Source organism: Erythrobacter sp. S57(2025) (assembly GCF_057365055.1).
The window spans coordinates 2,629,484-2,743,018 of the sequence record NZ_CP200299.1 but is presented as its reverse complement, the minus strand read 5'-3'; the positions used below and the strand labels follow the sequence as shown (position 1 = coordinate 2,743,018).

Genomic DNA, 113,535 nt, shown 5'->3' with positions numbered 1-113,535 from the left:
AGACGAGATTGTCGCGCTTGCCGATTACCGCCTGCGCTATGCGACGTATCGCGCGGACCAAGACCTCCAGCGCCTGCATCAAGTCCTCCCCATGATCGCGGTGTGGGATGATCACGAAAGCGCCAATGATTCATGGCAAAATGGCGCGCAAAACCACCAGCCCGAAACCGAAGGCGAATGGTCGGTGCGCAAGGCCGTTGCCAAGCAGGTTTACCGCGAGTGGATGCCTGTCTCAGACGAACCCTATGCCGCCTATGATGTCGGCGATTTGGCCACCCTGTTCCGCCTCGACACCCGGCTGGAGGGGCGCGAGGAGCAGTTTAACATCCGACAGATCATCGAATCGCATGACAACCCAGAGGCGATGATCAATGCGCTGGGTTCTTTCCGCGAAGGGGACTACGCAAATCCTGATCGCCAGCTTCTCGGCCAAGCCCAAGAGCAATGGCTCAATGAAGGCCTCGCCAGTTCAACCGCGCGCGGGGCGACGTGGCAGGTGCTGGTCCAGCAAGTGTTGATGGGCAAATTGTCTTCGCCAAAGGGCTTGCTCGATCTGCTTGGTGAGGGCGCGCCGTCCTTTATCCAGCAGCGGTTGACCGCTTCCGCGATGGCAGCCGAGGCAGGCCTGCCGCTCAATATGGATGCGTGGGATGGCTATCCCGCAGCGCGGGGCCGCGTGTTTGAAGGCGCGCTGAAGGCGGATGCAAACCTGCTCGTTCTGGCAGGCGACACCCATAATGGTTGGGCGTTTGACTTGGCGCATGAAGGCGAGCGCGTCGGTGTTGAGCTGGGCGTATGCTCAGTCAGCTCTCCGGGGTTTGAGAATTACCTGTCTATGGTCGCGCCTGACGATCTGGCGGGTCTGGTGATCACGACCAATGACGAGCTGAAATGGGCTGACACCGCGCAGCGCGGCTATATGACCGTTGAGCTGACGCCAACCCGCGCGACGACCGAATACCGCTTTGTCTCCGGCATCAGACAGCGATCAACCCAGCTTGCAGGTACGAAGCAGATCACCTGCGAGGCTGGGTCGAACATATTGAGTGTTTAGTCGCGGCTGAAAATCTCTTCGATCGGCAATTCAAAGACATCCGCAATTGAAAAGGCGAGCGGCAGAGATGGGTCATAGCGGCCCTTCTCAATCGCATTCACGCTTTGGCGGCTGACACCCAATCGCTCAGCCAAGTCTTGCTGAGACCAGTCGCGTTCTGCACGCAAGACTTTGAGGCGGTTGTTCATGCGCGCCACCGCACTACCGGCGCAGCCAGCCCAAGCATGGCAAACCAGATCACCGCTACCCATTGAGGCCCCGCCACGACCACGTCGTAGGTTTTGAGGAAACTCCAAACGGTGGTGATGACGAGTGTCGCACCGGTCGCACCCAGCATCTGCTTCACAAACAGCATCCGCTGATATTCATCATCGCACTCCACAAGAAGGCGGTACATGGTCCAGAAAACTCCGCAAATCGGCATGGCTGTGAGCAGCGCAAGGGCGATTGATACCAGTTCGGTCGGATCGGCGGACCGGTGATAGAACAAGCCGCCGACCAATATGACCACATAGGCGGACATGAAGAAGACGATCCTTTTGGTGTAGCTCTTCATATAAGGGGCCATTGTCACCGTATCTCTCCAAAGACGCCGTATTTCACCTTGTTGAAGATCGCGCCGATGCCCAAGCCAAAGCACCAGATGGTTGGCCACCAGAAGGCCGCAACTGGCTCCACGATGTTATAGGTCTCCAGAAAGCCCCAGATGGCGGCGAGTGTGAAGGATATCGCGGTCGCGATCAGGCCTTGGCGCACATAAAGCATGCGATAGAACTCGTCGGTTTCCTCAATGATGAGGCCGCCAAACACCCACACGACCCCGGCGAATGACAAGCCCGGCAGCAATGCGAGGAACGCGGCGACTGGCCCTGTAAGCCCTTCGCCGTCGATAAAGTGCTCCGCAAAAGCCAAAGTGATTAGATAGAATGCCATCGTCAGCGCAAGGCGCAGCAAATAACGGTGGCTTGCGCGGGCATTTTCCTTGGTCAGCGACAGGCCTTTGACAAAGGCGAAGATCAGCAGCGCGATCGGCAATACCATCAAAATGTAGACGGTGTTGGGCTCCAGCGCATCGGACTTCCAAAGAAACATCAATGCAAGCGCGCTGAGCACCGAGGATGCGGCGGCGCCAAGGCATAGTTTGGTCGCTGGTGAGGCTTTTTGAGCGGTCATTGCAGGCACCCCCTTGCGCAGCCCAGATCGGACTGGAGCGCGCCCCATGCAGCGCCAGACAGGCCGCCGACGATGCCGAAACTCGCGCCTTGGTTTAGGCCGAGCAAGACAGTTGTGCCCGCTGCACAAAGAATGATGGATGCCAATAGCAGCGCTTTGATCCGAATATCCATTTGGAAAGCTCCCTTTTAACTATGGAAAGGACACTTGTCATTGATTCGTAGTTTTGTCAAGCACGCTTTCCATAATGGAGCGTGTGCTTTCCGCTATCTGGCTTGGATTGAACTTTCCTACAACTGGCCTGCCGCGCTATTGGTGTGGGCGTTCCCCGCGGGTCTGCACCCTCTCACACAGGCGCAATTTGAAAGGTTACAGTTAGCCAATGCCCAATGACCCTCAACCTCCCGGAAATCTGCGGTTTTCACAGGTTGACCAATTTTTTTAAAGCACCCCCTTGCGCGGTCCATTGGGCACCGCGATCTGGACGGTGAAGCCAAAAACACAAACACCGCCCTTTCAGCGCGAGCCGGTCTATGGCAGGGCGCGCGAAACCCAAGATCGAATTCAGGTATCCGGACCGAACAATGACCGAACTGCTCAAAATCAGCCTTCCCGATGGCTCGGTGCGCGAAGTGGAGCAGGGCTCAACCCCTGCTGACATCGCAGCCGCTATCGGACCGGGCCTTGCCAAGGCTGCCATTGCTGCACGGGTGAACGGCGAAGTGCGCGATATTGGTCGCCCGTTTGATGGCGATAGCGAGCTTGCGCTGATCACGACCCGTGATGAGGAAGAGGCGCTGGAGCTTGCCCGGCATGACTTCGCGCATGTCCTCGCCGAAGCGGTGCAGGCGCTCTATCCCGGCACTCAGATCACGTTCGGCCCGGCAACCGATGATGGCTTCTACTATGACGTGATGGCCCCTGCCACTCGCGGGCCCTTCACCATGGACGATCTGCCCGCCATCGAAGAGCAGATGCGCGCCATCATCAAAGCGGACAAGCCGCTGCGCCGCGAGGTCTGGTCTCGCGAAGACCTGATCGCGAAATGGGAAGCTGATGGCGAGGCGTTCAAGGCGGAATGGGCTAAAGAGCTGCCTGAGAACGAGGAACTGACGGTCTATTGGTCGGGTGATGACTGGCTCGATATGTGCCGGGGGCCGCACCTTGCCTCGACCGGTAAGCTAGACCCGCAGGCTTTCAAGCTGATGCGGGTTGCAGGCGCGTATTGGCGCGGCGATCAACGCAATGCACAGCTAACGCGGATCTACGGCACAGGCTGGCTCAACAAGAAGCAGCTGAATGCGCATCTTCACCGCTTGGAAGAGGCCGCCAAACGCGATCACCGCAAGCTGGGCAAAGAGATGGACCTGTTCCACCTTCAGGAAGAGGCGCATGGCAGCGTCTTCTGGCACCCCAAGGGCTATCGCATCTGGCGCGAGCTTGAGGCTTACATGCGCCGCAAGATGGATGGCGGTGGCTATCAGGAGATCAAGACGCCGCAGCTGATGGATGTGCGCCAATGGACGCAATCCGGCCACTGGGGCAAATATGCAGAGAACATGTTCGCTGTTCCCGACATCGTGCCTGAAGTGGGCGAAGATGGCGAAACCGAGGCCTCACCCAAGGTTGCCGATGATGCGGACTGGATGGCGATCAAGCCGATGAACTGCCCGGCGCATGTTCTCGTCTTCAAGCAAGGGATCACGTCTTACAAGGAACTGCCCATCCGCCTTGGCGAAATGGGCTGCTGCCACCGTAATGAGCCGCACGGAGCGCTTCATGGCCTGATGCGTGTGCGTCAGTTCACGCAGGATGACGCGCACATCTTCTGCACAGAAAGCCAAGTGGTTGAGGAAGTGCGCCAGTTCTGTGAGCTGGCCGACAGCGTCTACAAGGACTTCGGTTTCTCATACCATGTGAAGCTCGCCACGCGGCCCGAAAAGCGCTTTGGCTCCGATGCGGATTGGGACAAGGCAGAGCAGGAACTGCGCGATGCCGTGGCTGAGGCGGGCATGGACAATGACGATTATGGCTGGGAAGAGCTGCCGGGCGAAGGGGCGTTCTATGCGCCTAAGCTCGAATGGCATCTGACCGATGCGATTGGGCGCACTTGGCAGGTCGGCACGATCCAAGGCGACCGCGTTCTGCCTGAGCGATTGGATGCGACCTATATCGGTGAAGATGGCGGCAGGCATCGCCCCGTAATGCTGCACCGCGCGATCTTTGGCTCCTATGAGCGCTTCATCGGCATTCTGATTGAGCACTATGCAGGCCGCCTGCCATCATGGCTCGCCCCGGTTCAGGCTGTGGTGGCGACCATCGTGTCAGACGCTGATGGCTATGCGCAAGAGGCTGTCGCTAAGCTTGAAGCCGCCGGGCTTCGGGTTGCGAGCGATCTTCGCAATGAGAAGATCAACTACAAGGTGCGCGAACACTCGCTTGCCAAAGTGCCGCATCTGCTCGTTGTGGGGATGCGCGAGGCGGAAGAAGGCACCGTTGCTATCCGCACCTTGGGCGAGAAGGAGCAGCGAGTGATGAAGCTGGATGAAGCCATCGCAATGCTGAGCAAAGCCGCAACGCCGCCTGACCTTGTGAGCTAGTTGGCACGTTCAAAGGGCGCTGCGCGATTTTCGATCTCGCTCCTGAGGCTTTGGCCATTGCTGCGCTTACCGCGCTGGCGGCTGGGTTTGTCCGTGGTCTGGCTGGATTTGGACTGTCCGTGGTCTTGGTTCCCGTCTTGCAGCTCTTCACTGAGCCCACCGCGGCGGTGCTGGTCGGGATTGTGTCGCTATTCCTCGCTGGCCTGACCGATATTGGTCGCATCCGTCGCGATGCAGACCAGTCAGTGATGCCGCTCGCGATCATAGCGCTCATCAGCATGCCAGCAGGATTATGGGCTCTTACTGCCCTATCATCTGAATGGGCACGGGTTCTGATCGCACTGGTCTCAGTTGGAGCATTCGTGCTGGTGATTGTCCCATTGGGAGGCCGAAAACTGCCTGAAAAGGCTGCACTTGGTATGGCTGGCCTGGCAACGGGCTTCTTCGGAGGTTTTGCGGGAATGCCGGGCCCCGGAATGGCTCCGCTCTATCTGCGTGGCAGCTTCACCCCCTTATCAGCGCGCGCTTCCATGATGGCGATATTCGTGATCGTTGCCCCGGTATCGGCGGCATTCTTCATCGCCTTGGGAGTAGGAGGTTGGCGCCAAGTGGCCTTCGCCGCAGCGCTTTTCCCATTTGTGCTGGCCGGAGATTGGCTGGGCAACCGCGCGTTTGGCAAAGTCACGCAGATCCAATGGCAAGTTGCCACAGCCAGTGTCCTTGCGGCTGCCGCTATGGGAGCCGTTTGGAAGCTCGTTTAGTAGGGAAGCGGCTGCCCGGCGAAGATCAAAGCCACGCCGCAGCTCACTACAATCGCACTGCTTGCCCACACGCTCATTACGTCGAGGCTGTCCTTTGCGAGAATAAGTGCTTTGCTCATGAGACGGAGAATCGCCCAAAAGTCCTAATGGAGTGTTAACTTTGCGCCCGAGGAGCGCTGGGCATTTGCTGGCTGGCGCAGTGGAAGCCCCCTCCGCCCGCGAGCACGGCGTCTGCGGGCAGTCCGATAGTCGCGCGGTCTGGGAACAGTTCAGCGATTGAGGCGACGCCAGCATCGTCAAAGGGAGAGCCAAAGGTCGGCACCACAACTAGGTGCGTCGTAATGGCGAAGTTCACATAGCTTGCCGGTTCAACTGATCCATCGCGCTCAATCAGTCCGGGTGACGGGATACGGGTCACCTCTACCCCAAAGTCCATCGCGCGCCGTGTCGCGTCCTCGTAAATCTTGGCGTTGGGATCGTCAGAACCGCTGGCGATGGGGACCACTAACTGGTTGGGCCCCACAAATCGGGCAAGATTATCGACATGGCCATCGGTGTGATCATTGATCAACCCGTCGCCGAGCCACAGCACGCGATCAAAGCCAAGTATCTGCTCGAGCTCAGTTTCGATAGCTTTGCGCGTCATGTCAGGATTGCGATTGGTATTCAGCAGGCACTGCTCAGTTGTGGCGACGAGGCCAGTGCCGTCGCAATCCAATGCTCCCCCTTCGAGGATCATCGCGGAGGTCTCGATTGGGAGCCCTGCATCATGTGCAAGCTCGGCGCCGACTTCTTGGTCGCCTGCCATCAGATATTTGCCGCCCCAACCATTGAATCCAAAGCGACGAGCCACCCGCTCGTGCTGCTCGTAGACTACCAATGGCCCGGTGTCGCGCAGCCAAATGTCGCCATAGGCGCGGAGTTCTAAGACGACATTTGACGAAACCAGTTCGCGCGCTTGCGCTTCATTGGCCTCGTTACGGACCAACAAGCGCACCTCTTGCCCGCTATCGGCAACAGCGCTGGCGAACGCAGCGATTTGCTCCTGCGCTCGCTCAAGATAGCCAGGCCATTCCTCAGCCAGATGCGGAAAGCCGATCCACAACCAGTCCTGCGGCGCCCATTCAGGAGGCATGCAGTTGGTCATGGATCGGCCTAGTGTTTTCGCAAGCGAACGGGGTTGCCGATCAGCAGCCCGTTTCTGCCTCAGCGCATGCCTCATCGCGAGTGGCGCGGAATTCATCGCCCTCGTTCCAATTCGGCCAGCTTGAGCTCATCGCCATCATCCGGCCAAGGCGATACATGAGCTGGAGATCAGCCATTACACCAGACCAATCCCAGTTTTCGTCAAACTCATCCTTTGGTCCGTGATAACGGTTGGCGCGGTATTCGTCAGAAATCGCCTTGCCCGCTTCGCGTCCGCCCTCGATCAAGTCTTCGCCGCCATCCACATAGAGCATTGGCACGCCTTCTTTGGCGAATGCGAAGTGGTCTGAGCGGTAGTAGTAGCCCGCCTCTGGGCTCGGGTTAGGCGTCGCGACCCGGCCATCTGCAACCAAGGCCGCTTCAAGGAAAAGGTCGAGCTGCGATTTGCCCGGCCCCACAACCGTCACATCCTTTGAAGGTCCGGCAACAAGGAAGGCATCCATGTTCACGCCGCCGACGGTTTGGGTAAGCGGGAAGATTGGATTGGCGGCGTAATAGTATGCGCCCAGCAAGCCGGACTCCTCGGCGGTCACTGCTAGGAAAACAAGACTCCGCTTTGGCGCGCCCGCTTTGACATGCGCCTCGGCAAGCGCGACCAACGCGGCGGTGCCGGTCGCATTGTCGACCGCGCCATTGCAGATGTCATCGCCATCCGCTGCGGGTGGGTTGCACGTGCCAAGGTGATCCCAGTGCGCCGTGTGGAGCACATATTCATCAGGCGCTTCGCTGCCTGGCAGAACGCCGATGACATTTTGCGAAGAGAAACTGCGCATGCTGTTCTCAAAACTGGTTGATGCGCTCATTCCTAGCTCAACAGCCGCAAAGTCTTCAGTCTTCGCTGCTGCGGTAAGCTCGTCCAGATCTTGGCCGGCAGCAGCGAGAATTTCACGCGCGACTTCTTTTTGAACCCAGCCATTGAGCGAAGTCATTGCGGGTGGATTGTCGCCGCGGGCGGGATAGGCTTGCGGGCCACCCCATGAGCTTTCAACGACATTCCAACCATAGCTGGCAGGATCAGTGTCGTGCACGATCAGGGCCGCTGCAGCCCCCTGGCGAGCGGCTTCTTCATATTTGTAGGTCCAGCGGCCATAAAACGTCATCGCCTTGCCGTTAAAGGTGCCTTCTAAGCCTTCGGTTTCCCAGTCTGGATCGTTGACGAGGATGACAACCGTTTTGCCGGTAACATCTACGCCCTCATAATCGTTCCAGCCACGCTCTGGCGCGTTGATGCCGTATCCGACAAAGACCATTTCGCTATTGGCAAGCTGCGTGCTGGCGTCCTCGCGATAGGTAACGCCGGTCCACTCGCTACCATAATCATAGGCGAGATCGGTTTCGCCGTTAGTAATGGTGAGCGGGGCAAAGTTGCTGCCCGTGATTTCGACCAGCGGAACCTCTTGCACCCAGCTGTCGCCATTGCCGGGTTGGAGACCTGCAGCTTCGAAACGCTCGGTCAAAAGCGCGACTGTCAGCTCTTCACCTCTGGTACCGGGCATCCGACCACCAAACTCATCGGTCGAAAGCTCGCGGGTGATGTCCACCATTGTCGCTTCGGAGATGTCCCCCCGTTCAACTTCTGGAATATCCAGCTCTGGCTCACTTCCGCCGCCCAGCTGCATATCTTCGCAAGCGGTCAGGGCGAGCGCGCCGACAGCAAGTCCGGCAAGCGTGATCGCGCGTTTGATCATGGCAAAGTCCTCTTCTCGAAAAGAAATCGTTGCGGCTTCTCTTGCAGATGGGCTTGCAGGCCGCAACCGGCTTGGCCAATGACAGACTGGCTATGGTGGAGAACATGCAAGTCGATTGGGCCGGAGCGCTAAAGAGGGCGCGCGACAATGCGCCGTTTCTGGCGCGCGCGCTTGATCGGCAGAGTGAATTGGCTGAGCTGCTGAATGAGGGGCAGCTTGAGCATGCGCTGGCATGGGCGAGAGAGCGCGGCGAAAACGATGATGTCGGTGTGGGTCTACGGCGTCATCGCCTTGCGCTGGCGACGGCGCTGGCGGTCGCTGATCTGGCCAGTGCTATTCCGCTTTCCAGAGTGGTTAAAGAGCTGACAAGTTTTGCAGATCACGCGCTCGATCGGGCTATTTGCGCAGCGATTGCCGAACGCACAGGAGCGGAAAACCCGACCGGGATGATTGCTTTGGCCTTAGGCAAGCAAGGCGCTGGTGAGCTCAACTATTCGTCAGACATTGACCCGATCCTGCTTTACGATCCCAAAACTTTGCCCAAGCGCGCAAGTGACGATCCCGGAGAGGTTGCACAGCGTTATGCGCGGCGGATCGTCAAACTCCTCTCGGAAAACACGGCTGAGGGCTATGTGCTTCGCGTGGACCTGCGATTGCGTCCGGCAAGTGAAATCAGTCCTTTGGCCGTGCCGAGCGCAACTGCGTTGGCGCATTATCAAGGGCAAGCATTGGCGTGGGAGCGCGCCGCCTTTATCCGTTCTCGCCCTGCTGCAGGTGATATCGAAGCCGGCAAGGTGTTCCTCGATGAAATTGCGCCCTTCGTTTGGCGCCAGGCTCTTGACTACGGAGCAATCGAGGAGATCAGAGCGCTGACCTTGCGTATTCGTGAAAGCCATGATGGGCCGCAACACCCAGGTCCCGGTTTCGATGTGAAGCGTGGCCGTGGAGGCATTCGGGAGATAGAATTCTTCGCGCAGACGCATCAGCTTATTCATGGCGGCCGCGACCCGTCGGTTAGAGTGCGGGGTACACGCGCCGCGCTCGATGCTCTGGCAAAAGCCGGTCGCATCCTGCCAGAGCATGCCGAAGTGCTTGGCCAGGGTTATGATCGGCTGCGTGTGATCGAGCACCGCCTTCAAATGATGCATGATCGCCAGACGCATGCATTGCCCGATGGCGATGCGCTGGACGCAGTCGCTAGGCTTGATGGCATGGCCAACGGGCAGGCGTTGGTCGAGGAGCTTACTGAGCTCACCGAGCAAACTGGCTCAATTTACGACGGCCTGATCGGGGCAAGTGAAGATGCGCCATCGCCATCTTTGCCAGTTGATGAGAGTGTCAAACAGCTCACTGAAATGGGCTTTGATGAGCCAGAGGCACTGGCCCTGCGCATTGATGAATGGCGCGATGGCCGTTTCGCAGCGGTCCGATCCCCGCAGGCGCTTGAGGCGTTTGACCACCTGCTGCCCAAGATGATGCGAGCCTTTGCTCAAAGCGATGACCCGGCACGCGCCATCACCCGCTGGCAAAACATATTGGAGCGCACTCAGTCCGCGATCACTGTTTTTCACCTGCTGTCTGCGCGCCCCGAATTGCTAGATAGGCTCACCGCAGCTCTCACACTCTCACCAGTGCTTGCCGATGAGCTGGCGCGAAGTCCCGAGCTGCTCGATGCACTTATTGACCGCGACCGGAGTGAGCTAGACGAGGCCTATGATGAAGTTCTTGGACGCATGCGCATTGGTCCCGTTCGCGACGATTATGAAGCGCAGCTCGATTGCATCCGTCATGTGACTGGTGAGCAGCGCTTTACCCTAGGTATTGCGCTGATTGAGGCAGAGCATAGCCCTGCCCGTATCGGTGCGGCGCTCTCGCAAACGGCAGAGGCTGCGATTACGCGGGCGGCTGAAACTAGCGCGGCTGAATTTGCGAAGGCTCACGGCGCGATATCCGAAGGTGAGTTGGTTGTGCTGGGCCTAGGCAGATTGGGTGGCGGCGCGCTTACCCATGCCTCCGACCTTGATATGATCTACCTATTCACGGGGGACTTTAACGCCGAATCCGATGGGATGCGGCCACTGGGCGCGACGCTTTATTTCAACCGCTTGGCAAGCCGGGTTAGCGCCGCGCTGTCTGTGCCAACAGCTCAAGGGGCGCTTTATGAAGTCGACACGCGACTTCGACCACAGGGCAAGCAGGGCCCTTTGACAGTCTCTCTTGAAGCATTTGCCAAATACCAAAACGAAGCCGCTTGGACTTGGGAGCATATGGCTCTGACCCGTGCGAGAGTGCTTGTAGGGTCCGACGAGGCGCGCCGCGCGGTTGATGCGATCATTGCAGACGTTCTTTGCCAAAAACGCGATCCAAAGGCCGTGCGTGAAGCGGTCCTGACGATGCGAGCAGAGATTACTCAGCACAAACCTCCTCGCGGTGAAATCGATGTCAAATTGCAGCGTGGTGGATTGGTTGATGTCGAATTCCTAATCCACTTTTTGCAACTGGGCCACGCCCATGACTTGGCAGCAGGTGCACCCGATATTCTCGATCCCAGCTTGATGACCGCGATCAAAGCGTTTGCGCGCCTTGGATTGGTGCCAGAGGCCTTGATTGAAGCATATGATCTGCTGACCGCTCAATTAGTGGCCGGACGATTGCTGGCACCAGACGGAACGGAGCCGCCGCCCGCCGCTGCAAAAGCGCTTGCGCGAGCGTGCGGGCAGCCTAACTACGCGGAACTTGTCGCAGCGCTTGCCGTTGCCCGCAAAACAGTCGCGCAAATTTGGGCGGACATCTTTGAACAGACATTGGAGATTTAGGCGATGAGCACTTTCCCTGCAGTTGGCGACACGATGCCGAACATTGAAATGGAAACCCCTGATGGCGGGACCGTCAAAGCATCAGATTTTGCAGGCAAAAAGCTGGTTGTCTTCTTCTACCCCAAAGACAACACGCCCGGTTGCACAACCGAAGCGAAAGACTTCACCGCGCTTAAAGGCGAATTTGATGCAGCTGGCGTGGCACTGCTGGGTGTAAGCAAGGATTCAGCCAAAAAGCATCAGAACTTTATCGCGAAACACGATCTTAAAACGCCACTTGCAACAGACGCAGAAGAAGGCGGCCTGTCAGACGCGCTTGGCATTTGGACCGAAAAACAGATGTACGGCAAAACATATATGGGCATGGTCCGCTCGACCTATTTGGTCGGTGCAGACGGCAAAATCGCGCAAATCTGGAATAAGGTGAAGGTGAAAGGTCACGCAGCGGAAGTGCTGGCCGCTGCCAAGGCGCTCTGATCCCGATGCAATCTGTTGCTTCTGCCGTTCGGGCCGCTCTTTTGACAGGTGAGCCGCGTGCTAAGTGCTTCGCTGCTCGCGATGTCGCGCGGCGTTGGCGCATGGGTAAGTTGGCGTTTGAGTTCGACGCTGACATGCCAGCAGAGCCTGCGCGCCCCAATGCTCCTGAGTTGCTGCCTCCGAACCAGATGCCAAAACGCGGTAAATTTGGATCAGAGCGTGCCCGGATCGCGCTGTGGCATAGTCTGGCCCATATTGAATTTGTGGCAATTGATCTAGCGCTCGACATGGCCGGGCGTTTTGGCGGTGAAATGGGAGAGGAGTTTGTCTCTGATTTCCTATATGTCGCTGCTGATGAAGCGATGCATTTCGCATTGCTCGCTCGTAAGCTCGAGGGCCTCGGCAGTCATTATGGGGCCCTGCCTGCTCATGGTGGCCTTTGGCAGGCTGCGCATGATACGCGTCATGACGTCACTGCGCGGCTCGCAATTGTCCCGATGGTGCTCGAAGCGCGCGGATTGGACGTGACGCCAGCAACTCTAGAGCGGGTGGAGGCGGCCGGAGACTCGCATGGCGTCAAAATCCTTGCGAGGATACTTGACGACGAAATTCGACATGTCGGATTCGGGACAAAGCACTTTCTGGCCCAGGCACAGCGCCGCGATGAGAATCCCGAAAATATGTGGAAATCCTTGGTTCGTGCGCACTTCAAAGGGCAGGTTAAGCCGCCATTTAACGACTCAGCGCGTCTTGCAGCCGGTTTGTCGCGCGGTTTTTACGAAGATGTTGCTCTTTAACGAATCGCCCCGATAACCCTCATTGTGAAATAAGGGTTTGGGGACCCGATCATGATGTTGACGCGAGTCACCGGTCTGAAAAGCCGGGAAAGATAATAAAGGTCGCGCTCAGCTTTAACAGGAATGGCCAAAGTGCCAGTCAGGACCGGGTACTAATGATTACGCTTTTGAAGCGCCCCTTTTTGAAGACTTTTGGCGTGGTTTGCGCCGCTACAGGTCTGATGGCAGCAACCCCCGCTGTCGCCAATTCTTCTGCAAACAGCTCAGCAAGCGCTGATGTGACTGCGCCGCTGGAAGAGAGTCAGAACAACACGCTGGCCTCGGGCGATGAGCGCTTCCGTGAATTGTTTGCCAATTGGACAGCGCTTGATTCGGTTCCGACCGTCGGTGCCGATGCTCCGATCCCAGGTTTGGAGCGCCCAACAGTTTCAGTGCCTTCGATCATGCCACTTCGTGATGCGCGGATGACCAGCGGTTATGGCATGCGCAACCACCCGGTTCTGCGTCAGCGTCGCCGACATCACGGTGTTGATCTCGCAGCACCAACCGGCACTCCAGTCTATGCCACTGCAGACGGCCTGATTGGCCGCGCGGATTGGTTCTCAAGCTACGGTTTGTATATCAGCATTGATCACGGTGCTGAGCTGGAAACGCGTTATGCGCACCTCTCGCGCCTTGCTGTCGCAGCGGGTGACCGCGTCGAAAAGGGTGATCTGATTGGTTATGTTGGTTCAACAGGTCGCTCCACTGGTCCGCACCTTCATTATGAAGTGCGCGTCGATGGGGTTGCAGTGAATCCAATTCCATATATGGTAGAAAGCAACGAACAGGCGCGGTTGGCTAACAGCCAAACGACAAGGCAGGGTGAAATCCTTCCTGGTCGCCGCCGCGCTGGTGCTGGCGGACAATAGTTCGCTTTTATAAGATACCCGCCTGGAAGCGGGTCGGACATTGGAGAGGGTGTCCGAGTTTGGGCGGCGGGTTTACCCGCCGCCTTTTTTTGCGCGACATCCCTGTCCGCGCTTTCTTCTGGCTGCGTCACCCGTGCGATTTCTCTTGAGTGATAAGCGCACCGCGTTAGATTTTGTTCCCGAGAGAGTTCAGCTTCGCCCTTTGACGCACCGCGTGCGCAAGGCAGCTGCATGGGAGAAAAAATGAGCCTGCATCCAATTGCGCATGCCGCAAACCGTCCTGACCACCCCGCCGTCATTATGGCTGGAAGTGGTGAGCAGATGACCTATTCCGAGATGGACGCCGCAGCAAACCGCTTCGCGCAGGCCCTGCGCGCGCGGGGTTTTGCAGCGGATGATGCATTTGCAGTCTTGCTTGAAAATCGAATTGAGTATTTTCCTCTGTTTTGGGGTTCTCAGCGCGCGGGAACTTTGCTTGTTCCAATCTCAACCCGGCTGACAGCGCCCGAGATCGCCTATATCCTAGAAGATAGCGGCACAAAGCTGCTGGTCACCTCGCACGCATTTGACGTCATTTTGCCAGAAATTCGTGCCGCTTGCCCGGATTTGGAAATTTTACTGGCGGGTGCAGACGGCGAAGACAGCCTCGATAGAGCTCTGGCAGCGCAGCCTTCTGATCCAATTGCTGACCAGCGTGCAGGGGCCGTTATGCTTTATAGCTCGGGCACGACCGGTCGGCCCAAGGGTATTCGGCCAGCACCGCCCGAAGACCCGGATCCGCAGGCGCCCGTGCCACTTATGGGTCTTGCGATGATGGGTGCAGGCATGCCCGCTGATGGCTCGATGGTTTATCTGTCACCCGCCCCTCTCTATCACGCGGCGCCGCTTGGCTGGTGTTCGACCGCGCAGCGCCTGGGCGGCACTGTTGTCGTGGTCGAGAAATTCGACCCAGAAGCCGTTCTGCAGGCGATTGAAACTTACAAAGTGACGGACAGTCAGTGGGTGCCCACGCATTTCGTCCGGTCGCTCAAACTCGATCCCGCGATTCGTACCAAGTATGACCTTTCTAGCCACCAGCGCGCGTTGCATGCAGCCGCACCCTGTCCCGTGCCGATTAAGCGCGAGATGATCGAATGGTGGGGGCCGATCATCAACGAATATTATGCCGGATCTGAAGGGATCGGGATGACGCTCGTTAAGTCACCCGAATGGCTCGAGTATCCAGGCACTGTGGGCAAGGCGATCTATGGCAAGATCCATATATGCGGGCCTGATGGTAAAGAATTGCCCGCAGGCGAAGATGGGCTCATCTATTTTGAGAACGCGCTGCTGCCCACCTATCACAATGATCCGGACAAAACCGCTGAGGCGATGCATCCGAAAGGCTGGATGACTTTGGGCGATATCGGTCACGTGAACGAGGAAGGCTATCTCTTCCTGACCGATCGCAAAAGCCACATGATTATCTCGGGCGGGGTCAATATCTATCCTCAGGAGATTGAGAACCTGCTCGTCACGCATGACAAAATCATGGATGCTGCGGTCATTGGCGCGCCCGATCCTGACTTTGGCGAGAAGGTCGTCGCAGTGGTTCAACCCATCGATATGGCCGATGTAGGTGATGCTCTAGAGCAGGAATTGCGCGACTTCCTCGCTCCCAGTTTGGCGCATATCAAAATGCCCAAGCTGTTTGATTTCCGCCCGGACTTGCCGCGCGAGGCGAATGGAAAGCTCTACAAGCGTGAGCTGCGCGATGAATATGAAGCAAAGGCAAAGGGGTGAAATTATGGCCGAGGCTGCAATCCTTCCGACCGATACCGCCCGCCAGATCATCGCACCGGAAAGCTATGCCGAGTGGAATGGTTTGCTCGATACGTTTGACGAATTGCGCGAAACCACGCCTGTCACAAAGGTGATTGCAGAGGATGACGCGTTCGAACCGTTTTGGCTCATCACGCGTTATGACGATGTGATGCGCATTTCGAAGGACAACACGACCTTCCTCAACAATCCCAAACCCGTTGTCTTCGCGACGCGTGAGGCCACAGCGTTCGCTCAGCAAGCGACCGGTTCCAACATGTTGGTGGATTCACTGGTCGTCTTTGATGCGCCGATCCACCCCAAATATCGCAAGCTGACCCAAGACTGGTTCATGCCGCGCAACCTCAAATTGATTGAGGGGGAAATTCGCGGCCTCGCAGACAAGCTGGTCGAGGGAATGATTCAAGGCGGGCCTGAGGTGGACTTCGTGAAGCAAGTCGCCGCCCCGATGCCGCTGCGGGTTATCATGCAGATCCTTGGTATACCCGAAGAGGATGAACCGCGCATGCTAATGCTCACACAGCAAATGTTTGGCGGTCAGGACAAAGATCTTTCCGGCACCGGCATGGAGAATATGACGCCGGAGCAAGTGCTTCAGCTGGTTTCCGTCGCGGTGAAAAGTTTCGAAGATTACTTCGCCGGAATTGCAGCTGAGCGGCGAGCCAACCCCACCGATGATGTCGCCAGCGTGATTGCGAACGCAACCGTGGACGGAGAGCCTCTGCCCGACCGCGATATGGCCGGATACTACATCATCATGGCGGCGGCAGGTCACGATACTACTTCTGCGACAATGTCCGGCGCAATGTTGGCACTTGCGCGTGATCCCGAAGAGTTTGCCCGTGTGAAGGCGGACAGGTCGCTGCTGCCCGGACTTGTTGAAGAGGCGATCCGTTGGACCACGGCGGTTCAGCATTTCATGCGCACAGCGGCTGAGGATGTTGAAATCGGTGGGCAGCAGGTCAAAGCGGGCGATTGGATGATGCTCAACTATGTCGCTGCCAATCACGATCCATCTCAATTCGCAAACCCGCGAGACTTTGATGCGAGCCGCAGCCCCAACCGCCACATGGCGTTTGGAGCGGGCGCGCATCAATGCCTAGGCCTGCATCTGGCGCGGCTTCAGATTAAGATCCTGTTCGAAGCCTTGCTCGATCGGCTCGAATCAGTGGAATTGGCTGGCGAGCCTGCGCGTTCGAGCTCGACCTTCGTTGGCGGTCTAAAGACGCTGCCTTTGCGAATAAAGCCCGCCTAATCGTCGCAGCCTAAGCCCTCAATATGGGGACGGTTTTGAACAATACAAGTGCATTTGTGCAATATTTGTTCGCTTAACGTATTTATCGAACCAATATGACGATTTTCCTGTTATTTCCAAGAAACATGTGTTAATCCAGCATTCATGGGAAAAACTTGGGAAACATACATTGCTGGCTTGCCGGCAGGACTCTTTGCACCTGCCATCTTTACCACTAAAACACGCGAAGGGGGTCACTCATGACATTGCTAGAAGCACACAATCTACCCTTTGCGGCGGCAGCTATTCTGCTGATCTTCATTGCTGTGGCGCAGATTATTGGCATGGGCGACTTGCTCGATGGAGCGGATGCGGATGTCGATTTCGATCTGGACGTTGATACCGGCGAGGGGGTTGATGGTTTCGCAGGTGATGGATTGCTCGCAAGCGCGTTGAGCCTGCTGGGCATTGGCAGAGTTCCGATCCTGATCTGGTTCGCGGTTCTGCTGTTTGTCTTTGCTGCAATTGGAGTGGCTGGTCAGCAGACATTGATCAACATCGTCGGCGCGCCCTTGCCAATTTGGCTAGCGGGAATTGCGGCGGGCGCCGCCGCGCTTCCGGTGACAGGCATCTTAACCCGCCCGCTGGAGCGGATATTGCCCCAGGATGAAACCAGTGCGGTTGGTCTTGAAAGCCTTGTGCGGCGTGATGCTGAGATACAGATCGGCACCGCTCGCACAGGATCGCCAGCTCGCTCAAAAGTGCTCGACCAGTATGGTCAGGCCCACTTTGTAATGGTCGAGCCAAATGATCCCGCAGTCGAACTTCGCGAGGGTGAAACGGTGCTGCTGGTGCGCCGCGAAGGGCAGACCTTTTACGCGGTGCAATATGAAAACCGACTACTCGGCCTTGAGGGATAGGCCTTTCACACTGCGCCGCGCGCGAACCCAGAATTGGGCCCCGAACTGCAGCGCCGCGCAACACACGCAACAGGAGAAGAAATGGAAAATCTATTTGAATTAGCGATTTGGATCGGCCTCGCCTTTGTGGTCCTCCTAATCATATTTATCGCACTAACGAGCCTCTATCGCCGCGCGTCAAAGGAAATTGCCTTCGTCCGGACCGGTGTTGGTGGTGAGAAGGTTGTGATGAATGGCGGTGCGCTTGTGCTACCCGTCTTCCACGAAACAATGCCGGTGAACATGAACACGCTGGTGCTTGCGGTCGTTCGCCGTGATGCTGAGGCGTTGATTACTCTCGACCGGTTGCGGATCGATGTGAAGGCGGAGTTTTATGTCCGCGTTCGCCCTGATGCGAGCTCAATCGCGATGGCTGCGCAAACGCTGGGTAGCCGCACGATGCAGCCTGAGATGCTCAAGGATCTCGTCGAGGGTAAGTTTGTCGATGCGCTGCGTTCCGTTGCTGCGGGCATGAGCATGAACGAACTGCACGAACAGCGGGCAGACTTTGTCCAAAAGGTGCAGCAAGTATCGTCAAACGACTTGGCCATGAACGGTTTGGAGCTGGAATCGGTCTCGCTAACCGGGCTCGACCAGACCAGCATTGAGCACTTCAACGCCAACAACGCGTTTGACGCTGAGGGTCTGACGAAGCTGACTGAGCAAATCGAAGCACGCAAGAAACTGCGTAACGACATTGAGCAGGACACGCGGGTCGAGATGGAAACGAAGAACCTAGAAGCGGATACCAAATCGTTCGAGATTGGCCGTGACCAGGAATACGCTCGCCTGGCGCAGGAACGCGAAGTTGAAGTGCGCCGTGCCGCTCAAATGGCGGAAATCGCGCGCGAACAAGCAGAACGTCAGCGCGAAGCCGATGCGGCCAAGATTGAGGCCAAAAAGCAGGTTGATGCGCAACAGATCGAAGCGGATCGCTTGGTCGAGGAAGCTCGGATTGATCAGACCCGCGCGCTCGAAATTGCGCGACAAGAGCAGCAAATCGCGGTTCAGAACAAGTCTCGCGAGGAAAGCCAGGCCAAAGCAGAGGCCGACGCGGCCCGCGCCAAAGCGGTGGCAGCTGAAGAGCAAGTTGCAACCTCACGAGAAAGCGAGATTGCTGAGCGTCAGAAGAAGATCGAGCTGATCGAAGCGGCCAAGCAAGCCGAGCGTGACGCGATCCAGATCAAGGTTGAAGCAGAAGCTGAGCGTGACGCGGCCACTAATCGGGCCGAAGCTGCCCGGCTTGAGGCAAAAGGTGATGCGGATGCTGAAATCCTGCGCGCCGAAGCCGACCGTGTACGCTTCGAAGTCGAAGCCGCTGGTCAGCAAGCGGTCAATGAGGCGGCCAACATCCTCTCAATGGATCAGATCAGCCTTCAGACCAAACTGGCGCTGCTTCAGGTGCTTCCAGAAGTTATCAAGGAAAGCGCCAAGCCGATGGAAGCGATTGACTCGATCAAGATCGTTCAGGTCGATGGCCTCACCAACAATGGTGGCGGCGGCCGAGCTGCTAATGATGGCGGCACAGGCGGTGCGGGTGGCGGCTCGGGAAACCTGGCCAGTGACGCGGTTTCTGCAGCGCTCGCCTACCGCGCTCAGGCACCGGTGCTTGACGGCTTGATGAAGGAACTGGGTCTCGACGGTTCTTCGCTGGGCACGCTTGTGCAGGCGGCAGCTGACGATCCGCAAAGCGTCGAGGAGGCAGTGTCAAAGCTGTCCTTGATGGATGATGCTGGCGACACCGTTGATGGCGACGGTGCAGAGGATGCAGAAGCCGCTGAGTAAGGCGCTGAAGCTTCGCTAACAGAAAGAAGCCCCGCTGGACTTGATGGTTCGGCGGGGTTTTCTTTATCCCAAAAGGCGCTTCGCCATCGCGCGGACTTCATCGCCCATATCTTCGCGTTGCAATGCCAATGCCAATGTCGCTTCGACAAAGCCAACCTTGCTGCCGCAATCATAGCGATTGCCGTCAAAGGTCACTGCGTGGAATGGTTGGTCCCCGATCATCTTCGCCATTGCGTCGGTGAGCTGAATTTCGCCGCCAGCACCTTTCCCTTGGTTCTCCAGTGTCCGCATCACTTCGGGTTGAAGGATGTAGCGTCCTGAGATGATCTTGTTTGAAGGCGCCTCGGCTTGCGGTGGCTTTTCAACCAAGCCCTTCACTTCGGTAAGTGATCCGCTTTCTGCGCCCGGATCGATCACGCCATAGCTGGAGACCTCCTCCATCGGCACTTCGAGCACGCTAATAAGGTTGCCGCCAACTTGCGTGTAAGCATCGACCATTTGCTTCATGCAGCCAGTGCCGCCTGCTTTCCCGATCATGAGTTCATCGGGCAGGAAAATGGCGAAGGGCTCATCACCCACAATCGCCCGCGCGCACCAGATCGCATGGCCAAGCCCCATTGGCACTTGCTGGCGTACCGTGATGATGTCGCCTGGCGTTGCCCGTGTCGGATCAAGCACGCCCATATCCTTGCCGCGCTCTCCCATGGTCGCTTCGAGTTCATAGGCCATGTCGAAATGCTCAACGATGGCGGTCTTGCCGCGCCCGGTCACAAAGATCATCTGCTCAATCCCCGCCTCGCGCGCTTCGTCCACTGCATATTGGATGAGCGGGCGATCAACGATGGGCAGCAATTCCTTCGGTATTGCTTTTGTCGCGGGCAGGAAACGCGTGCCTAAACCCGCAACGGGGAAGACGGCTTTCTTGATCGGCTTTTGTGACATTAAACGGATTGCCCTTGCGATTTAAATGGTCTGCACAATGCTCGTGCCTTGCGCCAGGCGATAGGTCAACGATTGGGCATTGTGGATGCCTGATTGCGGTGTCTCTTGCGTCAGTTGCGCGAAAGGCAGGTTTCGCTAGAGGAGAAGCATGGACAAACTGATTATTCGCGGCGGCAACACGCTGTCGGGCACTATTCCCATCTCTGGCGCTAAGAATGCAGCTCTTACGCTGATCCCGTGCGCACTTTTGACCGAAGAACCGGTCACCTTGCGCAATCTGCCGCGCCTGGCGGATATTGACGGGTTCCAGCACCTCATGAACCAGTTTGGTGTGACCACCGCTATTCAAGGCACGCGTCCTGAGGATTTTGGGCGGACCATGCGGCTGGAAGCGACCCGGATCACATCGAGCGTCGCGCCGTATGATTTGGTCCGCAAAATGCGTGCCTCGATCCTGGTGCTTGGCCCCATGCTTGCCCGTGCGGGCGAAGCGACCGTTTCGATGCCGGGTGGCTGCGCCATCGGCAACCGCCCGATTGACCTGCACTTGAAAGCGCTCGAAGCGATGGGCGCTGAGATTGAGCTTGCTCAGGGTTACGTCAAAGCGATGCAGCCTGATGGCGGTATGCCGGGTGGCGATTTCGACTTCCCCGTTGTGTCGGTCGGAGCAACCGAGAACGCGCTGATGGCGGCGGTCCTTGCTAATGGGACAAGCCGACTGACGGGCGCCGCGCGGGAGCCTGAGATCGTGGATCTGTGCAATCTGCTGATTGCGATGGGAGCAGAGATTGAAGGCATCGGCTCAAGCGATCTGACGATCCACGGGGTCAAGCGGCTGAACGGCGCGACCTACAAAGTCATGCCGGACCGGATTGAGGCGGGCTCTTATGCTTGTGCCGCGGCGATCACCGGCGGCAACGTTCGGCTCGAAGGGGCGAGCGCGCATGACATGGCCTCAACGCTGGCGGCCTTGCGCAATATCGGTCTGCATGTGGAGGAAGATGCCAAGGGAGTATCAGTTGCGGCCAATGGCCCCTTGCAACCCACCGACCTGACCACCGCTCCATTCCCCGGTCTTGCCACAGATATGCAGGCCCAGCTGATGAGCCTGCTCTGCAAGGCGGAAGGTACAAGTGTGCTGAGAGAAACGATCTTCGAGAACCGGTTCATGCATGTGCCAGAGCTGACCCGAATGGGTGCGGATATCGCAACCGAAGGGCGCACGGCAATCGTTAAGGGGCCGGTCGATCTGACGGGCGCTGAAGTTATGGCAACGGATCTGCGCGCATCCATGAGCCTGATCATCGCCGCATTGGCCGCGGAAGGCGAAACGCAAGTGCGCCGCATCTATCACCTTGATCGCGGTTACGAACGGCTAGAGGAAAAGCTGCAATTGGTCGGCGCAGATATCGAACGCGTCGACGACTAGGCCGCGCTGTTAGCCACCAGCCAAAGCCGGATCGCACTGGCGAGGCCGGGCGGGGTTTGTGACTTGATCCGTTCGACATCAATCCGCGCGACCAGCGCATTGATCGGCACCCCCTCGCGCACGGACGCGTCGCGCAGCATCTCCCAAAACAGCGGCTCCAGGCTGATAGATGTCTTGTGCCCATCAATTTGGACCGAGCGCTTCACCGGTGGGTGGTAGAGTGGTGTTTGGTCGTCTTGCACGATGGGTTAGTTGATAAAGGACATTCGGGCAGCGGCAACAAAGAAACTTTGTGTTTTGATAGAGCGCGCTGACCTTCGCTCTATCAAACGAATGGCCTGTAGGAAAATCAACTAGCGACCTGCAGAAACGGGACCGCAATCGCCCTTACTTATAGTGTTCGCGGCGGTCGGAAAATGTCCGCACGCGTTTGCGCCAAGTGCGATAGCTCGCCGGCTTGAGATTGTCGCGCATCAGCTCTTTTACCTGAGCTTCACTAAGGCCAAACTCCTCGCGGATGACAGCAAAGCTGACATGATCGCTTAGCGCCATTTCGATAATCGCGCTGATTTCTGCTTCATTGAGGGTGTTTGGTGACGCCATGACGCTTAGGTGGGAACGCCCGTCATCAGCGCAAGCCCTATGCCGCGCGCGCTGCCTGCAAAGCGCCGCCTAGCTGATTGGGAAAGGGCGAGCCAAAGGGCTGCAATTCCAGCGCGCAATCGGCCAATTCCTGCTCGCTCAATGCGTGTTGGAACTGAATTCCGTAGGTTGTGCCATCGCGCCAGCGCACTTGGCCAAGGCGCTTATCCAACCCCTCCATCGCAAAGCCTAGCAAGCAATTGAGCGGCACGTCGTCTTCGCATTCAAACCGCGCGCCGTCGCAGGAGAGGTTTATGATCTGCACATTGCGCAGCTTGCGTCCATCGCCCAGCTTTGCAGCGGCCTCGACATCCAGTCGGATCGCGCGCGGGGTGAAGTCGCCTGTTTCTTGCGTGAATTCATCGAGCGAAACTTCGCAGCCAAATCGATAGCCTGCCTGCTTTTTACCAATCCACACCCGCTCAATCGGATAGGTTAAGCCATTTGCCATTTGCAAAATGATGCGTGGCTCGGGCGGAACTGCATGCAAAAAGCCCAGTCCTGCGCCCAGAACTGAAACGTCGCGTACCACGCAAAGATATTCGCCCGTCTGGCAAATCACCTTCGCTGGGCGCGGTGCAAGCTCAACACGCGGCTGACCGCGCATCTCTGCATGCTGCCCGGCGTCAAAATTGTTCGTGCTCGTCTGCATCATTACTATCCCTCAAAGCCGATAATTCGACCCATCCGTAATACCGAGCGACCGTCCGTTTCTTTTATGGATAATGAGGGATAATGCGTAATGGTTAATGCTTCGGTAAAACGTGGGATACTGGGCGAAACAAGCGCGTCATAATTCTCAAAAGATATGCATCAATACATATGTTGGCCGCCATTTATGCTCATGGTCGATCCGGTCATGAAGGCGCCGTTCTCTGAGGTGAAGAAGGCGACGCCGCGTGCGATTTCTTCGGCTTGGCCGAGCCGACCGACCGGGATTTTGGCGACGATCTTTTCCAGCACAGGCTCCGGCACAGCGGCGACCATATCGGTGTCGATATAGCCGGGCGCAATCGCGTTAACGGTGACGCCGACCTTCGCCCCTTCTTGAGCGAGCGCTTTGGTAAAGCCGTGAATTCCCGACTTCGCCGCTGTATAATTGACTTGGCCATATTGCCCGGCCTGGCCATTTATCGAACCGATATTGACGATGCGGCCCCACTTTCGCTCCCGCATTCCGGGAAAGCAGGCTTTCGACATGTTAAAACAGCCACCCAGATTGACGCGCATAACGTCGTTCCAATCGTCAAAGCTCATTTTGTGAAGCGTGCCATCACGGGTGATCCCGGCATTGTTGATGACAATATCAACCTCGCCATAATCCGCCGCCACTTTGGCGCAGCCTTCGATGCAAGCTTCGTGATCGCCTACATCCCATTTGAGCGAGGGGATGCCGGTTTCCTCGGTGAAAGCGCGGGCGGCATCGTCATTGCCGCCATAATTGGCGATGACGGTGTGGCCTTGGCGCTTGAGGCGCTGGCAGATCGCCTCCCCAATTCCGCGTGTTCCTCCGGTGACGATGGCTACTCGGCTCATAAGTTCGGACCCCTTGCACGTGTTCTGGACGAATGTGCAGCCTAGCCGTGCCGTAGCGTCAGGCAATAAAAAACCCCGCGATTAAGCGAGGTTCTTTTGCTTGGGATGGGGCGTCTAAATTTTAGAAGCGGATTTGCGTGCCGACATAGACCGCTTGGCTGTCCTGTGCCGAATCGGTCAGTGGCGCCAGACGATCACGTTCTTGCGAATAGCGGACGCCAGCGGTTACATCGAGATTGCGCGAAACACGGAACGAACCGCCGACATCGACCGAATCTTCAGAAGCATCGAGTGTATTCACCGAACGACCCGCAATCGCATTGTCTTCAAGCGAGATGCGCGGCTGCAGGCGGCTTGGCTTGTCTTCGCGTGAAGGGCCAGCGGGCTCAAACTCGGAAAGATCAGGAATGCTCAAATTGCTAAGCTGGTTGCCGCGCACGCTTTCGGGCAGCGATACAGCCGAAGTTTGCGGCGTTTCTGGCTGAACACGCGTGAAGCTCTGATAGCCGCGCGCTGTGCCAAGGTTGAAACGGCTGGACTGTAGGCCCGCAATGCCAGGGCCTTTACCCGGAGCAGCGTCGGTTACTGGGCGAACCGAAATGGCCTGCGCTGTTTCGCCGTCGATGCGCACTGCAACAGTGACAGTGCGATCTGTGTCGACCAGGCTGGTGCCAGCAGGTGTGAAAGGAATGCCGCGCTCACGTGCTTTTTCCGCCACACGGGCTGCCAGATCAGGATCAATCGAAGCGGGTGTAAACAGATCAAAGGCGGCGTCATCATCGCCAGACGTCAGGCTGACAACAGCAAGCCCAGCTGATGGGAGAGCCAATGCCAGTGCAGCGCCCACACCAAGCAGCGGCAGCTGAAGCTGCTTTCTCGCTGTCTTGCTGAAACGCTGTGCCATGGTCTGCCTTTAAATCCCTGTTCTTTCTCGAAGCTCGTTTTCGCGGCCGTTTGAACAAAAAACATCTGAACAGATGCTGAGTTCCGACTCGAGTTCGTACTTCTTAGCACAAAGGTTACGGTTATGACGCTAGGGCATGCAATCTTTTACAAAAATTGCGTGTCGGTTCATTCCCAACCTGTTGCCGGAGTCACACAGACTCCTGCTTGGACGCCGTCATAGTCGCTCAATTTGCGCGATTAATCGGGGATACAGGGGATTACCGCCAATCGGATGAATTCCGGCATAAGGGGCAGAGCGTAAGTTTTGCACGCTTGCCGCCTGATACAGGCTCGGTATAGAGCTTTGTACTACTTCCAATGAGGGACTTTACCGCAGTGACACGCGCAAAAACGGCATTTTCGAACTCCACCCGCATTGCTCTCATGGCGGGTGCGCTAGGCGCGTTGGCCGCATGTGGCGGTAACGAACGCCCCACGACCGAGCTGGCTGAGGCGCAGATCAACACAATCGGCGTGAACGCCTATCTGTGGCGCGGCGCGCTGGAAACACTGAGCTTTGCGCCGCTTTTGTCGGCTGACAGTTCGGGCGGCGTGATCGTGACGGACTGGTATGCGAACCCTTCGAACCCCAATGAGCGGGTGAAGGTCACAGTGACGATCCTCGACCAAGATTTGCGCGCGGATGCGCTGCGTGTGGCGGCCAACCGTCAGGTTGCGCAAGGCGGCACATGGGTGGATGCGCCCGTTCAGGCCGCGACCGTGCAAAAGCTTGAGGACATCATCCTCACCAAAGCGCGCGATCTTCGCCGCAAAGCACTGGCAGGCTAACCCCAACCCGCTCAATCTTTGCCCATCGGGCAACTTCTCTCTAGCGAGAATTCATGACTGACACTCGATTCGATCCGTCTGCAGCTGACGGGCGCTGGCAGGGCGCGTGGGATAAAGCGGGCACGTTCACCGCTGATAGCGATAGCGATAAGCCAAAGAGCTACATCCTTGAGATGTTCCCCTATCCATCGGGGCGCATCCATATGGGCCATGTGCGCAATTACACGATGGGCGATGTGCTCGCGCGCTTTAAGAAGATGCAAGGGTGCGAAGTGCTCCATCCGATGGGCTGGGACGCTTTCGGGATGCCAGCGGAAAATGCTGCGATGGAGAAGAAAGTCCATCCCGGTGCCTGGACCCGCTCCAATATTGAGGCGATGAAAGCGCAATTGAAGCGCATTGGCTTCGCGCTCGATTGGACCCGCGAATTCGCGACCTGTGACCCGGAATATTATGGCCACGAACAGGCGCTCTTCCTCGATATGTACGCCGCCGGCCTGATTGATCGGCGCTCTTCCGAGGTGAACTGGGACCCGGTCGACATGACCGTGCTCGCCAATGAGCAGGTGATTGATGGCAAAGGCTGGCGATCAGGCGCTGAGGTTGAGAAGCGCAAGCTTGACCAGTGGTTCTTGAAAATCACCGACTTTGCTGACGAGTTGCTCGAGGGGCTGGGTGAGCTCAAAGACTGGCCTGACAAGGTCAAGCTGATGCAGGAAAACTGGATCGGCAAGTCGTCGGGGCTCGAGTTTTCGTTTGAGCTTTCAAACGGCGAGAAGCTGCCCGTCTACACCACCCGTCCCGACACGATTTTTGGCTCAAGCTTTGTCGCTGTCGCCGCCGATCACCCAGTTGCGCAAGCGCTAGCGGGCGATGCGGACGTCGCCGCCTTTATCGAAGAGTGCAAGAAAGGTGGCACCACCGCAGCGGCGCTGGAGACGGCAGAAAAGCTCGGCTACCGCACGTCGATCACAGCCAAGCACCCGTTTACGGGCGAGGCTATGCCGCTGTTCATCGCGAATTTCGTGCTGATGGATTACGGTACCGGTGCGGTTATGGGTGTGCCGGGCCACGACCAGCGCGACTTTGAATTTGCGACCAAATATGAGCTGCCCATCACCCGCGTCGTTGCAAAGGACGCCTCCGAAGCCGATGCGCCGATGGGGAATGAGGCGGAAGCCGGAGACGGCGTGATCGTCAATTCCGACTTCCTTGATGGCAAGTCGGTTGAGGACGCCAAAGCCGACGTGATCGCACGCGCTGAAGCGGGCGGCTGGGGTGAAGGCACCACCGTTTGGCGGCTGCGCGACTGGGGCATCTCGCGCCAGCGTTATTGGGGCACACCGATCCCCTTCATCCATTGCGATGCATGCGGGATCGTACCCGTGCCCAAGGATCAGCTCCCTGTCACTCTGCCCGAGGATGTGGATTTTGAAACGCCCGGTAACCCGCTTGAGCGTCATGCCACTTGGAAGCACACATCGTGCCCCAAATGCGGCGGCGAAGCGGAGCGTGAGACCGACACGCTCGACACCTTCACCAATTCCAGTTGGTACTTCCTGCGCTTTGCCTCGCAGCCTGCGGATGCACCGTTTGATCCGGTTGAGATCGCCAAGTGGATGCCGGTGCAGCACTACATTGGCGGGATCGAGCATGCGATCCTCCACCTACTCTACGCCCGTTTCTGGACCCGTGCGCTCGCTCACATTGGCAAGTTCGATGTGAAGGAACCGTTTGCCGCTCTGTTCACGCAAGGCATGGTCACGCATGAGACGTACCGGGTGGGGGACGGGCCATGGCTCAGCCCGGCAGAAGTTCGCATTGAAGGCGAAAAGGCATTTACGCTTGATAGCGGCGAAGAGGTCGAGCGTGGCCGCGTCGTCAAAATGTCGAAGTCGAAAAAGAACGTCGTCGATCCGGACAATATCATCGACAGCTACGGCGCAGACGCCGTGCGCTGGTTCATGCTGTCAGACAGTCCGCCCGAACGCGACCTTCCATGGTCAGAGGCCGGGATCGAAGGCTGCTGGCGTTTTGTCCAACGGCTTTGGCGCCTGTTCGGTCAGATCGACCCTGAAGCGGCCGGCGAAGACAAGGCACTCGCTCGCAAAGCCCATCAAGCGATCGTCGCCGTCGCCGAAGATATTGAAGCGCTCAGTTTCAACAAAGCGGTTGCGCGTATTTACGAACTCACCGCGGCGGCTGAAAAAGCGCAAGCCAGCGAAAGCCGCAATTTCGCAATCCGCACGATCCTTCATCTTATCGCCCCCATGATGCCGCACTTAGCCGAAGAGGCATACGCGCAGCTGGGAGAAGACACACTGATCGCTGAGGCGGCTTGGCCCGCCTACGATCCTGCGATGTTGGTTGAGGATGAAGTGACCATCGCGATCCAGCATAAGGGCAAATTGCGCGACACGATCACTGCGCCCAAGGGTGCAGCCAAAGAAGACCTCGAAGCGCTTGCACTGGCGAGCGAGAAGGTCCAGCGTTCACTTGACGGGGCAGAAATTCGCAAGGTGATCGTGGTGCCTGATAGACTGGTCAACATCGTTACATGATGCGCGCAGTGCTCGCCTCTCTTGCGCTGCTCGCATTGACAGCCTGCGGGTTGCAGCCGCTTTATTCGACCGGCTCTGGGTCTGCCGTGGCCCAAGGTTTGGCCGCCGTCGACGTGCCCGCCATTCCGGGGCGCGATGGCTGGCTTGTTCGCAATGCGCTGCAAGATCGGTTGGGCGTTGCCAATAACGGATCCGACAATGCCAGCCCTCGATATCGCCTTGATGTGCGGCTTGATGATGCGCTTGAGGCATTGGGTGTCCTAAACGATGACACAATCAGCCGCGAACGCCGTATCTTGCGCTCACGCTATCAGTTGATTGACCTTACCACTGGCGAGATCCTGCTCGATGCGACTGCTGGATCGGATGCGGGGATCGATGTGGTCTCTTCCGAATATGCAACCATCGCCGCTGAGCAAACCGCGCTTGAAAATCTGGCCAAGGACGTGGCCGACCGGATGGTGACGCGGATTGCACTCACCCTTCGTGAGCGCGAACGGGCGCAGGCAAGCGAGTGATGGGCGGGTGAAGGCCCTATGAAGGCAAAGCACACCGAATTTGCGCGCGGCCTGCCCAAATCCGCGTCTCAGGCCTCTCTTTTCTTCTTTTGCGGCCCTGATGAAGCGGGCGCTTCCGCCGCCGCTGCCAAAATCATCGAAGCCATGCCTGATGCTGGCGAGCGGGTTGAGCTTTCCGGCGGCGATTTGAAGCGCGATCCTGCCTTGCTGGGTGACGAGGCGCGATCATCCTCGCTCTTTGGTGACAAACGCCACATCCTTGTGCGCGCTAGCGGGGACGAAGCGCATGATGCACTAAAGGCCCTGATCGAAACCGGCGAAGCGGGCGCAGGCGATGCCGCCCCGGTGCTGGTTGTCGCGACCGCGGCCACAGACAAATCACGCACAGCCAAGCTGCTGGAGAAACGCGGCGATGCGTTGGTCGCGATGTTCTATCCGCCCGATTTGATGAGTGTCGCAGCAAGCGTGCGCAATATGGCCGACGCGGCAGGACTGCGGCTGGGCGGAGATCTGGCAGAGCGGATCGCGCGGGCAGCGGGGCTTGATGTGCGGCTTGCACAGTCCGAGGTCGACAAGCTCGCGCTCTACATGGATGCCGATGCCCAGTCGCCCAAAACTGCCAGTGTCGAGGACTACGGTGAGATTGGCGCGGCGACCGAAGAGGATGGCTTTGGCCCTGTCGTCAATGCGGTGATGGGTGGAGAGCTTGGCAAATTGCCGGTCGAAATCCGCCGGATTAAAGAGCTTGGCCTTAATCCCGTTGGGCTATTGCTGGCGCTGGAGCGGCGTGCAGCGCAGCTTGCGCAGATCACCGCAAAACTCGGCACGCGCGGGTCGTTTGATAATCTGGGACGCGGGGAAAAGGCCCAATTGGGTATTTTCTGGAAGGAAGAGCGCGAAATCCGCCTGCAATTGGGGGCATGGCCGCGGCAAAAGCTTGACCGCCTGATCCCGCGGCTCATCGGGCTGCACCGTGCGCTGCTTTCAAACAGTCAGGCCGCAGAGCTATTGCTTGCGCAAGATCTCACTGAAATCGCCAGATTTGCCGCGAGACGGTAGCAAATTCGGACGGTCACCCATTTCGCAGTCGCGCGAATGGCGCTTTTGTGTGTAAAGAGTAGTTAGCAAGTTAGGGTTGCTACTTAAGGGGCGCCTCCATGAGGGGTGCGGGAAAACATGAATAAGATGGCTGGGGTGCAGCTGGAAACAGTGACGCCCAATCAGTTTGACCATGCGGTCGTGCCGTCGCTGGAGCGGCGGCGTCTTCGCGCTTATGCGCTGATGATGCTCATTGATGCAGCGGTCTTGCATCTCGCCTTTGCGGTTGCTGGCCTGCTGTATGAAGGCGTCTGGTGGTATTCGCGCAATATGCTGGCTGTGCAGATGATGCTGCCGGTGTTCTTCACGATCGCCCTGTATAATATGAGCTACAGCGGCAAAGCGTTGACCGACTGGGTATTTGGCGCGCGCCAAGCGATCATTGCGCTGGTTATTTCTGCAACGCTGCTGAACTTTGTCGCATTCTACATGAAGACGACTGCGCAGTTTTCGCGTGTTTCGGTAACTCTGGGGCTGTTGCTTTCAGCATTGTGCATTCTGGCATTGCGACGTCTGGTGCCTGTGTTGGTCGAGAAATTTTGGGCAGGCCGCACATTGAACCGGCTGGTCATCGCTGATGGCGGCCCAGATTTCACCCACGAACGCGCCGATACAATCTCAGCTGAGCAATATGAGATCGATCCCACCAGCCATGATCCTTTCATGCTCGATAGGCTCGGCAAGCTTCTGCAAAATCAGGACAAGGTGGTGGTAAGCTGCCCGCGCGAACGGCGCGAAGCTTGGGCGTTTATGCTCAAATCCACCGGCGTTCATGGCGAGATTGTCAGCGAACCCCTTCATTTGCTGGGGGCCACTGCGGTCAATCGCTATGATGAGCAGGGGCGCACGACATTGGTGGTGTCGACCGGTCCCCTTGGGCTGCGCTCGCGGATTTCGAAGCGATTGTTCGATATGTTTGTCGCAGGCGGCGCATTGCTAGTGCTTTCGCCATTGATGTTGGTCACGGCCTTGTTGATCAAGCTGCAAGATGGCGGACCGATCCTGTTTGTCCAAAGGCGCTTGGGCCGAGGCAATCAGTTTTTCGAAATGCTCAAGTTTCGGTCGATGAAGGTCGATAAGAACGATGCGGATGGTGACCGTTCAACAGGCCGCGCAGATGATCGCATCACCCGTCTCGGAGCCTTTATCCGCCGGACCAGCATTGATGAGCTGCCGCAGCTGATCAATGTGTTGCGAGGGGATATGTCGATCGTTGGACCGCGTCCGCATGCGCTGGGCAGCCGGGCCAATAGTAAGCTGTTTTGGGAAGTGGACGCGCAATATTGGCATCGCCATTGCTTGAAACCCGGCCTTACTGGCCTTGCGCAAATTCGTGGCCATCGCGGTGCGACCGAGCAGGAAAAAGACCTGACCGACCGGTTGCAATCGGACCTTGAATATATCTCAGGCTGGTCGCTGCGCCGAGACATAGAGATCGTCTTCCGCACGATCTGGGTGCTGCGTCACGATAACGCGTACTGACTTTCGCGCGCCTTTGAGCGAGCGGTCATGCTTATGGCCGCTTTTGCTACCGAACTGACCTAGCTCCCTGATACCGTGAACGTACCGCGCACGCGGCCATCTGAACCTTCTTCGCCTGGCGCTGCGTTGCCACCGCTTGATCGGCCATCAATCGTTGAAAGTCCGCTGTCGAGATCAATCACCAGCCGCCCGCCGGACAGCGCATCGCCGCCACGGCTAAGTCGCACATTGCCAGCCATGGTGATAACGCGCTGGCCAAAATCATAGACCGCTACATCGCCGCTTGCCCGCTCACTGCCGCGTGTCACGACCACACCGCCATTGGCGGTAATGCGGTTCACATCCAGCGAGCCATCATCAGTATACTGAACCAGCATCCGGTTAGATCGAACTCTAAGACCAGCCTGATTGACGATAACATCCCCGGTCAGCACAACTCGATTTGATCGGTCATCGAGTGTGAAGCTCCCCGCATCAAAGGAGACAGGTGCCTGCGTGTTGTGCGAGGCAAGCCCCTGTGCACCCGCGCTTACGACACCGCCAAGCACACTCGCCATGGCAAAGCCGCCTGCGGCCCAGATCACGGCCACTCGTTTCAGATCTTTTGTGCGGGTCGTCATTCCGGAATCCTCAATTCGCCCGGTACCATTGTAAACCGGGCATTGCCGTCAAGCTTCAAAACGCGTGCATCGATATCCGCGCTCATCGTATCAGCGGTGAACGTGCCTGCGGGGATAGAGCCGGACACCCCGTTCTCGCCGCGCATCATGCGTTCTTCCAAATCGAAGGAGACCCCGCTGGCGGTCAGCGCATAGCCATCGGCGGTTCGCACGCGGATGGCGCCGTCCACATCGACGACCTCTTCATTGATGTCATACACACCGCCGGGCGCAGACAGCCGTGCTGGGCCATCGGTCAGCAGCAATTGCGCGAGCAGATCCTGCATGCGCACTTTGCCTTCCGCGCTGGATCGTTGCACCGCTTCGCCCGCGGTTATCGAAAACGGGCGACCTTCATTGTCGCGCCCGCGATACATGGCGTTATCGACGCTCAGCCGTTCATCAATCACCGAAACCTGCGTTCGGTCGAGCAAGAAGCTGACCTCCCCGCGCGGGGACAATGGCGTGATGATCATTAATGCGGCGAGTACGCCTACACCCATCGGCAAAACGCGAGCCAGGAACCCGACCAGCTTGTCATGACTGCCACCGGGCGCAGCGAAATGCTGTCGTTTGGAGCGCAGCTCTTGCGCTTCGCTGGTTTCGATGCGGCGTTTGATGACCATGGTGTTTGCTTAGGCGTAGAAACCTTCATTGTGGCTGAATATGTCGCGTCCGTCCCAACCTGCAATGTCGAGCAGGGCGCGGCTTGGGAGGAAGTCGAAACAGGCCTGGGCGAGATCAGTGCGCCCTTCGCGCTCCAACCGCACTTCCAATTCGGCGCGCAGGCGGTGCAGATAGCGCACGTCAGATGCGGCATAGTCACGCTGTGCATCGCTCAAAACGGGGCCGCCCCAGTCGCTGGATTGCTGATGCTTTGAGATGTTCTCTCCCAGCAGCTCCTCAGTTAGGTTCTTGAGGCCATGGCGGTCTGTGTAGGTGCGCACCAGCTTGCTCGCGATCTTGGTGCAGAACACCGGCGCCGCCATCACGCCCAGATAATACTGGATCGCGGCCAGATCGAAGCGCGCAAAGTGGTACAGCTTAACCCGGTTCTCATCCGCCAGGATCGCGCTCAGATTGGGCGCGTCATACTCGCTGCCCGGATTGAAGCGCACCAGATGCTCATCGCCAGAACCGTCGCTGATCTGCACCAGGCAAAGGCGATCGCGCGGCGTGATGAGGCCCATGGTTTCCGTATCGACCGCCAATGCCGATGTGCCCTGGAGCACGCCATCGGGGAGGTCTTCTTCATGAAAGTGAACTGCCATAGGCTCAGCCTCTACGCCGATTGGGGATAGAGGGAAAGAGGTCTCTCGCCCTTAGCGCATCGCAGGGTGTAGCCTTGGCTGTAAGATGGCGAGAGACGACATCCCCGAAAGCTGGCGCGCGGCGCTGGAACCTGCATTGGCGACGCCCGAGGCGCGCAAGCTGGGCGGGTGGCTGCGGGCAGAGGAAGCGGCGGGCAAGACCATCTATCCCCCGCAAGGCACGCGGCTGGCCGCGCTCGCCACAACGCCGCTCGACAGTGTAAAGGTGGTGGTGCTTGGGCAGGACCCCTATCACGGGCCGGGCCAAGCGCATGGGCTCAGTTTCTCGGTGCAAGACGGAGTTAAACAGCCGCCGTCACTGGTGAATATCTTCAAAGAGCTGGAGAGCGATCTTGGCATCCCGCGCCCGGTCACCGGCAACCTCACCCCGTGGGCGGAGCAGGGCGTGCTGTTGCTCAACAACACATTGACTGTCGAAGCGGGGCAGGCGGGAAGCCATGCTGGGCGCGGCTGGGACGCGATCACTGATGCCTGCGTTCAGGCTGTGGTGGAGCAAGGCGCGCCAACCGTCTTCATCCTTTGGGGCAGCCATGCGGCGAAGAAAGCGGGCCGTGTGCGCGGGCTTGGAAGCGCAGATCACCACCTTGTTATCAAGTCTCCGCATCCCAGCCCGCTGTCTGCCCATCGCGGCTTTTTCGGGTCAAAGCCTTTCAGCAAGACCAACGCCTTCCTTGATGCCAAAGGCGTCAGCCCGATAAAGTGGGCGCTATGACAGAAGAGGAAGCTAGAGCCGCGCTCACCGCTCGCCTTGCTGAGCTGGACGCAGAGGATGCCGCCAATAACGAGGCGCGCGATCCCGTGACATTGCAACAAGACAGCGTAGGCCGCCTCAGCCGGATGGACGCAATGCAGCAACAGGCCATGGCGCAGGCAACCGAGCGCCGCCGCGCGCAAGAACGCGTGCGGATCAAGGCTGCTTTTGAACGGATCGAAGACGGTGAATGGGGCTATTGCGCAACCTGCGGCGAAGATATCGCCGAGGCACGCCTGCGCCACGATCCAAGTGTAGCAGTGTGCGTGGGGTGTGCGGGTTAGACCGGGATAGCTGTCTCAAATTTTACGCGCGAATAGACGACGTGGCTTGTGCAGCGCTTGACCGCTTCGTCCTGAATGATGCTTTCCTCGATCCATCGTTCAAAACTCGACATGTCGGGCATATGGACGTGCAGCACTAAGTCTGCCTCCCCTGTCACGCTATAGCATTGAGTGACGTGAGAGCTTGCGCGATAATGGCGTTTGAGCCGGTCGTAATCCGGCCCGCGCTCTTCATTTAGGCTCACCATTACAATCACCTCAATGCCCAGCCGCCGGGTGTCAATTAACGCAACTTTGCGCGTAATTATGCCTGATTGGCGAAGTTTATTGAGACGCCGGCGATAGCTTGAAACAGACAAGCCAACGGCCTCGGCTATGATTTCCGGCGATCGGCCCATGTCGAGCTGAACCTCTCTCAGAATTCGTCGATCCGCGTCGTCGAGCATTGTTTGAGTGCTATCGGTCATTTGCACACGTTGAACGAACTAAATCGAGCAAGCAATGATCGAAAATGCGCACAATCACCTTTTTGGCCAAGCTAACAATGAAACCGGGATCGGGAACTGAGTTTGAAGGATTGTCGCATCATGAAGAGTATTTCCCTGTCCCTGACCACACTTGCTTTGATGCTTGGACCGTGTGCTCCAACAGCTCAGTCGCAACACGCAGAAACACAGCAACCCGCCAGTGGGGCTACTCTTTTTGCTCCGAACGATTTGGAACAGGCTGGACGCGTCACCCTTAGTCCTGCGTTTTCGCCTGATGGGAATACGATCTATTTCACGCAGGCCGATTGCGAACGCATCTGGAATTGTCCTCAATTACTGATGCGATCCAATAGGACGGCGAATGGTTGGTCAAAGCCTGAGCTCGTTGAATTGCCTCAAACCGCTAGAGCCGATTGGCCCAGCGTCTCGCCTGATGGCTCATTGCTCTATTTTTCTTGGGCACCGTCTCGCGAGCGGCATCGTGGTCGCAACGTGATTGAGGATTTTGATCTTTTCAGGCTCGACCTAACTGATCCTCAGGCCAAGCCGGAGGCGATTGACGAACCCGACATAAATCGCATCCGTGGTGGGCGCATTCGTACGACACGATACGTCAATAACGAGACCGCTCCTGTCCTTACTCGTTCAGGCGACCTCTATTTTTGGAGCGAGCGTCTCGATGGAGCAGGCTTGCGCGACATTTACCGCGCGCGCAGTGATGGTGCAGGGGGATTTGGACGTCCGGAGCTCTTGCCAGCACCGATCAACAACGATGGAGAAAATGACGGATCTTGGCTGTCACCTGATGGGTGTTTGATGCTGCTAAGCACCTCTGAACGAGGAGACCAAGCACCAGGCGATCTGTTCGTTTCGACTGCAAAAAAGGGAGTTTGGTCCGAGCCACTCAGAATGGGTAAGAGCGTGAACTCCCCCAATTCTGATTTCGCTGGACGGATCACGCCTGATGGAAAGACCTTGGTTTTTACCTCTGACCGTCCCGCGCGTGGGCAGGAGGCGGGATTGTACCAGGTCTGGCAAATTCCTGTGGCTGAGGTGCCTGAACTGTCTGAAGCCATGCAGCGCTGCCGATGAATCAGCCGCAACCTTCGCCGTCCTGATCAGTCTTTCCAGAAACCCAGTTAAAGGCGTTTTCCAGTAAGCGCCGGTAGTGCGGATCGGTGTAGCTTTGGTCGCTATGGCCGATGGCTGAATAGACCGCGCGGCCTTCGGCTGGGCAGCGGCTCCAGACGATTGGGTGGTTTTGCGCGCCTTCGCCCATGCGTAGATCTGACACATCGCCATAGACATCGTTGCGAGGGCGGTATGTGCTTTCATCAAGCCCAACGAGCACCGTCATCCCGTGGTCCTGCGCGCGCCCATCAAAACTGTACCATTCATCATTGTGCAGCCACTCAAGCGGCAAGCCTTGCGTCACGGGGTGCTGCGGGTTGAGCACTTCGAGGCGCGCATCCTGAAATTGCGGGTCAGCCGGGTGCCCGATAAAGCGCGGACCGATCAGCGTCTCCTGATACCATTCCCAGCTCGATTGCGAGGCGTCACCGGCGCTGTGCAAACCAATCCAACCACCGCCTTGCTCGAGCCAGCTTTGAAAGGCTGTTTCCTGCGCTTCGTTGAGCGTGTCACCGGTCATATTGTTGAAGATAACCACTTCGAACTTCGCCAGATCGCGCGGGTTGAAGATGGTGGGATCGACCGTGGTGAAGATCCCAAATTCATGTTTGCGCGCCAGTTCGACAAAGAAGGCATCACCGCCCGCAATCCCCTCATTATGCCGCCAACCGCGCGTTTTGGAGAACACCAGAATGGCGGGCTGCTGCATCCAAGGGTTGAGGTCAGGGGGTGAGGCAGTTTCTGCCTCGCTCACCGTTTGCCCATGTCCTGAAACGGCGGGTATCAGGAGGAAAAGGCTGCAAAGCATCAAGCCGGAAAGTTTGCGCAGCATTACGATGATACTCCCGGTATTGTTGGGCCCTTAGTGTTGTGGCCGGCGGCTCAGCCTTTGCCCTTGGTCTTGGTTCTGCCAGCTTTTGCGTTCTGTTCAACGAAATCAATGATCGTCGATGCAATATCGAGACCGGTTGCTTTCTCGATACCCTCAATCCCTGGCGAAGAATTGACCTCCATGATCACCGGACCGTGATTGGATCGCAGCATATCTACGCCGCAGACATTCAATCCCATTCGGCGCGCCGCGCTTACTGCTGTTGAGCGTTCTGCTGGGGTTATTTTGACGACTTCGGCGCTGCCACCGCGGTGAAGGTTCGAACGGAATTCATCGGGCGCGCCTTTGCGTTTCATCGCCGCGACCACTTTGCCGCCAACGACTAGCGCGCGAATATCGGTCCCGCCTGCCTCTGCGATAAATTCCTGAACCAGAATATTGACGTTCGCGCCGCGGAACGCCTCAATCACGGATTTCGCGCTCGACATGGTTTCAGCCAGCACGACCCCGATGCCCTGTGTTCCTTCGAGCAGTTTGATAACCACTGGCGGGCCTTTGACCGCTTTGATGATTTCCTCTGCCGCCTTTGGATCATTGGCATAGGCGGTGAGCGGCAGGCCGATCCCGTATTTGGAGAGGATTTGCATGCTCCGCAATTTGTCGCGGCTGCGCCCAATGGCGACGCTTTCATTGAGCGGCCACACCCCTTGCATTTCAAACTGGCGCAGGACGGCAAGCCCGTAATTGGTAATGGAGGCGCCAATGCGCGGGATCACCGCATCATAGTCTGACAGCGTCTCTCCATTATAGGTAAGTGTAGGCCGATGGCTGGCGATGTTCACATTGCACCGCGTGGTGTTGAGGATTTCGAAGATGTGGCCACGTTCTTCGGCCGCTTCCTTCATCCGCACATGCGAATACAGGTTGGGATTGCGAGCAAGCATTGCGATTTTCATGTGTCGTAATCCTTCTTGATTTTCGCCTTGTTCGATTGCAGCCATGAACTGCCACTATCGACCAGAAACCGCCGCCGCAGGGCCGAACGCCCGATCAGTATCGGAAATTTCATATCGGACCTGTCAGCCAGGCTGATTTCCGCTTTGAATTGCAGCCCGCCGATCTTCATTGGCGTCTTGATCACATAGCGTTGCTGGGTTTCGCCATTGGAGCTGGTGATGCCGCGTATGTCGACATGAATTGCCTCGCATTCACGCCGATAGTCGCCCCAATCGACCGCGAAACGGACATATCGGCCGTCTTCGCGTTCAAACTCTTCAATCACTTCACCATGGAGCGAGGAGGTGCGTGCACCTGTATCGATCTTGGCCGGTATATCGATCAGGCCAAGATCAGGCAGCGCGACAAGCTCACGCCATCCGACTGCGCTAGTAACAAGGCTATTCATAGAATTTTGGCTACCAAAGGGGCTGTCACCGCTGCGATGACGCCAGAACTATCAAATAGTCCCAGCGTAACGCGTTGCCAAGCGATTCCGGTTCTATCGCTTAGTTGCCGCGGGGTTCCAGCTTACGCAGCTCCATCGGCCAGCGTCCGCCTTGCAGCCTCAGCACGCCATCCACCAACTGCCCCATCATGCCATCGAAATTGGCAACACCCATGTCGTTGCGCTCAAACTCGAAACGGATTGTCTCGCCTTCGCCTGCGTTGAAGTCGCTTAGGCGGAATGTTTCGGATTGGACTTCGTAAATGTCCTGAGAAAGCTGCACGCTTTCAACCGCGTCGCATTCGCTAGGGGGTGACCAGCCTTTGGAATAAACCTGTGCGCTGCGAACCTGAATTCCATTGGCGCATGTTGCGGAGACAGATCCGTATTGGAATGGCTCACCATTGCTGGCCCAGACGATCCGCAAGAGCGGGCCATCTTGTGTTTGCTCCAGCCCAGACCAGCCAAACTTCGGCGGCACGGGCTTGGGGTTGCTGATGAACACGATGGTGCCGTCTTCTTCAGACCATGTGCCCGCTGCTCGCATGTCGAGCGCGCCGACGGATAGGCCCCACTGAAAAGTGCCATCCTCCCGGATGATCATCCCCATCGCCATTTCCATCTGACCGCCATCATAGCGGCCAACGAAGTCGGATGGTGCAGGCGCGGCTTCGGGTGCGGCCGCTTCCTCTTCAGCCTCATGCGGATGCGCAATCGCCGGCGCGGCAAGGCAAGCGGCAAGTGCGATCAGAGCTGAGGCAGCTTTGCGCATCATCAAAAATCCGCAGTTATACGCAAACCTGCTGTTACCCCGGTGTCCCGGAATGCGATGGCGCTGTCGACGACCTGCACATTGGCGGTGAGGCCAATGCCTTTGGTGATTTCATAGGTGTAGAACGCCTCCACACCCTGCTCGTCTTCAATGCCGAGGCGGAAAGCAATGTCATCGACCAGTTCATCGGTCAGCGAGTATTGGAAGTAAGCGAGGCCAAAGCGATCCTGTGGGCGGAAGCGGGGATTGCCTGAAATGCCGAAATAGCCGGAATAATCGAGGAAAGTCGGATCGCCCATGGAGGCTTGGAAGCGCGCGAGGATGCCCCAGCCCTTGCCCCGTGCCTCAGGGTACATCTTGATGAACTGATAGTAGGAAAGCTGCATTGCCAGCTCGCCGCTTTCATTGCCGAAAGTGCCAAAGGGTTGCGGCGGCGGGGTGAGCGCGCGTGGTAGAATGTCGACGGCGAAACTGTCGCGTGTCGACCCCACGATGGCGAGGTTCACAATGCCGGGCAGACGGTTGACCGTGGTGCGGCGTGCAGCAGCGAGCATAAAGCCGACGCCGCTTTCAAATGCGGTTTCGAATCCGGTACGCTGATACTGGCTGTCTGGATCATAGACCCATGCGCGGTAGATCATCTTGCCCTTGGGCACGGTCAGCATCGCGCCTGTCAGCGTGTTGGGAACAACAGCGGTGGGTGGCAGAGCAAGGCCAAGGTTCTGGAATCCGAAATGCCCGTCACTCGCCACGATTGGCAGCGCGCCTGAAGTGTCGAGCACGTTCATCTTGCCGATCTCAAGGCTGGTGCCGTTCGCCCATTGATAATGGAGGCTGGCAGACAGGTCGAAATCGCCCGCGCCCTCGGGACGGAAGAGCGCGGTGTTGCCCGGGATCAGGCCGATTTCACCATTGGACGTTTTGCCCCAAGTGTATTCGGGGCGAAGCTTGATCGTCAGGTTGCTAGGCCCGCCATAATAGCTGCCGCGCACTTCGAGATAGCCATCGACCCGGCCTGAATAGCGCGCGAGGCTGCGCGCGTCGCCTGCGATTGGCACATCAACGAATTGTGATGCGACGACGCGCAGATCGACGTCCGGTGGAGGCGGTGGTGCCTGAGGGGTAGGTGTGGCTGGCGGAGCTTCGCCTGCCGACTGTGATTGGTCTTGCGGGCCCACGGTCGGTGTTGCAACCGGGCTTAATGCTGGTGCTGACACACGCTCATGCGGACCGATCTGGATACGCTCAGCACCATTGTTTTGCAGCGGCACAGCGCCACTTGCGGCAAGCTCAAAGGTCTCAGCCGACAGCGCAAACTCGCCGCCATTTTCTGCCGCAGCAGGGGTAGAGATGAGCGCGGTAGCGCCGCCTAAAATGGCCAGAGCACGCAGGCTCGGCCTCACAAAATTCGTCACGGACCCATCCCTCTCAAGTACAGCGGTCATTTGTTCTGCGCCGCTCTTTTTCCCGGATACAACTTGAACCATCTGCGAGGCATTGGGTCAAGTTGGCGATGAGGCGGTGTATTTCAGAAATGCGATAAGTTGTGGACTAGAGAGGATAGAGTTAAGACCATGTAAACGCGCAGCAAAACTTGTGCGAATACGGATATTTGCTTGCGCTATTAGCGTGGCAATTCGGAGACACCCATTAAGGCTTCGTCGACGGCGCGCGCGCATTGACGTCCTTCACGGATGGCCCAGACTACCAGACTTTGTCCCCGGCGCATGTCACCGCATGCAAAGACATTGTCCGCGCTGGTCGCATAATGATCGGTATCAGCGCTCACATTCCCGCGATCGGTCAGCTCAACGCCAGCTTGCTCAAGCAAGCCCGCTTTCTTCGGCCCGACAAAGCCCATGGCGAGCAGGATCAGATCCGCTTTGAGAGTGAACTCACTGCCAACAATCTCGCGCATCTGGCCATCCACCCATTCAACGCGCGCGCACTCAAGACCGGTAATGGTTTCGCCATCGCCGACCACGCGCTTGGTAAGGACAGCCCAATCGCGCTCCACGCCTTCTTCATGGCTGGACGAGGTGCGAAGCTTGAGCGGCCAATCGGGCCAGGTGAGGTTCTTGTCCTCTTTCTCAGGAGGCTTGGGCATGATTTCGAGCTGCGTGACAGACGCCGCGCCCTGACGGTTGGACGTACCAACGCAGTCAGAGCCAGTGTCGCCGCCGCCGATCACGACGACATGCTTGCCGGTGGCTTTGAGAGTGCCACGCGGAGCCGCACGCTCTTCTTCATCGCCGGCATTCCGCTTGTTCTGCTGAGTAAGGAATTCCATTGCGAGCCGCACGCCCGACATTTCTGCACCAGGAATGGCGAGCTGACGTGCATCTTCTGCGCCACCTGACAGCACGACCGCGTCGAAGTTTTCCTTCAAGCTCTGGAAGGAGACATCGACCCCGACTTCCTTGCTCGTTTTCAGCGTCACGCCTTCGGCTTCCATTTGGACGCAGCGCCGATTGATCAAGTGCTTTTCCATTTTGAAGTCTGGAATGCCGTAACGCAGCAATCCGCCGATCCGGTCTGACTTTTCAAACAGGGTCACTGAGTGTCCAGCCCGCGCCAATTGCTGCGCGCAGGCCATGCCAGCGGGGCCAGAGCCGACCACGGCAACCGATTTGCCGGTCTTTTTCTCTGGCACCTGCGGCTCAATCCAGCCCTCTTTCCACCCGCGATCAACAATCGCGCATTCGATTGATTTGATCGTGACCGGCTGGTCGACAATGTTGAGCGTGCAGCTTGCCTCGCATGGGGCAGGGCAGATGCGACCGGTGAATTCCGGGAAGTTATTGGTGGAGTGCAGCACGTCCAAAGCGTTGCGCCAATCCTGCTCGTAAACGAGGTGATTCCAGTCCGGGATCATGTTGTTCACCGGGCAACCATTGTGGCAGTACGGAATGCCGCAATCCATGCAACGCGAGGCCTGTGAAGCTAACGTCTCATCAGACGGCTGCACCACAAACTCGCGGTAATTGTCGAGCCGTTCCTTGGGATCGAGATAATCCCGCTCACGCCGATCGAGTTCGAGAAATCCGGTGTCTTTACCCATCGTCTTAAACCTTATTCCGCCGCCACTGATGCGGCTTCTTCGCGCTCAGCTTCCATTGCTTCCAATGCGCGTTTGAAGTCGCGCGGCATCACTTTTACGAATCTGTTCAAGGCGTTGTCCCAGTCGCCCAGCAGATCGCTTGCAACGGTGCTGCCCGTGTGGAGCTGGTGACGCTCAACCAAGATACGCAGGCGTTCCGCGTCGTGGCGCAGCATGTCGCCCATGCCCATATTGCCTACAGAGATCGGGCGCTGCTGTGGGCGGCCCGTGCCTTCATCATTGTCTGCTTCGGGTGAGACCGGCAACAGATCAACCTGTGCGTGGTTCACCAGCTGGCTGAAATTGCCCTCTGGATCATAGACGTAGGCCACGCCGCCGCTCATGCCCGCTGCAAAGTTGCGGCCTGTGCCACCCAGCACCACGACCACGCCGCCAGTCATATATTCGCAAGCGTGATCACCTGCGCCTTCGACCACGGCAATTGCGCCGGAATTGCGAACCGCGAAACGCTCGCCTGCGACGCCCGAGAAATAGGCCTCACCCGCAATCGCGCCATAGAGAACGGTGTTACCGACAATGATGTTGGCGTTGGAGGCGCGGGCATTGTCAGCTGGTGGACGCACAATGATGCGGCCACCACTCATGCCCTTGCCGACATAGTCGTTAGCATCGCCAACCAAATCCATCGTCACGCCGTGGGCGAGCCATGCGCCAAAGCTTTGGCCAGCAACGCCGGTGAGGTTTACGCGAATTGTGTCGACCGGCAGCCCTTCGTGACCATGCGCCTTGGCAACTTCGCCAGAGAGCATCGCGCCAACCGTGCGGTTCACATTGCGGATGTCGTAATTCAGTTCGACCGGGGTCTTGGCCGTAATCGCTTCCTTTGCGTCTGCGATCAATGCATTGTCGAGCGCTGCGCCAAGGCCGTGATCCTGCTCGCCCACATGGTTGAGCGGTGCGCCTTCGACCAGCGGCACTTTGTGCAACAGGCGATCGAGGTTGATCCCGCGCGCTTTCCAGTGACGGTGCATACGGGTCATGTCGAGACGGTCGACCCGGCCAACCATTTCCTCGACCGTGCGGAAGCCCATTTCGGACATGATCCCGCGCAGTTCCTCGGCGACAAAGAACATGTAGTTCACCACATGCTCGGGCGTGCCGACAAAGCGCTTGCGCAGAACTGGGTCTTGCGTGGCGACTCCGACGGGGCATGTGTTTAGGTGACACTTGCGCATCATGATGCAGCCCGCCGCGATCAGTGGAGCTGTGGCAAAGCCGAATTCATCCGCGCCCAGCAATGCGCCAATCGCGACATCGCGGCCCGTGCGAAGCCCGCCATCAACCTGCACCGCAATGCGCGAGCGCAGATCGTTGAGCAGTAGCGTCTGTTGCGTTTCAGCAAGGCCGATTTCCCATGGCGAGCCAGCGTGTGTGAGCGATGTAAGCGGAGACGCTCCGGTCCCGCCATCGTAGCCTGAAATCGTAAGGTGATCGGCCTTACACTTTGACACGCCAGCAGCGACCGTGCCTACGCCCACTTCGGACACAAGCTTCACCGAAATACGCGCATCGGTGTTCACGTTTTTAAGGTCGTGAATCAGCTGCGCGAGATCTTCGATAGAGTAGATATCATGGTGCGGTGGCGGCGAAATGAGCCCTACGCCCGGCGTTGAGTGCCGCACCGCGCCGATGCGCTTATCGACCTTATGACCCGGCAGCTGACCGCCTTCACCCGGCTTTGCGCCTTGGGCCATCTTGATCTGGATATCGTCGGAATTGACGAGATATTCGGTCGTTACACCGAACCGGCCCGATGCAACCTGCTTGATCCGGCTGCGCATCGTGTCGCCGTTTTCCATGGGTGAGAAACGGAAAGGTTCCTCGCCGCCTTCGCCCGTGTTTGAGCGCCCGCCAATGCGGTTCATCGCGATGGCGAGGGTTGAGTGCGCTTCGTGGCTGATCGAGCCAAAGCTCATCGCGCCTGTGCTGAACCGTTTGACGATCTCGCTTGCCGGTTCAACCTCGTCCAACGGAATGGGGGTGTCAGCTTTCTTGAGTTCCATCAGCCCGCGAATGGTGAGCAACCGTTCGCTCTGCTCGTTCACGCTGCGCGCAAAGTCCTCGTAATTCTTGTGGTCGCCCTTACCATCATTGCCGCGCACAGCGTGCTGCAATTGCGCGACGTTTTCGGGCGTCCAAGCGTGCTCTTCACCGCGAAGGCGATATTGGTAGATACCGCCAACATCGAGCATGCCTTTATACAAAGGATTGTCGCCATAGGCCTGCGCATGGCGGCGCACGGTTTCTTCGGCGACCTCGTCCAGCCCGACCCCTTCGATGGTGGTCGCGGTGCCGGTGAAGTACTTCTCAACAAAGTCTGAGCTGAGCCCAACTGCGTCGAAAATCTGCGCGCCGCAATAGCTCTGGTAGGTCGAGATGCCCATTTTGGACATGACCTTGCGAATGCCTTTGCCAACGCCCTTGATGTAGTTTTGTTGGACCTCTTCGGCGCTCAGTTCCGAATGCTTGCGCGCACGAATATCTTCGAGCGTTTCGAAAGCGACGTAGGGGTTGATCGCTTCCGCGCCATATCCTGCGAGCACGCAGAAATGGTGCACTTCGCGCGCTTCGCCGGTTTCGATGACGAGGCCGGTTTGCATCCGCAAACCTTGGCGTACCAAGTGGTGATGCACCGCTGCCGTTGCGAGCAAAGCGGGCATAGGGACGCGGCCTGCATCTTGCGCCCGGTCTGACAGGACGAGGATGTTCTGATCTTGCAAAACTGCCTCGGTCGCAGCCCAGCACATTTCCCTCAGCGCCAGTTCGATCCCTTCAACGCCTTTCTCCGCGTCAAAGGTGATGTCGATGGTCGAGCAACGGAAAGCGCCATCCAAAACCGCTTCGACCGAACGGATTTTCGCCAAATCTTCATTGGTGAGGATCGGCTGCTCCACCTCAAGCCGCTTATGCGTTCCCGCGTCATGGCCCAATAGGTTCGGCCGCGGACCGATCATGGAGAGGAGGCTCATCACCAGCTCTTCACGGATCGGGTCAATTGGCGGGTTCGTCACCTGCGCGAAGTTCTGCTTGAAATAGTCGTAGAGCAGGCGTGATTTGTCTGACAGCACAGCAATTGGCGTGTCGGTGCCCATGGAGCCAATCGGATCGTCGCCCTTGACCGCCATTGGCTCCAAGAACCGGTTGATATCCTCCTGCGTGTAGCCAAACGCTTGCTGGCGCTGGAGCAGGGTGGTCGGATGCTCGGCCACTTCAGAAAGCTCGGGCTCAATCTCGCTGATGTCTTCAAGCTTGAACTGCGCTTTATCCAGCCACTCGGCATAAGGCTCCGCATTGGCGAGCTCAGTTTTGAGCTCTTCATCTTCAATGATCCGGCCTTGTTCGAGGTCGATCAGCAGCATTTTGCCGGGTTGTAGGCGCCATTTGCGCACAATGTCTTCTTCGGCAAAAGGCAGCACGCCGCTTTCAGAAGCGAGGCAGACGATATCATCCTTGGTCACGCAGAAACGCGCCGGGCGTAGGCCATTGCGGTCCAATGTCGCGCCGATTTGGCGGCCATCGGTAAAGCATACGCCCGCCGGGCCATCCCATGGCTCCATAAGAGCTGCGTGGTACTCGTAAAACGCGCGCAATTTGGGGTCCATGAGGTCATTTTGCCCCCAGGCCTCAGGGATCAGCATCATCATTGCATGGGCAAGGCTGTATCCACCCGCCAGCAGCAATTCGAGCGCATTGTCCAAGCACGCCGTGTCCGACTGGCCATGCGGGATGATCGGCCACATCTTGTCCAAATCAACACCCAGCAGCTCCGATTCCATCGTGCGACGGCGAGCGTTCATCCAGTTCACATTGCCGCGAACCGTGTTGATCTCTCCGTTGTGCGCCATGAAGCGGAACGGATGAGCCAGCCGCCAGCTGGGGAAGGTGTTGGTTGAGAAGCGTTGGTGCACAAGTCCGAACGCGCTGACGCATTCAGGATCGCGCAGATCGTCATAGAAAGTCTGCACCTGCGTTGCTAGCAACAGGCCTTTATACACGATGGTGCGGCTGGAAAAGCTCGGCAAATATAGGTCCACGAGACCCGGCAGATCGTGCTTTTCAGCCAGTTTTGCGAGCGGGTTTTGCACCTGCTTGCGGATCACCAGCAATTTACGCTCAAACGCGTCTTGATCGGCGCAGTTTTCGCCGCGCGCGATGATCGCCATCTGGATCACTGGCATCGAATCGATAACGGCTTTGCCAAGCCCCTCTATCGTCACCGGCACATCGCGCCATCCGATCAGGCGCTGGCCCTCTTTGGCAGAGAAAGTTTCAAACCGCTCTGCCACGAATGCGCGCGCAGCCTCGTCCTGCGGCATAAAGCACATGGCGACCGCATAGTGGCCTTCTGCAGGAAGATCGTGGCCATGATCTGCCGCCCAGCGCGCGATCAGAGCGTGTGGGATTTGCATAAGCAAACCAGCGCCATCGCCCAGAAGCGGATCAGCGCCCACAGCGCCGCGGTGGTCGAGCTTTTCGAGAATTTCGAGGCTTTGTTCGACAATGGAATGGCTGCGCGCACCTTTGATATGCGCAACCATGCCCACCCCGCAGGCGTCATGTTCGTTCGACGGGTCGTAAAGACCCTGGGAATCTGGGTATCCCATGGCAAAGGTCCGTTCTGTCAGATGCCATGCATATGAGGCCAGCCGGGCGGCTCATGCGCGAAGGCGTGTGTGTCGAGCGCACCGGATGCATCATCCGGACCGCGCCGCGTTCACGCGCCTTTTGCCGATGGATTCTCGATATTGCAACCGCGAAGGCTGAATTATTATTACACTCAGGACAATCTGCGCTTTAGTTTGATTGCGTCAATTGCGATCAAGTGCAGGTCAGATTGCAAAAATACGCATAATGCGCATTTTTTATGCGGCGCCGCGCAAGTTTTGTAGCTTGCTCAAAGCGGCGCGCAAATCACGCTCTGTCCGGCTCAAGTCGTCAGCTGCATGGTCTGCTGGCGCATTTTCGCTGTCTGCTTGGTCAAACCCGCGCTCTGTAAAGAGGGACAGGGCTTTGAGCGCTTCGGCCAGCGCGGGGTCGCGTGCAGGATGGGCCTTTGAAATGTCTGTGCGTTCGGCTTCCTGGCGTTCGTGCAATGCGCCTGCAAAACGCTCAACCATCTCGACGAGGCTCAATTCCTCAGGCGGTCGCTGGCGCAGCTTTTCGAGCGCGCTTTGCGCAGGCAAGGGAACGGGTACGGCTTTGGGCGCGTCTTCCTGCTCTGGTTCCGCTTCAGTTTCAGATGCATCTGCGGCTTGGTCTGTTTCTTCTTGTAAGTCTTCGACCCAAACAGCATTGCGGCCGGGCAATTCAGCAAATTCACCGAGATCCAGCGCGCGCGGCTTCGCGTCAGCGTCTTCGGTGCTGACTTCTGCTGGGCGTGCTGGCTTTTTGCGCAAAAGATCATCCGCTGACGCCGCCTCGCATGTTGCGCCTTCGCAGCTTTCGATCAGCGCGGCTTTGAAATGGCGCCGAGTGAAGCCGGGCTCGTCATCTTTATTGGTTTCAGCATCGGGCTCAGCTGGAGCCTCAAGCTCATAATTGCGCTCAGCCAGTTCGCCCAGAGTTGGTTGGTGTGTTGGTGGGCCTGATTCTGCAGATTCTTCACCATTCTCGTCTTCGAAAAGGCTCTGAGGCAAATCGTCGTACTCGTCCTCTTCTTTGGGACTAAACGGAATTTGCTCAAGCGGCGCGTCCAGGCTTTCGCTGCCCAGATCGACCGCCGGATTGATCATCTGACCACGGCGCGAAACCAAAGCGGAAGCAACCGCATCCTCAGGGGCGCTTTTAAGCTTGCGGTTGCGAAAGGCCGAAGCGAAGAAAAAGGCGGTTAGCCCGCCTAAAATGGCGGCGATCACGGCAAAGGCGATTTGGGCAAAGCCGCCCATCGATCCCACACCTGTTAGCATGGAAATGCGCACAATCGCACTGCCGGGCAGGACCATGACGGACCCACCGAGCAAAGCGGCGCCCCAAGCGGTCAAAAGCGGCACAAAGGATTTGTGCGCGACAATGGATGCCGCAGACGCCTTGGCCTTCTTTTTGGGCTTGCTCCGCTTTTGCGGTTCCCGCTCTATAAACTGGCTTAAACGCATGGTGCCCCTTGGTGCCCTTTGCCGACGTAAATTGAGCGAAGGGCCGGTCGATTGCACCTAAGCTCGTAATCCCTGTTCGCGGCTGACAGGCGTGTGCCCACCATCGCGATTAAAGTTCGCTAGCAAGAGATGGTAAACGTCTAGATAACGTCGGGCATTGATATGCCAGTCATGCCGGGTGCGAACATGGTCGAGGCCGCGCGCACGAACCGCGTCCCAGCCATCGCGTGCATCGAGCATATCGGCCAAGGCGGCCGCGCAGGCGGCGGGATCGTCTGGTGGGAAGAGAAATCCGGTCTCGCCATGGGTGATCAGCTCGCGGTGGCCGCCTACGTTGGAGGCGGCAACAATGCGGCGCTGCGCCATTGCTTCGAGCGGTTTCAGCGGCGTAACCAGATCAGTGAGACGCGAGTGCTTTCGAGGATAGGCGAGCACGTCAATCAGCGAATAATACCGCTCAACCTGATCATGGGGCACGCGGCCCGTGAAGATCACCGCGTCAGGTTCAGGCAGATTGGCGACCGCAGCGCGCCATGCCTCGTCCATCTCGCCTGCGCCGACCAAAAGCAGCTTTGCATCAGGGTGGCGTTCGCGCAGCATTGGCATGGCGGCAATCAGATCGTCGACGCCCTCATAGTCGTAAAAGCTGCCAATATAACCGATTACGGGAGCACCTGCGGCAAGCCCCAATCCACTTGCCAATTCGTCATCACGCGGAGGTGGATCCCCAAACAAGGTGAGGTCCACACCATTGGGCATCACTCCGATCTTGCCACCAGGAATGCCGCGCGCAATCAAATCATCGCGCAGGCCGTCGCAAATCGTAAAGACGGCATCCGCCCGGCCCGCGACCTGCGTTTCAAGGCTGCGGGTGAGTTTGTATTTGGCAGAGCCTTCGGTCCCGGTGTGGTTGCCAACAGCGGCATCCTCCCAAAAGGCGCGGATTTCATAGACCAGCGGCACTCCCAAAGCTTGCGAAGCGCGCCACGCCGCGCCGCCGTTTAGGGCAGGCGAATGTGCGTGAATGATATCGGGTCGCCAATCCCGCGCGAGCCTTTGGATTGAAGCGGACAGCGCGCCCATTTCCTTAAGCTCGCTTACCAATACAGGCCCCGACGGTTTGCCGTTGGTGCGGTGAAAGGTGAGGCCGTCGTGCTCTTCCGTGTTCTCTTCCCAGTCCGCCTCCAGATTGTGGCGCTGTGAAGTAACCCCGCGCACTTCCAATCCTGCCGCCTCCTGCGCTTTCAAAATGGCGCGAGTGCGAAAGGTGTAGCCGCTATGCAGCGGCAGCGAATGGTCAAGAACGTGGAGAATGCGCGTCATCGTGAGCGGCACTTAAACCCATTTTGCTTAACGGGCCGTCAACCGCGTTGCTGTAAGCGCAGCCTTGCGATGATCGACTACATCTCTTTGGCGCTAGGGCATGGCCTGATTGCGATTGCCCTTTTGCGGCTGGTCATGCGCGCGGATCTGGATGTGGATCCGCGTATCCAATCCTATGTCGACAAAGCCGATGAAGAGCGCGAGGCAGCGCGTGTTTCGGGCCGCAACGCTGCCCGGCGCAAACACGCCAACCATGAGCAAGATCCCGGCTGATGCTCGATCTCGTCTTCCTAGCTTTCATCGGATATGTCCTGCTGCTTGGCCTCAGGCGTCCGTTCCTATGGGTGCTGCTCTATGTGTATATCGACATTATCGCGCCCCAGCGGATCGGCTATTCGATCATTCAGGATATATCGGTCTCACTGATCGCCTTTGCTGCGGCCTTTGGTGGCTGGCTGATCTTTGACCGCAAGGAAGGTTCGCGTTTCACTCTGCGGCAAGGGCTGATGCTGGCGCTGCTGATCTATTGCTTTTGGACTTTGCAAGGCGCTGAGTTCCCTGAAAGCGCAGCGATGAAGTGGGATTGGGTTTGGAAAGCGCTGCTCTTTGCGATCTTCCTTCCGCTCACCATTACCACCCGCGCCCGGATCGAAGCGCTTGCCTTCACGCTGACCATGTCGGTGGCGACAATCGTGATCGGCACGGGCATGAAAATCGTTCTGGGCGGCGGGGGCTATGGCAACCTTAAGTTCTTCGTGCAGGACAATAGCGGCATTTATGAAAGCTCGACATTGGCCACGGTCGCGATCGCGCTGATCCCGCTGGCAGTTTGGTTCACTAAGTTTGGTACGATTTTTCGCCCCAACAAATTCGTGACCCTGTTTGTGGTCGGTTTGATCTTCGCGAGCCTGCTGATCCCTGTGGGGACTGAGGCGCGCACAGGCCTGCTGTGCATCGCCGCGCTGGGCGTTCTACTGCTGCGCTATACCAAGAAACGGCTGCTGTTTATCACGGCGGCGGGAGTGATGGGATTGACCGCGCTGCCATTCCTGCCGCCCTCTTATTATGAGCGGATGGCGACCTTGGGCGAAGTGGGCGGCGATGAAAGCGCTTCAACCCGGCTTGCCGTGTGGGGGTGGACGCTCGACTATGTTGCGGCCAGACCGTTTGGCGGTGGTTTTGACAGCTACAAGGCGAACAGCTTCACTTACACGATGCCGGTGAAGGAGGAGACGGACAACACCGTCACCATCCAGTACCGCGAAGTGACGGATGAAGGTCGCGCGTTCCATTCCTCAATCTTTGAGCTGCTTGGTGAACAAGGCTATCCCGGCCTTGCGATCTGGTTGCTGCTGCATGGCCTAGGCGTGTGGCAGATGGAGAAAACCTATCGCAAATGGAAGGGAAAGGAGGACGAGACCGAAGGCTGGATCTCACCGCTTGCCGCCGCACTGCAAATGGCGAGCCTGATCTATCTGGTAGGGGCGACGTTCCAGGGGATTGGCTATCAGCCGGTCATGCTGATGATCGTGGGGCTGCAAATTGGGCTTTATTCCTACGTCACCCGGCTCGAATCAGCGAAGGTGCAGTTCGACCTTGAGAAAACGCTTTCTCCCTCAGAAAAACGCCGCCGTGCTCGTGCTGCGCGCGCTGCGAAAACTGGCTCTACAACCGATGAAGGTGGCGGTGCCGTAACGGCATAGCCGTAGCCGATCCGGGCACTTGCATCCTCTGCCAAGATGCGCCCATGATTCTCGTTGCGTTTGGCGCACCTGCCTGCCATGGTGAGCCTAGTTAACGTAAACGTAAACTGGCCGCGCTCGCGAAAGGAGCGCGCCCATGGCAGAGGAGCCAAGCACATGTCCCCGCAGGATCTAGCAGCCAAAGTCGGCGAGAATATCGGCACCAGCGAATGGGTCGAAATGACTCAAGAAAAGGTCAACATGTTCGCGGATGCGACAGGCGACCATCAGTTCATTCACATCGATGAAGAAAAAGCCAAGCTGACCCCGTTCGGCGGCACCATCGTGCATGGCTACATGACCCTCTCAATGCTGCCCTATCTTGGCGCGAACAGCGACACACCCAAGATCGACGGCGTCAAAATGGGCGTCAATTATGGCGGCAACAAAACCCGCTTCATCGCGCCAGTACGCGTTGGAAAGCGCATTCGTGGCCACTGGAAGCTGCTCGAAATGAATGAGAAGCGCCCAGGTCAATGGCAACAAACCTGTGAAATCACCATCGAGATCGAAGGCGAAGAAAAGCCTGCCCTGATCTGCGAATGGATCACGATGCTTTTCGTCTGATCTGACCCCATTTCTTCCCCTCCCCGGGGCAAAATCGTATCACCTTAATCAAAGGACACCCTCATCATGTCACGTGACGCAGTCATCGTCTCCACCGCTCGCACGCCGATTGGGCGCGCTTATAAAGGCGGCTTCAACGCCACTCCGGGCGCAACGCTCGGTTCATTCTCTTACGCTGCCGCTGTTGAACGCGCTGGCATCGAAGGCGGCGAAGTCGACGATGTGGTTTGGGGAGCTGTTCTTACGCAAGGCACGCAGGCTGGTAACATTGGTCGCCAAGTGGCGCTTCGTGGCGGGGCTCCTGTTTCAGTAGCCGCTCAAACCATCGACCGTCAGTGCTCGTCAGGTCTGATGGCGATCAGCACAGCTGCTAAGCAAATCATCGTCGACAATATGGATATCGTCGTTGGTGGCGGTCAGGACTCAATTTCGATGGTCCAGACCCCTGAAATGCGCGTTGCGCCTGACCGCTCTCTGATTGAGATGCACAAGGATGTGTACATGCCTATGCTCGGCACCGCAGAGACTGTGGCTGCGCGCTATGGCATCAGCCGCGAGGCGCAGGACGAATACGCTCTGAAATCGCAAATGCGCACCGCTGCTGGTCAAGAAGCTGGCCATTTCGACGCTGAAATCGTCCCTTGCACCACCACCATGATGGTCAAGGACAAAGAAACCGGCGAAGTCAGTCAGGTCGAGCACACTTTGACCAAGGATGAAGGCAATCGCCCTTCAACCACGATCGAAGGTCTCCAAGGCCTCCAGCCAGTGATGGGTCCGGGCAAAGTCATCACTGCGGGTAACGCATCGCAGCTTTCCGATGGTTCATCGGCATCGGTTCTGATGGAAGCCAAGCTCGCTGAGCAAAAAGGCCTTGAGCCTCTTGGCCGTTATGTCGGCATGGCGGTTGCGGGCACAGAGCCTGACGAAATGGGCATCGGTCCCGTCTTCGCTATTCCAAAGCTGCTCAAGCAAACCGGTCTCAAAATGGACGATATTGGCCTTTGGGAACTGAACGAAGCCTTCGCTGTCCAAGTTCTCTACTGCCGCGACAAGCTGGGCATCGATAACGACATTCTCAACGTCAATGGCGGCTCGATCTCGATCGGACACCCATACGGCATGACCGGCGCGCGCTGCACCGGCCACGCGCTGATCGAGGGCAAGCGCCGCGGCGCGAAATATGTCGTCGTGACCATGTGCGTCGGCGGCGGCATGGGCGCAGCGGGACTGTTTGAAGTCTTCTGATCAAAGGTTGCCGGGAAGTCTTTGAGGTTTCCCGGCAGCCCTTTGGCATCGCTTAACCTTATTGCAGCCGTTCCCTTGTAAGTTCTATCCGCGCCAAGCGGAGGAAGTGATGGTTGCGTTTGTCGAACTGGGCACCGTTAGAGTGTCGAGAACCCCTGAGTTAGTTCGCATCGAAGAGATGTTCGAACCAAGCCCAATGGGCCGAATATTCGGTGCGCTGGCAGCCTTTGCCTTCATCGCTGCATGCTTCTTCTTCTGGCAAATGCCAGTCGAGCAAGATGGCAACAGCGTAACCATCATTCGAATCATTTTATGCGGTGGGCTGCTACTCATCGGCATCGCCATCGGGCGCAGCGCGCTCATACCGCGAAACAGTGTTGATCGGCTGGAATTTGACAATGTCCAGCAGGTTATGTCGCTCGTAGAAGTCGACGATGAGGGTAAACGCAACGTGAAACATGTCGTCGACTATGGTGGAATCCAGCAATTTTACGCTGGTTCGCAAGGCAGCCATGACCACAGTCCCGGCGGCTCCACCGCTTTGTACATGGAAGGCGAGGGTGGGCCGCGCAATGGTGCGCTGATCGTGGGGTCGGTGCGTGAAATGGAAGACTTCGCGCGCGAAGCCAACTCGCTCTTGCAGCAGGATCCTCCGGTTAATGTGCCTGAAGCTGCGGTGAGCCCAATGGCCAATGGATTTGGTCGCAAGGGCCTAGCCTAAACAAACAGATCGTACCCAATAGAGTTCTGCGAGATTCAACCCAAGCTTGTCGCGGAGCAATCGGCCTGCCAGATTAGCACCTATGGGGATTATGGAAATCATCGGGATCGCAGGCAGCGTTAGCCTTTTGGCGGGATGGCGGCTGTATCTGTGCATCTTTGCAACAGGCCTTGCGATGCGATTGGACGCGCTGCCGGTGCCAGAGCACCTTGCCAGCCTTGGCGTGCTGGAAAACCCTTGGGTCATGGGCATCGCTGCCGTTGGCGCGCTCGCGGAGTTCTTTGCTGACAAAGTGATGTGGCTCGATAGCGCGTGGGACACGGTGCACACGTTGATCCGCCCGGTTGGCGGGGCGTTGCTGGCGCTCGCGATTGTCGACCCGTCTGACCCGACAACCCAAGTGATCGCGTTTCTGCTGGGCGGCGGGGCGAGTTTTCTGGCTCATGGCGGCAAGGCATCAGCGCGCGCCGTGGTCAACACTTCGCCAGAGCCTGTCAGCAACGTCGTGACCTCCAGCGTGGAGGATGTGGCGACCGTCGGGCTGCTTTATGTGGCCTATGAATACCCGACCGTTGCCGCAGGTGTTGCAGCGGTGCTGTTCTTGCTCGTCATTGGCCTGTTGTGGATGGCGCAGCGGATTGTGAAACGGCTGTTTTTCAGGAGCCGTGGAACGACCCCTTAACCGCTTACCTGCCTGCCTCATCAGGATCGGTCTGGGCCTCGCCTGAGGTCAGGCCGCTTGGGCCAGAATTGTCGCCATATCCCTTTACCACAGCCGCCTGCAATGGGCGGTTGAGTGTGCGCTGTGGTTCGCCTGGAAGCAGCATGTCACCTAGAAACTGCACCACCCGGTCCAGCGTCCCTTGTTCCTGCGTTTCGATGATCCGCACGCGCGAATTGGCGTCAACAATGTGGAAATCGCGACCGCGCACCAGAACGGCATTGGCCGCCTTGCTGGTCTGCACAACATCGCCAACCTGAAGCTGAGTGCCCTCGGCTCCATATAACGAGCGCTCACCCCGGATCACGGACACTTGGCCATCTGCCTCGGAGATGGACCAGCCTGATTCTTCTGCGAGCACAGCAGTGCCCGAAGAAAGAGTGATCGCCAAAATGGCTGCTTTAGAGAATTTCAGCATATGCTCGCCCCTCTGTTTGAACAGAACTTGAGCGGTTACATTAGCTTACCCCTGCTTCCATGCTGTTTAAGGTCACGGTGAAACCGGGATTGTAGAACGTGGTTTCAAAAGGCTTAAGCCAGACAGCTTTAAGAATGCGTCTAGGAATGTAGGGCCACAAATTCCTCGACCACGGGCGCGACCTTATTGCGCCATTTGCTGCCGTTGAAGATGCCGTAATGACCTGCGCCTTCGGCCATGTAATAGCGTTTCTTGTCCGCTTTCAATCCGCTGGCGAGCTTTAGCGCGGCCTTGGTCTGGCCGATCCCCGAAATATCGTCGCGTTCCCCTTCGATGGCGAGGAGCGCGGTATCGGTGATTTGGGTCAGGTCGACCACTTCGCCCTTATGTTCAAACGTCCCGTTGGGGATCGAGTGTTTCTGGAACACTTCCTCGACTGTTTGCAGGTAAAACTCGGCCGTCATGTCGCATACGGCGCGGTATTCGTCGTAGAAATCCTTGGTCGCCTGCGCGCTTGCCTCATCGCCAGCAGTGAGGTGTTTGAACATCTCATAATGGCTCATCATGTGGCTTTGCAGGTTCATGCTCATAAACGCGGAAAGCTGCATAAAGCCGGGATAGACGCGCCGGCCCGCGCCGCGATAATTCATCGGGACGGTGGCAATCACGCTTTGGCGGAACCACTCGATTGGGCGGTTCATCGCGTGATCGTTGACGGATGTAGGACTTTCGCGCGTATCAATCGGCCCCCCCATCATGGTGAGTGTTGCAGGGGCTGCTTTCGATTTGCGCTGGTTGAGCAAAGCGGTTGCGGCGAATGCGGGCACCGATGGCTGGCACACAGCGAGCATATGCGGGCGCTGGCCGGGGGTGACGCCTTCGATATATTCGAGGAATTCGATCACATAGTCGATGTAATCGTCGAGATCGAAATGCCCTTCATGCAGTGGCACCATCTTAGCGTCCGCCCAATCGGTGATGTAGACCTCATGGCTTTGCAGCATGCGCTCGACCGTACCACGCAGCAGAGTGGCATAGTGACCGCTCATCGGCGCAACGATCAGCATTTTGGGGCGGTTATCGGTGACACCATCAAGGCGGAAGCGTTTGAGATCGCCAAAGGGCCTGTTGATCACCGTTGCCTCGATCACAGGGTAAATCTCGCCCTCGACCTCAACCTCGGTGATGCCAAAAGCGGGCTTTGAATAATGCGCGGTGGCGTGCGCGAATACGTCGAGCGCGTTCGCGGTCATCTGACCAAAGCCGTATTTGCTCCATGGATTGGCGCTGCTGGCCAGCATTTCAGAGGTGATCGAGGCCACCGTGCTGACTGAATTCATCCAGCTGCGCTGAATCTCATAAGCTTTGTAAAGCATGCGTGCCCCGTTCCTTGTCCGCCAACCTTGCGGCGAGCTTTGCCTGCGCATGATCCCCCAATCATCCGTGTTGCGCAGTGATGAAAATGACGAACAGCGATCCCGATACCGTTCATTCAATGGTCTAAATGGGCCTTTCAACCTCATTGTGCAATGCACAATATTGCCGGGGCTTGCTTCTGTTGTGAGCGAAAGGCGCATTAATATGCGCTTTTGCAGGTGAAATTTGTGATCCGCGCGCCTAGTTAAGCACGCATATGTCAGGGCAAATCACCGAATTGAACGAAGACGCGGCGGCAGAAGTGGTGCCGGACGCACCCAAGAAACCGCGCTCACTCGCACCGCTCAAAATGGTCTATCGCGAGGCAGCGAAGTATCCAACACAGGTCATTTTTGCGTTGATCGCATTGACCATCACCGCGGCGGGTACACTCGCAATCCCAGCGGCGATTCAATTGATTGTCGACAGGGGATTTGGAGCTGCAGATAGTGGTGATGAGATCGCTCGCTGGTTCCGCTATCTTGGACTGATCGTCGTGGTCATCGCCCTTGGCACAGCGGCCAGATTCTATTTCGTGAGCTGGATTGGTGAGCGCGTTGTGGCGGATGTCCGGCGCAAGGTGCATCGCAATCTGCTCTATCTCTCGCCCTCATTTTATGAGGACAATTCGCCTAAGGAAATTTCGAGCCGGATGACGTCCGACACCGCGATCATCGAAACGGTTGTGGGCACCACAGTCTCAGTCGCCTTGCGCAATGTCTTCCTCGGCATTGGGGGCACGATCTATCTGTTTTATCTGCTCCCCGGCTTCACCGTTTGGTTGGCATTGGGCATCCCGCTGACAATTCTGCCAATCGTGATGTTTGGTCGCCGCATCAGGAGCATTTCGCGCGATAGCCAAGACCGGGTCGCCGATGTCGGCGCAATGGTCACTGAAGTGCTCTCCGCGATGAAAGTGGTGCAAAGCTTTGGTCAGCAGCCGCGCGAGTCCGATAGGTTTGGCGATGCGGTCGAGCGTACCTTTGATACGGCCCGAAAACGCATCATTTTGCGCTCGTTGATGACATCAATCGTCATATTTGCGATCTTTGGCTCCATTGTTTTCATGCTGTGGCGCGGTGCCGAAGCGGTGGCTGTGGGATCAATCACACCGGGCACTTTGATCTCTTTCTTGGTTGGCGCGATGATTGTCGCAGGCGCATTTGGTGCGCTTACCGAAGTGTATGGTGACCTCTTGCGCGGAGCTGGTGCGGCGAGCCGGTTGGCCGAATTGCTCGAAGCCAAGCCTGCGATCGCACCGCCTGCGCGGCCTGAAAGCCTGCCAACGCCGCCGCGCGGATCGCTGTCTTTCCGCAATGTGACCTTCCGCTATCCGGCTCGGCCAGAGACGCCGGCGCTCAAGGATTTCAGCCTTGAGATTGAGCCAGGGGAAACCATCGCGATTGTTGGGCCGTCTGGCGCGGGCAAATCGACGATTTTTCAGCTGGTTGAACGCTTTTATGATCCGCAAGTGGGCACGATCCGCCTCGACGGCGTGCCGCTTACCAAAGCGGACCCAGCCGACATTCGTGACCGGCTCGCTCTCGTACCCCAAGACGGCGTGCTGTTCAGCGCCAATGCGCGCGATAATCTGCGCTATGGCAAATGGGATGCGAGCGATGAGGATATTTGGGAAGCGGCGCGCGCGGCCAATGCCGAGAGCTTCCTGAAGGCGCTGCCAAAGGGTCTCGACACCTATCTTGGCGAAGGTGGCACGCAGCTTTCCGGTGGTCAGCAACAGCGTGTGGCGATTGCTCGCGCGCTGCTGCGCGATGCGCCCATCCTTTTGCTGGATGAGGCGACCAGCGCTTTGGATGCGGAAAGCGAACAACTCGTCCAACAGGCTCTTGAAGAGCTGATGAAGGATCGCACCACACTGGTGATTGCGCACCGTCTTGCCACCGTGCGTGCGGCGAACCGCATCATTGTGCTCGAAGACGGCGAAGTGGTCGAACAGGGTAATCACGCCGAATTGAGCGCTGCGGGCGGGCTGTATGCAAGGCTTGCAAGCCTGCAATTCGCCGCCGAAAAGGCTGCGTAATTCCCCCTAATCTTCGACCAACAGCTTTTCGCTGGCGACCAGCGGCAACCTTGTGGCGAGTGCTGCGTTAAACCAACATTGCATTAGGAATACCTAAGATCACAAACGGGGACTGACACTATGATCCGCACAACTAAGCTTTTGCTGACGGGCACCGCGGCTTTCGCGCTCAGCGCATCGGCGCTTGCCCATGACAACGTCCATGAGGGGCACCAAGGCCTGCCGGGCGATCCGATTGAACTGCTAGAGGCGCATGACGACCTGGAAGCTGAGCTGGAAGAGGCGACCACGCCATCGATGGATTTCGGCGAATGGGGTGTTGGTCTCGACCTGCTGGATGAAACTCTCCACCCGGGCAATGATTTTAACGCTTATGCGAATGGCAAATGGATCGCGGCGAACGAAATTCCTGCTGACCGCCAGCGTTTTGGCGCATTTGATATGTTGCGCGAAGGGGCAATTCAGGATGTGCGAAGTCTCGTAGAGACGCTCGTGGCTTCGAACCCAGAGCCCGGCACACAGGCGCGGCGCATCGTTGATGCCTACAATGCGTTCCTCGATGCTGAAGCGATTGATGCATCCGGCCTTGCACCAGCGCAGCCATACCTGGCTGAGATTTTTGGCGCACAGGATCTGGACGCGCTCGTCGAACTGATGGGTAAGCCCGGATATCCCTCGCTCGTCAGCGCAGGCGTGACCATCGATGCCCGCAATCCAACTCAATATGTGGTCGGCATCGGTTTTGATGGCATGGGTTTGCCTGATCGCGACTACTACCTCGTCGATTCCGAGAACAATCTGGAAATCCGCTCGAAGTACAAGGAATATCTCGCAACCGTCTTTGGTGCTGCGGGCTATGGTGACCCTGCAGCAGCCGCTGATGCGGTATATGCGTTTGAAGCAAAGGTAGCTGAGCTTGAATGGGCGCGGCAAATCTTCCGTCGCCCAACGCTCACTTACAACGAATTGAGCCCCGATGATCTGAATGCGATTGCGGGCGACTTCCCAATCGCGACATTGCTCGAATCCTCGCAGCTGACCGGACAGCCGCGCTTCCTCGCGTCGCAAATCCCGCCAACCGATGAAGAGATCGAAGAAGCAGGGCTGACCGAAGAGCAGGTTGGGATGATCGGCGGCGGCCTGCCAGCGATGATGGAGCTGCTGACCGAAACTCCGCTCGCCACGCTTCAAGCCTATATGGCCAAAAGCTTCCTGTCATCGAATGCGGTCGTTCTCTCAAGCGAGCTGGATGCGGCCAATTTCGAATTTTACGGCAAGACGATCAGCGGTCGCGAAGAGCAGCAAGATCGCTGGAAACGCGCTATCTCTGAAGTGGAATCGGGTTTGGGTGAACAGCTCGGCGCGCTCTATGTCGAGAAGTATTTCCCGCCGGACAGCAAGGCTCGCATGGATGAGCTGGTCGCCAATCTTGGCAAAGCGATGAATGCGGCCCTCGATGAAAATGAGTGGATGACGCAGGAAACTATCACTGAAGCGCGCACCAAGCTTGAAGGCTTCGTGCCGATGATCGGCTATCCGGATGAGTTCAAGACCTATGACGGGCTTGAGGTGACAGCTGACGATCCGCTGGCAAACCGCATGTCAGGCGCGCGCTGGGCTAATGAAGATATGCTCTCACGGCTCGGCACGGAGGTTGATCCAACCGAGTGGGGCATGTTCCCGCAAACGGTGAACGCTTATTATTCACCGCTCACCAATCGCATCGTCTTCCCTGCCGCAATCCTGCAGCCTCCCTTCTTTAATGGCAGTGCGGATGAGGCGGTAAACTATGGCGGTATTGGCGCTGTAATCGGTCACGAGATTGGCCATGGTTATGATGACCAAGGCTCGCAATTCGATTCAACCGGAACCCTGCGCAATTGGTGGCAGGACGAAGACCGCGAGGGCTTCGTTCGCTTCACCGAGCAAATGGGTGAATTCATCGCAGCTTATTGCCCGGTTGAAGGTTCCAATGGCCCTGAGTGTCTGCGCCCTGGCCAGTCAATGGGTGAGACTCTTGGGGACGTCGTCGGCTTGCAAATGGCCTATCGCGCATACCGGATGAGCCTGAACGGCGAAGAAGCTCCTGTGATTGATGGCCTGACCGGCGATCAACGCTTCTTCCTTGGTTATGCGCAAATTTGGCGCGGGATGGAGCGTGAGGAATCCTTACGCAACCGCGTGATGACGGCGAACCACCCTCCCGGTGAATTCCGCCTCAACAATGCCGTGCGTCACACCGATGCATGGTACGAAGCGTTCGGTGTGACCGAAGAGCATGAGCTGTATCTGCCGCCAGAACAGCGCGTGAAAATCTGGTGATGCCAAGAGGCAAGACCGGGGTGATTTAACCCCGCTCAAACAAACTACTTTCCCTTAGCCCGCGCCCCTGCCAAGGAGCGCGGGCTATGACTTTTGTACAAATGCTCATCATCGCGATTGTGCAGGGGATTACCGAATTCCTGCCGATTTCCTCATCAGGCCATTTGATCCTTGTGTCGGTTTTTACCGGCTTTGAAGATCAGGGGCCGATGATTGACATAGCGGTGCATGTTGGCTCGCTGCTCGCGATCATTGTCTATTTCTTCAAAGATGTAATGAGCCTTGCGCGCGGCGGTTTTGCCAGCGTTGGCATTGGGGAGGCCCCCGCTGAACGTCGCCTGTTTTGGTGGATTGTGCTCGGCACGATTCCCGCGGTCATCTTTGGCCTTGCGATCAAAAGCGGGGCTCTCAATGGATTCGTCTCCGGCCTTTTCGGGATCGACATCATCGAGGGCGACTTGCTCGCCTCGATCCGGTTCACTGATCTCATAGCGACCAATCTGATCGTCTATGGAGTTCTGCTCGGCCTTGCGGACCATTTCGGCAAGGAAGAGAAAACCTTTGAGCAGATGACATGGCGTGATGGTCTGATTGTTGGTCTGGCGCAGGCGCTGGCGCTTGTTCCGGGAACCAGCCGTTCTGGTGTCACCATGACCGCAGCGCGCTTCCTTGGTTATGGCCGATTTGAAGCCGCGCGTTTCTCATTCTTGCTCTCGATCCCCGCCGTTGCAGGGGCGGGCGTGTTGATCGTGCCCGATTTACTAGAGGCTGACGGTGCGCTTTTGGTTGAGGCGTTGATTACGGGCGCGATGACCTTTGTCGCTGCCTTCCTCACTATGGCGTTCCTGATGAACTTCTTGAAACGGGCTTCCATGATGGTCTTTGTGATCTATCGTATCGCGATGGGCTGCGCGCTGTTCTATTTCTTTTAACGAGAATTATTCGCGATAAGCTGTGGAACCAATTGCGTGCGCCGCCCGTTTCACAGTTGAATTTCACGCAATTAACCGCAGAGATATGCGGTGGGATATCAAGGCCAAATGGCGCTATTATTGCTCTTTGTTATAGGTGTGAGCGCGGGGTGGTTCGCCTCGATAATCGCGCGCACTGAAAGCGCGGGCCTAATCCTACGCCAGATGGCGATCGGCTTGTTCGCCAGCCTGTTCGCGGGCCTTTATATGAATTCTGGAACCTTCATGGGAAGCCTTTCATGGCTGGCGCTTGGCACTGGCCTGGCCGCAGCGGTCATCTTGCTTACCGCGCATTACCTGGTGTTTTTGAAACGTTTTCCTGCCTGATTTTGTCGGGTCCCTTGGTGCCCGATCAAACCGGCTTGGCTCCCGAGCCACCGCCACCGCGCAGATGATATTCCTGCGTCCCGCGCGTCACCACATAATCGACATCTATGATCGCTGAGTTCGCGTAGGTGAAGCTTGGTGCCAAATTGCGGTAAAGGCGGTCAAAATCCCGCTCTACTGTTTGGCGATAGAGGTCGTCAAAACTCTCAATCACAAAGTAAGTCGGTTGCAGATCGCTGATAACGTAATCGGTGCGCATCACGCGATCGACATTGAGCATGATTCGATTGGGACTTTCCGCTTCGACCGCAAATTTTGCCTCGGTCGGACCTGACAGGATGCCAGCGCCATAAGCGCGAATGCCTTCTGCTTCTTCGATCAGGCCGAACTCGACCGTATACCAATAGAGCGCGCCCAAGGCCTTTAGCCGGTTGTACCGCATCGCCTTCCACCCAGCGCGGCCATATTCCTGCATGTAATCGGCATAGACCGGATCAGTGAGCATCGGCACATGGCCGAACACGTCGTGGAAGACGTCGGGCTCCTGAATATAGTCAAAGGTCTCCCGCGTGCGGATAAAATTGCCCGCAGGAAAGCGGCGATTGGCAAGATGCCAGAAGAAAACGTGATCGGGGATCAGCATAGGGACAGGCACCACGCTCCACCCCGTGAGCTTGTCTAACTCCTCTGAAAGCTGGCCGAATTCCGGGATCCCACCGCGCGACAGGTCCAGCTTTTCAAGCCCCGCCATAAAAGCGCTGGCGGCGCGTCCGGGAAGCACATCCATCTGCCGGGCAAATAGCTCATTCCAGATCGTGTGCTCGTCTGCTGAATAGTGCGTCTGCTCCGGCTCCAACCAGTCCTCACCCAGATGCGCCGGGCGCCGCAAGGGCGCGGTGAAAACATCATCGGGCAGCTCCGGCAGAGCGGTAAAGTCGGTGTCTGGATCAGCGAGTGTAGCCATGGGCGTATCATTTGATACTAGTGTGCCGAGTAGACAAGGAAAATCGCGAGGAACGCCGTGGCGCTGAAGAGTAAGGAATACCGCAAACTCTTGGAACCCATGACTGAGGAGCTGGTCGGCATGGCGCGCTGGGCGCGTACCACTGGCGCGCGGATTGTGGTGATTTTCGAGGGGCGCGATACGGCGGGCAAGGGCGGCGCGATCCGAGCGGTGCGCGATAAGCTGAACCCGCGCCAATGCCGCACTGTGGCCCTTTCCAAGCCGAGCGAGGATGAGCAAACGCAATGGTATTTCCAGCGTTACGTCTCGCACTTGCCGCATGCTGGCGAGATCGTGCTGTTCGACCGCAGCTGGTATAATCGCGCGGGCGTTGAGCGGGTAATGGGCTATTGCAGCGAGGAGCAGGCCGAGGCGTTCTTGGAAGCGGCCCCGGTGTTTGAAAAGCAGCTGACTGATGACGGTATCCTGCTGTTCAAATACTGGCTCACCACAGATCAGGCCAATCAGGAAGAGCGGCTGCGCGAGCGTCTCGATGATCCCCTCAAGCGCTGGAAATTATCGCCGGTCGATCTGGCCGCGCGCGACAAATTTGATGATTACACCAGGGCGCGCGAAGCGATGCTGGAGGCGACGCATACAAACAATGCGCCGTGGACCTTGGTCGATTTCAATGATCAAAAACGCGGGCGGCTGACGCTGATCCGTGACCTGCTGGATCGCCTGCCGGATACGCATGTGGAGCCCCAGGAGATTGAGTTTCCGGAATTTGATGGCGATCTGAAAGCTGAGAGCTATTCGGTCCTGAAGCCGCTCAAAGACTTTCCGGTCGACTGAACTTGCGCTGACGCCTTTGTTATTTGCCGGCCATCATCGGCAAAGGCACCCAGTTCATAGCCGTCTTCACCTTTGCGCATCACAAGATGCAAGGGCTCACCAGCGATTGCAGGCGAAACCCCGCGAAAGCTGAAATGCCTCAGCGCGTTGTCGCCCAATTCGCGCGCGGCGAGTTGAAGCAGCAGGCTTGCGGTGAGCGGACCGTGCACAACCAGCCCTCGATACCGCTCCACCTCATTTGCATAGGGCGCGTCATAGTGAATGCGGTGGGTGTTGAAAGTCAGCGCAGAGTACCGAAACAAGAGGCGCGGATCGGGCACGAGCGAGTGATGCGCGTCCCATTCGGAGAACTCCAGCGCCCCTGCGCCAAGCGGTGGCGGCGAAAGCGGCGCATCGCTACTGGCGGCTTCGCGATAGACCAAGGTCTGTGTTTCCAGCACGGACAGCGTGCCATTGGCATGCGTTTCATGCTCGACATTGACGAAGGCAAGCTTGCCGCTGCCGCCCTCTTTCTCGCTGATCGAGGCGATGCGGCTAGTTCGCTCAATCACCGCGCCTGAGGTGATGGGCACGCGGAACTCAATAGCGCTTGAGGCCCACATCCGGCGCGGCATCGGAAATGGGGGGAGGAAGCTTTTGTCGCTTTCATCGCGGACCGGGTGGCCATCGTCGCCCAAAGCAATCGTTGCTGCTTCAGGAGTGCAAAGGGCGAAATGGATACCTTGAGGAAGCGGATTGCCCTCAGGCAGATCAAACGTCGCCAACCAACGCGAGGCCAGCCCCTCATCGAGCCTGTCTGTGCGCCGCTCTTCGCGCCCTATCCAAGCCTCATAGGTCATGCAGCACGTTCAAACACGGCGGCGATGCCCTGACCACCACCGATGCACATTGTCTCCAAGGCGAAGCGAGCCTCGCGTCGGTGCATTTCGGCGGCCATATCAGCTAGGATACGCCCGCCGGTCGCGCCAATCGGATGGCCAAGCGAGATGCCCGAACCGTTGACGTTTAGGATATCGCGGCGGCTGTCATCTGCGCTCCACCCCCAACCTTTGAGCACCGCCAGCACTTGCGGAGCGAAGGCTTCGTTGAGTTCGACAAGGTCGATGTCGCCCCAAGAGTAACCGCGCCGCTCAAACAGTCTCTCCACCGCTGGCACCGGTCCGATGCCCATGCGCGATGGATCACAACCCGCCGCTGCCCATCCACCGAACCAGAGCGACGGCGTCAGGCCCAGCTCCTCCAGCTTGTCCTCGGCCACTACCAGACAGGCCGCTGCTGCATCGTTTTGCTGGCTGGCATTACCGGCGGTGACGATGGCGTCCGGATCGCGCTTTCCATCAATTGCGCGTAATTTCCCGAGGCTCTCCATCGAAGCATCCGCGCGGTAGCCCTCGTCGCGTTCGAATGCGACTGGATCGCCGCGCTTTTGTGGCACTTCGATGGGAACCAAGTGATCGTTAAACTTGCCTTGCTCCCATGCAGCGGCTGCGTTCTGGTGGGAGCGCACTGCATAGGCATCCGCTTCTTCGCGCGTGATCTCGTAGTCCTTGGCGAGGTTTTCGGCTGTCTCGATCATGCCAGTGATAATGCCAAAGCGCTCAATCGGCTGGCTCATTAGGCGTCCGCGCGACAGGCGATCGTGCAAAGTAATATCGCCCATCCGCGCGCCCCCGCGCCCTTGGAGTGTGTAGTGTTCTACGTTCGACATGCTTTCGCACCCGCCCGCAACCACCACATCCGCCATGCCGGTTTCGACCATCATCGCCGCATTAGCGACCGCTTGCAGACCAGAACCACAACGGCGATCAAGCTGGTATCCGGGCACTTCAAGCGGCAGTCCTGCCGCGAGCCATGACCAGTGTCCGATCGCAGGCGCTTCTGCATTGCCATAGCCTTGGGAGAATACGACATCATCGACACGCTCGGGATCAACGCCGCTTCGCTCGACCAGAGCTTTCAAGATAATCGCACCCAATTCGCCCGCATTCAGGCTGGATAGACCGCCAAGAAATTTGCCGACGGGTGTGCGCAAGGGCGAAACAATGGCTGCTCTTCTGGTCATTAGCGGTTCCCGTAATTTGCGTTTTCGTCGGAGAGAGCGACAGTGCCTGCGTCGATAAGCTTGGCGATGGCACCTGATGACAGGCCGAGCCTTTCCGACAGGACCTCTTCTGAATGTTGCCCAAGAAACGGTGCAGGCGCGGGGTCACCAGCGACCTGCGCTGGGATGTTCGCAAAGCTGCGCGTCGCAGGATATTCAAATCCGGATGGATTAGCTGGCGAAGGACCAAACAGCGGATTGTCTTCCACCAACACAGGATCTTGCGAGGCCTGATAGTGCGAGCGATACTTCTCGAACGTGCATCCTTCGGCTGCCATTCGGCCTGAGAGCGTTGCATAATCGTAGGTTTCTGCAGCAGCTTGGAACAGATCGCATAGTCGGTGCCTGTTTTCGAAACGGGGCCTATCGCCCGCGCTGAAATCGACGCCCAGCTCTTGCTCCAATGCAGCGATACCCTCAGCAACGTCGAACGCGCTGACCAGACCCGTCCACTGTTTTTGAGTGAGCGCGGCGACCATAAAGCGGGTGCCGTCCTTAGTTTGAAAGTCGCGACCAAAGGCTCCCCATATCGCGTTGCCCATCCGCTCTCGATCGCCGCCGCGATAGAGCATCTCAGCCATCGTGCCAGAGTTTGCCATGGTGCCAATCGCAACATCACCCAAAGGCACGCGCAATTCCGCTCCATTGCCAGTGGCCGAGCGGTTATGGATCGCGGTCATCAACGCAAAGGCGGTGTAGGCACCGGTGATGAAATCCCAAGCAGGCAGAGGCTGGCTTACAGGAGGAGCAGATTCTGGATCCCATTCCTCTGGGCCTGTCATCAAAGGGTATCCGGCGGCGGCATTGACTGTGAAATCCATCGCCTGACGTCCATCGTGCCACCCCATGATCCGCACGCTGATCATATCATCGCGCCCCATGGTCTGCTTTCTTTGAGCCTGCATTGCCGCATGGCTCATGAAACTTTTCTCGGGCAGGTTGGTAATGCACTGCCCTGTTCTTGCTGCTAGCTCGACGCAAAGCTCACGCCCCTCGCCAGAGCGCAGATCGAGTGCGACCGACTTCTTTGCGCGGTTGAGGTTCTCCCAGCTGAGCGATCGGCCCTCTTTGGTCAGCATGTAGCGATCATAATCAAGCCCGCCCGCTTTGTGATCGACGCGAATGACTTCTGCGCCCATTTGCGCACAGTAGAGGCCCGCCGTGGGTGATGCGACGAAGCTGGAGACCTCGATGATCGAGAGGTCATTGAGTAATTGATACATTTCTTGTCCTGTCGGGTGGCTAGGGCCTGAGCGTTAGCGTGCCTCAACCATTAAGCGCTTCCCATTCGCGCAGCATGTGCTTGGCGATCTGGAGCTGGAGAATTTGTGTCGTGCCTTCGTAAATGCGGTAGATGCGTGCATCGCGGTAAAAGCGCTCGGCGTCATATTCCGCCAAGTAACCCGCGCCGCCATAGATCTGCACAACACGGTCAACCACGCGGCCACACATCTCGCTGGCGAAAACCTTGAACGCGGCGGCTTTGACGAGGATGTTTTCGCCCCGGTCGGCGCGCGCTGTGACATCGCGCATCATGCATTCAGCGGCATAAATCTCGGTTTCGCTGTCAGCCAGCATGGCTTGGATCAGTTGGAAGCGCGCAATGGGTTCGCCAAAGGCCTTGCGCTCATTGGCGTAACGGATCGCGCTATCGAGCGCGCGGCGGGCATAGGCGGTTGCGGCTGCGCCCACGGAAATACGGCCATTGTCGAGGCTCTGCATTGCAAAGCGGAAACCCCGGCCGGTCTCTCCACCCAGCAGCGCATCGCCCGGCACTTTCACATCGTCGAGCATAATGTCTGAGATGTGGCTGCCTGATTGCCCCATCTTCTTGTCCGGCGATCCGGTCGAAACTCCCGGTGTATCCATCGGTACAAGGAATGCGCTGACATGTGCGTTCTTGGGCAAAGCTTCTTTTTCGGTGCGCGCCATGATCAGGGCAAAATCAGCATGGGGCGCGTTGGTGATGTAGCGTTTGGTGCCATTGAGTACCCAGCCATTGCCATCCGGATCGGGTGTCGCGGTGGTTTGCATCGCGGCGCTGTCACTGCCCGAACCCGGTTCTGTCAGGCCAAAACACGCAATCTTTCCTTCGACCAATTGCGGGTAATAATGCGCGCGTTGTTCTTCGGTTGCGCCGTTTTTGAGCGCGCTTGAGAACATACCGATATTGATTGAGAAAATGGAACGATAGGCGGGCGCGGCATAGCTCATCATATTCACGACGCGCGCATATTGCGTCATGTTGAGACCAGCGCCGCCATATTCTTCCGGCACGGAGATGCCGAAAAGGCCCATTTCGCGCATTTCTGCGATGATTTCTGGCGGGACAGCATCGTTTTCGATCAGGTCGGCTTCGGCAGGGATCAGTCGCTCGCGGACATAGCGCTCTAGCTGCTCTGCAAATTGTTCGAAGGTTTCTGCATCCATCCCCGGATTGCCAACAATGGCGGTTTGCGCGTTCATTCTTGCGGCTCCTCTTGTGCGGCCACTTCTTCTTGCCCTGTTGGAGGTAAAGTTCCCTCTGGCAGGCGGCGTTCTTCAAGCATTTCGGCTGCTTCTTCGAGCGCCTGTGCTTCGCCTTCGCTAACAGCGCCGGGCGCACGGCCCGATCCGCTGTCACACCCCGCTAGTGCGAGCGTGAATAGCGCGATGGCGGGAAAAGCCGCGCGTTCAATCATTCCGACGCCTCAGAGGCGGCAGCGGCTTCCTGTGCCACACTCTCAGCCGCCTCTGCCGTTTCTTCATCGACTTCTGGTGCAGGGCCGCTCGCCTCTGGATCAGCGACAGGCTCATCCATAATCGGCTCAAGCGCTTCTTGCGCGGGCATTTCAACCGATACCGGCTCCGCTTCCAACGAGCGATCATCGCTGTCCGAGCATGCACCAAGCGTTAGCAGCGCAGCGCTGGCCAAAGCTGTTGCGGCGAAATTCCTCATTCGTCTCTCCTCTTTGCAAGTGAAGGTGTAGCGGTCGGAGGCCCGTTAAGCCAAGCGCGAATTGATGGATCGAAACGGCACACTGCACGCAATCCACGAGGCGAAGCAAACCGACTTGCGGTATGCCCCTCGATATGGTTCAGCTTCCTTCACATGCTCGCCGCGCAAAGGTTTTGCGCATTGCCAATTCGCTTGATTGGGTATGCATGGCGCTTATCCTCGCGCTGGCAGCGTTTATTCTGCCGGTCACGTCGGCCAAAGCGCAAAGCGCAGCGCCTTTCACGATTAAGGAAAGCGGACGCGGCTATGGCACTTTGCAAGCCGCTGTGAACGCGATTGGCGATCAGCGCGGCACGATTGAAATCGCACCGGGCACCTACGCCCAATGCGCCGTCCAAACCGCAGGCGTAGTTGTCTATGTTGCGCGCGAATACGGCACGGTGACATTCGATCGCACAACCTGTGAAGGCAAAGCGGCTCTGGTGCTGCGCGGGCTGGGGGCAGAAGTGCGCGGGATCACCTTCACCAATATGAATGTGCGTGATGGCAATGGCGCTGGCATCCGGCTCGAAAAGGGAGCGCTCAACATCGCATATTCGCGCTTTGCCAACAGCCAGCAGGGCATCCTTACTGCGAATGATCCAAACGGTCGCATCTATATCATGCGCTCAACATTCACGGGGCTTGGAACATGCGAGAATTCGGCCGGCTGCGCGCATTCGCTCTATATCGGCAATTACGGCGAGCTAACCGTACGTGATAGCCGGTTTGAGCGCGGTCGCGGCGGGCATTATGTAAAGGCGCGCGCGGCCAATGTCGTAATCGAGAACAACAGCTTTGACGACGCGCAAGGCAGCGAAACCAATTACATGATCGACCTGCCCGCAGGCAGTCGCGGAAGCATCGCAGGCAATTGGTTTGTGCAAGGGCGCAACAAACAAAATTACTCTGCCTTTATCGCTCTGGGCGCAGAGACAGTGCTGCATTCATCCGATGGGCTAAGCGTGCGCGGCAATGAAGCTCGCTTTGTACCTGGCTTGCAACGATCAAGCGTGTTTCTGGCCGACTGGACAGGCTCGCGCGTTGATCTGACCGGCAACAATCTGGCGCGCGGTCTTACGGATTACGAGCGGCGTTAAGCCTCAGTGGGTGTGAACCCGCGCGCAAAGGCGACTTCACCGCTGGGCATTTCGCCATCCAGCAGCAGGGCTTGGAAAAACTCCGGCGGGCCGCCAGCATAGGTCAGCTGGGGCACATGCTCAAAGCCAAAGCGCGGGTAGTAGACATTGCTGCCTAGCAGCACGATGCCCTTTGCCCCTTGAGCGCGCATATCCGCGATTCCGCGTTTGATCAGTGCGCCGCCAATGCCGCGTTGTTGCAGTTCGGGCCAAACCGATACTGGGCCCAGACCAAACCAACCTTGCGCTCCGTCTGAGATTGTGACGGGTGAAAAGGCAATATGACCGACAATGCGGGTTTCATCCTCGGCCACCAGCGACAATGTCAGATCACCGTCGGCGCGCACGCGGTCAATCACGTGCTGCTCGTCGCCATCGCTGAAGGGCATCGGCTCAAAAGCCGTCTTAGTCAGCGCAAAAATTGTCTCTTTGTCGGCCGGTGCCTCGGGCCGGATCGTCACGGGGATTTCTGGGCCCTTCATTTGAGCAAATGTCCCGATCGGTCGCGCTTGGTCGCAAGATAGCGTGCGTTGTACGGATTGTCGGGCAGCTGGTGCTGAACCCGTTTGGTCACGGTGATGCCTTCGGCTTGGAGCACGTCGACCTTTTTGGGATTGTTCGTGAGCAATCGGATTTGCCGCGCTCCGATCAGCTCCAGCATGCGCGCCGCAACTGGAAAATCGCGCGCCTCATCAGGTAGGCCAAGGCGCTGGTTGGCATCGACCGTATCAAAGCCTTCATCCTGCAAACGATAGGCGCGCAGTTTGTTGATGAGCCCGATCCCGCGCCCTTCCTGCCGCATATAGAGCAGCGCGCCCCAACCGCCGGTTTTGGCAGAGTGCTCTGCCATCGCGTGCAAGGCTGCATCCAATTGTGGGCCGCAATCGCATTTTAGGCTGCCCAAAATGTCGCCCGTCAAACATTCAGAATGCACCCGGACCAGAGGCTGCGTATCGCCGCATTGATCGCCAATGATCAGCGCCACATGTTCGCGTGTGTCAGCGGTGGAGCGGAAGGCGATAATCTCGGCCTCTTCGCTTGCGCTCACAGGGAGTTTTGCGCGTGTAACAATCCGCAATGCGCCTGTGTCCTGGTAGGCGGCAAGGTCACTTGCGAGCAGCTGGTGCGCTTCGCCAGCGTAATTTGGATCCACCATGAAGGCAGGCAATATCCCTGCAATCCGCGCCAGCTCCATTGCGGCCAATGCGACTTCTTCCCACTCCAGTTTCTCCGCGCGAAATGGTCCCTTGAGCGGGTTGCGCAGGTCAAGTGCGGGGTCCGCGATTGGGATTGCCTGAGCCATATCAAACGGCTCACCGCCACGGATCAAAACCGGGGCGTGCGGGACAGCGGCATCGCGCTGATTGGTCAGCTTAAGCGTTGCCGCGCGTGCGGCAGAAATCAGCATGTGAGCAGAGCTGGCCGTGGTCGCTATCGCGGTTTCAACGGGCAGCAGAGTTGGACCGCCTTCGAATGCCAACGGCCAGCCATGGCGCAGCGCGTCCACCGCTTGCGCTGCGCGTCTTGAAGGAGAAGGCGACGCGTCGCTCAAATATCAAACTCGGTGATTAGCGGGATGTGGTCCGATGGCTTTTCCCAGCTGCGCGCATCTTCCAGAATACGGTGCCCGCTTGCTTTGCTCGCGAGATCTGGAGAGGCCCACATATGATCAAGCCTGCGCCCGCGATCATTCTTGCGCCAATCGGGAGAGCGATAGGACCACCAGCTGAAATACCGCTCTGGATCGGTGATAAATTCGCGTCCCAGATCCACCCAGCCATGCGCCTCCTGAAAGCGTCCGAGCGTTTCCACTTCCAATGGGGTGTGGCTGACGACTTTCAGCAATTGCTTGTGGCTCCAAACATCGCTTTCTAGCGGGGCAATATTGAAATCACCCACGATCAAAGTCGGCTTGTCGAGCGCATCGGCCCAGTCGGTCATGCGCGCCAGAAAATCGAGCTTTTGGCCGAATTTCGTGTTCACTTCGCGGTCTGGCACATCGCCACCGGCAGGCACGTAGACATTGTCGACGAATACATCTTTGCCAATGACCTCAACCCCGACATGGCGCGCTTCGCCATTGGCTTGCCAGTCGTGGCGTGTGACCTCGCGAATGGGCACGCGGCTTACCGTCGCGACGCCGTGATACCCTTTTTGCCCATGCACGGCCTGATGCTCATACCCCATATCGGCGAGCGCTTGTGCGGGAAACTTGTCCTCCTCGCACTTGATCTCTTGCAAGCAGAGGATGTCGGGCGCGTGCTCGGTCAGATATTTCTCGACAATCGGCAGGCGCAGGCGAACCGAATTGATGTTCCAGGTGGCTACAGAAATCATGGCAGCGGATTTAGGGATAAGCGCAATAAAACGCCACCTTTCACTTTCGCGTCATGCAGCAAAGCGATAGCAAGCGAGGCAACACGTATTCGGAGAACCAAAATGCGCCTGCTTTCCGCAACCATTCTAGCCAGCACCGCCCTTTCGCTGGGCGCCTGTCAGTCCACAGTGAACTATTACGGTGAGCAGGGCGCGGCCACCCAAAGCGCTTCATCGCTGGCAGCCGCAGAGGAGCCGCGCGCCAAAAACGTTATCCTATTCATCGGCGATGGCATGGGCATCTCGACGATCACAGCCGCCCGCATTTACGAGGCGCAAAAACGCGGTGAGAGCGGTGAAGAAAACACCCTCTCGTTTGAAAACTTCGAAAATGTTGCGTTGGTCAAGACATACAATGTCAACGCGCAGGTGCCTGACAGTGCGGGCACAGCGACCGCGATGCATTCGGGCGAAAAGACCAATATTGGATTTTTGGGAGTGAGCGCGGAGGGACGCCGCGGATCGTGTGCAGATACGCTTGCCCACCCATTGCCCTTGCTTGGCGAAGAGGTGAAACGGCGCGGGCTCGCGCTTGGCATTGTTTCGACAGCGCGGATCACCCATGCAACCCCGGCCAGCGTCTATGCGCGCTCCTCAGACCGCAATTGGGAAAGTCATGTTGTCACTGAAGACGGCGATGATGCCAGCGCTTGTCAAGATATCGCAACGCAATTGATAGCGGCGGATTGGGACTTGGCCCTGGGTGGCGGCTCGCGGTCATTTTATGGCAAGTCGGATGGTGGCAGACGCATGGAAGAGCGCGCCGATCTGCCTGCAGGATGGGTCGCGCGCACCGGAGGCACCTTCGTCACCACTGCCGCAGAACTCGAAGCGGCTCCGACCGACCGCCCGGTGTTCGGCCTCTTTTCATCGAGCCACATGACTTACATGGCGGAGCGTCAGGCTGAAGGCGCTGAGGAAAGCACTGAGCCGACGCTGACCGAGATGACCGGACAGGCGATCTCACGACTTTCTAACGACCCGGATGGCTTTTACCTGATGGTGGAATTGGGTCGTATTGACCACGGGCACCATGCCGGGCGCGCTGGCGTCGCCTTGGAGGAAACGGTCGAGTTCGCCCGCGCGATCCAATACGCGATCGACAACACCGATCCGGCCGAAACGCTCATCATGGTCACAGCCGATCACAGCCATGTCTTCACCATTGCGGGCTACCCGCGGCGCGGAAACGACATTCTCGGGCTGGTCGTCCCGCCAAGCGGCGATATCTCCAACACTGAAGAGCCCACACCTGCCAACGATGGAAGGCCCTACACAACCTTGGGCTATGCCAATGGTCCCGGCGCTATCGCCGGCCTAGACCCCCGGCCGCATCCCGAAACGGGCATTGCCGCGCAGCAACAATCAGCCATTCCACTTGGCTCAGAAACTCATGCAGGCGAGGATGTCGCGCTCTACGCGCAAGGCCCCGGGAGCCACCGCGTGCGCGGCGTGATCGAACAGAATCTGATCTACGACTTTATTCGGAGTGCGTTCGGCTGGGAGTGAAGTGGGAGGCCATTGGCTGTGCTCAGCCGTGTAAGCAGCCGCAAGCCGGGTGCCAGCGATCGGGGCCCTAGGCCGCGTGTGCGCAAATACAAAGAAACCCCAGTGCCGGGGGCGGTGGCACTGGGGCTTCGGTGTTAGCGTTCGTCACGCTTGTGCAAGACAAGTTCGATTTGTTGAGAAGGGCAACAGGGGGGAAACCCTTCTTCTCACTTGCCTTGTTGAGAATAATTAGCGGCTTTCAGCTTTCGTGTATATGAACATCCACCTAGTTTTGTCGCATACGTACAACTTCTGAGGGTCGAACCGTTTACCTCGGTCGACGAGAGGATCGGCGCGGGTCGCGGAACCTGAATGTGCTGTCCGGAACCGACACTCCATAACGGTGATTCGTCAGGCGAACGGTGGTCCGGTGATTCTGTGCATCAACCGCAACCCAGTTCATCAACTGCATCCCGCCCGGCGCATTTGAGTTGCGCGCAAAGTTCATAACGATGCGGCCAAATTCGGGCTTGTTTGGATCACGCACATCCACACTGATCACATCGGGCGAACCCGTTGGGATCAATGTGCCAAATTGCGAAACATCGCGATCAGGATCGAGCAATGCGCCAAGCGGCGAATTGCGGATCGGCCAACGCTCAACCTGGTTGACCTCGTAATCGATCATGTAAAGCGAGCGCCCGTTTGAAACGACCAGCAAATCAGCGTCGCGGCCATAGTCAAAGCGAATCTTGCCAGGGCGTTTTAGCGTCATTGTCCCGCGCGCTTGATTGCCAGCACGGTCTGTTTGCGTGAAATCGGCGCGCATGGTCGAAATGCCGCGCAAGGCGGTGACGGCGCGCTCCAGGCTGGCAGAGCTAGATTGCGCAGCCACAGGGGTCGCAAAGGGCGCTGCCCCGCTACCAAGCGAAAAGCCAAGCGCGAGCGTGCCTGCACCGGTAACGGCGAGAGCGCTGCGACGGAAGAATTGCTTTATGTCCATAGTCGCCCAGCTAGCGTGTGAGCGTTGAACTGTCGATGAATTGTAAAGGCCGGGCGCATTCATCGCCCAAACGCCAGATCTTACTTGATCTTGGCTTCTTTGAATTCAACGTGCTTTTTTGCGACCGGATCGTACTTACGAAACACCATTTTTTCGGTGGTGTTGCGCGGATTCTTTTTGGTCGTGTAATAAAAGCCCGTGCCCTCGGTCGAGACGAGCTTAATCTTGACGGTTGCGGGCTTCGCCATGGCGGTATCCTACAGTTCGGGTAAGGCCGCCAGAAACGCTGGACAGCCTGTAAAACAAAGGGCGACGCAAGCGTGCGCCGCCTCACAGACCGGCGCCAATGTCCGATTCCCCTGTGAAAGTCAAGCAGAGTCGAGCCTTCGAAGCCTACCAATCTGAGCTATTGGGCTTGCCGCGATTGGCCTTTACCATCCCGCGCGCTTTCTTGGATTTGAGCCGTTGCGTCTTGCCGACCCGGTTGATCCGTGTTTTGGCGCGCTTTTTGGGGCGTTCGTGGGCCGCTTTCAGGATATCTTCCAGCTTCGAGCGCGCCGCCTGACGGTTGGCTTCTTGCGTGCGGTGTTGGCGCGCCGTGATCAGCAAATCGCCTGCGGTGGTCAGTTTTGAGCCGGCCAGTTCACGCAGCCTTGCAAACACAGGTGGGGGTAGACGCAGTGCATAAATACTGACGCGCAGCTGCACTTCGGTTGCGACCTTGTTGGCGTTCTGGCCGCCGGGGCCAGAGCCAGCGAGGAAGCTTTCCTCGGCCAACGCATGGGCGCGGTTAAGTAGCGTCGGTTCCATCGCCCAATTCCGGTACATCAGGCGCGGCAAGGCCAGCGCGCACAAAATCCTCTGGGAAAGGTGAGTGTGCGGTGATTGTGGGCTTGCCATCGCGCGCGACCGTGATTGTCTCGGCATGCAGCATGGTACGCGGCGCGCCCTTATTCTGCCCGCGAACAGGGCCATAGACCGGATCACCCAGAAGCGGTGCGCCCAGTCCTTGCAAAGCGTGGACCCGCAATTGGTGTGTGCGGCCTGTGGTCGGGCGGAAGCGGATGAGCGAGCGGCGTTTGTCGCCCTCACCAATCGTTTCCAGCAGCTCCCAATGCGACACGGCAGGTTTGCCCTTTTTCGCCGCGATCATGCGCCAGCCTTTTTCGGCGGAGCTGATTTTGGACAGCGACAATTCAATCGTGCCTGAAGGCTCGCTGGGTTCAAAATCGATGATCGCGAGATAGGTCTTGCCGACCAGCCGATCTTCAAACGCCCTGTTAAACCGTTTCAAAGCTTTGGGATTGCGCGCCATCAAAAGGCAGCCGCTTGTGTCTGTATCAAGCCGGTGAACTGCGACCGGAGGGCGCTGAAAGCCGAGCTTCAATTGCTCGATATGGTCCCACAAAGCAGGGCCGCCGCGTTTGGGGCGGTCAACCGGCAGACCTGCGGGCTTATCAATGACAAGCGCTTCGCCGTCTTCGTAGAGGATGGGTATGTTCATGTGTGTGTACCGGGAGCTGAAGCTGCCCGCTTTCTCAAATCAGTTTCGCGGCAAAGAGGCCACGCACCGCGTTGCCCAAATGGAAGCCGTCAGCGAGATCATCAAGGGTGAGCTCAGCCTCGCGAGCTTGGCCCTTCTCGATCAAATACTCGCGCAGGATACCCGGCAATAGGCCGAGCGATGAAGGAGGTGTGAGCAATAGACCATCGCGCTCAACAAAGATATTGGTGAAGCTGCCCTCTGTTACCAGTCCGTCTTCCCTCACCAGAATGGCCTCTTTCCCGCCCAAACTTTGCGCAGCGGACAGCGCCTCTTCGTAAAACCCACGATCAGATGTCTTGTGCGAAAGCCGCCAATCCGATGGATCAAGCGGATTTGGAAGAGCAATCACGGGGATATCGCTTTCGAACGGTGTGGGCAGAGGCCCTGTTTCCAATGCAATTGCTCCGCTTCGCGCAGTAAGCAGACGCAACTTTGCGGGCTCTTCCAAATCAAAACACAACGCTTGGATCTGATTGCGCGCGGCATGGCGATCAAACTCAAAACCCAAAGCCTTGGCGCTGTTTTTCATGCGCGCCAGATGCAGCTCCAACATGCCAATCCCGGTTTCAGGATCGAAGGCCATAGTCTCGATCAGGTCAAAAGCGGGAGCTGTGTGATCGGGGGAAGATGCGCGCGCAAAGCCGGCTTTCACTTCGCATTCGCGGCGTTCAGACATCGCTTCGCTGTCGGCCACAATCGCAGAGCCTACGCCCAGCACTGCGCTGCCTTGTCCGTTCTCAATCGGGGTCAGGCGCAGTGTCCGAATGGCGACGTTAAAGGCAGCATTTCCGTCTGCTCCGATCCTGCCGATGGCGCCGCAATAGGGGCCGCGCGCATCGCGCTCGACATCGCTGATCAGCTCCATCGCGCGGATTTTCGGCGCGCCCGTGATCGAACCGCAGGGGAAGATCGCATGGACCAAATCCATTGCGCCTTTGCCCGGCGCAAGCTCAGCGCGCACGCTGGAGACCATCTGGTGAACGGTTGGATAGCTTTCCACGGCAAAAGGCGCGTCGACCCGCACGCTGCCTGGCACCGCTACACGGCTCAGATCATTGCGCATCAAATCAACGATCATCAGGTTTTCGGCCTTGTCCTTGACCGAAGTCGCCAGCTCTTTTGCCAAAGCCGCATCTTGCGCGGGATCATCGCTGCGCGGACGCGTGCCTTTCATCGGCTTCACCTTGGCCTGAGACTTATCGAGCGACACGAACAATTCGGGCGAAAAGCTTAAAAGCCAATGCGAGCCGTCAAACACCGCGCCGCCATAGCCTGCGCTCGCGGCCGCTCTCAATTGCGCGTATAGCGCCAGTGGATCGCCGCGATAGGATCCTGCAAGCGGATAGGTGAGGTTCGCTTGGTAGATGTCACCTGCATGGATCGCCTCACGCAAAGTCTCAAACGCGGCCTCATATCCGCCCGGTGAAAGTTGCGGTTCGAGCGGGCCGAGGCTGGCCGTGCCCTCAGAGCGTGCTGCCAGCCAAGCGGGCATATCAGCTGCCGCAATTCGCTCAGGCGGATCAAACAGGCCCAGCCACACGAGCGGTCCGCCAGCCCCGACAGTCGCATCGGCAAGGGGAGCAAGTCTTGGCTCAAGCGCAAGGCCCGCTTCGTATGCGATATATCCTGCCAGCTCGCCGCGGCCTGCGCGCGCTTTATCTGCGCTTTCAAGAACACCTTCGACCTCATTGGCGTGGGTCGCGACAAACACTTCGCGCGGCTCTGAATAAAGCAGCGCATCCGCCGCTCCGCCTTCCGGCGCGCGGGCATCGTCGAGCAATACAAATCTCTGAGGTGCGTCCGCCTGACCCATGCCGAAAGCCTTAGCCCATCCTGCGGCCAAGTCGATACGATTATGTCGAGAGCTTGACCGCCCCGCTCTGCCTCTGCAACACGATGCGCACAAACGGGCAAAGGGTCTACTACACGATGAGCGATATCTTTCTGGGTCTTGGCGGCAATGGTGAAAACCAGCAAATGGCACTGAGCCGTGCGAACCGGCACGGCCTGATCGCGGGCGCCACGGGTACGGGTAAGACGGTGACGTTGCAGGGTCTGGCGGAGAGCTTTTCTGCCAACGGCGTGCCGGTCTTCGTCGCTGACGTGAAAGGCGATTTGTCCGGCATCGCTATGCCCGGCTCTCCCACATTCAAACATGCAGACAAGCTGGAAGGCCGCGCGAAGGAATTGGGCATGGAAGACTATGCCTATTCCGATAATCCGGTGATTTTCTGGGACCTTTACGGCGAACAAGGCCACCCGATCCGCACCACGATCAGCGAAATGGGCCCATTGCTGTTGTCGCGCCTGCTTGACCTCAACGACACGCAGGAAGGCGTGTTGCAGATCGTATTCCGCCATGCCGATGACAATGGCCTCTTGCTGCTCGATTTCGGCGATCTGCAAAGCATGCTGCAATTTGCCTATGAAAACGCAAAAGAGCTTTCGGGCACGTATGGCAATGTGTCCAAGCAATCGGTTGGTGCGATCCAGCGGCAATTGCTGAGCTTCGAAGCGCAAGGGGCGGACCACTTCTTCGGTGAGCCTGCGCTGGAAATTGACGATTTTCTCAAGACCGATGAAAATGGTCGCGGCTATGTCAATGTGTTGGCTGCCGACCAGCTGATGCGCAGTCCGAAGCTATACGCGACGTTCCTTTTGTGGTTGCTGGCTGAACTGTTTGAGAGCTTGCCCGAAGTCGGCGATCCGGAAAAACCGAGCCTCGTCTTCTTCTTTGATGAAGCGCATCTGCTGTTCGATGATGCACCCAAAGCTTTGCAGGAAAAGATTGAGCAGGTCGTTCGCCTGATCCGTTCAAAAGGCGTCGGTGTGTTTTTCGTCACTCAGAACCCGATCGACATTCCCGAGGAAGTCGCGGGCCAGCTCGGCAACCGCGTGCAGCATGCATTGCGCGCCTTCACCAAACGCGATCAGCGCGCGATTAAAGCAGCTGCAGAGACGTTCAGGATTAACGATGATCTCGACACCGAAGAGGTGATCACCGAATTGCGCGTAGGTGAAGCTTTGGTCTCCACGCTTGATGAAGAAGGCGCGCCGACCGTGGTTCAGCGCACTCTGATCAAGCCGCCGCGTTCGCGCCTTGGCCCGGTGACCAAAAAAGAGCGCGCGATCATTCAGTCGATCAGCCCGTTTGAAGGCAAATATGACGAGGCCGTCGACCGCGAAAGCGCGGAAGAAGTGCTTGCGCAAAAGACCGCTGATGCGGCTGAAACCGCCGTCGAAGTGGCCGAAAAGGGCGAGGAGGAAGTGCGCAAAAACCCGCGCAAGACCAAGAGTATGTGGGAAAAGGCCCTGTCGCGCGGCACTAAAGTGGCTGCAGGCGGCATGGCGGGCGCGGCGGCGGCTGCGGTTTTGGGCAAGAAAAGCCGCTCAAACCCCGTCAAAAGCGGGATCACATCGGCGGCTGGCTCCATCGCGACCGACCTTGCCGGGCCGATTGCCGGCCGTTTCGTGCGAAACCTGATTGGTGGTTTGATGCGGTAAGGGTTTAGCCCTGAGCGACCGACAAAGTGTGGTCCTCATAGGCAAGCCGCACGGGCATTTCGAAATCAAGCAGCGCCTCGCCGCCCACGCTTCGAAGCAGCTTTTCGCATTGCGCGCGCTCGTCGCCCTCTAGCGTGTGCAGATAGTCGAGTGCCCTTTGCAGCATCCATAGGCTGAACGTGCGCGCCATCCCTTCGCCTTTCGTTCCAGCAATGATGAAGGGCGCAAGGCCAAGCCCGCGCGGCAGCTCTCCACCCGGATTACTGGCGTGCCATTCGCCAAGCAATTGGCCCGTTTCGATAAGGAAAGGCAGGTGTTCTTCCATCATGCGCGACAGCACTGGCAGGACGGTGCCCGGTACGGTGTCATCCGGCAAAAACTCGCCTGACTGGGGAGCCGGTGGTTCGACCATTCGCCTTACCCATTCGGCAACGCGCGGGGCCAATCGCTCCATGATCTCACCCGATGCAGGATCGCGGTAAAGGTGGGCATAGAGCGGCCCGATCAGGCCATAGTCGCCGATAGATGGGCGGGAGCCGAAGAGAAAATCATGCTCGGAGAACTGCGCATTGAGGTCCGCCAATAGCGCCTCATAACTCGCCTCAATGGCGGGAATGGTCGCTTCATTAATGCCCAGCATAGGCACAAACCCGCGAAATTGTGCGCCGATCATCTTGCCCGCGGCGACTTGCTGTTCGGCTGTTCCTTCAGGCGCTAGGCTGCGACCAAACTCGCCATAGATCCAATCCTCATTATAGTTCCAGCGATAATGCATCGCCGGGATGACGAGCCATTCATCACCAAAGCACTCGAGCAACAAGGCTGCCAATTTCTGCTTTGGACCATCGGGATAGATCGAAGGACCGCGCTCGCGTGCCTCGTAATGATCGATGATGAGCGAGGTGTCCTGAAGGATTGAACCATCTTCGCATTGGATCACAGGAATGATCATGCGGCCCACTGCGGGGACGATCACCTCATTGCGGATTTCTAGCGTGGGCGTGACTTCTTTATAGTCCACGCCCTTCCAATCGAGATAGGCGCGCGCTTTGCCTGAAAAAAGCGAAGCGGGCGTTCCGAACATTGTGTCTGTCATGCTGGTTCTTTCATCCGATCCAGCGGATAAGTTACGCTTAGTGCGATGATACTGGCAAATGCAATTCTGCGCGAAGGCCCCCTTCTGAGCGGTTTGTGAGGGTCAGCCTGCCGCCATGCTGGTCGGCGATTGCACGCGCAATGGTGAGACCCAGCCCCGCGCCCCCAGTTGTCCGGTTGCGCGATGCCTCACCTCTGGCAAACGGCTCGAGCATGTTTTCGATCTGATCGGAAGCGATGCCGGGGCCGCTATCATCAACGCGCAGGATCGCGTGACCGTCTTCCTCGAGCAAGGACAGCTCGGCTTTCTCGCCGTAGCGGACAGCGTTTGAGACAAGATTGCGAAAAGCCCGTTTAACCCATGTCACTTGAATGCGTGCAACCACACGAGGCGGATCGATTAGCGTCACCGGCTCATCCAGATCTTCAAATTCCTCGGCCACGCCGATCATCAATGCCGCAAGGTCAACTGCCTCTGTGCCAGAGCGATCCCGCCCAACGCGCGACAAGGTCAGGATGTCATCGAGCGTGGCAGTGATGTCCTCGATGCTATCAGCCATTTTCGCGCGTTGCGCCTCGTCCGGTACGCTTTCAATCCGCACGCGTAGGGCCGCGAGCGGCGTTTTGAGGTCATGTCCGATTGCGCCCAGCATTACGTCTTTTTCGTCGAGCAGCGCGGCAATGCGCGTCTCCATCGCGTTATGCGCAGTTATCAAGTGGCGCATGTCGGACGGCCCGGTTTCCTCAAGTTGTACGGCACGATCAGGATTGGTGGCGAAGTCACCAACGCGGTCTGTGAGGCGCGCTAGAGGGCGCGTGATGCGGCGCAGGATAACAAACAAGACCGCCATCATAATCAGGAAAAGGATGAAGGTTTGCAGCACAATTCCCCATGTGACGCCGGGCTCACGCTGGGGCACAAAAACGCGCGCAACGCGCCATTCGCCGTGCTCTTCAATTTGGAAAGCTGCCACAATGATCGTGCGATCGGCCCATCCGCCTTGCCGCGCAAAACGAGGGTTTCGTAAAGCTCGCTCCTGGAGGACAGGATCATTGCCAGCGCGCCGTTTTACAAAACGGACAGAAGTCGCCTCGACACCCTGGCCGCTGAGGATTTGTGCCAAGGCGGTGGCGTTCTGTGTGTCATTCACCTCATGTGGGAAGAGTGGGTCATCGCTGGTGGTAAGGGTCCGGATCCGCCAGCGCCGAGGTCCTCCACGAAAATCGCCTGTCGCCTCAGATCGAGGTGAGCGATCTTGCAAACGCCCCCGTCTTTCTAGGGGATCGCGCAGAAGGCTGATCGCGACTGCATTGAGCTGGCCGGTTTCAAAGCGGTTTTGTGCCGCCTGATAGAGGAGTGTTGCCGACACAGCTTGCGCGACCAACAACGCCACAGCCACAGCGACCAAGACTTGCCCCAATAGGCTTGAGGGAAAGAACCTCCTCATTCAGCGTCCGGCTCCGGTGCGATGCGTTTAACGCTGGCGCCAAAGCGATAGCCGCCGCCGCGCACAGTCAGGATGAATTGCGGATCGCGCGTATCAGCCTCAATCTTGCGGCGCAGTCGGCTCACTTGATTGTCCACTGCGCGGTCAAACAATTGCGCAGTGCGTCCCTGCACGAGGTCGAGCAGCAGATCGCGATCCATCACTTTGCGCGGCGCATCCAGGAACGCGCGTAGCAAGCGGAATTCTGCGGTCGAGATGGGAACTGTCACACCTTCGGGATCGGTCAGTTTGCGCTTTAGCGGATCAAGCACCCAGCCCTCAAAGCCGTAATGCCAATCCTCGCTTTGCGTTTGGGATGCTGCCCCATGCCCTGTCCCTCGACCAACTCGGCGAAGCACCGTGCGAATGCGCGCAACCAGCTCGCGCGGTTCAAAGGGTTTTACGATGTAATCGTCTGCCCCCAGCTCCAGCCCGATAATCCGGTCGGTTGGCTCGCTCTTGGCAGTCAAGAAGATAACTGGAAGCTGCCGGGTTTCCACCAGATGGCGGCAGAGTGATAGCCCATCTTCGCCCGGCATCATGATATCGAGCAAGACGATATCTGGCGTTGCCTCGGTCAGGATCGAGCGGGCGGCTGGCGCACTGGCGGCTTCGGTGACGATGAAGCCTTGGCCGGCTAAATACTCGGCCAGAGGCTCACGCAAGGTCGCCTCGTCATCGATCAGCAGGATCTGTGTGGGGTTGATCGTGTCCATCGTTACTCTGTGTCTAATGAAACGTGCGAGCCCGGCGCGCAACTATTAGGCTGCGGCCGAGCTTGCGGATGTGTGAGGCCCGTCCTCTTTAGCAAGTTGGCATTGGGAGTTGCCAGCGAGCCTCACGGGAGAGAGAGTTTAGCGCGCGCCGTTTTGACGCTGCTCACGTCGTTCTTGGCGACGCTCGCGGCGCTCCTCGCGCGCTTTTTCACGGGCGGTTTCGCGCTCTTCGGCGGTGATGGTGCCTGAGCTGTCAGCATCGACCCGTGCAAAGCGGGCTTCCACAGCGGCATCGAATTCCGCTTTGGTTACGATGCTGTCCTGATTGGCATCAGCCTGGCGCAACATTCGCATAGCGCGATCGCCACCACGTCGGCCTCCGCGGCGCATTTCACCGCGCTGACCACGACGGTCTTCCCGCGCTTCACCGCGAGCTTCGCGTGCTGCTGTCATTTCGGCCTCAGACAAAGTGCCATTGCCATCAGTATCAGCGCGTTCAAACATCCGCGCCTGACGGGTTGCCCGGCGTTCAGCTCTTTGAGCGTCACGTGCTTCGCGAGCCGCAGTCATTTCCGCTGGGCTGAGTTCGCCATCACCATTGGTGTCAGCCTCAGCAAAGCGTTCTGCCCGGCGCGCCGTGCGATCATCTGTGGTTAGCTGGCCATCAGCATTCGCGTCCATGCGGGTAAAACGGGCGTCAGCTCGTGTTTTGGCTTCCGCCAATGAGATTACGCCATCACCATTGGCGTCTGCTGCGGCGAAACCGCGCTCACCGCCTTGGTGCTGTGCAATCGCGACACCCGCGCCGCCAAGCGTAAGGGCAGCGGCGGCAACCGCGAGAGAGATTTTGAGCTTTTGCATTTTCATTCCTTCCAATTCGTCTTCTGTAATCGAAGAGCTGCGGCGGGAGACCACCAGCCAGCGACCATGTGATGAACGAATGGGGCATGCATTCACCTTCGCACCGATTAGGAGCGATGGTCGCTTGTCAGGGGGAGGGGCTTTAGTGGCGCTCCTCACCGCAACTCACATTGCCTCTTTTAAGGAGTTATTGTCTCAGGATTATCCCGAAAGCACAGTGTTTTGTCGCAGATTGTATCGCCAGCACGACTCTGTTCAGTTGGGTGAAATCTAGCGCGTCGCCGCTAACGGGGGCGCATTTGCGTGCCTTCACCGGCAGTTATGAAGATTGCAGTGGCACGATCTTCAACATCGGCAATATGCCAGACGCCGGGTGGATTGATCGCGTAGTCGCCAGCCTCCAGAGCAATCTTCTCACGCCGCCCATCGGGAAATTCCTGAGTGAGCACCATCGCGCCTTCCGTGCAGATCACCACTTCCGAACCATTGGGATGCATCTCCCAAGTGTCCCAGCCATCGCTGAAGCTATGTTGCGAGACAAGGCGTCCTTCTACCCCGTCGCTGCCATGTCTTGCACCATAGGCTTCGTACCAGCTCACTCCGTCAAAGGGAGGCTGCGGGACCGCCGTGGCCCCGAGCCCGAGATGAATGAAACTATCTGTCAGTTTGTGTGCGCTCATCACGCCCTCCTTCATGATGGTGGCGGTGTCATGCAAAAAACGTTGAGCTTGTTGCCGTCCAAATCGCGGAAATAGCCGGCGTAAAATCCATCATCACCGCGCGGTCCGGGCGCGCCTTCATCTGCACCGCCTTGAGCGATCGCCGTGTCATAGACCGCATGAACCTTTTCGGGAGTGTCGACCTGCAATGCGACCATCGTCCCGTTGCCGACAGTGGCAGCCTTCTCGTCAAAAGGTTGCGTGGCCGCAATGCCGGGCGCTCCGCCCATCGCGCCCCATGCGACAAATGTTTCAAACTCCATCATTCGGCCCACGCCAAAATGCGTGGCGATCGCGTCGTAAAACGTCGTCGCTTTCGCCAGATCATTTGTGCCCAAAGTTACGTAGCCGATCATGTCTGTTCTCCCTCGACCAAAGCCGCCTGATGCGACTCGGAACATGAGAACATTACTAGAACATCCACTTTGGGGCAAATGAGACTTATAAAGGAGACGTCTCGCGTTCGACCCAAGCGCGGTCTTCGCCTTCCAGCTGTGGCACAAGCAAGTTGCGCACCGCAGTATGATAGTCATCCATCCACGCAATCTCAGCCTCAGTGAGAAGAGATTTGTCGATCAGTTTGCGATCTATCGGCACGAAGGTGAGGCACTCAAAGCCGAGATAGCGCCCTTCAGCACCTCCGATTTCTTGCTCGACCGTCAGAACCAGATTTTCGATCCGGATGCCAAATGCGTCGGGCTTGTAATAGCCTGGCTCGTTTGAAAGGATCATGCCGGCATGCAGTTCTTGTGAGGTGCCCGCTTGCCCGCCAGAGGGTTTTGCGATGCGCTGTGGTCCTTCGTGCACGCCCAGGAAACTGCCAACGCCATGCCCGGTGCCATGCGCATAGTCGACGCCCGCTTCCCAGAGATATTGGCGAGCGAGCGCGTCGATCTGCCCACCATTGGTCCCTTGCGGGAAGATCGCTTGGTCGATTTGAATGTGCCCTTTGAGCACGCGGGTGAAGCGGTCCTTCATTTCCGCTGTTGGCTCACCAGGACCGATCCAGACGGTGCGGGTGATGTCGGTCGTGCCAGCGGGATATTGACCACCGGAATCGACCAAATAGATCGAGCCGGGAGGGATGAGGATGTTGCTGTCTTCATCGACTTTATAGTGCGGCAAGGCGGCGTGGCCCGCGGCGGCGGAAATCGTATCGAAGCTTGTATCGCGCAAATCGCCATGTTCGCGGCGGAAGCCTTCGAGCTTTGCTGCGGCTGTCAGTTCGTCAATCTCTCCCGCAGGAGCGGTCACTTCAAGCCAGCGCAGGAAGCGGCTCACCGCAGCGCCATCGCGCGCCTGAGCGTCCTTGTGGCCCTGCACTTCGGCAGGGTTCTTGATCGCTTTGGCAAGGATGGTGGGGTCTTGTTTGAAGGTGAACTTTGCTCCGCCTGCGCGCAAAGCTTGGGCAATACCTACCACGCCGAAATCAGGATCGACACTAACCTGCTTGCCGGAAAGCTCTCCCAAGGCACCGACAAATGCATCGCGTGGGCGGATCGTGACCGCATTACCGAGATGCTGCGTGACTTCAGGAGTGACTTTCTCAGGCGCTATAAATAGCTCTGCATGGCCATCGGCATGGGCGATCACATAGGACAAGGCGACAGGCGTATGCGCTACGTCTGAGCCGCGAATATTGAGCAGCCACGCAATCGAATCGAGCGCAGGCATCACGACCGCGTCCAGTCCCTCGTCAGCAAGCCAATCAGCAACATCAGAGCGTTTTTCAGCCGAGGATCGCCCTGCAAGCTCCTCTGTATGGACGATAGCGACTGCGCCGGACCGATCTGGCTGATCGGCCCAGACCGCATCAATCGGATTGCTGTCAGCAGGCACCATGGTGATACCCTTGGGGTCAACCGCCTTTTCCAGAGCCGCGACCCAATTCCAGGTTTGGAGCCATGGGTCATAGGCGATTTTAGCGCCGCTCTCACTGACATCACCGAGCCATTCGCCTAAGCTATCGCCCGGAATACTGCGATATTCGAAGAGGTTCTCATCCACCTGATCGCGCACTTGCACGGTGTAGCGCCCATCCACAAAGATCGCCGCATGGGTGAGCGTGACAGCGGCAAAACCTGCTGATCCGCCAAACCCCGTGAGCCAATTCAGGCGCTGCGCATAATCGCCGACATATTCGCTCATATGCTCATCTGAGATTGGGATGATAAACCCATCGAGCTCGCGGCGTTTCAGCTCTTCGCGAAGGGCTTTCAATCGAGCTTCATGGGTTTGCATCAACATGGCGGTTTGTCCCGGTTTGCTCGCGCACTCTTGCCGCGCGAGACTCATTGGTTAGAACAGCCAACATAGGCCGCTTGGCTGCGGCTTTCTACCCGGCTCCTATTTCAAAGGACTCTCCCTCGCATGTCGAAATCCCGTTTTGCGCTTCTTACATGTGCAGCCGCCCTTGTTACCCTTTCCACCAGCCCTGCTTTTGCAGACGCTCATCAAGAAAGTTCTGAAGTGACAGTAACTCCGCCCATCGCTGAAAAGCGCGAGCACACCTACACCCATCACGGCATAACAATCAGCGACCCGTATAATTGGCTCTATGACAAATCCTATCCTGAGATCGATGATGAGGACGTGCTCGACTATGTGAAGGCAGAGAACGCTTATTTCGAGGCTCAGATGGAGCCTTATGCGGGTTTGACTGAGACTTTGTTCACTGAAATGCGTGGGCGGATCAAAGAGGACGATTCCACCGTGCCACAGCGCCGGGGCGACTTCATGTATTGGTCAGAATTTGAAGAAGGCGCGCAATATCGCAAACATTATCGCCGCCCCGTAGGTGCCGAGGATAATGTTGAACCGCAACTGATCCTTGACCAAAACGAGCTGGCAGAGGGCCTCGAATACTTCCGCCTCGGCGCGCTTTCGATCAGCCAGAATGGCCGTTTCATGGCCTATTCTACCGATACGAATGGGTCAGAGCGTTATACCGCTCGCATTATGGATCTGGAGACGGGCGAGCATCTTGGTGATGAGATCACCAATCTTCGCGGTGGGCTGACATGGGTCGCGAATGACACTGCGCTCACCTATTCGCCATCGACGGAGGAATGGCGCTCGCTTGAGGTCAAGCTGCACGTCATCGGACAGCCGCTGGAAAGCGATGTCACTTTGTTCAAGGAAGAGGATCAGAGCTTCAGCGTTGGCGCGGGTCTCTCCGCGCAAGATGACTATCTGATCATCGCAACCGGCGACAACGAAACCAGCGAAGTCCGCTTCGTCAGCGCGTCTGATCCGACAGCGCCGCTGACCCTGATCAAACCCCGCAAAAAGGGCGTCGAATACTCAGTCGACATTCGCGAAGGCGAGTTGTGGGTCTGGACCAATGATGACCACATCAATTTCCGCTTGGCCAAAGCCGATCTGGCAAATCCGGCTGAGTGGGAAACGGTGATTGCTGGATCGGACGAATTCTACCTTACCGACTTCGATCTGTTCGAAGGCTTCTTCGTGACTGAGGGACGTCTCAACGGCCTCGATCAAATTCAGATCCGCCAATATGACGCGCCAACCGCGATGAACGCGATCGAGTTTCCCGAAGAAAGCTATGATGCGGGCCTCGCTTACAATCCGGAATATGATCAGACGGTGCTGCGCCTCTCCTATGAGAGCATGATCACGCCGGACACTGTGTTCGATTACGATGTGGCAAGTCGCACGCTGGAAACGCTCAAGACGCAGGAAATTCCGAGCGGCTATGACCCCTCGCTCTACGAGACGCGCCGGGTCGAAATTCAGGCGCGCGACGGCACTATGGTTCCGGTCAGCGTGGTAATGCGCAAAGACCGCGCAGAGCTGCTCGCCGCGCAAGGGATCGAAGGACCCGGTCCACTGCACCTCTATGCCTATGGCGCCTATGGTTATGCCGTGCCGCCGGGCTTTTCGACCACGCGTTTAAGCCTGGTTGATCGCGGCTTTGCCTACGGCATCGCGCACATTCGCGGCGGTGATGATTTGGGACGGCGCTGGTATCTGCAAGGCAAGATGTTTGAGCGGACCAACACGTTCAACGACTTTGTCGATGCTGGGCGCGGCCTGATCGATATGGGTCTGACCTCAGAGGGCATGGTCACCGCGAGCGGCGGCTCTGCTGGAGGTGAGCTAATGGGCGCGATCATCAATCAAGACCCTGCGCAATATGGCGCGATTGTCAGCCATGTGCCGTTTGTTGATGTGCTCAACACGATGCTTAATGACAAACTGCCGCTGACACCGGGCGAGTGGCAGGAATGGGGCAATCCGATTGAGAGCAAGGAAGCGTTTGCCTACATCCTGTCCTACTCACCCTATGATCAAGTGAGCGCGCAGGACTATCCGCCGATGCTGGTGACAGCGGGCCTCAACGATCCGCGTGTGACCTATTGGGAGCCTGCCAAGTGGGTCGCTCTGCTGCGTGATATGAAGACCGATGACAATGTGCTGCTGCTCAAAACCAATATGGGCGCAGGGCATGGCGGGCAGTCAGGCCGCTGGAATTCGCTGCGCGAGACAGCTGAGGAATTCAGCTTCATCCTGTGGCAAATGGGCATGGCAGACACGCCTGAATGAGCGCACCTCCTAAGTTCACGAAGACCTTCGTGGCCGAGCCCGTCCATATTGACGAGCTCGGCCATGTGAACAATTCGGTCTGGGTCCAGTGGATTCAGGACTTGGCGACCGCGCATTGGGAGCATGCGGCTGATCCTGCGCACCAGGAGGCCTTCTTCTGGGTCGTGATCCGGCATGAGATCGATTATCGCGGCAATATTGCCGAGGGCGAAAGCGCGCTCGGCACCACTTGGATCGATGGCGCACCAAAAGGGGCCAAGTCCGTCCGCGCGGTTGAATTCACTGACGCTGATGGCAAAGCGCTTGTATCCGCCCGCACCACATGGGCGATGCTCGACCGGGCGACTGGCCGCTTGGCCCGCATTCGCCCAGAAGTTCTCGTACCTTTCCAACCCTAAGAGACCTAATGACCAGCCCAATTTTCGAACCGCTCACTCTGCCCAATGGCACCACGATCCCCAACCGGCTGTGCAAAGCGGCGATGGAAGAAAACTTGGCGGTGCAGCCCGGCCAATATCCAGGGGAGAAGCTGTTCAGCCTCTACCGCCAATGGGCTGAGGGCGGCGCTGGGATCATCCTGTCTGGCAATGTCATGGTCGACCCATCCGCGCTTACAGGGCCGGGCGGAGTGGTACTGCAAAAGGGCACGGACCTCACGCCGTTCAAACAATGGGCTGAGATCGGCAAGTCAGGCGACGGGCAATTCTGGCTCCAGATCAGCCATCCGGGCCGTCAGCTTTATAAAAGCCTCGGTGAAACGGCCGTATCGCCATCGGGGGTTGAGCTGAACCTCGGCAAATTCTCATCGCTTTTCGCACCGGTGCGAGCGCTTAGTGTTGAAGAGATCCGAACCATCATCACCCGCTTCGCAGACACTGCCGAGCAGGCTGAAGCGGCTGGCTTTGATGGCGTGCAAATTCACGGCGCGCATGGATATTTGGTCAGCCAATTCCTCTCGCCTCTCACAAACCAGCGCGATGATGAATGGGGCGGTGACCTCGAAAACCGCGCGCGCCTCTTGCTCGAAATCGTCGATGCCGTGCGCGCCCGCGTTGGCGCCGGTTTTGGCGTTGGGATAAAGCTCAATTCAGCTGATTTTCAGCGGGGCGGCTTTGACTTTGAGGATGCGCGACAAGTTGTCCAATGGTTGGATGGCAAAGGCATCGACTTCGTTGAGCTGTCGGGCGGCAATTACGAAAGCCCTGCCATGCAAGGTGTTGAAGCAGCCGAAGCGTCACAAGCGCCTACCTCCACCGAAAGCCGAGAGGCATATTTTGTCGATTTCGCGCGAGACATCGTCAAAGTAGCCTCGATGCCGATAATGGTGACGGGCGGGATCACGAAGCTTGAGATTGCCGAGGCGGCTCTGGCGCAGGATGAGCATGGGTTCGGGGTCGAAATACTTGGCCTTGCCCGCGCCTTTGCCAGCGACCCGCATTTGCCCAAGCATTGGAAAGCCAAGGCAGGGACGGATGTGCCTTTGCCGCAAGTCGATTGGTCAAATCAAACACTTGGTGCGCTGGCCACAATGGCGCTGACAAAAGCTCAACTAGAACGCATGGCAAAGGCGAAAACGCCCGGCAATGGCGGGTCGCCGCTAGTGGCATTGATCGCCGATCAGATGCGGGCAGCGAAGCGGGCTAAGCGCTACCGCAAATGGCGCGCGGAGGGGTAGCTCCTGTTTTCAAGCAGCTCGGGGTTGTGGGCGCGCTGGCGAATGGTCGAAGATCGTTACTTGCTCAAAACACATTGTGTTGCGCCCCGATGCTTTCGCTTCGTAGAGCAGTTGGTCGGCGCGGGCATACAGATCGTCAAACGCGACCAGCGCAGCCGAATTGCTTGGCCAGGTCACAATTCCCATACTTGCGGTGACAGGACGATCTAGTCCAGCGACATCGGCGGCAACACGCATCGGTACCGCTTGGCGTAAAGCTTCAAGCCGATTTACGGCATCGCGCCCCCTCATCAGAACCACGAATTCTTCGCCGCCTAGTCTAAGGGCAATCGTGTCGCGATCCCCTTCTGCGCCTATCGCTTTCGCACACGCAACTAGAGTGGCATCGCCTATTTGGTGGCCATATTTGTCGTTGATGTCCTTGAACCGATCGAGATCAAGCAGGGCGAATGTATCGAAGCCTTTCGACCTGAGCGCGTCAAACCGTCGGTCAAGTCCGCGGCGATTTAAAAGGCCAGTGAGCGGATCACGCTGAGCGACTGTTTCGAGCACGCCCACCTCTTTGTTGGCCCGGTCACGATCTTGCCTGAGTGTGAAGAAGCGTCGGACCACGCCCATTCCGGTCGCTGCAATTTCGATGAATGTCGCGACTAAGAGCATGCCATTGGCATCGATGACCGGCACGTTTGGAAGCGCGAAACTGAAGACCCTGATCATTGCGACCAAGAGCAAAGGGCTAATGCCAATTATGAGGTAGCGCGCGCTATGACTGCCATTTCGCAGCGCCGCGATTAACAAGGCGAGCACTGCGAGACCGAGCGGTGCGCCCGATAGAAAGAACACGGTTGCGGGCCATTTGCCCAGCGCCTCAATACCCGCAATGTGAACGGCTGACGCCAAGGTGAAAAAGGCTGTCAGCCAGAGAACCGCCTTAGCCAGTCGATCAGAGCGTTTATCCGGCTCGATGAAGCGCAAAGTGAACATTATGCCTGTCACAACCATCAGATTGAAACTGCCGATAGTGACAAAACGAACCATTGGTAATTGCAGGTCTAGGAAAGCGGAATAGAGCCCAAAGCCGCAGAACAGCTGCATCACCAGACTGCCGACAAAGACAGCATGCCAAATCATAAAGCGCTCCCGCAGAACCGGGTAGAAGATGCAGTCAAAGAAAATGGGCATCAGCATCATGCCTGTGAGGATCGACACCAAGATCAGCAGCGCGACATCGTCTGGACTGGAGCCTGGCAACTTATCCTCAAGCCGCAAATGATCAAATGTGGTCGCCTGTGTTGCGCGATCAACGACAACGAATACGGCGACCGCTTGGCCCTCATATTCAGGAAGCGGAACGGCGAATTGCCTGTCGAAAAAGGTGGCTGAAATATCCTCAAACTTGTGGTGATCCCATACGAGTCCGTCGCCCGTCTGCACCCCAACGCTCATGGCTCCAAACTTGGCAGTGCGGCTAATGACAAACTCAGGTGATTGACCCTGATCGACAGTGATCCTCACCATGTTGTGCTCGCGATCAAGTTCTATTCGGTCGTAGCCACATTCCAACTTGGCGGGGTCGAAAGCGTGGATCGCGGTGTTTGATTGCGCAGTTAGGGGAGTACAGACCGAGCGTTCACCGGCAAACGCATTGCTGGCAGGCAGAAATAGGCAAGCAAAAACAACTGCCCATACCGCGAATAGCCGCGGCAGCCTGACGCTCGCTTCGAAACCCATCTCGCCGCCTTACAGGCCAAGCATTAGATATGCGTTAAGCACGCGAAGGCGGGCATACTGCGGTTATCCAATTCATGCAGGAGTTCGTTGCGTCACGGCTGTGTCATAGAATTGATCTAAGACTACGCGCTTGAAATCTGACGGGATCAAAATGTCGACAACCAAATCACTTTCGCGCCTGCTTGGCATTGCAACGCTTTCAGCCACTGTCGCTTTGGCCGGATGCGACGTTGGAGGCGGCGGTGGATCGCGCGATTGGGTGCGCGCAGTGGGTTCGTCGACCGTGCTGCCCTTTGCCAAGCAAGTGTCTGAAAGTTACTCGCGCTCAAACCCAGGTCGACGCGCGCCTTTGATCGAATCAACCGGTACAGGCGGTGGAATGCAGCTATTTTGCGCGGGCATCGGTGCAGATACCCCCGACATGGCCAATGCCTCGCGCCGGATGAAGGTCTCTGAATTCGACAAGTGCCAGGCCAATGGCGTCACAGACATTATCGAGATTCAGGTCGGACTGGACGGCATTGCCATTGCGTCGGCCCAAGGTGGCATCATGCTCGATCTGTCGCCTCGTATTGTTTACGAAGCTCTGGCAGCCAGCCCCTATGGCGGTGAACAGACGAATGAGACTTGGTCGGATGTCGATCCCTCTCTGCCTGACAAGCCTATCCTGGTCTATGGCCCGCCCAGCACATCAGGAACACGTGACGCTTTTAAAGAGCTGGTGCTCGAGGTGGGATGTGACACCAACGCCGAAATGAAGGCGCTCAAGGACAGCGACAAGGATCGCCATGCAGAGCTTTGCACACAAGTGCGCTCTGACGGGGCCTTCGTTGATTTGGGTGAACAAGACAATCTGACTGTCCAAAAGATTGAGAGCAATTCAGACGCGGTTGGCATCTTTGGTTTCTCCTATCTCGATGAGAATGCCGATAAAGTGCAGGGCCTGCCCATGAACGGCGTGGCTGCGACCTATGAGAACATCTCAAACTTCTCTTATCCCGGTGCGCGTCCGCTCTACGTCTACGTCAAGAAAGCGCATATGCGCGCGATCCCAGGTCTCAACGATTTCATGCAGGAATGGATTCGGTCATGGGGCGAAGGCGGTCCTTTGGCCTCAATCGGCATGGTCGCATCGCCCGCGGAGGCTATGGCCCTGAACGAACGGCGCATAAACGAGCAGCTGACGCTCACTCGCGCTGATTTGACGGGTGAGGCACCTGCTGAAGCTCCTGTCGAACAAGTGGCGGCTGAGTAGCTACGCGATTTAAAGCGGGTTGCCGTCCTGATCGCGGAAGATTTCGCGGCGGCCAACATGGTTTGCGGGGCCAACAAGACCTTCGCTTTCCATTCGCTCAATCCATTTGGCAGCGGTGTTGTAGCCGACGCCCATTTGGCGCTGCAGCCATGAACCGGACGCCTTTTGGTTTTCGATCACGATCTGACAGGCCTGACGGTATTTGCGCTCATCAGGATTGTCTGAGGCGGTGAACTCGTCTTCAAAATTGAAGCCGCCGCCATCTTCGGGTTCTTCGGTGACGGCATCGACATATTCAGGCGACCCCTGCGCGCGCCAGAAGTCTGCCACTGCTTCAACCTCTTCATCCGACACAAATGGCCCATGCACGCGCACCGTCGCGCCGGTATTTGGCTTATAGAGCATGTCGCCCTTGCCCAGCAGCTGCTCTGCGCCTTGCTCACCCAGAATGGTGCGGCTGTCGATCCGGCTGGTGACTTTAAAGCTGATCCGGGTTGGCAGGTTCGCCTTGATCACACCGGTGATAACGTCGACCGATGGGCGCTGTGTTGCCATGATCAGATGAATACCGGCTGCGCGCGATTTCTGGCTGAGGCGCTGGATCAGAACTTCGATTTCCTTGCCCACTGTGACCATCAAATCGGCGAGCTCATCGACGATCAGAACGATCTGCGGCAGCGGTTCGTAATCGAGCTGTTCTTCTTCGTAGAGCTGCTCCCCCGTGTCAGGATCGAAGCCGGTTTGCACGCGGCGGCCCAGCGGCTTGCCCTTGGCGATGGCGGTGCGGACTTTCTCATTGAAGGAATTGATGTTGCGTGAATTCACGGAAGACATCATCCGATAGCGCTTCTCCATCTCTTCCACCGCCCATTTGAGCGCGCGTACGGATTTATGCGGCTCTGTCACCACGGGTGAGAGGAGGTGGGGGATGTCGTCATAACTCTTCAGCTCAAGCACCTTGGGATCGATCAGGATCAGGCGGCACTCAGCGGGTGTGAAGTGATAGAGCAGCGACAAAAGTATGCAGTTGAGGCCAACCGATTTACCCGAACCGGTGGTCCCTGCGACCAGCAAGTGCGGCATGGCAGCAAGGTCAGCGATGATCGGCTCGCCCGCAATATCCTTACCCAAGATGATTGGCAGATTGCCCTTATTCTCGGCAAAGTCCGCTGATGCGGCGAGCTCTTTGAGCATCACCACTTGGCGGTCTTTATTGGGCAGTTCGATCCCCATCACCGTCTTTCCGGGAATGGGGGAGACGCGCGCAGAGATCGCGCTCATATTGCGCGCAATGTCTTCGGCAAGGCCCACGACGCGGCTTGCTTTGATACCCGGTGCCGGTTCCAGTTCGTACATGGTCACGACCGGGCCGGTGCGAACGGCAGTGATCTCACCTTTCACATTGAAATCATCGAGCACATTTTCGAGCAACCGCGCATTGCGTTCGAGCGCCAGCTTATCGAGCTTGGGCGCGTTGTCCTCTGGCGGGTTGGCCAGCAGGTCAAGGCTGGGCAGATCAAACGTCGCGAACATATCGCGCTGGTTCTTCTTGGCAGGCTCTGCCCGCTTTGGCGGTGCGGAAGGATCGCTGATCTCAGGCGCGCGGCGCGGTGCCGGTTCTGCTGGCGCTTCGATTTTAGTCTTGGAGCTTCGGCGCGCTTTGGTCGCAGGTGCCTCGATCGGATCATCGCCGACAAAGGTCAGCGCAGGCTCGCGCTTGCCAAACGGCAGTTTGGACAGGATCGCGCCGCCAATCGCGCTGTTCGTGACGAAGTTTGGCAGGGTGAGCAGCACCCGCCAGTCGATCGCAAAGACGCGCGTTGCAAGCGCAGTTCCGCCAGCAAGGCAAAGCAAAGCGGCAACAAGGATAATCCATCCCGATGCCCCGCCGCCAAATCTATTTGCGACCGCTTCAATGCCGATTGCCCCTAAGAGACCTGAAACCCCGCCCAATTGCGCAGGAAGCGTCCCGCCAGAGCGGTCAAAGGTAAGCGACAAGACAGTGCCAAACAGCATGATGGCAATGAGCAAAAGCCCGGTTGGCAGCCACCAGCTGGTGTTCTCTGAACGCTCAACATCATCATCAAGCTCCACCGCGCGCCACAATTTGCGCGCTGAAACATAGAGGAGTGGGAGCAACAAAATACCGGGCAGGCCAAAGGCGAACAGCACGCGGTCAGACGCCCAGGCGCCCCAACTGCCCATCCAATTGCTCACCTGCGCAGGGTTCGCTGCGGTCGATGGGCTGGGATCGGTTTGGGTGTAACTCGCCAAGGCGAGGCCTAAGAAGATCATCGACACCAGCAACACGCCCGCGCCGGTCATTTGCGCCGCGCGCCGGATAGATCTGCGCAGGCCAATGCGCCAGTCAGCTTGGGTGTTACGAGTGCTCATTGCACGAGACGCCACTTATGGTCCTCCTAGGTGAGAACACACCATGAATCCTCAGCAGACTCCGGTCAAGCAGAAGGCGTCTGTTTGTTGGCCTCAAGCGCCGGCGCTCGCATCCGCTCGCTTAGCTATCCTCACTCACGCGACCTGGCGGCCGCATCGCTGCGGGGGGCGGTTGCCCTTGCGGCCCTGCGGGCTGTTCTTGCCTAGCTGAGGCCGTCAATTGCCGCCCATCTGTCCCATTGCAGCACCCGCGCTCGTACCTCGTTCATGCCACCAAGAGCGATAACGGGGGCGGCACAGCGTGCTGCAAGTAAGCGGAAACGAGCAGGGCCAAGGGTCGCTGAGCCGGGATGCGACTGGGTCGGGAATACCGGCGATAGGAGCACCGCATCGGCACCAAAACGGTTCGCAAGGCCGATCTCATGCAGATCATGCGCGGTTGCCAAATGCAGCAGGCCATGACGCCGGGGCAATAACGAGCGAGGTGCTCCATAGATACCGTCCGCACCCCATTCCTTCGCGGTAATCGCGCTATCGGCAAGGATCACCAGATGCCCCAGCCTCTTGGCGATGATGCGAAGTACACGAAACCGCTCCCACCTTGCAGGATCGCTCAGGTAATAGTGGCGGTAGATAAACCCGCTTTGCGCCGGGAGCGACTTGAGCGCGCGTTCCAGCGCAGCATCGTTGCGCTCGTCGGAGATCAACCATCGGTTCGGCAATGGAGTTGCAAGGGGCGTTGAAATGTCCACGCGCCCGCTATAGCGGGGCTGATATGGAAAGTGCAGCCACTCTTCTCGCCGATGTCAAAGCCAATATTGCACGCATGTGCAAACCAGCGCGGCGCGAGCCTAAAGATGTGACGCTGATCGCGGTCAGTAAAACTCATCCGGCAGAGCGGATCACTCCGCTGCTGGAAGTGGGGCACCGCGTATTTGGTGAAAACCGCGTGCAGGAAGCGCAAGGCAAATGGCCCGCTTTGCGCGAGCAATATCCTGATGCCGAGCTGCACCTGATCGGCCAACTGCAATCGAACAAGGCCGAAGAAGCGGTTGAGCTGTTTGACGTGATCCACTCGCTCGACCGGCCCAGCTTGCTCAAATCTCTCGCTAAGGCAATGGACAAGGCGGATGCGCGCGTGCCCTGCTTTGTACAGGTCAATATTGGCGATGAGGAGCAAAAGGGCGGCTGCCCGATAAGCGAATTGCCCGCGTTTTTGGAGAAAGTGCGCAATGCCGATATTCCAATTGCTGGCCTCATGTGTCTCCCCCCTGCGGACACCGAAGCCGCACCGTTCTTCGCATTCCTAGCCAAACTCGCGCAGGATAACGGCGTAGAAGGTCTCTCCATGGGGATGAGCGGCGATTATGAAACCGCCGTCCAATTGGGCGCAACCCATATTCGCGTAGGCACAGCCTTGTTCGGAGCGCGGGGCGGGTAGTGCTCTCACCTGAAGAGTTTGAACAGAGCTGGGTGGAGCGATTGTCCGGCGTGGCGCTAGTGCTGTTTCGCCATTCATCACCTGCCGTGGATGCGTTTATCCATTCTGCTATCGCCGATGCTTTTGTGAAGTCTCACGGCCTCACGCCAATCGGGTTCAACTGGGAATTGCTGGATGCGACGGCGGGTGTTGATACGCCTCGTTCCGCCTTGGGCGAGCTCACAAAGGCTTTAAGCCACGATATCGCCAATCCAAGCACACCTTGGTTGGCGGCAGATGAGGCGCATCGGTGCGCCAACGACTTTCTCAGCCTGTTCTCGCCTGATGCCTGCACCATCGTCTCCAATCGCTATGATGGTTTGTGGAACCCGATTGCTGGGGGAGCGGTGGAGTGGGGGTTTGTGGGCTTCGATCACAACCGCATCGCATTGCTGCTGCTGGTCGCCAAGTAAGCCCTCAAATGAAAAGGGCGCCCTGTTTCCAGAACGCCCCTTCCTTAGTCGATATGGGTTCAACCGGTCTTAAAACTCACTCGTCAGACCAACGGTGAACAGCGCCCCGCGCGGATCGTGGACCCGGCTGTCAAAGCCGCCATTGGTCGCAACGCGCGGTGGCAATTCGTTGAACACGTTACGCGCACCAACGGTCAGCTGGATCAGCTTATCGCGGTCAAAGAATTCGTTGATCGCAACGCTGTACTGAATGTCCACGCGGAAATCGCTGCCGATATCTGCGCCGCCATTTTGATCGTCCAGATAGCTGTCAATGTAACGGCCAAAGACGTTCAATGAGTGAGGGCCTGCTTCGACTTGCAAGCCAGCGTTGAAGCGCAGTTCAGGCGTTGGTGAACCGAAGTTCGTGAAGTTGCGGTTGCCCGCCCCATCAATCGTCGGGCCGCCAGCGGTTGTCTGCAGGTCATATTCGAAGACATAGTTGCCCTCGAAGCTCGGCGTGATCGTGCCGAAGCCTGCATCGATACGATAGCGGACCGAGAAATCGACGCCCGATGTCGCAACGCTAGCTGCGTTCACGTAAGAGTTATTGACCTGAATGATCGTGCCAGCGGGGCTCCGAATGATGTCAGGGCCGTTTGGATCGGCATCGACGATCGCTTGCGGTGCGGTTTGTACAATCGCATCTTCAAATTCGAAGTTGTAATAGTCTGCGCTGATTTCGAAGCCGCTGATCGGTTCGAGGGTGAAGCCCAGATTATACGCGGTCGAATCTTCAGGAACGAGGTTGGGGTTGCCCACGGCGCGAACCGCGACAAAGGCATTGGCCCCGCCATTGTTCGGGTCAGAGACCTGTTGCAGCGTGGTCGACTGACCCTGAAGCTGGAAGGTCGAAGGCGCACGGAACGAGGTCGAATACGACCCGCGCAATGACAGCCAATCGGTCGGACGCAGCAGCAAAGCCGCTTTTGGATCGACGGTGCTGCCACCCTGGCTGCCATAATCCTCATAACGCACAGCCAGTTGCAGATCAGCGAAATCAGCCAGAGGCACATTCAATTCGCCGAAGACCGCATAAACATCCTGACCACCATCAAAGGCCTGCTCACCGATCAGGAAGGCAAATCCGTCGTTTGACGTGATGTCATCAAAGCTCGCTGAGATCCGCTGGTCACGATATTGCGCGCCAATGGCGATGCCTACTGGGCCAGAGGGAAGCTCAAACAGATCGCCAGAGACAAACCCTTCGAGCACGAACAATTCAGCCTCGCGGTTCGAGACCGAGAACTCAGTGATGTAGTCGAGCAGCCCGGCATTGGTGTTGGTGCCGCCTGCCAGCGCTGATGCGAATGGATTGAAGAACGTACCATCACCCGGAATCACTGCACCATTGGCCGTCAGGAACGGGTTGCTGGCAGTACAATCAAGGCCAGTTGCCGCGTTGAAAGCGGGGTTGGCATTGAAACCACGCAGGGCGCAAGCGAAACGATCGCGGACGGTGTCTTCAGTCCGAGCGGTGAAGTCATTGTCGGCAAAAGTCATGCTGACGTTCCACAGACCGTTTGCGAGCAGACTGTCAAAGTCGCCTTCAAGCGTGCTTGAAATCCGAAGCGTTTCAGATTCGAACGATGCGGGTGACACTTCGCCGCCCGTACCGCTGGCACGGCCAAAGAATGTGACATTGGCGCCAAAGATATTGTTCGGGTTGAAGTCCGGAACAATAGCTTGGCCCAGCTGCAAGAACGGGAATGTTGGCGAGTTGCCGCGTACCGCTTCGTTGTCAGCATAGCTGATCTCTGCGCTGAAACGCACGCTGTCAGACAGGTCTGCATTGGCAGAAACAAAAGCGGTTAGACGCTGTTCGTCTGGCACGAGGTTGAAGAACTCACCAAAGTCGAAACGGCAAAGGCCCACATCGGGCACGCCGGCTGGCGTGGCGGAGATCACATCGGCAATACCACCTGCATCCGCGCAACCCGGGTCAAGCACAGGTGCGCTGGCTGGGAAGCCGGGGACGCCGAAGAATGAACCGGGATTGCCCAGTGCAGACGTGTCATCACCAAAGAATGTTGGCGTGCCATCGGCGGCAAACTCTGGCCCACGCGACAGGCGACGTTCTGCCGTCGTCAGCGCAGAGCGATCAACATAGCTGATCGCGCCGAGCAGGTTGAGGTCGCCGAAATTGAGGCCACCCATCGCTTGAATGTTGTATTCTGAATAGTCGCCAAAGCCGAGATGCTCGGTATACTCGCCCGATACGACGATACCGTCATAGCTGTCGCGGGTGATGAAGTTCACCACACCTGCAACCGCGTCTGAACCGTATAGCGAGGATGCGCCGTCTTTCAGAATTTCAACACGCTCAACCGCAATCAGCGGAACGAGTGATGACGTATCGACAAAGTTGATCCCGTCATTGGTTGGGGCAGCTGACAAAGTCTGGCGCTTGCCGTCCAGCAGGATCAGCGTTGATGCAACGCCAAGGCCGCGAAGGTTGATGTTCGAGGTGCCAGTGGTGCCGCCTTGGGTAAAGGCGTCAGGGTTGTTTTGCGCGCCGCTATTGATGGTCAGCGTCTGCGTGATCTCACCAATGTTCTGCGCTCCAATGTCAGCAATGGCTTCTGCGCCCACTGTTGCAAGCGGAGATGCGAGGTCAGCCTGAGATTGGCGACGAATGCGCGAACCGGTCACAAGGATCTGGTTTCCGCCTTCTTCGGCTGTTTCGTCAACCGGGCCAGCGTCTTGCGCATGGGCGGCAAACGGCAATGAGGCGGCCGAGCAAAGGAGGACGGCTGCACAGGCACGCATGCCTGTACGTGAGGGGGTAAGGGTCTTCATTCTTTCTCTCTCCCTGAGTGAAGTGTCACAATGACTAGAAAATAGGTTCAGGTCGCGCAACTTATTTTGCTGCTTATCGACGAATCTGGCAGGAGCATCTGCAAAAGGGAAGCGTCTTATGCGTTTTCGTGTTCGCGCTGGCGCTTGTCGCTGGCAGCGGCGAGCAACTCGCTTTCAATTTCAGCGAGGCGATCAGGCGTGGTCACTTTGGCGCCTGTTAAGTCAGTCACATAAAATGTGTCAGCCACGCTTTCTCCGTAGGCAGTGATGTGTGCTGACTGCACAATCAAGTTGGCCTTATAGAGTGCATGAGCGAGCCGGTTCAGCAGAGCAGGCCGGTCGCGCGCGCTCACCTCGATTACCGTGAAGTGATTGGAGGCCGCATTGTCGAAATTCACCGTGGGCGAGATGTCGAACGCTTTTGAACGCGAATGCGGCAACGGGCGCGCGGCGAGTTTTGGAACGAGTTCTACATTGGCCGCCAGCGCGTCTTTCACGCCCCTCTTTAGCCGCGCGATTTGCGCCTCTTCGCTAAAGGGTTCTCCGCGCAAATCCTGTACGAGGAAATTGTCGATCGCGTAGCCGTTCTTCGCTGTGTGAATGCGGGCATCAATAATGTTCGCGCCTGCCAAATGCATGCCGCCTGCCATGCGATAGAACAGGCCGGGGTGGTCAGGCGCGATCACACTTACCAAAGTGGCACCGCGTTCTTCATCGACTTCGCAATGGATGGAAAGGCGATCATCGATCCGCTGTGCTTCCTCATATTGCAGGAGGTTTTTGGCGATGATGTCTTCAGGCTCAGCGATCCAATAAGCATCGGCCAGAAGCGTGCCCACGCTCTCCACCAATTGCGAGTTTGTGCCCAAAAGCTCTGCAACATCGACCTTCTTGGCCTTCACCCGCTCAGTGCGGCCCGTGCGTTTGTGACCCAGGCGAAGGCGCTCTTGGGCGGCATCATATAACTCACCCAGCAGCTGGCCTTTCCAGCTGTTCCAGGTGCCCGGTCCAACCGCGCGAATATCGACGGCGGTCAGAATGGCGAGATTGCGCAGGCGGTCCACCGTCTTCACCTCAGCCACGAAATCTTCGATAGTCTTCGGATCGGTGAGGTCACGTTTTTGCGCGGTTGAGCTCATCAAAAGGTGCTGCAGCACTAACCACGCCACCAGTTCGGTTTCTTTCTCATCAAGGCCAAAACGCGGGCACAGCTTTCGTGCGACATCCGCTCCTAAGACCGAATGGTCACCTCCGCGTCCCTTGGCGATATCGTGAAGCAACACGGCCACGAAGAGAGCACGTCGCGATGCGACCCGGTGGATTTGCTTGGTGGCGCGTGGGTGGTCTGCCTCGAGCAATCCCCGCTCAATCTGGCTGAGCAGGCCAATGGCGCGGATCGTATGCTCATCCACGGTGTAGTGATGATACATATCGAACTGCATCTGCGCATTCACTCGGCCAAAATCGGGAACGAAACGGCCAAAAACGCCCGCCTCATTCATCCAGCGAAGCGCGGTTTCCGGATCGTTGCGCCCGCCCAATAGCTCAAGGAAGAGAGCATTGGCGCGCGGATCTTTGCGCACTTCGCGGTCGATCAGTTTTGTGTCGCGGCCAGCCTGCCGCATGGTCTCAGGATGAACCTCCATCCCTTCAGCCTCTGCGATCTGGAACACTTCGATCAGACGGACCGGATCGTCTTTGAACCAATTGTCGTTGGGCGCTTTTAGCCGACCGCCTTCGACCAGATAGTTTTTCAGGAAACGCGGCTTGCTTTTCCAACCTGCGAAAAAACCACTCCGCGAACGTTTCTTGGCCAGCTCATTATCAAGGTGCGAGAGGAAAACCCCGGTGAGGCTACCCACGCGTTTGGCTTGCAGAAAGTAGAATTGCATGAACCGTTCGACCGCGCTTTTGCCGGGCCTGTCAGCAAAGTTCATGCGCTCTGCGACTTGGCGTTGCAGGTCGAATGTCAGTCGATCTTCCGCCCGTCCGGTGAGCACATGCATATGGCACCTTGTGGCGAGCAAGAACCCCTCTGCTCGGCGGAAACTGCGATATTCGGCGCGGGTCAAAAGGCCGACATCAACCAGCTGTGCGGCGCTATCGACGCGGTGCGAGAACTTACCAATCCAGTACAAAGTCTGGAGGTCGCGCAGGCCTCCTTTGCCGTCTTTTACATTGGGTTCAACGACATAGCGGCTGTCGCCCATGCGCTTGTGCCGGGCGTTGCGTTCGCCCAGTTTCTGTTTGAGGAAATCGGCCTCATTGCCCTTTGCAACCTCGCTCCAAAACCGAGCGCGCAATTCCTCATAGACATCTTGATCGCCCCATACGAAGCGGCTTTCGAGCAATGCAGTACGGATCGTCAGATCCTCTTTCGCCATGCGCATTGTATCGGCGATGGAGCGGCTGGAATGGCCGACCTGAAGGCCCAGATCCCACATCAGATAAAGCATCGCCTCGATCACCTGCTCGCACCAGGCGGACATTCTCATGGGCGTGATAAAGGCGATATCGACATCGGAGTTCGGCGCCATTTCTGCGCGGCCATAACCGCCCACAGCCAGCACGGCGAGGCGTTCGGCGGTGGTTCGATTGCGCGCAGGATATGCGTGCGTGGTCACATAGTCATGGATCACGCGCACCAATTGATCGGTGAGGAAGGCGTAGCCGAGCGTGATCTCATGACCCGCAGAGGGCTTTTCTGAAAGACGGCTTTCTAGCTCTGTACGGCCCGCAGCCAATGCGTCTTGCAACAGCCCAAGCACATCTGCGCGTGCGCTGTCACCTTGCTCTTCGGCTAGCACGCTGATTGCACTCGACAAGTCGCGCCGATTGATGATCGAACGCTGACGCGGAACGCGGCGACTGGGTAGGCTCCAGTCTGTCATGCCGCGTTTCCTTTCATTGGTGTGTCTAGAGCCCGCCGCCGATCAGGCAGCGAGCATCTTGGTGTATTGTTCGCGCAAGCTCTTCTTATCGATCTTTTGCGTGCCAAGGCGTGGGAGAACTTCGTCCGTCACCCAGATATGTTCGACCAATGGCACCTTGAAGGGGGCGATGCGCGACAGCAGAAATTCGCGCAAAGCGCCCGCTTCCATGGGATCGCGGCCTTCTTTCACGCGGAAAATCGCTGCGGGCACTTCGCCCATACGCTCATCCGGCAGGCCAAAGACCGAGCATTCGGCAATGTCGCTATGCGCGTAGATCGCATCTTCCACTTCGATGCAGGTGATGTTCTCACCGCCGCGGATGATAATGTCCTTCTTGCGGTCGACGATATAGAGATAGCCGTCTTCATCGAGATAGCCGAGATCGCCAGTGCGGAAGAATTGATCGTCGGTGAAGGCGGCTTTGGTTGCTTCTTCGTTGTTCCAATAGCCTTTGAAATTGGCAACCGATCGGATGCAAACCTCTGCGACTTTGCCTTGGGCCACTTCATTGCCGTCATCATCAAGGATGGCGACTTCGACCAGTGGCTGCGATGCTTTGCCGGTCGAGCCTGGCTTCGCGAGATAGTTTTCGTTGAAATTGCCGCAGCCAACCGCGTTGGTTTCGGTGAGGCCATAACCCAGCAGCGGGAAGCCTTTCGGGAACGCCTCTTTGATCCGCGTCACATGCTCAACCGGACGCGGCGCGCCACCTGCTGCAAAACTGCGGCATTGGCTCAGGTCATATTGATCGCGATTGGGATGCGTCGCCATCTCATAGCTCATCAGCGGCACGCCAACGAAGTATGTGACTTTCTCTACGTCCATAAGGCGCAAAGCTTCTTCCGCATTCCATTTCGGCATCAACACCAGCTTGCGCGCAATGGCATAGCTTTGCAGGAACAAAGGCACTTCGCCGGTCACATGGAACAGCGGCACGGCGACCAACGCACATGGCTGGGCGCTGACGTCTTCGCCTTGGCTTTCCAGCAAGACCTTGGCCATCGCGCTTTGGCTGACATAGCTCATGACGCCGGCGACAACGCCGCGATGATCAGAGTAGGCGCCTTTGGAATTACCAGTGGAGCCTGAGGTGTAAAGGATCGTTGCCAGATCATCAGCTGTAAGCTGCCCCAGCATCTGCATCGCAACCGAAGTCGACGGATCAGCGGGTGCCTTCCAAACATTGGCGAGCCCTTCTGCCGGCGCATTGTGATCGATCATCACCAATGTTGCGCCATGCTCTGTTCCCTCGAGCCGCGCTGCGCGGCCTGCATCGGCCAGCACCAGTTTGCACTCAGCAAGACGCACGCCATAAGCAAGCTCGTCCCCGCCCCAGAAACCATTGAGCAATGTCGCACAACCGCCGGCCATGACAATGCCCATATAGGCGATCATCCAGTTGGCAGAATTGCGCGCCGCAATCCCGACCCGGTCGCCTTTTTGGAGGCCATGATCAGCGACAAGGCCCTCTGCCACGCAAACGGCAGCAGCATAGGTTTGACCAAAGGTCAGTCGGATATCGCCGTCGACGATGAACGGCACATCCTTATGCTCGTTGCAGAAATGCGCGAAGTAATGCGCCAGCGTTGGCGGAGCGACAGTAAAGGCGGGCATCGAAACCCCGCCAATCTCATACGGCGTTGTATGAAACGGCTGACCTTCTTTGGTCATTTCCGTCATGATCGCTTCTAGTGCAGTGTCCAACTGACTGGGCATGCGCGTCTCTCTCCTTCATCTCACCCGCGGCTGCAGGTGGTTCTATCCCATTTGCCACCACCTAAGATGCAGCAGCCTGAATTCATGCTGGCTCATGCGAAGGCTTTCCCCAAGCCCAGCGCTGTGCCACAAGCCTTGCCAAACAACGCAATGCGGTGCTGGGCGTTCCGGCTAATCCGCGTTTACTAAGAGGTTCATCACGTGCTGTCACTACTTGCTGCAAGCGGCGGCGTTGCAGATCCGATTTACTGGTCCGATCTGGGCATGAAACCCTATCTGTTCGATCTTGGCGGGTTTCAACTCCGGTACTACTCACTCGCCTATCTGATCGGCGTGATCTTTGCCTATTGGCACACGTCAAAAGCGCTCAAAACCCCCGGCGCTCCGATGGCTCAGCGCCATGCAGACGACCTGTTCTTCTACTGCACCTTGGGTGTGATTTTGGGCGGGCGTTTGGGTTACGCCGCGTTTTACACTGGCGGCGACACTGGCATCCCAAGCGCCTTTACCGATTTCTCCGGCGATGGTTTCGTTTCTTGGAAGCTGCTGCGCATGTGGGATGGCGGTATGAGCTTTCATGGTGGGCTCGTGGGCGTTGTCGCTGCGATCGTCTTTGTGACAATGCGCAACAAGCTAAATTTCCTGCGCGTTTGTGACTATGTCGCGGTGAGTGTTCCCATGGGCATGTTGCTCGGACGGCTTGCGAACTTCAACAATGGTGAGCTGTGGGGCCGTGCGACAGATGTGCCCTGGGGTATGGTCTTCCCTGATGGCCGAGCAGGCGATGTAGTGCGTCACCCAAGCCAGCTCTATCAGGCCGGGCTCGAAGGGCTGGCACTGCTGGTGATCCTACTCTTGCTCTTTTGGAAGACCAATGCGCGCTATCGTCCTGGTCTGCTCGTGGGCGTATTCACCATGGGAATGGGCGCGGCGCGGGTCTTTAACGAATTTTTCCGTGAACCCGATGCACAATTGGCTGACTTTGCAGTGCGAACCGGATTATCAATGGGGCAATGGCTATCACTACCGCTGATACTGATTGGATTGATTGTCACGATTTACGCCGTGACGAGGAAACCCGTGGGCACCGGAGCAAATCCGGCGGCGGCCTAGGATCGATCACGCTCAAAGTTGAACGGTGCAGCCCGCTGCGCCTGATTGAACCGGACGGGAGCGAGACGCTAATCCCGCTCGAACCTGCGCCTACGAGAGACGGCAAAGCGTCTGAACAAAAGCGCGCGGCGGCAATGGCAGCTGAGCAAGCGAAGCTGAAAGCAGAGGCGGAAGCCCACGCCAGGGCAGCAGCTGAAGAGCAAGCCCGTAAGGACGCTGAAGAAAAGACGCGGCGGGAGGCTGCTGAGAAAGCCGAAAAAGAAGCGCAGGAGAAGGCTCGCAAAGAGGCCGAAGCTGAAGCGCGCGCGAAAGCTGAAGCTGAGGAGAAGGCGAAGCTTGAAGCCGAGGCCAAAGCCAAGCGAGAGGCGGAGGAGAAAGCTCGTCGTGAAGCTGAGGCGAAGAAGGCCGCCGAAGAGAAGGCGCGCTTAGCGGCAGAAGCCAAGGCCCAAAAGGAAGCGGAAGCCAAAGCCAAACGCGAAGCAGAGGAGAAAGTGCGCAAAGAGGCCGCTGCTAAAGCGAAGAAAGAGGCCGAGGAAAAGGCCAAGCGCGAGGCGGCTGAAAAAGCCAAACGTGAAGCCGAAGCGAAAGCCGCCGCAGAAAAGAAAGCAAAAGAAGAAGCGGCTGCAAAGGCTAAGGCCGAGGCTGAGGCAAAGGCCAAGAAGGAAGCTGAGGCCAAAGCCAAGAAGGCAGCTGCGGACAAGGCCAAGAAAGAAGCGGCAGCCAAGAAGGCTGCCGAAGCCAAAGCCAAAGCCGAGGCCGAAGAAAAGGCGCGCAAAGAAGCCGAAGCGCTAGCCGCCAAAAAGAAGGCTGAAGAAGAGGCTGCCGCAGTCAAGAAAAAAGCCGAAGAGGAGGCCAAGGCCAAGGCAGAAGCGGAGGCAAAAGCCAAAGCTGAAGAGCAGGCCGCGCAGGAAGCTGCTATGGCCGAAGCAGCTAAGGCGAAAGACCTTGGCAAGACCTTCCGCCGCCTCATCCGCGAAACTGGGCCGATAAGCCTTGCGCAGTATATGGCGGAGAGCAATGCGCGCTATTACGCCAGCCGTGACCCCTTAGGCGAAGAGGCCGATTTCATCACCGCGCCCGAAGTCAGCCAAATGTTTGGCGAGCTAATTGGTCTGTGGTTTGCTGATCTCTGGGTCAAAATGGGCGCACGCAAACACATCCACTATGTAGAGCTGGGTCCCGGACGCGGAACGCTGGCCAAGGACGCTTTGCGCACCGCAGCGCGCTACGACTTTGATCCCCAAATCCACTTTGTCGAAGGTTCGCCTGCGCTTCGCAAAATTCAGAAAGAAGCGTTCCCGAACGTCACCCATCACCATGACATTTCCACCCTGCCCGATGATGCACCGCTGCTGATCGTTGCAAATGAGTTTTTTGACGCCTTGCCGGTCCACCAGCTCGTGCGCTCCGCGATAGGTTGGCATGAACGTATGATTGGGTTGGAGGGCGATGACCTAGTTTTCGTCGCAGGTGATAAGCCGATGGAGTCGATCGTCCCCAAAAGCTGGAGAAGTGCCTCGCAAGGCACGATGATCGAAACCAGCGCTGCGGCGAGCGCGGTCATGGGTGAGATCGCACAACGGCTGAAAGAACAAGGCGGGGCTGCGCTAATCATCGATTACGGCCCAATGGAACTGCGCGCAGGGTCAACCCTGCAAGCAATCCGCGCCCACGAAAAGGTCGATCCCCTTGCTTATCCGGGCGAAGCGGACCTCACATCTCACGTGGACTTTGAGCTGCTCCAGACCGTCGCTACCAATCACGGGGCCGATGTGATGGGATTGGAGATGCAGGGCGATTGGCTGCGATCTATGGGTATCGAAACCCGGCATGAGGCGCTGGTGCGCAAGAACCCCAAGGAAGAAGCCAAATTGAAACGGCAGCTCGATCGCTTGATCGAGGACGGCCAAATGGGTGTTCTGTTCAAAGTGCTCGGCGTTTGCGGGCGGCGCTGGCCGATTGGCGTGGGGTTTGAAGAGTAACCCTTCCTCTCATTTTCGCGTATCAATGAATATGAAGTCAGGAGAACTGCCATGTTTGCGCGTTTGAGTTTGGGCCTTTTCACAGTGCTAAGCGCCGCTTTCCTGAGCGCAGTTCCCGCATATGCTGCGGATTCCATTTCGGGCCGATGGGTCACAGAAGATCGCGATGCCGTGGTCGAGATTAAGCGCTGTGGCAGTGTGACATGCGGCACAATTGCGCGCTTCCTCGTAATCCCTCCCGATGGTGCGGATCAGCGCGACATCAACAATCCTGAGACGCGCCTGCGCACCCGCCGCCTGCTTGGCCTGCCGATCCTCACCAACTTCCGCGAAGACGATGATTTGTGGCGCGGCCAGATTTACGATCCGAATTCAGGCCGTACCTATCGCTCGGTCGTGCGCCGCACTGGCCCCAACACATTAGAGGTGAAGGGCTGCATCGGCCCGTTTTGCCAATCGCAAACGTGGCGCAAAGCGAGGTGACTCTAGAGGCCGATCTTCTCCGCCAGCTGCTCAGCCGCCTCTTTCGGAGAAAGTTTGCCTTCGCCTTCACGGTCGACAGCGAAATTTGCCTCGCGCATGACCTCAACCGATATCGCACCGATTAAGGGTTCGAGCGCGCGGGCGATGCCTTCATCCTCTGCAATGCGCGGGGACATCATCAGCATAGCATCATAGCTTGGAAGAGCCTCGCGCGGGTCTTCTAGCACCACCAGCCGGTCAGCTGCGATCCGCCCATCCGAAGTGTAGGCGCTGATCACATCCGCCTCGCCTGAACGCAGCGCGTTGTACATGAAGGTGGGCGAAAAATTGCGCGTTCCGCCAAAGCGCATACCATATGCATCGCGCACCGAAATCCATTCAGGCCGCTCAAAAAACTCAGGATCGCCGCCAACTGTCAATTGCGGACCGACAGGCACCAAGTCTTCCAGCGAGGTGACACCCAGTTCTTCTGCGCGGTCTTCCCGCATGGCAAAAGCATAAGCGTTTTCGAAACCCAGCCGGCCCAGCACGCGAACGCCGGTGTTTTCGCGCTCCCATTCAACGATGGTGTCATACATCGCCTCGCGTCCAGGATTGCCTGTGCGCTCCAGCTCATTGGTCCAGATCGTGCCGGTATAATCGACCGAGATATCAATGCTCGAAGAGGCAACCGCGCTGTGCACCACCGCAGAGCCGAGCCCGTCGCGATATTCAACCGAATAGCCCGCAGCCTCAAGCCGCGAACCGATCAACTGGGCAAGGATGTACTGCTCTGAAAATTGCTTTGACGCGATGACAATAGTGTCCTCATCGTCTCCGCCCGACTGGTATGCGAGCGCAGCGATGACGCCCAGCCCTACTGCTGCCAAGCTGGTACCCCACTGCCAGCGATTGCGCTTGGCAAAGCCGTTTTCAACCAAGCCCAGCAGTGCATCGACAACCAATGCCAGCCCCGCACTCGCAATGCAGCCCGCCACGACCAACGCCCAGTTCTGGGTTTGCAGCCCGGCAAAGATCGGGTCGCCCAAGCTAGGTTGGCCGATAGTGGTGGAAAGCGTGGCAGCACCGATGGTCCAGACGCTGGCAGTGCGAATACCTGCCATCACGAATGGGGCGGCAAGCGGGGCTTCGACCAGAGTGAGTTTTTGCCAGCTTGTCATTCCCACACCGTCCGCCGCTTCAAGCACGCCGGGATCAAGATTGGCCTGCGCGGTCACTGCGTTGCGCAGGATCGGCAGCAGAGCATAGAGCGCCAGTGCAAGCAGCGCTGGCAGGAAGCCGAGCGTTGGCAAGTCTTCGCCAAACACCGCCCGCAAGGATAGCAGGATCGGGAAGAACAGCGCGAGGAGGGCTAGCGCAGGGATGGTTTGGACAAGGCTTGCGAAACCAAGAGCAAAACGCGCCACGGTGTGAGACCGGCTTGCCCAAACCGCCAAAGGCAATGCGACCAGAATGCCAAGACCAATTGCGCTGGCCGCTAGCACGATATGGGCTGCAAATTTGTCACCCAGACCCAGAAGGATTTCGAAGATCTCGCCCATTAGGAACCGCGCTCCATAAGCGCCAATCGCTCGGCTTGCTGGCGCGGCACGGCGACCAGACCTTGTGCGATTTCCCCGCCTGCCCCTTCGAGCAGTGCGCGCGGCGTTTCGTCGGCGACCAATTCGCCAAAGCTCATCACCATCACACGGTCGGCGAGAAGCAATGCCTCTGCCATGTCGTGCGTGACCATAATCGTGGTGAGGCCGAGCTTTTCATGCAGCTCGCGCACTTTTTCACCCAGCGCATCACGTGTGATCGGGTCCAATGCGCCAAAGGGTTCGTCCATGATCAGCAGTTCGGGATCACCGGCAAGAGCACGGGCCACGCCTACGCGTTGGCGCTGTCCACCGGACAGTTCATCGGGCATGCGGCTGGCCATTTCGGGTTCGAGTTCAACCAGGTCAAGCAATTCAGCGATGCGTTTGTCAGGCAGTTTCTCGCCCGCAAGTCGTGGTCCCACCGCGATATTTTCTCCCACGCTGAAATGCGGGAACAGGCCGATGCCCTGAAAGACGTAGCCAACCCGGCGGCGCAGGGTCGAAGGCTTGAACCCTGTCACATCCTCCCCGCCAAACAGCACCCGGCCTGCACTGGGCGCAACCAATGTGTTGACCATTTTTAGAAGGGTTGATTTGCCTGAACCAGACGAGCCTACCAAAGCCACAAAGCTGCCGGCATTAATGGTGCAGGACACACCGCCCACGGCAACCACTTCGCCATAACGGCGCTCAGCTCCCTCAAATGTCAAAATGGGTTCGGCAGCATTTTCAGGTGAAGCAGTGATGGAAAATGGGTCCTTGAGAAGCTTAGCCGATAACACCAGCCTAGAGCGCATTTGGCTCAAGGCCAAGGGCTGCCTCAAGCTGCTTTAGTCCGCGATGCTCTACCCGGTAATTCTGTGTTCGGGCACGCTGATTGACGTGCGCAGTCCCTCTTCGCGCCAATCATTCTCAATTGATCCACCCAATTGATGCTCGATCGACATCTTTACGAGGCGCGAGCCAAAGCCGTTTTCTTGAGGAGGTTCAGCAGCGGGGCCGTCGCTCTCGGTCCATTGGATGACGACATTCCCATTGTCCTTTGAGATTGCGACATCGACCTTCCCTTCGGAAGCCGACAAGGCGCCATATTTTGCTGAATTGGTCGCAAGTTCATGGAACACCAAAGCCAGCGGCGTGGCGGCGCGCGGGGTTAGAGTGATGCTGTCATCGCCGGTGATGCTAACGCCGCTTTGCCCAGGCACGCCATAGGGTGTCATCAACACCGTAAGCAGGCCGATAAGGCTCGCCTCATCAGCAGTATCGGCATGCAATGCGTATTCCTGCGCCCGGGAAAGCGCGCGAATGTGCCGTGTCAGTGTTTCGCCAAAACTCTTCAGCTCAGGGTCTTGCCCCGCATGCAGCGTGACGAGGCCATTGATGACGGAGAACACATTCTTGATCCGGTGCGCCAGCTCGCCTGCAAGCAGTTCGCGCTCTTGCGAAATGCTGTAGCGGTCATGGATGTCGGTCAGTGTCCCAAACCATCGCGCGGTCGTGGGATCATCAGAGGACGGAACGGCGCGCGAGATCACCCAGCGATAGGATCCATCGGCTTGCCGCAGACGCCATTCATCTTCAAAAAAGCTAGCCGTTTCGAGCGCTTCTCCAAATTTATCTAGTGAGGCTTCGAAATCCTCAGGATGGATCACGGCGCGCCAGTCGTCGATTGTCTTGCAAGCAGACGCGCCGGTGACTTCGGTGAAGCGCGCGTTGAAGTAGTCCCACACCGGGCCAGGCGCTGCGGACCATGCAATATCGGGCACACTGTTGAGCATGGATCGCATGCGCTGTGCACTCTCGCGCAGTTCCACATTCGCCTGCCGGTGAGCGTGCAGGCGGCGCATCACAGCCTCTGCCAGAACGCCTAAGCCTTCGCGTTGAAACTCGCTTAGGTCGGTGTCGCGCGAGACACTGTCGGTAATGCACAAAGCGCCCAGCGGCGCCCCTTCGGCTGAGACTAACGGCGCGCCGACATAATAACGCAGATGCGTATCACCTGTGACCAGCGCAAAATCGGCAAAACGCGCATCTTTGCTCGCATCGAGCACTTCGAGAATATCGTGGCCCAGCATTGTATGCGCGCAGAAACTGGTCGAACGCGGCGTCTCAGAAACGTCCAGCCCTTCGCTTGCGATGAAGCGCTGCCTTTCAGCATCGACCAGACTAATCGCAGCGCTACGAGCGCCCAGCAATTGTGCTGCAAACCGCGTGATCCGTGCAAGTTCGGGATCGCCTTCGAGTGTTTCTGCCTCGAAACTGGCGAGAGCGACGAGCCGTTCTTCCTCACTAAAGCCATGCGTTTCGCACGCATCTTCAGTGGACCAGATTTGAGGCTCAGAAAGGTTCAGCGGATCGCTCCATGCTCAGTTACGCCAGAGTTATCCCGTGGCAAACAATACAGTACCATAGCTCGGGGTCAAACCGAGTGCCGGGATTATTGGCGAAATGCAATATAACTTGCTAAAGCGCGCAACAATCGAAGCGTCCAGCGCTTCTCCTCTCCGTCTTAGCAGAAAGACCTGATCCATGCGCGCCACCCCTGATTTCGACTTTCAACTAGGCGAGAGCGCTGAAATGATTCGCGACAGCGTTGCGCGGTTTGCTGATGAGCAGATCA

The 113,535-nt window shown here is 57.7% G+C and carries 103 protein-coding genes (2 of these 103 only partly in view); 44 read left to right on the top strand and 59 right to left on the bottom strand.

Annotated features, from left to right (window positions below):
• Positions 1–1,054 carry the 3' portion of an alkaline phosphatase D family protein gene (locus AC0V6N_RS13100; protein ID WP_486171987.1) on the top strand. It extends 611 nt beyond the left edge of the window, so 1,054 of the gene's 1,665 nt are visible here — the last part of the coding sequence; its start codon lies off the left edge, out of view; the stop codon is at positions 1,052–1,054.
• Here the strand turns inward: AC0V6N_RS13100 and AC0V6N_RS13095 are convergent.
• Genes AC0V6N_RS13095 through AC0V6N_RS13080 form a run of 4 tightly spaced genes read right to left on the bottom strand, consistent with a single transcriptional unit; the run spans position 1,051 to position 2,400 of the window.
• Positions 1,051–1,242, bottom strand: a complete 192-nt coding sequence (locus AC0V6N_RS13095; protein WP_486171986.1) for a helix-turn-helix transcriptional regulator — start codon at positions 1,240–1,242, stop codon at positions 1,051–1,053. The genes AC0V6N_RS13100 and AC0V6N_RS13095 overlap by 4 nt on opposite strands.
• On the bottom strand, positions 1,239–1,622 hold the full coding sequence (locus AC0V6N_RS13090) for a hypothetical protein (protein WP_486171985.1): 384 nt from the start codon (positions 1,620–1,622) through the stop codon (positions 1,239–1,241). Before AC0V6N_RS13090 ends, AC0V6N_RS13095 begins: the two co-directional genes overlap by 4 nt.
• A 2-nt stretch (positions 1,623–1,624) precedes the next feature.
• On the bottom strand, positions 1,625–2,227 hold the full coding sequence (locus tag AC0V6N_RS13085) for a hypothetical protein (RefSeq protein ID WP_486171984.1): 603 nt from the start codon (positions 2,225–2,227) through the stop codon (positions 1,625–1,627).
• The gene (locus AC0V6N_RS13080; protein WP_486171983.1) at positions 2,224–2,400 is read right to left on the bottom strand and encodes a hypothetical protein; all 177 of its coding nucleotides are present in this window, start codon (positions 2,398–2,400) and stop codon (positions 2,224–2,226) included. Before AC0V6N_RS13080 ends, AC0V6N_RS13085 begins: the two co-directional genes overlap by 4 nt.
• Before the next feature lie 411 nt (positions 2,401–2,811).
• Between AC0V6N_RS13080 and thrS the strand changes: the two genes are divergently transcribed.
• Entirely contained in the window at positions 2,812–4,827 is a 2,016-nt protein-coding gene (gene thrS, locus AC0V6N_RS13075) for a threonine--tRNA ligase (protein WP_486171982.1), read from the top strand.
• Positions 4,828–4,877: 50 nt separating this feature from the next.
• Positions 4,878–5,588, top strand: a complete 711-nt coding sequence (locus AC0V6N_RS13070; RefSeq protein WP_486171981.1) for a TSUP family transporter — start codon at positions 4,878–4,880, stop codon at positions 5,586–5,588.
• Here the strand turns inward: AC0V6N_RS13070 and AC0V6N_RS13065 are convergent.
• The 3 genes from AC0V6N_RS13065 to AC0V6N_RS13055 are packed head-to-tail and all read right to left on the bottom strand — an operon-like array spanning position 5,585 to position 8,482.
• On the bottom strand, positions 5,585–5,707 hold the full coding sequence (locus tag AC0V6N_RS13065) for a hypothetical protein (protein ID WP_486171980.1): 123 nt from the start codon (positions 5,705–5,707) through the stop codon (positions 5,585–5,587). The genes AC0V6N_RS13070 and AC0V6N_RS13065 overlap by 4 nt on opposite strands.
• A gap of 35 nt (positions 5,708–5,742) precedes the next feature.
• Entirely contained in the window at positions 5,743–6,735 is a 993-nt protein-coding gene (locus AC0V6N_RS13060) for an agmatine deiminase family protein (protein ID WP_486171979.1), read from the bottom strand.
• Between the two features lie 40 nt (positions 6,736–6,775).
• A complete protein-coding gene (locus tag AC0V6N_RS13055) occupies positions 6,776–8,482 on the bottom strand; it encodes a M28 family metallopeptidase (protein ID WP_486171978.1) in 1,707 nt (568 codons plus the stop codon).
• Between the two features lie 104 nt (positions 8,483–8,586).
• Between AC0V6N_RS13055 and glnE the strand changes: the two genes are divergently transcribed.
• The 8 genes from glnE to AC0V6N_RS13015 all read left to right on the top strand — a co-directional run bounded on the left by glnE (position 8,587) and on the right by AC0V6N_RS13015 (position 19,282).
• On the top strand, positions 8,587–11,298 hold the full coding sequence (glnE, locus tag AC0V6N_RS13050) for a bifunctional [glutamate--ammonia ligase]-adenylyl-L-tyrosine phosphorylase/[glutamate--ammonia-ligase] adenylyltransferase (RefSeq protein ID WP_486172492.1): 2,712 nt from the start codon (positions 8,587–8,589) through the stop codon (positions 11,296–11,298).
• A 3-nt stretch (positions 11,299–11,301) separates the two neighbouring features.
• Positions 11,302–11,775, top strand: a complete 474-nt coding sequence (locus AC0V6N_RS13045) for a peroxiredoxin (protein ID WP_486171977.1) — start codon at positions 11,302–11,304, stop codon at positions 11,773–11,775.
• A 5-nt stretch (positions 11,776–11,780) separates the two neighbouring features.
• Positions 11,781–12,572, top strand: a complete 792-nt coding sequence (locus tag AC0V6N_RS13040) for a ferritin-like domain-containing protein (RefSeq protein WP_486171976.1) — start codon at positions 11,781–11,783, stop codon at positions 12,570–12,572.
• A gap of 182 nt (positions 12,573–12,754) precedes the next feature.
• Entirely contained in the window at positions 12,755–13,483 is a 729-nt protein-coding gene (locus AC0V6N_RS13035) for a M23 family metallopeptidase (protein WP_486171975.1), read from the top strand.
• 243 nt (positions 13,484–13,726) lie between these two features.
• Positions 13,727–15,265 (top strand): acyl-CoA synthetase, encoded by a 1,539-nt coding sequence (locus tag AC0V6N_RS13030; protein WP_486171974.1) that lies wholly within the window; start codon positions 13,727–13,729, stop codon positions 15,263–15,265.
• A 4-nt stretch (positions 15,266–15,269) separates the two neighbouring features.
• Positions 15,270–16,559, top strand: coding sequence for a cytochrome P450 (locus tag AC0V6N_RS13025; RefSeq protein WP_486171973.1), 1,290 nt, complete (start codon positions 15,270–15,272; stop codon positions 16,557–16,559).
• Between the two features lie 239 nt (positions 16,560–16,798).
• The gene (locus tag AC0V6N_RS13020; RefSeq protein WP_486171972.1) at positions 16,799–17,458 is read left to right on the top strand and encodes an OB-fold-containig protein; all 660 of its coding nucleotides are present in this window, start codon (positions 16,799–16,801) and stop codon (positions 17,456–17,458) included.
• An 81-nt stretch (positions 17,459–17,539) separates the two neighbouring features.
• A complete protein-coding gene (locus AC0V6N_RS13015) occupies positions 17,540–19,282 on the top strand; it encodes a flotillin family protein (RefSeq protein ID WP_486171971.1) in 1,743 nt (580 codons plus the stop codon).
• A gap of 63 nt (positions 19,283–19,345) precedes the next feature.
• Here the strand turns inward: AC0V6N_RS13015 and AC0V6N_RS13010 are convergent, their stop codons facing one another.
• Positions 19,346–20,224 carry a UTP--glucose-1-phosphate uridylyltransferase gene (locus AC0V6N_RS13010; protein ID WP_486171970.1) on the bottom strand — a complete coding sequence of 293 codons (879 nt, stop codon included), beginning with the start codon at positions 20,222–20,224 and terminating at the stop codon, positions 19,346–19,348.
• Positions 20,225–20,372: 148 nt separating this feature from the next.
• Here AC0V6N_RS13010 and murA point away from each other — a divergent pair, with 148 nt between their 5' ends.
• The gene (murA, locus tag AC0V6N_RS13005) at positions 20,373–21,653 is read left to right on the top strand and encodes a UDP-N-acetylglucosamine 1-carboxyvinyltransferase (RefSeq protein WP_486171969.1); all 1,281 of its coding nucleotides are present in this window, start codon (positions 20,373–20,375) and stop codon (positions 21,651–21,653) included.
• Here the strand turns inward: murA and AC0V6N_RS13000 are convergent.
• The 5 genes from AC0V6N_RS13000 to AC0V6N_RS12980 form a co-directional block, all read right to left on the bottom strand.
• Positions 21,650–21,895, bottom strand: a complete 246-nt coding sequence (locus AC0V6N_RS13000; protein ID WP_486171968.1) for a ribbon-helix-helix domain-containing protein — start codon at positions 21,893–21,895, stop codon at positions 21,650–21,652. The two genes, murA and AC0V6N_RS13000, sit on opposite strands and share 4 nt — an antisense overlap.
• Before the next feature lie 145 nt (positions 21,896–22,040).
• Positions 22,041–22,256, bottom strand: a complete 216-nt coding sequence (locus AC0V6N_RS12995; protein WP_486171967.1) for a TIGR03643 family protein — start codon at positions 22,254–22,256, stop codon at positions 22,041–22,043.
• Between the two features lie 37 nt (positions 22,257–22,293).
• Entirely contained in the window at positions 22,294–22,950 is a 657-nt protein-coding gene (locus AC0V6N_RS12990; RefSeq protein WP_486171966.1) for a PilZ domain-containing protein, read from the bottom strand.
• 158 nt (positions 22,951–23,108) lie between these two features.
• Positions 23,109–23,831, bottom strand: a complete 723-nt coding sequence (gene phbB, locus AC0V6N_RS12985; protein WP_486171965.1) for an acetoacetyl-CoA reductase — start codon at positions 23,829–23,831, stop codon at positions 23,109–23,111.
• 121 nt (positions 23,832–23,952) lie between these two features.
• Entirely contained in the window at positions 23,953–24,735 is a 783-nt protein-coding gene (locus AC0V6N_RS12980) for a hypothetical protein (RefSeq protein ID WP_486171964.1), read from the bottom strand.
• A 425-nt stretch (positions 24,736–25,160) separates the two neighbouring features.
• Between AC0V6N_RS12980 and AC0V6N_RS12975 the strand changes: the two genes are divergently transcribed.
• From AC0V6N_RS12975 to AC0V6N_RS12955, 5 genes are all read left to right on the top strand, one after another.
• Positions 25,161–25,565, top strand: coding sequence for a DUF3576 domain-containing protein (locus AC0V6N_RS12975; protein ID WP_486172491.1), 405 nt, complete (start codon positions 25,161–25,163; stop codon positions 25,563–25,565).
• A gap of 53 nt (positions 25,566–25,618) precedes the next feature.
• Positions 25,619–28,126 carry a leucine--tRNA ligase gene (gene leuS / locus AC0V6N_RS12970; protein ID WP_486171963.1) on the top strand — a complete coding sequence of 836 codons (2,508 nt, stop codon included), beginning with the start codon at positions 25,619–25,621 and terminating at the stop codon, positions 28,124–28,126.
• A complete protein-coding gene (gene lptE / locus AC0V6N_RS12965) occupies positions 28,126–28,644 on the top strand; it encodes an LPS assembly lipoprotein LptE (protein ID WP_486172490.1) in 519 nt (172 codons plus the stop codon). Before leuS ends, lptE begins: the two co-directional genes overlap by 1 nt.
• A gap of 18 nt (positions 28,645–28,662) precedes the next feature.
• Positions 28,663–29,703, top strand: coding sequence for a DNA polymerase III subunit delta (gene holA / locus AC0V6N_RS12960; RefSeq protein ID WP_486171962.1), 1,041 nt, complete (start codon positions 28,663–28,665; stop codon positions 29,701–29,703).
• Between the two features lie 117 nt (positions 29,704–29,820).
• Complete coding sequence (locus tag AC0V6N_RS12955; protein WP_486171961.1) at positions 29,821–31,224, top strand: exopolysaccharide biosynthesis polyprenyl glycosylphosphotransferase; 1,404 nt, start codon at positions 29,821–29,823, stop codon at positions 31,222–31,224.
• A 59-nt stretch (positions 31,225–31,283) separates the two neighbouring features.
• On the opposite strand, the gene AC0V6N_RS12950 is transcribed toward AC0V6N_RS12955, so the two are convergent.
• Genes AC0V6N_RS12950 through AC0V6N_RS12940 form a run of 3 tightly spaced genes read right to left on the bottom strand, consistent with a single transcriptional unit; the run spans position 31,284 to position 33,154 of the window.
• Positions 31,284–31,844, bottom strand: a complete 561-nt coding sequence (locus AC0V6N_RS12950) for an LptA/OstA family protein (protein ID WP_486171960.1) — start codon at positions 31,842–31,844, stop codon at positions 31,284–31,286.
• Complete coding sequence (gene lptC, locus AC0V6N_RS12945) at positions 31,841–32,509, bottom strand: LPS export ABC transporter periplasmic protein LptC (RefSeq protein WP_486171959.1); 669 nt, start codon at positions 32,507–32,509, stop codon at positions 31,841–31,843. The genes AC0V6N_RS12950 and lptC overlap by 4 nt, the downstream gene beginning before the upstream one ends.
• A gap of 9 nt (positions 32,510–32,518) precedes the next feature.
• Entirely contained in the window at positions 32,519–33,154 is a 636-nt protein-coding gene (locus AC0V6N_RS12940) for a ribonuclease D (RefSeq protein WP_486171958.1), read from the bottom strand.
• Positions 33,155–33,239: 85 nt separating this feature from the next.
• Between AC0V6N_RS12940 and ung the strand changes: the two genes are divergently transcribed.
• Positions 33,240–33,926: a uracil-DNA glycosylase gene (ung, locus tag AC0V6N_RS12935; protein WP_486171957.1), complete on the top strand. Its 687-nt coding sequence runs from the start codon at positions 33,240–33,242 to the stop codon at positions 33,924–33,926.
• A complete protein-coding gene (locus AC0V6N_RS12930; protein ID WP_486171956.1) occupies positions 33,923–34,249 on the top strand; it encodes a TraR/DksA family transcriptional regulator in 327 nt (108 codons plus the stop codon). Before ung ends, AC0V6N_RS12930 begins: the two co-directional genes overlap by 4 nt.
• On the opposite strand, the gene AC0V6N_RS12925 is transcribed toward AC0V6N_RS12930, so the two are convergent.
• Entirely contained in the window at positions 34,246–34,716 is a 471-nt protein-coding gene (locus AC0V6N_RS12925) for an Lrp/AsnC family transcriptional regulator (RefSeq protein ID WP_486171955.1), read from the bottom strand. The two genes, AC0V6N_RS12930 and AC0V6N_RS12925, sit on opposite strands and share 4 nt — an antisense overlap.
• A gap of 120 nt (positions 34,717–34,836) precedes the next feature.
• On the opposite strand from AC0V6N_RS12925, the gene AC0V6N_RS12920 reads away from it, so the two are divergent.
• Positions 34,837–35,829 carry a hypothetical protein gene (locus AC0V6N_RS12920; RefSeq protein ID WP_486171954.1) on the top strand — a complete coding sequence of 331 codons (993 nt, stop codon included), beginning with the start codon at positions 34,837–34,839 and terminating at the stop codon, positions 35,827–35,829.
• 1 nt (position 35,830) lies between these two features.
• Here the strand turns inward: AC0V6N_RS12920 and AC0V6N_RS12915 are convergent, their stop codons facing one another.
• From AC0V6N_RS12915 to AC0V6N_RS12875, 9 genes are all read right to left on the bottom strand, one after another.
• Positions 35,831–36,700 (bottom strand): ThuA domain-containing protein, encoded by an 870-nt coding sequence (locus AC0V6N_RS12915; protein WP_486171953.1) that lies wholly within the window; start codon positions 36,698–36,700, stop codon positions 35,831–35,833.
• 50 nt (positions 36,701–36,750) lie between these two features.
• Positions 36,751–37,656 (bottom strand): 30S ribosomal protein S6--L-glutamate ligase, encoded by a 906-nt coding sequence (gene rimK / locus AC0V6N_RS12910; protein ID WP_486171952.1) that lies wholly within the window; start codon positions 37,654–37,656, stop codon positions 36,751–36,753.
• Positions 37,653–38,105, bottom strand: a complete 453-nt coding sequence (locus AC0V6N_RS12905; RefSeq protein WP_486171951.1) for an ATP-dependent zinc protease family protein — start codon at positions 38,103–38,105, stop codon at positions 37,653–37,655. Before AC0V6N_RS12905 ends, rimK begins: the two co-directional genes overlap by 4 nt.
• A gap of 100 nt (positions 38,106–38,205) precedes the next feature.
• On the bottom strand, positions 38,206–38,919 hold the full coding sequence (locus AC0V6N_RS12900; protein WP_486171950.1) for a hypothetical protein: 714 nt from the start codon (positions 38,917–38,919) through the stop codon (positions 38,206–38,208).
• Positions 38,919–40,331, bottom strand: coding sequence for a carbohydrate porin (locus AC0V6N_RS12895; protein ID WP_486171949.1), 1,413 nt, complete (start codon positions 40,329–40,331; stop codon positions 38,919–38,921). Before AC0V6N_RS12895 ends, AC0V6N_RS12900 begins: the two co-directional genes overlap by 1 nt.
• A 209-nt stretch (positions 40,332–40,540) precedes the next feature.
• Positions 40,541–41,977 (bottom strand): glutamate synthase subunit beta, encoded by a 1,437-nt coding sequence (locus AC0V6N_RS12890; RefSeq protein ID WP_486171948.1) that lies wholly within the window; start codon positions 41,975–41,977, stop codon positions 40,541–40,543.
• 11 nt (positions 41,978–41,988) lie between these two features.
• Positions 41,989–46,641 (bottom strand): glutamate synthase large subunit, encoded by a 4,653-nt coding sequence (gltB, locus tag AC0V6N_RS12885; protein ID WP_486171947.1) that lies wholly within the window; start codon positions 46,639–46,641, stop codon positions 41,989–41,991.
• A gap of 258 nt (positions 46,642–46,899) precedes the next feature.
• Positions 46,900–48,129: a hypothetical protein gene (locus AC0V6N_RS12880; protein ID WP_486171946.1), complete on the bottom strand. Its 1,230-nt coding sequence runs from the start codon at positions 48,127–48,129 to the stop codon at positions 46,900–46,902.
• A 57-nt stretch (positions 48,130–48,186) separates the two neighbouring features.
• Positions 48,187–49,452 (bottom strand): TIGR04063 family PEP-CTERM/XrtA system glycosyltransferase, encoded by a 1,266-nt coding sequence (locus AC0V6N_RS12875; protein ID WP_486171945.1) that lies wholly within the window; start codon positions 49,450–49,452, stop codon positions 48,187–48,189.
• Between the two features lie 69 nt (positions 49,453–49,521).
• Here AC0V6N_RS12875 and AC0V6N_RS12870 point away from each other — a divergent pair, with 69 nt between their 5' ends.
• The 6 genes from AC0V6N_RS12870 (at position 49,522) to AC0V6N_RS12845 (ending at position 54,412) form a co-directional block, all read left to right on the top strand.
• Positions 49,522–49,725, top strand: a complete 204-nt coding sequence (locus AC0V6N_RS12870) for a hypothetical protein (protein ID WP_486171944.1) — start codon at positions 49,522–49,524, stop codon at positions 49,723–49,725.
• Positions 49,725–51,155 (top strand): DUF5935 domain-containing protein, encoded by a 1,431-nt coding sequence (locus tag AC0V6N_RS12865; protein WP_486171943.1) that lies wholly within the window; start codon positions 49,725–49,727, stop codon positions 51,153–51,155. Before AC0V6N_RS12870 ends, AC0V6N_RS12865 begins: the two co-directional genes overlap by 1 nt.
• A 156-nt stretch (positions 51,156–51,311) precedes the next feature.
• The gene (locus AC0V6N_RS12860; RefSeq protein WP_486171942.1) at positions 51,312–51,761 is read left to right on the top strand and encodes a MaoC family dehydratase; all 450 of its coding nucleotides are present in this window, start codon (positions 51,312–51,314) and stop codon (positions 51,759–51,761) included.
• Positions 51,762–51,827: 66 nt separating this feature from the next.
• Entirely contained in the window at positions 51,828–53,009 is a 1,182-nt protein-coding gene (locus tag AC0V6N_RS12855) for an acetyl-CoA C-acyltransferase (protein ID WP_486171941.1), read from the top strand.
• Positions 53,010–53,115: 106 nt separating this feature from the next.
• A complete protein-coding gene (locus AC0V6N_RS12850; RefSeq protein ID WP_486171940.1) occupies positions 53,116–53,730 on the top strand; it encodes a hypothetical protein in 615 nt (204 codons plus the stop codon).
• Between the two features lie 82 nt (positions 53,731–53,812).
• Positions 53,813–54,412: a DUF4126 domain-containing protein gene (locus AC0V6N_RS12845; RefSeq protein ID WP_486171939.1), complete on the top strand. Its 600-nt coding sequence runs from the start codon at positions 53,813–53,815 to the stop codon at positions 54,410–54,412.
• Between the two features lie 4 nt (positions 54,413–54,416).
• Here AC0V6N_RS12845 and AC0V6N_RS12840 read toward each other — a convergent pair whose 3' ends face one another.
• Both AC0V6N_RS12840 and AC0V6N_RS12835 read right to left on the bottom strand, forming a co-directional pair.
• Positions 54,417–54,869, bottom strand: a complete 453-nt coding sequence (locus AC0V6N_RS12840) for a hypothetical protein (protein ID WP_486171938.1) — start codon at positions 54,867–54,869, stop codon at positions 54,417–54,419.
• Positions 54,870–55,009: 140 nt separating this feature from the next.
• Positions 55,010–56,245 carry a polyhydroxyalkanoate depolymerase gene (locus AC0V6N_RS12835; RefSeq protein ID WP_486171937.1) on the bottom strand — a complete coding sequence of 412 codons (1,236 nt, stop codon included), beginning with the start codon at positions 56,243–56,245 and terminating at the stop codon, positions 55,010–55,012.
• 257 nt (positions 56,246–56,502) lie between these two features.
• Between AC0V6N_RS12835 and AC0V6N_RS12830 the strand changes: the two genes are divergently transcribed.
• The 4 genes from AC0V6N_RS12830 (at position 56,503) to AC0V6N_RS12815 (ending at position 61,946) form a co-directional block, all read left to right on the top strand.
• Positions 56,503–58,326 (top strand): ABC transporter transmembrane domain-containing protein, encoded by a 1,824-nt coding sequence (locus AC0V6N_RS12830; RefSeq protein WP_486171936.1) that lies wholly within the window; start codon positions 56,503–56,505, stop codon positions 58,324–58,326.
• A gap of 120 nt (positions 58,327–58,446) precedes the next feature.
• Positions 58,447–60,648, top strand: a complete 2,202-nt coding sequence (locus AC0V6N_RS12825) for a M13 family metallopeptidase (RefSeq protein WP_486171935.1) — start codon at positions 58,447–58,449, stop codon at positions 60,646–60,648.
• A gap of 86 nt (positions 60,649–60,734) precedes the next feature.
• Entirely contained in the window at positions 60,735–61,580 is an 846-nt protein-coding gene (locus AC0V6N_RS12820; RefSeq protein WP_486171934.1) for an undecaprenyl-diphosphate phosphatase, read from the top strand.
• Positions 61,581–61,688: 108 nt separating this feature from the next.
• Positions 61,689–61,946: a hypothetical protein gene (locus tag AC0V6N_RS12815; RefSeq protein WP_486171933.1), complete on the top strand. Its 258-nt coding sequence runs from the start codon at positions 61,689–61,691 to the stop codon at positions 61,944–61,946.
• 25 nt (positions 61,947–61,971) lie between these two features.
• Here AC0V6N_RS12815 and phhA read toward each other — a convergent pair whose 3' ends face one another.
• Positions 61,972–62,910, bottom strand: coding sequence for a phenylalanine 4-monooxygenase (gene phhA / locus AC0V6N_RS12810; RefSeq protein ID WP_486171932.1), 939 nt, complete (start codon positions 62,908–62,910; stop codon positions 61,972–61,974).
• A gap of 99 nt (positions 62,911–63,009) precedes the next feature.
• Here phhA and ppk2 point away from each other — a divergent pair, with 99 nt between their 5' ends.
• Entirely contained in the window at positions 63,010–63,744 is a 735-nt protein-coding gene (gene ppk2, locus AC0V6N_RS12805; protein ID WP_486172489.1) for a polyphosphate kinase 2, read from the top strand.
• On the opposite strand, the gene AC0V6N_RS12800 is transcribed toward ppk2, so the two are convergent.
• The 6 genes from AC0V6N_RS12800 to AC0V6N_RS12775 are packed head-to-tail and all read right to left on the bottom strand — an operon-like array spanning position 63,702 to position 68,783.
• Positions 63,702–64,583, bottom strand: coding sequence for an HTD2 family dehydratase (locus AC0V6N_RS12800; RefSeq protein WP_486171931.1), 882 nt, complete (start codon positions 64,581–64,583; stop codon positions 63,702–63,704). The genes ppk2 and AC0V6N_RS12800 overlap by 43 nt on opposite strands.
• Entirely contained in the window at positions 64,580–65,806 is a 1,227-nt protein-coding gene (locus AC0V6N_RS12795) for an acetyl-CoA C-acetyltransferase (protein WP_486171930.1), read from the bottom strand. The genes AC0V6N_RS12800 and AC0V6N_RS12795 overlap by 4 nt, the downstream gene beginning before the upstream one ends.
• Positions 65,806–67,068 (bottom strand): CoA transferase, encoded by a 1,263-nt coding sequence (locus tag AC0V6N_RS12790; protein WP_486171929.1) that lies wholly within the window; start codon positions 67,066–67,068, stop codon positions 65,806–65,808. The genes AC0V6N_RS12795 and AC0V6N_RS12790 overlap by 1 nt, the downstream gene beginning before the upstream one ends.
• A gap of 43 nt (positions 67,069–67,111) precedes the next feature.
• A complete protein-coding gene (locus tag AC0V6N_RS12785) occupies positions 67,112–68,311 on the bottom strand; it encodes an acyl-CoA dehydrogenase family protein (RefSeq protein ID WP_486171928.1) in 1,200 nt (399 codons plus the stop codon).
• Entirely contained in the window at positions 68,308–68,526 is a 219-nt protein-coding gene (locus AC0V6N_RS12780) for a hypothetical protein (RefSeq protein ID WP_486171927.1), read from the bottom strand. The genes AC0V6N_RS12785 and AC0V6N_RS12780 overlap by 4 nt, the downstream gene beginning before the upstream one ends.
• Complete coding sequence (locus tag AC0V6N_RS12775; protein WP_486171926.1) at positions 68,523–68,783, bottom strand: hypothetical protein; 261 nt, start codon at positions 68,781–68,783, stop codon at positions 68,523–68,525. Before AC0V6N_RS12775 ends, AC0V6N_RS12780 begins: the two co-directional genes overlap by 4 nt.
• Before the next feature lie 122 nt (positions 68,784–68,905).
• Between AC0V6N_RS12775 and AC0V6N_RS12770 the strand changes: the two genes are divergently transcribed.
• Positions 68,906–69,922 carry a right-handed parallel beta-helix repeat-containing protein gene (locus AC0V6N_RS12770; RefSeq protein WP_486171925.1) on the top strand — a complete coding sequence of 339 codons (1,017 nt, stop codon included), beginning with the start codon at positions 68,906–68,908 and terminating at the stop codon, positions 69,920–69,922.
• Here the strand turns inward: AC0V6N_RS12770 and AC0V6N_RS12765 are convergent.
• From AC0V6N_RS12765 to xth, 3 genes are read right to left on the bottom strand one after another with little or no spacing between them, the layout of a single operon-like run.
• A complete protein-coding gene (locus AC0V6N_RS12765) occupies positions 69,919–70,443 on the bottom strand; it encodes a GNAT family N-acetyltransferase (protein WP_486171924.1) in 525 nt (174 codons plus the stop codon). The two genes, AC0V6N_RS12770 and AC0V6N_RS12765, sit on opposite strands and share 4 nt — an antisense overlap.
• Positions 70,440–71,468 carry a GTP cyclohydrolase II gene (gene ribA, locus AC0V6N_RS12760; protein ID WP_486171923.1) on the bottom strand — a complete coding sequence of 343 codons (1,029 nt, stop codon included), beginning with the start codon at positions 71,466–71,468 and terminating at the stop codon, positions 70,440–70,442. The genes AC0V6N_RS12765 and ribA overlap by 4 nt, the downstream gene beginning before the upstream one ends.
• Before the next feature lie 41 nt (positions 71,469–71,509).
• Positions 71,510–72,298: an exodeoxyribonuclease III gene (gene xth, locus AC0V6N_RS12755; protein WP_486171922.1), complete on the bottom strand. Its 789-nt coding sequence runs from the start codon at positions 72,296–72,298 to the stop codon at positions 71,510–71,512.
• 102 nt (positions 72,299–72,400) lie between these two features.
• Here xth and AC0V6N_RS12750 point away from each other — a divergent pair, with 102 nt between their 5' ends.
• Positions 72,401–73,846 carry an alkaline phosphatase gene (locus AC0V6N_RS12750; protein WP_486171921.1) on the top strand — a complete coding sequence of 482 codons (1,446 nt, stop codon included), beginning with the start codon at positions 72,401–72,403 and terminating at the stop codon, positions 73,844–73,846.
• A 307-nt stretch (positions 73,847–74,153) separates the two neighbouring features.
• On the opposite strand, the gene AC0V6N_RS12745 is transcribed toward AC0V6N_RS12750, so the two are convergent.
• From AC0V6N_RS12745 to pabB, 5 genes are all read right to left on the bottom strand, one after another.
• The gene (locus AC0V6N_RS12745) at positions 74,154–74,828 is read right to left on the bottom strand and encodes a LolA family protein (protein ID WP_486172488.1); all 675 of its coding nucleotides are present in this window, start codon (positions 74,826–74,828) and stop codon (positions 74,154–74,156) included.
• Positions 74,829–74,908: 80 nt separating this feature from the next.
• Positions 74,909–75,076 (bottom strand): 50S ribosomal protein L33, encoded by a 168-nt coding sequence (gene rpmG / locus AC0V6N_RS12740; RefSeq protein ID WP_298931553.1) that lies wholly within the window; start codon positions 75,074–75,076, stop codon positions 74,909–74,911.
• Positions 75,077–75,221: 145 nt separating this feature from the next.
• On the bottom strand, positions 75,222–75,638 hold the full coding sequence (arfB, locus tag AC0V6N_RS12735; RefSeq protein WP_486171920.1) for an alternative ribosome rescue aminoacyl-tRNA hydrolase ArfB: 417 nt from the start codon (positions 75,636–75,638) through the stop codon (positions 75,222–75,224).
• A complete protein-coding gene (locus tag AC0V6N_RS12730; protein WP_486171919.1) occupies positions 75,619–76,332 on the bottom strand; it encodes an RluA family pseudouridine synthase in 714 nt (237 codons plus the stop codon). The genes arfB and AC0V6N_RS12730 overlap by 20 nt, the downstream gene beginning before the upstream one ends.
• Before the next feature lie 34 nt (positions 76,333–76,366).
• Complete coding sequence (pabB, locus tag AC0V6N_RS12725; protein WP_486171918.1) at positions 76,367–78,187, bottom strand: aminodeoxychorismate synthase component I; 1,821 nt, start codon at positions 78,185–78,187, stop codon at positions 76,367–76,369.
• Between the two features lie 116 nt (positions 78,188–78,303).
• Here pabB and AC0V6N_RS12720 point away from each other — a divergent pair, with 116 nt between their 5' ends.
• Entirely contained in the window at positions 78,304–79,878 is a 1,575-nt protein-coding gene (locus AC0V6N_RS12720) for a helicase HerA-like domain-containing protein (protein WP_486171917.1), read from the top strand.
• A gap of 4 nt (positions 79,879–79,882) precedes the next feature.
• Here AC0V6N_RS12720 and AC0V6N_RS12715 read toward each other — a convergent pair whose 3' ends face one another.
• The 7 genes from AC0V6N_RS12715 to AC0V6N_RS12685 form a co-directional block, all read right to left on the bottom strand.
• Entirely contained in the window at positions 79,883–80,974 is a 1,092-nt protein-coding gene (locus tag AC0V6N_RS12715; protein WP_486171916.1) for a glutathione S-transferase family protein, read from the bottom strand.
• A 37-nt stretch (positions 80,975–81,011) separates the two neighbouring features.
• The gene (locus tag AC0V6N_RS12710; protein ID WP_486171915.1) at positions 81,012–82,421 is read right to left on the bottom strand and encodes a sensor histidine kinase; all 1,410 of its coding nucleotides are present in this window, start codon (positions 82,419–82,421) and stop codon (positions 81,012–81,014) included.
• Complete coding sequence (locus AC0V6N_RS12705; protein WP_486171914.1) at positions 82,418–83,176, bottom strand: response regulator; 759 nt, start codon at positions 83,174–83,176, stop codon at positions 82,418–82,420. Before AC0V6N_RS12705 ends, AC0V6N_RS12710 begins: the two co-directional genes overlap by 4 nt.
• A gap of 138 nt (positions 83,177–83,314) precedes the next feature.
• Positions 83,315–84,037: an EF-hand domain-containing protein gene (locus tag AC0V6N_RS12700; protein WP_486171913.1), complete on the bottom strand. Its 723-nt coding sequence runs from the start codon at positions 84,035–84,037 to the stop codon at positions 83,315–83,317.
• A 284-nt stretch (positions 84,038–84,321) separates the two neighbouring features.
• Positions 84,322–84,717, bottom strand: coding sequence for a cupin domain-containing protein (locus AC0V6N_RS12695; protein ID WP_486171912.1), 396 nt, complete (start codon positions 84,715–84,717; stop codon positions 84,322–84,324).
• Positions 84,718–84,728: 11 nt separating this feature from the next.
• The gene (locus AC0V6N_RS12690) at positions 84,729–85,112 is read right to left on the bottom strand and encodes a VOC family protein (RefSeq protein ID WP_486171911.1); all 384 of its coding nucleotides are present in this window, start codon (positions 85,110–85,112) and stop codon (positions 84,729–84,731) included.
• 85 nt (positions 85,113–85,197) lie between these two features.
• A complete protein-coding gene (locus tag AC0V6N_RS12685) occupies positions 85,198–87,003 on the bottom strand; it encodes an aminopeptidase P family protein (protein ID WP_486171910.1) in 1,806 nt (601 codons plus the stop codon).
• 123 nt (positions 87,004–87,126) lie between these two features.
• Between AC0V6N_RS12685 and AC0V6N_RS12680 the strand changes: the two genes are divergently transcribed.
• Genes AC0V6N_RS12680 through AC0V6N_RS12670 form a run of 3 tightly spaced genes read left to right on the top strand, consistent with a single transcriptional unit; the run spans position 87,127 to position 90,997 of the window.
• Positions 87,127–89,322, top strand: coding sequence for a S9 family peptidase (locus AC0V6N_RS12680; RefSeq protein WP_486171909.1), 2,196 nt, complete (start codon positions 87,127–87,129; stop codon positions 89,320–89,322).
• A complete protein-coding gene (locus tag AC0V6N_RS12675; RefSeq protein WP_486171908.1) occupies positions 89,319–89,720 on the top strand; it encodes an acyl-CoA thioesterase in 402 nt (133 codons plus the stop codon). Before AC0V6N_RS12680 ends, AC0V6N_RS12675 begins: the two co-directional genes overlap by 4 nt.
• Positions 89,721–89,728: 8 nt before the next feature.
• On the top strand, positions 89,729–90,997 hold the full coding sequence (locus AC0V6N_RS12670) for an NADH:flavin oxidoreductase/NADH oxidase family protein (protein ID WP_486171907.1): 1,269 nt from the start codon (positions 89,729–89,731) through the stop codon (positions 90,995–90,997).
• Positions 90,998–91,006: 9 nt separating this feature from the next.
• Here AC0V6N_RS12670 and AC0V6N_RS12665 read toward each other — a convergent pair whose 3' ends face one another.
• Positions 91,007–92,728, bottom strand: a complete 1,722-nt coding sequence (locus tag AC0V6N_RS12665; RefSeq protein WP_486171906.1) for a sensor domain-containing diguanylate cyclase — start codon at positions 92,726–92,728, stop codon at positions 91,007–91,009.
• A 151-nt stretch (positions 92,729–92,879) separates the two neighbouring features.
• Here AC0V6N_RS12665 and AC0V6N_RS12660 point away from each other — a divergent pair, with 151 nt between their 5' ends.
• Positions 92,880–93,983, top strand: a complete 1,104-nt coding sequence (locus AC0V6N_RS12660; protein ID WP_486171905.1) for a substrate-binding domain-containing protein — start codon at positions 92,880–92,882, stop codon at positions 93,981–93,983.
• 9 nt (positions 93,984–93,992) lie between these two features.
• On the opposite strand, the gene AC0V6N_RS12655 is transcribed toward AC0V6N_RS12660, so the two are convergent.
• Both AC0V6N_RS12655 and AC0V6N_RS12650 read right to left on the bottom strand, forming a co-directional pair.
• Positions 93,993–96,377, bottom strand: a complete 2,385-nt coding sequence (locus AC0V6N_RS12655; RefSeq protein WP_486171904.1) for an FtsK/SpoIIIE family DNA translocase — start codon at positions 96,375–96,377, stop codon at positions 93,993–93,995.
• Between the two features lie 203 nt (positions 96,378–96,580).
• A complete protein-coding gene (locus AC0V6N_RS12650; protein ID WP_486171903.1) occupies positions 96,581–97,129 on the bottom strand; it encodes a thiamine phosphate synthase in 549 nt (182 codons plus the stop codon).
• Positions 97,130–97,152: 23 nt separating this feature from the next.
• Here AC0V6N_RS12650 and AC0V6N_RS12645 point away from each other — a divergent pair, with 23 nt between their 5' ends.
• Positions 97,153–97,818 (top strand): YggS family pyridoxal phosphate-dependent enzyme, encoded by a 666-nt coding sequence (locus tag AC0V6N_RS12645; RefSeq protein WP_486171902.1) that lies wholly within the window; start codon positions 97,153–97,155, stop codon positions 97,816–97,818.
• A complete protein-coding gene (locus AC0V6N_RS12640; protein WP_486171901.1) occupies positions 97,818–98,270 on the top strand; it encodes a hypothetical protein in 453 nt (150 codons plus the stop codon). Before AC0V6N_RS12645 ends, AC0V6N_RS12640 begins: the two co-directional genes overlap by 1 nt.
• Before the next feature lie 69 nt (positions 98,271–98,339).
• Here the strand turns inward: AC0V6N_RS12640 and AC0V6N_RS12635 are convergent, their stop codons facing one another.
• The 3 genes from AC0V6N_RS12635 to AC0V6N_RS12625 all read right to left on the bottom strand — a co-directional run bounded on the left by AC0V6N_RS12635 (position 98,340) and on the right by AC0V6N_RS12625 (position 105,757).
• On the bottom strand, positions 98,340–101,108 hold the full coding sequence (locus AC0V6N_RS12635) for a TonB-dependent receptor domain-containing protein (RefSeq protein WP_486171900.1): 2,769 nt from the start codon (positions 101,106–101,108) through the stop codon (positions 98,340–98,342).
• A gap of 116 nt (positions 101,109–101,224) precedes the next feature.
• On the bottom strand, positions 101,225–103,999 hold the full coding sequence (locus AC0V6N_RS12630; RefSeq protein ID WP_486171899.1) for a [protein-PII] uridylyltransferase: 2,775 nt from the start codon (positions 103,997–103,999) through the stop codon (positions 101,225–101,227).
• Positions 104,000–104,041: 42 nt separating this feature from the next.
• Positions 104,042–105,757: a class I adenylate-forming enzyme family protein gene (locus AC0V6N_RS12625; RefSeq protein WP_486171898.1), complete on the bottom strand. Its 1,716-nt coding sequence runs from the start codon at positions 105,755–105,757 to the stop codon at positions 104,042–104,044.
• A gap of 201 nt (positions 105,758–105,958) precedes the next feature.
• On the opposite strand from AC0V6N_RS12625, the gene lgt reads away from it, so the two are divergent.
• The 3 genes from lgt to AC0V6N_RS12610 are packed head-to-tail and all read left to right on the top strand — an operon-like array spanning position 105,959 to position 109,335.
• Positions 105,959–106,870 (top strand): prolipoprotein diacylglyceryl transferase, encoded by a 912-nt coding sequence (gene lgt / locus AC0V6N_RS12620; RefSeq protein ID WP_486171897.1) that lies wholly within the window; start codon positions 105,959–105,961, stop codon positions 106,868–106,870.
• Entirely contained in the window at positions 106,771–108,852 is a 2,082-nt protein-coding gene (locus AC0V6N_RS12615) for a class I SAM-dependent methyltransferase (RefSeq protein ID WP_486171896.1), read from the top strand. The genes lgt and AC0V6N_RS12615 overlap by 100 nt, the downstream gene beginning before the upstream one ends.
• Before the next feature lie 51 nt (positions 108,853–108,903).
• Positions 108,904–109,335 (top strand): DUF2147 domain-containing protein, encoded by a 432-nt coding sequence (locus AC0V6N_RS12610; RefSeq protein WP_486171895.1) that lies wholly within the window; start codon positions 108,904–108,906, stop codon positions 109,333–109,335.
• A gap of 2 nt (positions 109,336–109,337) precedes the next feature.
• Here AC0V6N_RS12610 and AC0V6N_RS12605 read toward each other — a convergent pair whose 3' ends face one another.
• The 3 genes from AC0V6N_RS12605 to AC0V6N_RS12595 form a co-directional block, all read right to left on the bottom strand.
• Positions 109,338–110,876, bottom strand: a complete 1,539-nt coding sequence (locus tag AC0V6N_RS12605) for an ABC transporter permease/substrate-binding protein (RefSeq protein ID WP_486171894.1) — start codon at positions 110,874–110,876, stop codon at positions 109,338–109,340.
• Entirely contained in the window at positions 110,876–111,625 is a 750-nt protein-coding gene (locus AC0V6N_RS12600; protein WP_486171893.1) for an ATP-binding cassette domain-containing protein, read from the bottom strand. Before AC0V6N_RS12600 ends, AC0V6N_RS12605 begins: the two co-directional genes overlap by 1 nt.
• A gap of 135 nt (positions 111,626–111,760) precedes the next feature.
• On the bottom strand, positions 111,761–113,245 hold the full coding sequence (locus AC0V6N_RS12595; protein ID WP_486172487.1) for a sensor histidine kinase: 1,485 nt from the start codon (positions 113,243–113,245) through the stop codon (positions 111,761–111,763).
• A gap of 199 nt (positions 113,246–113,444) precedes the next feature.
• Here AC0V6N_RS12595 and AC0V6N_RS12590 point away from each other — a divergent pair, with 199 nt between their 5' ends.
• Positions 113,445–113,535, top strand: the 5' portion of a protein-coding gene (locus tag AC0V6N_RS12590) for an acyl-CoA dehydrogenase family protein (RefSeq protein ID WP_486171892.1). It continues 1,079 nt past the right edge of the window; 91 of the gene's 1,170 nt are visible here — the first part of the coding sequence; the start codon lies at positions 113,445–113,447; the stop codon falls past the right edge of the window.

Coding starts and splice junctions, on each gene's coding strand:
- AC0V6N_RS13095 (WP_486171986.1), bottom strand. CDS start 1,242: ATGAACAACCGCCTCAAAGTCTTGCGTGCAGAACGCGACTGGTCTCAG.
- AC0V6N_RS13090 (WP_486171985.1), bottom strand. CDS start 1,622: ATGGCCCCTTATATGAAGAGCTACACCAAAAGGATCGTCTTCTTCATG.
- AC0V6N_RS13085 (WP_486171984.1), bottom strand. CDS start 2,227: ATGACCGCTCAAAAAGCCTCACCAGCGACCAAACTATGCCTTGGCGCC.
- AC0V6N_RS13080 (WP_486171983.1), bottom strand. CDS start 2,400: ATGGATATTCGGATCAAAGCGCTGCTATTGGCATCCATCATTCTTTGT.
- thrS (WP_486171982.1), top strand. CDS start 2,812: ATGACCGAACTGCTCAAAATCAGCCTTCCCGATGGCTCGGTGCGCGAA.
- AC0V6N_RS13065 (WP_486171980.1), bottom strand. CDS start 5,707: ATGAGCAAAGCACTTATTCTCGCAAAGGACAGCCTCGACGTAATGAGC.
- AC0V6N_RS13060 (WP_486171979.1), bottom strand. CDS start 6,735: ATGACCAACTGCATGCCTCCTGAATGGGCGCCGCAGGACTGGTTGTGG.
- AC0V6N_RS13055 (WP_486171978.1), bottom strand. CDS start 8,482: ATGATCAAACGCGCGATCACGCTTGCCGGACTTGCTGTCGGCGCGCTC.
- glnE (WP_486172492.1), top strand. CDS start 8,587: ATGCAAGTCGATTGGGCCGGAGCGCTAAAGAGGGCGCGCGACAATGCG.
- AC0V6N_RS13045 (WP_486171977.1), top strand. CDS start 11,302: ATGAGCACTTTCCCTGCAGTTGGCGACACGATGCCGAACATTGAAATG.
- AC0V6N_RS13040 (WP_486171976.1), top strand. CDS start 11,781: ATGCAATCTGTTGCTTCTGCCGTTCGGGCCGCTCTTTTGACAGGTGAG.
- AC0V6N_RS13030 (WP_486171974.1), top strand. CDS start 13,727: ATGAGCCTGCATCCAATTGCGCATGCCGCAAACCGTCCTGACCACCCC.
- AC0V6N_RS13025 (WP_486171973.1), top strand. CDS start 15,270: ATGGCCGAGGCTGCAATCCTTCCGACCGATACCGCCCGCCAGATCATC.
- AC0V6N_RS13020 (WP_486171972.1), top strand. CDS start 16,799: ATGACATTGCTAGAAGCACACAATCTACCCTTTGCGGCGGCAGCTATT.
- AC0V6N_RS13015 (WP_486171971.1), top strand. CDS start 17,540: ATGGAAAATCTATTTGAATTAGCGATTTGGATCGGCCTCGCCTTTGTG.
- AC0V6N_RS13010 (WP_486171970.1), bottom strand. CDS start 20,224: ATGTCACAAAAGCCGATCAAGAAAGCCGTCTTCCCCGTTGCGGGTTTA.
- murA (WP_486171969.1), top strand. CDS start 20,373: ATGGACAAACTGATTATTCGCGGCGGCAACACGCTGTCGGGCACTATT.
- AC0V6N_RS12995 (WP_486171967.1), bottom strand. CDS start 22,256: ATGGCGTCACCAAACACCCTCAATGAAGCAGAAATCAGCGCGATTATC.
- AC0V6N_RS12990 (WP_486171966.1), bottom strand. CDS start 22,950: ATGATGCAGACGAGCACGAACAATTTTGACGCCGGGCAGCATGCAGAG.
- phbB (WP_486171965.1), bottom strand. CDS start 23,831: ATGAGCCGAGTAGCCATCGTCACCGGAGGAACACGCGGAATTGGGGAG.
- AC0V6N_RS12980 (WP_486171964.1), bottom strand. CDS start 24,735: ATGGCACAGCGTTTCAGCAAGACAGCGAGAAAGCAGCTTCAGCTGCCG.
- AC0V6N_RS12975 (WP_486172491.1), top strand. CDS start 25,161: ATGGCGGGTGCGCTAGGCGCGTTGGCCGCATGTGGCGGTAACGAACGC.
- leuS (WP_486171963.1), top strand. CDS start 25,619: ATGACTGACACTCGATTCGATCCGTCTGCAGCTGACGGGCGCTGGCAG.
- lptE (WP_486172490.1), top strand. CDS start 28,126: ATGCGCGCAGTGCTCGCCTCTCTTGCGCTGCTCGCATTGACAGCCTGC.
- holA (WP_486171962.1), top strand. CDS start 28,663: ATGAAGGCAAAGCACACCGAATTTGCGCGCGGCCTGCCCAAATCCGCG.
- AC0V6N_RS12955 (WP_486171961.1), top strand. CDS start 29,821: ATGAATAAGATGGCTGGGGTGCAGCTGGAAACAGTGACGCCCAATCAG.
- AC0V6N_RS12950 (WP_486171960.1), bottom strand. CDS start 31,844: ATGACGACCCGCACAAAAGATCTGAAACGAGTGGCCGTGATCTGGGCC.
- lptC (WP_486171959.1), bottom strand. CDS start 32,509: ATGGTCATCAAACGCCGCATCGAAACCAGCGAAGCGCAAGAGCTGCGC.
- AC0V6N_RS12940 (WP_486171958.1), bottom strand. CDS start 33,154: ATGGCAGTTCACTTTCATGAAGAAGACCTCCCCGATGGCGTGCTCCAG.
- ung (WP_486171957.1), top strand. CDS start 33,240: ATGGCGAGAGACGACATCCCCGAAAGCTGGCGCGCGGCGCTGGAACCT.
- AC0V6N_RS12930 (WP_486171956.1), top strand. CDS start 33,923: ATGACAGAAGAGGAAGCTAGAGCCGCGCTCACCGCTCGCCTTGCTGAG.
- AC0V6N_RS12925 (WP_486171955.1), bottom strand. CDS start 34,716: ATGACCGATAGCACTCAAACAATGCTCGACGACGCGGATCGACGAATT.
- AC0V6N_RS12920 (WP_486171954.1), top strand. CDS start 34,837: ATGAAGAGTATTTCCCTGTCCCTGACCACACTTGCTTTGATGCTTGGA.
- AC0V6N_RS12915 (WP_486171953.1), bottom strand. CDS start 36,700: ATGCTGCGCAAACTTTCCGGCTTGATGCTTTGCAGCCTTTTCCTCCTG.
- rimK (WP_486171952.1), bottom strand. CDS start 37,656: ATGAAAATCGCAATGCTTGCTCGCAATCCCAACCTGTATTCGCATGTG.
- AC0V6N_RS12905 (WP_486171951.1), bottom strand. CDS start 38,105: ATGAATAGCCTTGTTACTAGCGCAGTCGGATGGCGTGAGCTTGTCGCG.
- AC0V6N_RS12900 (WP_486171950.1), bottom strand. CDS start 38,919: ATGATGCGCAAAGCTGCCTCAGCTCTGATCGCACTTGCCGCTTGCCTT.
- AC0V6N_RS12890 (WP_486171948.1), bottom strand. CDS start 41,977: ATGGGTAAAGACACCGGATTTCTCGAACTCGATCGGCGTGAGCGGGAT.
- gltB (WP_486171947.1), bottom strand. CDS start 46,641: ATGGGATACCCAGATTCCCAGGGTCTTTACGACCCGTCGAACGAACAT.
- AC0V6N_RS12880 (WP_486171946.1), bottom strand. CDS start 48,129: ATGCGTTTAAGCCAGTTTATAGAGCGGGAACCGCAAAAGCGGAGCAAG.
- AC0V6N_RS12875 (WP_486171945.1), bottom strand. CDS start 49,452: ATGACGCGCATTCTCCACGTTCTTGACCATTCGCTGCCGCTGCATAGC.
- AC0V6N_RS12870 (WP_486171944.1), top strand. CDS start 49,522: ATGATCGACTACATCTCTTTGGCGCTAGGGCATGGCCTGATTGCGATT.
- AC0V6N_RS12865 (WP_486171943.1), top strand. CDS start 49,725: ATGCTCGATCTCGTCTTCCTAGCTTTCATCGGATATGTCCTGCTGCTT.
- AC0V6N_RS12860 (WP_486171942.1), top strand. CDS start 51,312: ATGTCCCCGCAGGATCTAGCAGCCAAAGTCGGCGAGAATATCGGCACC.
- AC0V6N_RS12855 (WP_486171941.1), top strand. CDS start 51,828: ATGTCACGTGACGCAGTCATCGTCTCCACCGCTCGCACGCCGATTGGG.
- AC0V6N_RS12845 (WP_486171939.1), top strand. CDS start 53,813: ATGGGGATTATGGAAATCATCGGGATCGCAGGCAGCGTTAGCCTTTTG.
- AC0V6N_RS12840 (WP_486171938.1), bottom strand. CDS start 54,869: ATGCTGAAATTCTCTAAAGCAGCCATTTTGGCGATCACTCTTTCTTCG.
- AC0V6N_RS12835 (WP_486171937.1), bottom strand. CDS start 56,245: ATGCTTTACAAAGCTTATGAGATTCAGCGCAGCTGGATGAATTCAGTC.
- AC0V6N_RS12830 (WP_486171936.1), top strand. CDS start 56,503: ATGTCAGGGCAAATCACCGAATTGAACGAAGACGCGGCGGCAGAAGTG.
- AC0V6N_RS12825 (WP_486171935.1), top strand. CDS start 58,447: ATGATCCGCACAACTAAGCTTTTGCTGACGGGCACCGCGGCTTTCGCG.
- AC0V6N_RS12820 (WP_486171934.1), top strand. CDS start 60,735: ATGACTTTTGTACAAATGCTCATCATCGCGATTGTGCAGGGGATTACC.
- AC0V6N_RS12815 (WP_486171933.1), top strand. CDS start 61,689: ATGGCGCTATTATTGCTCTTTGTTATAGGTGTGAGCGCGGGGTGGTTC.
- phhA (WP_486171932.1), bottom strand. CDS start 62,910: ATGGCTACACTCGCTGATCCAGACACCGACTTTACCGCTCTGCCGGAG.
- ppk2 (WP_486172489.1), top strand. CDS start 63,010: ATGACTGAGGAGCTGGTCGGCATGGCGCGCTGGGCGCGTACCACTGGC.
- AC0V6N_RS12800 (WP_486171931.1), bottom strand. CDS start 64,583: ATGACCTATGAGGCTTGGATAGGGCGCGAAGAGCGGCGCACAGACAGG.
- AC0V6N_RS12795 (WP_486171930.1), bottom strand. CDS start 65,806: ATGACCAGAAGAGCAGCCATTGTTTCGCCCTTGCGCACACCCGTCGGC.
- AC0V6N_RS12790 (WP_486171929.1), bottom strand. CDS start 67,068: ATGTATCAATTACTCAATGACCTCTCGATCATCGAGGTCTCCAGCTTC.
- AC0V6N_RS12785 (WP_486171928.1), bottom strand. CDS start 68,311: ATGAACGCGCAAACCGCCATTGTTGGCAATCCGGGGATGGATGCAGAA.
- AC0V6N_RS12780 (WP_486171927.1), bottom strand. CDS start 68,526: ATGATTGAACGCGCGGCTTTTCCCGCCATCGCGCTATTCACGCTCGCA.
- AC0V6N_RS12775 (WP_486171926.1), bottom strand. CDS start 68,783: ATGAGGAATTTCGCCGCAACAGCTTTGGCCAGCGCTGCGCTGCTAACG.
- AC0V6N_RS12770 (WP_486171925.1), top strand. CDS start 68,906: ATGCCCCTCGATATGGTTCAGCTTCCTTCACATGCTCGCCGCGCAAAG.
- AC0V6N_RS12765 (WP_486171924.1), bottom strand. CDS start 70,443: ATGAAGGGCCCAGAAATCCCCGTGACGATCCGGCCCGAGGCACCGGCC.
- xth (WP_486171922.1), bottom strand. CDS start 72,298: ATGATTTCTGTAGCCACCTGGAACATCAATTCGGTTCGCCTGCGCCTG.
- AC0V6N_RS12750 (WP_486171921.1), top strand. CDS start 72,401: ATGCGCCTGCTTTCCGCAACCATTCTAGCCAGCACCGCCCTTTCGCTG.
- AC0V6N_RS12745 (WP_486172488.1), bottom strand. CDS start 74,828: ATGGACATAAAGCAATTCTTCCGTCGCAGCGCTCTCGCCGTTACCGGT.
- rpmG (WP_298931553.1), bottom strand. CDS start 75,076: ATGGCGAAGCCCGCAACCGTCAAGATTAAGCTCGTCTCGACCGAGGGC.
- arfB (WP_486171920.1), bottom strand. CDS start 75,638: ATGGAACCGACGCTACTTAACCGCGCCCATGCGTTGGCCGAGGAAAGC.
- AC0V6N_RS12730 (WP_486171919.1), bottom strand. CDS start 76,332: ATGAACATACCCATCCTCTACGAAGACGGCGAAGCGCTTGTCATTGAT.
- pabB (WP_486171918.1), bottom strand. CDS start 78,187: ATGGGTCAGGCGGACGCACCTCAGAGATTTGTATTGCTCGACGATGCC.
- AC0V6N_RS12720 (WP_486171917.1), top strand. CDS start 78,304: ATGAGCGATATCTTTCTGGGTCTTGGCGGCAATGGTGAAAACCAGCAA.
- AC0V6N_RS12715 (WP_486171916.1), bottom strand. CDS start 80,974: ATGACAGACACAATGTTCGGAACGCCCGCTTCGCTTTTTTCAGGCAAA.
- AC0V6N_RS12710 (WP_486171915.1), bottom strand. CDS start 82,421: ATGAGGAGGTTCTTTCCCTCAAGCCTATTGGGGCAAGTCTTGGTCGCT.
- AC0V6N_RS12705 (WP_486171914.1), bottom strand. CDS start 83,176: ATGGACACGATCAACCCCACACAGATCCTGCTGATCGATGACGAGGCG.
- AC0V6N_RS12700 (WP_486171913.1), bottom strand. CDS start 84,037: ATGCAAAAGCTCAAAATCTCTCTCGCGGTTGCCGCCGCTGCCCTTACG.
- AC0V6N_RS12695 (WP_486171912.1), bottom strand. CDS start 84,717: ATGAGCGCACACAAACTGACAGATAGTTTCATTCATCTCGGGCTCGGG.
- AC0V6N_RS12690 (WP_486171911.1), bottom strand. CDS start 85,112: ATGATCGGCTACGTAACTTTGGGCACAAATGATCTGGCGAAAGCGACG.
- AC0V6N_RS12685 (WP_486171910.1), bottom strand. CDS start 87,003: ATGTTGATGCAAACCCATGAAGCTCGATTGAAAGCCCTTCGCGAAGAG.
- AC0V6N_RS12680 (WP_486171909.1), top strand. CDS start 87,127: ATGTCGAAATCCCGTTTTGCGCTTCTTACATGTGCAGCCGCCCTTGTT.
- AC0V6N_RS12675 (WP_486171908.1), top strand. CDS start 89,319: ATGAGCGCACCTCCTAAGTTCACGAAGACCTTCGTGGCCGAGCCCGTC.
- AC0V6N_RS12670 (WP_486171907.1), top strand. CDS start 89,729: ATGACCAGCCCAATTTTCGAACCGCTCACTCTGCCCAATGGCACCACG.
- AC0V6N_RS12665 (WP_486171906.1), bottom strand. CDS start 92,728: ATGGGTTTCGAAGCGAGCGTCAGGCTGCCGCGGCTATTCGCGGTATGG.
- AC0V6N_RS12660 (WP_486171905.1), top strand. CDS start 92,880: ATGTCGACAACCAAATCACTTTCGCGCCTGCTTGGCATTGCAACGCTT.
- AC0V6N_RS12655 (WP_486171904.1), bottom strand. CDS start 96,377: ATGAGCACTCGTAACACCCAAGCTGACTGGCGCATTGGCCTGCGCAGA.
- AC0V6N_RS12645 (WP_486171902.1), top strand. CDS start 97,153: ATGGAAAGTGCAGCCACTCTTCTCGCCGATGTCAAAGCCAATATTGCA.
- AC0V6N_RS12635 (WP_486171900.1), bottom strand. CDS start 101,108: ATGAAGACCCTTACCCCCTCACGTACAGGCATGCGTGCCTGTGCAGCC.
- AC0V6N_RS12630 (WP_486171899.1), bottom strand. CDS start 103,999: ATGACAGACTGGAGCCTACCCAGTCGCCGCGTTCCGCGTCAGCGTTCG.
- AC0V6N_RS12625 (WP_486171898.1), bottom strand. CDS start 105,757: ATGCCCAGTCAGTTGGACACTGCACTAGAAGCGATCATGACGGAAATG.
- AC0V6N_RS12615 (WP_486171896.1), top strand. CDS start 106,771: ATGGCTATCACTACCGCTGATACTGATTGGATTGATTGTCACGATTTA.
- AC0V6N_RS12610 (WP_486171895.1), top strand. CDS start 108,904: ATGTTTGCGCGTTTGAGTTTGGGCCTTTTCACAGTGCTAAGCGCCGCT.
- AC0V6N_RS12605 (WP_486171894.1), bottom strand. CDS start 110,876: ATGGGCGAGATCTTCGAAATCCTTCTGGGTCTGGGTGACAAATTTGCA.